The sequence below is a fragment of the Altererythrobacter sp. H2 genome (assembly GCF_035319885.1).
GTDB lineage: Bacteria > Pseudomonadota > Alphaproteobacteria > Sphingomonadales > Sphingomonadaceae > 34-65-8.
Genome location: NZ_CP141285.1, coordinates 1 through 113,102 on the forward strand (window position 1 = coordinate 1; position 113,102 = coordinate 113,102).

The 113,102-nt window shown below is 64.9% G+C and carries 106 protein-coding genes, 1 tRNA gene and 1 pseudogene (1 of these 108 running past the window's edge); 55 read left to right on the top strand and 53 right to left on the bottom strand.

Annotated features, from left to right (window positions below; translation table 11 throughout):
• From dnaA to U4960_RS00015, 3 genes are read left to right on the top strand one after another with little or no spacing between them, the layout of a single operon-like run.
• A complete protein-coding gene (gene dnaA, locus U4960_RS00005) occupies positions 1-1,470 on the top strand; it encodes a chromosomal replication initiator protein DnaA (protein ID WP_324261603.1) in 1,470 nt (489 codons plus the stop codon).
• A gap of 50 nt (positions 1,471-1,520) precedes the next feature.
• Positions 1,521-1,937 (top strand): DUF983 domain-containing protein, encoded by a 417-nt coding sequence (locus U4960_RS00010; protein WP_324261604.1) that lies wholly within the window; start codon positions 1,521-1,523, stop codon positions 1,935-1,937.
• On the top strand, positions 1,934-2,701 hold the full coding sequence (locus tag U4960_RS00015) for a HesA/MoeB/ThiF family protein (protein WP_324261605.1): 768 nt from the start codon (positions 1,934-1,936) through the stop codon (positions 2,699-2,701). The genes U4960_RS00010 and U4960_RS00015 overlap by 4 nt, the downstream gene beginning before the upstream one ends.
• A 3-nt stretch (positions 2,702-2,704) precedes the next feature.
• Here U4960_RS00015 and U4960_RS00020 read toward each other — a convergent pair whose 3' ends face one another.
• A complete protein-coding gene (locus U4960_RS00020; protein ID WP_324261606.1) occupies positions 2,705-3,418 on the bottom strand; it encodes an NAD-dependent deacylase in 714 nt (237 codons plus the stop codon).
• Positions 3,419-3,453: 35 nt separating this feature from the next.
• On the opposite strand from U4960_RS00020, the gene dapB reads away from it, so the two are divergent.
• Positions 3,454-4,182, top strand: coding sequence for a 4-hydroxy-tetrahydrodipicolinate reductase (dapB, locus tag U4960_RS00025; protein ID WP_324261607.1), 729 nt, complete (start codon positions 3,454-3,456; stop codon positions 4,180-4,182).
• Between the two features lie 10 nt (positions 4,183-4,192).
• The gene (gene nth / locus U4960_RS00030) at positions 4,193-4,843 is read left to right on the top strand and encodes an endonuclease III (protein WP_324261608.1); all 651 of its coding nucleotides are present in this window, start codon (positions 4,193-4,195) and stop codon (positions 4,841-4,843) included.
• A gap of 173 nt (positions 4,844-5,016) precedes the next feature.
• Here the strand turns inward: nth and U4960_RS00035 are convergent, their stop codons facing one another.
• A complete protein-coding gene (locus U4960_RS00035; RefSeq protein WP_324261609.1) occupies positions 5,017-6,252 on the bottom strand; it encodes a dicarboxylate/amino acid:cation symporter in 1,236 nt (411 codons plus the stop codon).
• Positions 6,253-6,256: 4 nt separating this feature from the next.
• Positions 6,257-7,381, bottom strand: coding sequence for a succinyl-diaminopimelate desuccinylase (gene dapE, locus U4960_RS00040; protein WP_324261610.1), 1,125 nt, complete (start codon positions 7,379-7,381; stop codon positions 6,257-6,259).
• A gap of 32 nt (positions 7,382-7,413) precedes the next feature.
• On the opposite strand from dapE, the gene U4960_RS00045 reads away from it, so the two are divergent.
• Complete coding sequence (locus U4960_RS00045; protein ID WP_324261611.1) at positions 7,414-7,881, top strand: cupin domain-containing protein; 468 nt, start codon at positions 7,414-7,416, stop codon at positions 7,879-7,881.
• Here the strand turns inward: U4960_RS00045 and U4960_RS00050 are convergent.
• Both U4960_RS00050 and U4960_RS00055 read right to left on the bottom strand, forming a co-directional pair.
• Entirely contained in the window at positions 7,878-8,756 is an 879-nt protein-coding gene (locus U4960_RS00050; protein ID WP_324261612.1) for a S1/P1 nuclease, read from the bottom strand. The two genes, U4960_RS00045 and U4960_RS00050, sit on opposite strands and share 4 nt — an antisense overlap.
• Positions 8,753-9,418, bottom strand: coding sequence for a glutathione S-transferase family protein (locus tag U4960_RS00055; protein ID WP_324261613.1), 666 nt, complete (start codon positions 9,416-9,418; stop codon positions 8,753-8,755). Before U4960_RS00055 ends, U4960_RS00050 begins: the two co-directional genes overlap by 4 nt.
• A 316-nt stretch (positions 9,419-9,734) precedes the next feature.
• On the opposite strand from U4960_RS00055, the gene U4960_RS00060 reads away from it, so the two are divergent.
• Entirely contained in the window at positions 9,735-10,154 is a 420-nt protein-coding gene (locus tag U4960_RS00060) for a VOC family protein (protein WP_324261614.1), read from the top strand.
• A 28-nt stretch (positions 10,155-10,182) separates the two neighbouring features.
• Here the strand turns inward: U4960_RS00060 and U4960_RS00065 are convergent, their stop codons facing one another.
• From U4960_RS00065 to U4960_RS00075, 3 genes are read right to left on the bottom strand one after another with little or no spacing between them, the layout of a single operon-like run.
• On the bottom strand, positions 10,183-10,812 hold the full coding sequence (locus U4960_RS00065) for a hypothetical protein (RefSeq protein WP_324261615.1): 630 nt from the start codon (positions 10,810-10,812) through the stop codon (positions 10,183-10,185).
• Positions 10,809-11,180 carry a DUF4870 family protein gene (locus U4960_RS00070; RefSeq protein WP_324261616.1) on the bottom strand — a complete coding sequence of 124 codons (372 nt, stop codon included), beginning with the start codon at positions 11,178-11,180 and terminating at the stop codon, positions 10,809-10,811. Before U4960_RS00070 ends, U4960_RS00065 begins: the two co-directional genes overlap by 4 nt.
• A 57-nt stretch (positions 11,181-11,237) precedes the next feature.
• Complete coding sequence (locus tag U4960_RS00075) at positions 11,238-11,801, bottom strand: thermonuclease family protein (RefSeq protein WP_324261617.1); 564 nt, start codon at positions 11,799-11,801, stop codon at positions 11,238-11,240.
• Between the two features lie 102 nt (positions 11,802-11,903).
• Between U4960_RS00075 and argB the strand changes: the two genes are divergently transcribed.
• The 5 genes from argB to U4960_RS00100 all read left to right on the top strand — a co-directional run bounded on the left by argB (position 11,904) and on the right by U4960_RS00100 (position 15,495).
• Positions 11,904-12,809, top strand: a complete 906-nt coding sequence (gene argB, locus U4960_RS00080) for an acetylglutamate kinase (RefSeq protein ID WP_324261618.1) — start codon at positions 11,904-11,906, stop codon at positions 12,807-12,809.
• An 83-nt stretch (positions 12,810-12,892) separates the two neighbouring features.
• Complete coding sequence (locus U4960_RS00085) at positions 12,893-13,183, top strand: YggT family protein (RefSeq protein ID WP_324261619.1); 291 nt, start codon at positions 12,893-12,895, stop codon at positions 13,181-13,183.
• A gap of 2 nt (positions 13,184-13,185) precedes the next feature.
• Positions 13,186-14,073 (top strand): bifunctional methylenetetrahydrofolate dehydrogenase/methenyltetrahydrofolate cyclohydrolase FolD, encoded by an 888-nt coding sequence (folD, locus tag U4960_RS00090; protein WP_324261620.1) that lies wholly within the window; start codon positions 13,186-13,188, stop codon positions 14,071-14,073.
• A gap of 44 nt (positions 14,074-14,117) precedes the next feature.
• Positions 14,118-14,861, top strand: a complete 744-nt coding sequence (locus U4960_RS00095; RefSeq protein ID WP_324261621.1) for a hypothetical protein — start codon at positions 14,118-14,120, stop codon at positions 14,859-14,861.
• 10 nt (positions 14,862-14,871) lie between these two features.
• The gene (locus U4960_RS00100) at positions 14,872-15,495 is read left to right on the top strand and encodes a MarC family protein (protein WP_324261622.1); all 624 of its coding nucleotides are present in this window, start codon (positions 14,872-14,874) and stop codon (positions 15,493-15,495) included.
• A gap of 445 nt (positions 15,496-15,940) precedes the next feature.
• Here the strand turns inward: U4960_RS00100 and U4960_RS00105 are convergent, their stop codons facing one another.
• Together U4960_RS00105 and U4960_RS00110 are read right to left on the bottom strand one after the other, a co-directional pair.
• Positions 15,941-18,469, bottom strand: a complete 2,529-nt coding sequence (locus tag U4960_RS00105; protein ID WP_324261623.1) for a hypothetical protein — start codon at positions 18,467-18,469, stop codon at positions 15,941-15,943.
• A gap of 97 nt (positions 18,470-18,566) precedes the next feature.
• Positions 18,567-19,154, bottom strand: coding sequence for a hypothetical protein (locus U4960_RS00110; RefSeq protein WP_324261624.1), 588 nt, complete (start codon positions 19,152-19,154; stop codon positions 18,567-18,569).
• 236 nt (positions 19,155-19,390) lie between these two features.
• Between U4960_RS00110 and U4960_RS00115 the strand changes: the two genes are divergently transcribed.
• Positions 19,391-19,765, top strand: a complete 375-nt coding sequence (locus U4960_RS00115; protein WP_324261625.1) for a response regulator — start codon at positions 19,391-19,393, stop codon at positions 19,763-19,765.
• Between the two features lie 458 nt (positions 19,766-20,223).
• On the opposite strand, the gene U4960_RS00120 is transcribed toward U4960_RS00115, so the two are convergent.
• Together U4960_RS00120 and U4960_RS00125 are read right to left on the bottom strand one after the other, a co-directional pair.
• The gene (locus U4960_RS00120) at positions 20,224-20,835 is read right to left on the bottom strand and encodes an LON peptidase substrate-binding domain-containing protein (RefSeq protein ID WP_324261626.1); all 612 of its coding nucleotides are present in this window, start codon (positions 20,833-20,835) and stop codon (positions 20,224-20,226) included.
• A 5-nt stretch (positions 20,836-20,840) separates the two neighbouring features.
• Complete coding sequence (locus tag U4960_RS00125) at positions 20,841-21,749, bottom strand: tetratricopeptide repeat protein (RefSeq protein ID WP_324263137.1); 909 nt, start codon at positions 21,747-21,749, stop codon at positions 20,841-20,843.
• A gap of 196 nt (positions 21,750-21,945) precedes the next feature.
• Here U4960_RS00125 and U4960_RS00130 point away from each other — a divergent pair.
• The 4 genes from U4960_RS00130 (at position 21,946) to U4960_RS00145 (ending at position 28,689) form a co-directional block, all read left to right on the top strand.
• Positions 21,946-22,020: transfer RNA gene (locus tag U4960_RS00130), tRNA-Gly, on the top strand.
• Between the two features lie 528 nt (positions 22,021-22,548).
• Positions 22,549-23,517, top strand: coding sequence for an AAA family ATPase (locus U4960_RS00135; RefSeq protein WP_230281910.1), 969 nt, complete (start codon positions 22,549-22,551; stop codon positions 23,515-23,517).
• Between the two features lie 3 nt (positions 23,518-23,520).
• The gene (locus U4960_RS00140; RefSeq protein WP_324261627.1) at positions 23,521-26,022 is read left to right on the top strand and encodes a S8 family peptidase; all 2,502 of its coding nucleotides are present in this window, start codon (positions 23,521-23,523) and stop codon (positions 26,020-26,022) included.
• 558 nt (positions 26,023-26,580) lie between these two features.
• Positions 26,581-28,689, top strand: a complete 2,109-nt coding sequence (locus U4960_RS00145; protein WP_066859801.1) for a ParB/RepB/Spo0J family partition protein — start codon at positions 26,581-26,583, stop codon at positions 28,687-28,689.
• A gap of 116 nt (positions 28,690-28,805) precedes the next feature.
• On the opposite strand, the gene U4960_RS00150 is transcribed toward U4960_RS00145, so the two are convergent.
• Both U4960_RS00150 and U4960_RS00155 read right to left on the bottom strand, forming a co-directional pair.
• Positions 28,806-29,435, bottom strand: a complete 630-nt coding sequence (locus tag U4960_RS00150) for a DUF2026 family protein (RefSeq protein ID WP_324261628.1) — start codon at positions 29,433-29,435, stop codon at positions 28,806-28,808.
• Between the two features lie 43 nt (positions 29,436-29,478).
• Complete coding sequence (locus U4960_RS00155; RefSeq protein WP_324261629.1) at positions 29,479-29,811, bottom strand: hypothetical protein; 333 nt, start codon at positions 29,809-29,811, stop codon at positions 29,479-29,481.
• Between the two features lie 636 nt (positions 29,812-30,447).
• Here U4960_RS00155 and U4960_RS00160 point away from each other — a divergent pair.
• Positions 30,448-30,747 (top strand): DUF736 domain-containing protein, encoded by a 300-nt coding sequence (locus U4960_RS00160; RefSeq protein ID WP_230280024.1) that lies wholly within the window; start codon positions 30,448-30,450, stop codon positions 30,745-30,747.
• Between the two features lie 53 nt (positions 30,748-30,800).
• On the opposite strand, the gene U4960_RS00165 is transcribed toward U4960_RS00160, so the two are convergent.
• The gene (locus U4960_RS00165; protein ID WP_324261630.1) at positions 30,801-31,454 is read right to left on the bottom strand and encodes an abortive infection system antitoxin AbiGi family protein; all 654 of its coding nucleotides are present in this window, start codon (positions 31,452-31,454) and stop codon (positions 30,801-30,803) included.
• Between the two features lie 307 nt (positions 31,455-31,761).
• On the opposite strand from U4960_RS00165, the gene U4960_RS00170 reads away from it, so the two are divergent.
• The 11 genes from U4960_RS00170 (at position 31,762) to U4960_RS00220 (ending at position 40,306) form a co-directional block, all read left to right on the top strand.
• Positions 31,762-32,607: a DUF932 domain-containing protein gene (locus U4960_RS00170; RefSeq protein WP_230280022.1), complete on the top strand. Its 846-nt coding sequence runs from the start codon at positions 31,762-31,764 to the stop codon at positions 32,605-32,607.
• A gap of 243 nt (positions 32,608-32,850) precedes the next feature.
• On the top strand, positions 32,851-33,102 hold the full coding sequence (locus tag U4960_RS00175; protein WP_230280021.1) for an XRE family transcriptional regulator: 252 nt from the start codon (positions 32,851-32,853) through the stop codon (positions 33,100-33,102).
• A 139-nt stretch (positions 33,103-33,241) separates the two neighbouring features.
• Positions 33,242-33,505 (top strand): DUF2285 domain-containing protein, encoded by a 264-nt coding sequence (locus U4960_RS00180; protein ID WP_230280020.1) that lies wholly within the window; start codon positions 33,242-33,244, stop codon positions 33,503-33,505.
• Between the two features lie 160 nt (positions 33,506-33,665).
• Positions 33,666-34,442, top strand: coding sequence for a DUF2285 domain-containing protein (locus U4960_RS00185; RefSeq protein WP_230280019.1), 777 nt, complete (start codon positions 33,666-33,668; stop codon positions 34,440-34,442).
• 120 nt (positions 34,443-34,562) lie between these two features.
• A complete protein-coding gene (locus U4960_RS00190) occupies positions 34,563-34,829 on the top strand; it encodes a helix-turn-helix transcriptional regulator (RefSeq protein ID WP_300116721.1) in 267 nt (88 codons plus the stop codon).
• A 6-nt stretch (positions 34,830-34,835) separates the two neighbouring features.
• Entirely contained in the window at positions 34,836-35,729 is an 894-nt protein-coding gene (locus U4960_RS00195; RefSeq protein WP_230280017.1) for a replication initiator protein A, read from the top strand.
• Between the two features lie 271 nt (positions 35,730-36,000).
• Positions 36,001-36,522, top strand: coding sequence for a DUF2840 domain-containing protein (locus U4960_RS00200; RefSeq protein ID WP_230280016.1), 522 nt, complete (start codon positions 36,001-36,003; stop codon positions 36,520-36,522).
• Positions 36,519-37,097: a S26 family signal peptidase gene (locus U4960_RS00205; protein ID WP_324261631.1), complete on the top strand. Its 579-nt coding sequence runs from the start codon at positions 36,519-36,521 to the stop codon at positions 37,095-37,097. Before U4960_RS00200 ends, U4960_RS00205 begins: the two co-directional genes overlap by 4 nt.
• Positions 37,078-37,410: a DUF736 domain-containing protein gene (locus U4960_RS00210; RefSeq protein ID WP_230280014.1), complete on the top strand. Its 333-nt coding sequence runs from the start codon at positions 37,078-37,080 to the stop codon at positions 37,408-37,410. Before U4960_RS00205 ends, U4960_RS00210 begins: the two co-directional genes overlap by 20 nt.
• 189 nt (positions 37,411-37,599) lie before the next feature.
• Entirely contained in the window at positions 37,600-38,316 is a 717-nt protein-coding gene (locus U4960_RS00215) for a lytic transglycosylase domain-containing protein (protein WP_230280013.1), read from the top strand.
• Positions 38,317-38,575: 259 nt separating this feature from the next.
• A complete protein-coding gene (locus U4960_RS00220) occupies positions 38,576-40,306 on the top strand; it encodes a relaxase/mobilization nuclease domain-containing protein (RefSeq protein ID WP_324261632.1) in 1,731 nt (576 codons plus the stop codon).
• Positions 40,307-40,370: 64 nt separating this feature from the next.
• On the opposite strand, the gene U4960_RS00225 is transcribed toward U4960_RS00220, so the two are convergent.
• The gene (locus U4960_RS00225) at positions 40,371-41,027 is read right to left on the bottom strand and encodes a hypothetical protein (protein WP_230280010.1); all 657 of its coding nucleotides are present in this window, start codon (positions 41,025-41,027) and stop codon (positions 40,371-40,373) included.
• Positions 41,028-41,172: 145 nt separating this feature from the next.
• Here U4960_RS00225 and U4960_RS00230 point away from each other — a divergent pair, with 145 nt between their 5' ends.
• The 14 genes from U4960_RS00230 to U4960_RS00295 all read left to right on the top strand — a co-directional run bounded on the left by U4960_RS00230 (position 41,173) and on the right by U4960_RS00295 (position 56,175).
• Complete coding sequence (locus U4960_RS00230) at positions 41,173-43,863, top strand: TrlF family AAA-like ATPase (protein ID WP_324261633.1); 2,691 nt, start codon at positions 41,173-41,175, stop codon at positions 43,861-43,863.
• 140 nt (positions 43,864-44,003) lie between these two features.
• On the top strand, positions 44,004-46,034 hold the full coding sequence (locus U4960_RS00235; protein ID WP_324261634.1) for a conjugal transfer protein TraG: 2,031 nt from the start codon (positions 44,004-44,006) through the stop codon (positions 46,032-46,034).
• Complete coding sequence (locus tag U4960_RS00240) at positions 46,031-46,450, top strand: CopG family ribbon-helix-helix protein (protein ID WP_230280007.1); 420 nt, start codon at positions 46,031-46,033, stop codon at positions 46,448-46,450. Before U4960_RS00235 ends, U4960_RS00240 begins: the two co-directional genes overlap by 4 nt.
• 140 nt (positions 46,451-46,590) lie before the next feature.
• On the top strand, positions 46,591-47,577 hold the full coding sequence (gene trbB, locus U4960_RS00245) for a P-type conjugative transfer ATPase TrbB (RefSeq protein WP_324261635.1): 987 nt from the start codon (positions 46,591-46,593) through the stop codon (positions 47,575-47,577).
• Entirely contained in the window at positions 47,574-47,909 is a 336-nt protein-coding gene (locus tag U4960_RS00250; RefSeq protein WP_416379080.1) for a TrbC/VirB2 family protein, read from the top strand. Before trbB ends, U4960_RS00250 begins: the two co-directional genes overlap by 4 nt.
• On the top strand, positions 47,906-48,187 hold the full coding sequence (locus U4960_RS00255) for a VirB3 family type IV secretion system protein (RefSeq protein ID WP_324261636.1): 282 nt from the start codon (positions 47,906-47,908) through the stop codon (positions 48,185-48,187). Before U4960_RS00250 ends, U4960_RS00255 begins: the two co-directional genes overlap by 4 nt.
• A complete protein-coding gene (gene trbE, locus U4960_RS00260) occupies positions 48,184-50,661 on the top strand; it encodes a conjugal transfer protein TrbE (RefSeq protein ID WP_324261637.1) in 2,478 nt (825 codons plus the stop codon). The genes U4960_RS00255 and trbE overlap by 4 nt, the downstream gene beginning before the upstream one ends.
• Positions 50,658-51,374 carry a P-type conjugative transfer protein TrbJ gene (gene trbJ / locus U4960_RS00265; protein WP_037487127.1) on the top strand — a complete coding sequence of 239 codons (717 nt, stop codon included), beginning with the start codon at positions 50,658-50,660 and terminating at the stop codon, positions 51,372-51,374. Before trbE ends, trbJ begins: the two co-directional genes overlap by 4 nt.
• An 8-nt stretch (positions 51,375-51,382) precedes the next feature.
• Positions 51,383-51,643 carry a putative entry exclusion protein TrbK-alt gene (gene trbK-alt / locus U4960_RS00270; RefSeq protein ID WP_037487126.1) on the top strand — a complete coding sequence of 87 codons (261 nt, stop codon included), beginning with the start codon at positions 51,383-51,385 and terminating at the stop codon, positions 51,641-51,643.
• Positions 51,640-53,025 (top strand): P-type conjugative transfer protein TrbL, encoded by a 1,386-nt coding sequence (trbL, locus tag U4960_RS00275; protein WP_324261638.1) that lies wholly within the window; start codon positions 51,640-51,642, stop codon positions 53,023-53,025. The genes trbK-alt and trbL overlap by 4 nt, the downstream gene beginning before the upstream one ends.
• A 6-nt stretch (positions 53,026-53,031) precedes the next feature.
• Entirely contained in the window at positions 53,032-53,715 is a 684-nt protein-coding gene (gene trbF / locus U4960_RS00280; RefSeq protein ID WP_037487123.1) for a conjugal transfer protein TrbF, read from the top strand.
• Entirely contained in the window at positions 53,712-54,728 is a 1,017-nt protein-coding gene (gene trbG / locus U4960_RS00285) for a P-type conjugative transfer protein TrbG (RefSeq protein ID WP_324261639.1), read from the top strand. Before trbF ends, trbG begins: the two co-directional genes overlap by 4 nt.
• Complete coding sequence (locus U4960_RS00290) at positions 54,725-55,957, top strand: TrbI/VirB10 family protein (RefSeq protein WP_037487120.1); 1,233 nt, start codon at positions 54,725-54,727, stop codon at positions 55,955-55,957. The genes trbG and U4960_RS00290 overlap by 4 nt, the downstream gene beginning before the upstream one ends.
• Complete coding sequence (locus tag U4960_RS00295; protein WP_037487118.1) at positions 55,954-56,175, top strand: DUF2274 domain-containing protein; 222 nt, start codon at positions 55,954-55,956, stop codon at positions 56,173-56,175. Before U4960_RS00290 ends, U4960_RS00295 begins: the two co-directional genes overlap by 4 nt.
• 17 nt (positions 56,176-56,192) lie before the next feature.
• Here the strand turns inward: U4960_RS00295 and U4960_RS00300 are convergent, their stop codons facing one another.
• The 7 genes from U4960_RS00300 to U4960_RS00330 form a co-directional block, all read right to left on the bottom strand.
• On the bottom strand, positions 56,193-56,501 hold the full coding sequence (locus tag U4960_RS00300; RefSeq protein WP_324261640.1) for a hypothetical protein: 309 nt from the start codon (positions 56,499-56,501) through the stop codon (positions 56,193-56,195).
• Positions 56,498-57,445, bottom strand: a complete 948-nt coding sequence (locus U4960_RS00305) for a LysR family transcriptional regulator (protein WP_037487112.1) — start codon at positions 57,443-57,445, stop codon at positions 56,498-56,500. The genes U4960_RS00300 and U4960_RS00305 overlap by 4 nt, the downstream gene beginning before the upstream one ends.
• Positions 57,446-57,498: 53 nt before the next feature.
• Positions 57,499-58,347 (bottom strand): universal stress protein, encoded by an 849-nt coding sequence (locus tag U4960_RS00310; protein WP_037487111.1) that lies wholly within the window; start codon positions 58,345-58,347, stop codon positions 57,499-57,501.
• A 118-nt stretch (positions 58,348-58,465) separates the two neighbouring features.
• A complete protein-coding gene (locus tag U4960_RS00315) occupies positions 58,466-59,926 on the bottom strand; it encodes an efflux transporter outer membrane subunit (protein WP_037487108.1) in 1,461 nt (486 codons plus the stop codon).
• A complete protein-coding gene (locus tag U4960_RS00320) occupies positions 59,919-62,999 on the bottom strand; it encodes an efflux RND transporter permease subunit (RefSeq protein ID WP_037487106.1) in 3,081 nt (1,026 codons plus the stop codon). Before U4960_RS00320 ends, U4960_RS00315 begins: the two co-directional genes overlap by 8 nt.
• A gap of 1 nt (position 63,000) precedes the next feature.
• Complete coding sequence (locus U4960_RS00325; protein ID WP_051585709.1) at positions 63,001-64,134, bottom strand: efflux RND transporter periplasmic adaptor subunit; 1,134 nt, start codon at positions 64,132-64,134, stop codon at positions 63,001-63,003.
• The gene (locus U4960_RS00330) at positions 64,131-64,334 is read right to left on the bottom strand and encodes a DUF2798 domain-containing protein (RefSeq protein ID WP_324261641.1); all 204 of its coding nucleotides are present in this window, start codon (positions 64,332-64,334) and stop codon (positions 64,131-64,133) included. The genes U4960_RS00325 and U4960_RS00330 overlap by 4 nt, the downstream gene beginning before the upstream one ends.
• Positions 64,335-64,686: 352 nt before the next feature.
• Between U4960_RS00330 and U4960_RS16025 the strand changes: the two genes are divergently transcribed.
• Positions 64,687-64,896 (top strand): PQQ-dependent sugar dehydrogenase, encoded by a 210-nt coding sequence (locus U4960_RS16025; protein ID WP_370638089.1) that lies wholly within the window; start codon positions 64,687-64,689, stop codon positions 64,894-64,896.
• A gap of 150 nt (positions 64,897-65,046) precedes the next feature.
• Here the strand turns inward: U4960_RS16025 and U4960_RS00340 are convergent, their stop codons facing one another.
• Together U4960_RS00340 and U4960_RS00345 are read right to left on the bottom strand one after the other, a co-directional pair.
• Positions 65,047-65,229, bottom strand: a complete 183-nt coding sequence (locus U4960_RS00340) for a hypothetical protein (RefSeq protein WP_037487100.1) — start codon at positions 65,227-65,229, stop codon at positions 65,047-65,049.
• Positions 65,219-66,484, bottom strand: coding sequence for a tyrosine-type recombinase/integrase (locus tag U4960_RS00345; RefSeq protein WP_037487098.1), 1,266 nt, complete (start codon positions 66,482-66,484; stop codon positions 65,219-65,221). Before U4960_RS00345 ends, U4960_RS00340 begins: the two co-directional genes overlap by 11 nt.
• 636 nt (positions 66,485-67,120) lie before the next feature.
• On the opposite strand from U4960_RS00345, the gene U4960_RS00350 reads away from it, so the two are divergent.
• Both U4960_RS00350 and U4960_RS00355 read left to right on the top strand, forming a co-directional pair.
• Positions 67,121-67,285, top strand: a complete 165-nt coding sequence (locus tag U4960_RS00350) for a hypothetical protein (RefSeq protein WP_167398546.1) — start codon at positions 67,121-67,123, stop codon at positions 67,283-67,285.
• A 105-nt stretch (positions 67,286-67,390) separates the two neighbouring features.
• The gene (locus tag U4960_RS00355; RefSeq protein ID WP_324261642.1) at positions 67,391-67,903 is read left to right on the top strand and encodes a hypothetical protein; all 513 of its coding nucleotides are present in this window, start codon (positions 67,391-67,393) and stop codon (positions 67,901-67,903) included.
• Here the strand turns inward: U4960_RS00355 and tnpC are convergent.
• The 3 genes from tnpC to tnpA form a co-directional block, all read right to left on the bottom strand.
• On the bottom strand, positions 67,891-69,429 hold the full coding sequence (gene tnpC, locus U4960_RS00360; protein WP_431193972.1) for an IS66 family transposase: 1,539 nt from the start codon (positions 69,427-69,429) through the stop codon (positions 67,891-67,893). The genes U4960_RS00355 and tnpC overlap by 13 nt on opposite strands.
• A 62-nt stretch (positions 69,430-69,491) precedes the next feature.
• Positions 69,492-69,839 carry an IS66 family insertion sequence element accessory protein TnpB gene (gene tnpB, locus U4960_RS00365; protein WP_324260343.1) on the bottom strand — a complete coding sequence of 116 codons (348 nt, stop codon included), beginning with the start codon at positions 69,837-69,839 and terminating at the stop codon, positions 69,492-69,494.
• Positions 69,836-70,264: an IS66-like element accessory protein TnpA gene (gene tnpA / locus U4960_RS00370; RefSeq protein WP_324260344.1), complete on the bottom strand. Its 429-nt coding sequence runs from the start codon at positions 70,262-70,264 to the stop codon at positions 69,836-69,838. Before tnpA ends, tnpB begins: the two co-directional genes overlap by 4 nt.
• A gap of 24 nt (positions 70,265-70,288) precedes the next feature.
• Between tnpA and U4960_RS00375 the strand changes: the two genes are divergently transcribed.
• Positions 70,289-70,783, top strand: a complete 495-nt coding sequence (locus tag U4960_RS00375; protein WP_416379081.1) for an OST-HTH/LOTUS domain-containing protein — start codon at positions 70,289-70,291, stop codon at positions 70,781-70,783.
• 92 nt (positions 70,784-70,875) lie between these two features.
• Here the strand turns inward: U4960_RS00375 and U4960_RS00380 are convergent, their stop codons facing one another.
• The gene (locus U4960_RS00380) at positions 70,876-72,003 is read right to left on the bottom strand and encodes a helicase-related protein (RefSeq protein WP_324261643.1); all 1,128 of its coding nucleotides are present in this window, start codon (positions 72,001-72,003) and stop codon (positions 70,876-70,878) included.
• On the opposite strand from U4960_RS00380, the gene U4960_RS00385 reads away from it, so the two are divergent.
• A complete protein-coding gene (locus U4960_RS00385; protein WP_324261644.1) occupies positions 71,983-72,282 on the top strand; it encodes a DeoR family transcriptional regulator in 300 nt (99 codons plus the stop codon). The two genes, U4960_RS00380 and U4960_RS00385, sit on opposite strands and share 21 nt — an antisense overlap.
• Positions 72,283-72,555: 273 nt before the next feature.
• Here the strand turns inward: U4960_RS00385 and U4960_RS00390 are convergent, their stop codons facing one another.
• The 8 genes from U4960_RS00390 to U4960_RS00420 all read right to left on the bottom strand — a co-directional run bounded on the left by U4960_RS00390 (position 72,556) and on the right by U4960_RS00420 (position 82,807).
• Positions 72,556-72,930, bottom strand: a complete 375-nt coding sequence (locus U4960_RS00390; protein WP_416379082.1) for an Abi family protein — start codon at positions 72,928-72,930, stop codon at positions 72,556-72,558.
• Complete coding sequence (locus U4960_RS16030; RefSeq protein ID WP_416379083.1) at positions 72,815-73,315, bottom strand: Abi family protein; 501 nt, start codon at positions 73,313-73,315, stop codon at positions 72,815-72,817. Before U4960_RS16030 ends, U4960_RS00390 begins: the two co-directional genes overlap by 116 nt.
• A 112-nt stretch (positions 73,316-73,427) precedes the next feature.
• Positions 73,428-74,693 carry a tyrosine-type recombinase/integrase gene (locus U4960_RS00395; RefSeq protein WP_324261646.1) on the bottom strand — a complete coding sequence of 422 codons (1,266 nt, stop codon included), beginning with the start codon at positions 74,691-74,693 and terminating at the stop codon, positions 73,428-73,430.
• Positions 74,694-75,142: 449 nt separating this feature from the next.
• A complete protein-coding gene (locus U4960_RS00400) occupies positions 75,143-76,087 on the bottom strand; it encodes a LysR family transcriptional regulator (RefSeq protein WP_324261647.1) in 945 nt (314 codons plus the stop codon).
• A gap of 3 nt (positions 76,088-76,090) precedes the next feature.
• Positions 76,091-77,932: a CocE/NonD family hydrolase gene (locus U4960_RS00405; RefSeq protein ID WP_324263139.1), complete on the bottom strand. Its 1,842-nt coding sequence runs from the start codon at positions 77,930-77,932 to the stop codon at positions 76,091-76,093.
• A gap of 2 nt (positions 77,933-77,934) precedes the next feature.
• Positions 77,935-79,506: an AbgT family transporter gene (locus U4960_RS00410; RefSeq protein ID WP_324261648.1), complete on the bottom strand. Its 1,572-nt coding sequence runs from the start codon at positions 79,504-79,506 to the stop codon at positions 77,935-77,937.
• A 20-nt stretch (positions 79,507-79,526) separates the two neighbouring features.
• Positions 79,527-82,334, bottom strand: coding sequence for a TonB-dependent receptor (locus tag U4960_RS00415; protein WP_324261649.1), 2,808 nt, complete (start codon positions 82,332-82,334; stop codon positions 79,527-79,529).
• A gap of 296 nt (positions 82,335-82,630) precedes the next feature.
• On the bottom strand, positions 82,631-82,807 hold the full coding sequence (locus tag U4960_RS00420) for a hypothetical protein (RefSeq protein WP_324263176.1): 177 nt from the start codon (positions 82,805-82,807) through the stop codon (positions 82,631-82,633).
• Here U4960_RS00420 and U4960_RS00425 point away from each other — a divergent pair.
• A pseudogene (locus U4960_RS00425) lies at positions 82,754-82,933 on the top strand (GDSL family lipase); the annotation flags it as partial. The gene U4960_RS00420 and the pseudogene U4960_RS00425 sit on opposite strands and share 54 nt — an antisense overlap.
• Before the next feature lie 23 nt (positions 82,934-82,956).
• Here U4960_RS00425 and U4960_RS00430 read toward each other — a convergent pair.
• The 3 genes from U4960_RS00430 to U4960_RS00440 all read right to left on the bottom strand — a co-directional run bounded on the left by U4960_RS00430 (position 82,957) and on the right by U4960_RS00440 (position 87,532).
• Complete coding sequence (locus U4960_RS00430; protein WP_324261650.1) at positions 82,957-83,934, bottom strand: NAD(P)H-dependent flavin oxidoreductase; 978 nt, start codon at positions 83,932-83,934, stop codon at positions 82,957-82,959.
• A gap of 138 nt (positions 83,935-84,072) precedes the next feature.
• Positions 84,073-85,647: a glutamine-hydrolyzing GMP synthase gene (guaA, locus tag U4960_RS00435; RefSeq protein ID WP_324261651.1), complete on the bottom strand. Its 1,575-nt coding sequence runs from the start codon at positions 85,645-85,647 to the stop codon at positions 84,073-84,075.
• Between the two features lie 346 nt (positions 85,648-85,993).
• The gene (locus tag U4960_RS00440) at positions 85,994-87,532 is read right to left on the bottom strand and encodes a class I adenylate-forming enzyme family protein (RefSeq protein WP_324261652.1); all 1,539 of its coding nucleotides are present in this window, start codon (positions 87,530-87,532) and stop codon (positions 85,994-85,996) included.
• A 190-nt stretch (positions 87,533-87,722) separates the two neighbouring features.
• On the opposite strand from U4960_RS00440, the gene gyrB reads away from it, so the two are divergent.
• The 4 genes from gyrB to U4960_RS00460 all read left to right on the top strand — a co-directional run bounded on the left by gyrB (position 87,723) and on the right by U4960_RS00460 (position 93,802).
• On the top strand, positions 87,723-90,236 hold the full coding sequence (gene gyrB / locus U4960_RS00445) for a DNA topoisomerase (ATP-hydrolyzing) subunit B (RefSeq protein ID WP_324261653.1): 2,514 nt from the start codon (positions 87,723-87,725) through the stop codon (positions 90,234-90,236).
• A 95-nt stretch (positions 90,237-90,331) separates the two neighbouring features.
• Complete coding sequence (locus tag U4960_RS00450; protein ID WP_324261654.1) at positions 90,332-91,417, top strand: AI-2E family transporter; 1,086 nt, start codon at positions 90,332-90,334, stop codon at positions 91,415-91,417.
• A gap of 62 nt (positions 91,418-91,479) precedes the next feature.
• Entirely contained in the window at positions 91,480-92,004 is a 525-nt protein-coding gene (locus U4960_RS00455; RefSeq protein WP_324261655.1) for a nuclear transport factor 2 family protein, read from the top strand.
• Between the two features lie 58 nt (positions 92,005-92,062).
• Positions 92,063-93,802 (top strand): bifunctional metallophosphatase/5'-nucleotidase, encoded by a 1,740-nt coding sequence (locus U4960_RS00460; RefSeq protein ID WP_324261656.1) that lies wholly within the window; start codon positions 92,063-92,065, stop codon positions 93,800-93,802.
• Here the strand turns inward: U4960_RS00460 and U4960_RS00465 are convergent, their stop codons facing one another.
• From U4960_RS00465 to U4960_RS00500, 8 genes are all read right to left on the bottom strand, one after another.
• Positions 93,803-94,447: a hypothetical protein gene (locus U4960_RS00465; protein ID WP_324261657.1), complete on the bottom strand. Its 645-nt coding sequence runs from the start codon at positions 94,445-94,447 to the stop codon at positions 93,803-93,805.
• A gap of 76 nt (positions 94,448-94,523) precedes the next feature.
• Positions 94,524-95,336, bottom strand: coding sequence for a DUF1295 domain-containing protein (locus U4960_RS00470; RefSeq protein WP_324261658.1), 813 nt, complete (start codon positions 95,334-95,336; stop codon positions 94,524-94,526).
• Positions 95,333-95,944, bottom strand: coding sequence for a lysophospholipid acyltransferase family protein (locus U4960_RS00475; RefSeq protein ID WP_324261659.1), 612 nt, complete (start codon positions 95,942-95,944; stop codon positions 95,333-95,335). The genes U4960_RS00470 and U4960_RS00475 overlap by 4 nt, the downstream gene beginning before the upstream one ends.
• 70 nt (positions 95,945-96,014) lie before the next feature.
• Positions 96,015-96,146 (bottom strand): hypothetical protein, encoded by a 132-nt coding sequence (locus U4960_RS00480; protein ID WP_324261660.1) that lies wholly within the window; start codon positions 96,144-96,146, stop codon positions 96,015-96,017.
• Complete coding sequence (locus U4960_RS00485) at positions 96,143-97,750, bottom strand: carboxyl transferase domain-containing protein (RefSeq protein WP_324261661.1); 1,608 nt, start codon at positions 97,748-97,750, stop codon at positions 96,143-96,145. The genes U4960_RS00480 and U4960_RS00485 overlap by 4 nt, the downstream gene beginning before the upstream one ends.
• Positions 97,747-98,175 carry a hypothetical protein gene (locus U4960_RS00490; RefSeq protein ID WP_324261662.1) on the bottom strand — a complete coding sequence of 143 codons (429 nt, stop codon included), beginning with the start codon at positions 98,173-98,175 and terminating at the stop codon, positions 97,747-97,749. Before U4960_RS00490 ends, U4960_RS00485 begins: the two co-directional genes overlap by 4 nt.
• A 64-nt stretch (positions 98,176-98,239) precedes the next feature.
• The gene (locus U4960_RS00495; RefSeq protein ID WP_324261663.1) at positions 98,240-98,542 is read right to left on the bottom strand and encodes an alkylphosphonate utilization protein; all 303 of its coding nucleotides are present in this window, start codon (positions 98,540-98,542) and stop codon (positions 98,240-98,242) included.
• On the bottom strand, positions 98,542-99,711 hold the full coding sequence (locus U4960_RS00500) for an isovaleryl-CoA dehydrogenase (RefSeq protein ID WP_324261664.1): 1,170 nt from the start codon (positions 99,709-99,711) through the stop codon (positions 98,542-98,544). Before U4960_RS00500 ends, U4960_RS00495 begins: the two co-directional genes overlap by 1 nt.
• A gap of 119 nt (positions 99,712-99,830) precedes the next feature.
• On the opposite strand from U4960_RS00500, the gene U4960_RS00505 reads away from it, so the two are divergent.
• Positions 99,831-101,318, top strand: a complete 1,488-nt coding sequence (locus tag U4960_RS00505) for a PAS domain-containing protein (RefSeq protein WP_324261665.1) — start codon at positions 99,831-99,833, stop codon at positions 101,316-101,318.
• Positions 101,319-101,408: 90 nt separating this feature from the next.
• Here the strand turns inward: U4960_RS00505 and U4960_RS00510 are convergent, their stop codons facing one another.
• From U4960_RS00510 to U4960_RS00520, 3 genes are all read right to left on the bottom strand, one after another.
• Positions 101,409-103,964: a TonB-dependent receptor plug domain-containing protein gene (locus U4960_RS00510; RefSeq protein WP_324261666.1), complete on the bottom strand. Its 2,556-nt coding sequence runs from the start codon at positions 103,962-103,964 to the stop codon at positions 101,409-101,411.
• 161 nt (positions 103,965-104,125) lie between these two features.
• The gene (locus tag U4960_RS00515) at positions 104,126-106,489 is read right to left on the bottom strand and encodes an FtsK/SpoIIIE family DNA translocase (protein WP_324261667.1); all 2,364 of its coding nucleotides are present in this window, start codon (positions 106,487-106,489) and stop codon (positions 104,126-104,128) included.
• A gap of 81 nt (positions 106,490-106,570) precedes the next feature.
• Positions 106,571-107,140: a thiamine phosphate synthase gene (locus U4960_RS00520; RefSeq protein ID WP_324261668.1), complete on the bottom strand. Its 570-nt coding sequence runs from the start codon at positions 107,138-107,140 to the stop codon at positions 106,571-106,573.
• Between U4960_RS00520 and U4960_RS00525 the strand changes: the two genes are divergently transcribed.
• Positions 107,139-107,801 (top strand): YggS family pyridoxal phosphate-dependent enzyme, encoded by a 663-nt coding sequence (locus tag U4960_RS00525; protein WP_324261669.1) that lies wholly within the window; start codon positions 107,139-107,141, stop codon positions 107,799-107,801. The two genes, U4960_RS00520 and U4960_RS00525, sit on opposite strands and share 2 nt — an antisense overlap.
• Positions 107,802-107,864: 63 nt before the next feature.
• Here U4960_RS00525 and U4960_RS00530 read toward each other — a convergent pair whose 3' ends face one another.
• Entirely contained in the window at positions 107,865-110,564 is a 2,700-nt protein-coding gene (locus tag U4960_RS00530) for a TonB-dependent receptor (RefSeq protein WP_324263140.1), read from the bottom strand.
• Positions 110,565-110,676: 112 nt separating this feature from the next.
• On the bottom strand, positions 110,677-113,102 hold the 3' portion of the coding sequence (locus tag U4960_RS00535; RefSeq protein ID WP_324261670.1) for a [protein-PII] uridylyltransferase. The gene runs 334 nt beyond the window's last position; the window shows 2,426 of its 2,760 coding nt (coding positions 335-2,760); the start codon falls outside the window, past its right edge; it ends in the stop codon at positions 110,677-110,679.

Here is a 113,102-nt window from a genome sequence, read left to right on the forward strand (position 1 = left end):
ATGGCTGAAGAACATGGCGTGGGCCACACGGCGAAACGCAGGACGGAGAGTGAGGGCATGGAAGATCTCGAAGCAGTGAACCTGGCAGCCGACTGGGCAGACATCAGCCAGGGCCTGCGAAAGGATCTGGGCCACCAGCTCCACAGCCAGTGGATCAAGCCGATCGTGCTGGGCGGGTTCGACAAGGCCGGCGGTCTGCTCGATCTCTATCTGCCGACCGAATTTTCCGCCAACTGGGTCAAGGACCGGTTCGCGGACCGCCTCTCGCTGGCGTGGAAGATTGCCCGTAGCGAAGTGCGCCAGGTGCGGATTTCGGTCCATCCGGGCCGTCGCAAGCTGCCCGAGATCAGCCTGGGCGGCGAGATGCGCCGGGCCGCCAACGATGGCGGCGACGGTTCCATGATCACCATCTCGGCCAGCCCGTTCGGCGAAAGCGGCCTGTCCGCCCCGGTCGGGCTGGACCCCTCGCTCACCTTCGCTGCCTTCGTCACGGGCGAAACCAACGTGCTGGCCTGCAACGCCGCACAGCGCATGGCCGCGACCGAGCAGCCCCAGTTCTCGCCGCTCTACATCAAGGCCGCTACCGGACAGGGCAAGACTCACCTGCTCCACGCAATCGGCCATGCCTACCTCGGCCAGCACCCGCGGGCACGCATCTTCTACTGCAGCGCCGAGCGTTTCATGATCGAGTTTGTCCAAGCGCTGAAGGCCGGGCAGATGATGGAGTTCAAGGGCCGCCTGCGCAGCTTCGACCTGCTGCTGGTCGATGATATCCAGTTCATCATCGGCAAGGCTGCCGCGCAGGAGGAACTGCTCTACACGATCGATGCCCTGCTGGCCGAAGGCAAGCGGTTGGTGTTCGCCGCCGACCGTGCACCGCAGGCACTGGACGGGGTCGAGCCGCGCCTGCTCAGCCGCCTGTCGATGGGGCTGGTGGCCGATATCGCCGCCGCCGACATCGAGCTGCGCCGCAAGATCCTCGAATCGAAATTGACCCGGTTCGCCCCGCTGGAAGTGCCGGAAGACGTGATCGGCTTCCTCGCCCGCACCATCACCCGCAACGTGCGCGAGCTGGTCGGCGGGCTCAACAAGCTGATCGCCTATGCCCAGCTGACCGGGCAGCAGGTCTCGCTCCAGCTGGCCGAGGAACAGCTGACCGATATCCTCTCGGCCAACCGCCGCCGCATCACCATCGACGAGATCCAGCGCACGGTGTGCCATTTCTATCGGATCGACCGGTCGGAAATGTCCTCCAAGCGGCGCGCCCGGGCCGTGGTCCGCCCGCGTCAGGTGGCGATGTACCTCTCCAAGGTGCTGACCCCGCGCAGCTATCCGGAAATCGGGCGCAAGTTCGGCGGGCGCGACCACTCGACCGTGATCCACGCCGTGCGCCTGATCGAGGACCTGCGCCAGCGCGATGCCGACATGGACGGCGATGTGCGCAGCCTGCTGCGCCAGCTGGAAAGCTGAGTCGCAGCACGGATTGCGTGAGGATTGCGGCAGGCCTAGAGCTGCGGCCGATGGACCAGTCCCCGCGCCAGCCCGCCCTGTTTCCGCTGACCCTGGCGCCCGCCGCACTGCGCGGCATGCGCGGTGCCTGCCCGCGGTGCGGTGAGGCGCGGCTGTTTGCCCGCTGGCTCCGCCCCACCGGGCGCTGCAGCCAGTGCGGGCAGGACTGGACGCTGCACGTGGCGGACGACTTCCCGCCCTACATCTCGATTTTTCTGACTGGCCACCTGATGGCGCCGCTGCTGATCTGGCTGGTGCTGGAGCAGCACCTCTCCGCCTGGGCCGCCGCAGCGATCATCATCCCGTTCTCCGTGATCGTCATGCTGGGCGTGCTGCAACCGGCCAAGGGCGCGGTGATCGCGCTGCAATGGTGGCTCGGCATGGGCGCTTTCGTGCGCGAGCGGGCACAGGACAAGCCCGCCGCATGAGCCTCGGCCCGGACCGCCTCGAACGCTTCGCCCGCCAGATCATCGTGCCCGAGATTGGCGGCGCGGGGCAGGTCGCGCTGGCTGAGGCGCGGGTGACGCTGGTGGGCCTGGGCGGGATCGGCTCGCCAGTGCTGCAATATCTTGCGGGCGCGGGTGTGGGCCATCTGCGGCTGATCGAGCCGGGGCCGGTGGAGCTGACCAACCTGCAACGCCAGACGATCTACACCACCCGCGACCTGGGCCATGCCAAGGCGGTCGCCGCGCGCCAGTGGCTGGCCAATTTCGACGCTGGCCTGAAGGTGGAGCTGATCGACCGCCCGCTTGACCGGAGCAACGCCGCCGAACTGCTCGGCGGGTGCGATCTGGTGATCGACGGGACAGACAATTTCGCCACCCGCCTCGCGGTGTCGGACACCTGCGTCGCGCTGGGAGTACCGCTGCTTTCAGCGGCCGTCGGGCGCTTCCAGGGGCAGGTCGCCGCCTTTTCCGGGCATCTGGCAGGCCAGCCGTGCTACCGCTGCTTCGTCGGCGATGCCTTCGATGCCGATGATTGCGACACCTGCGCCGATGACGGGATGCTCGGTGCCATGGCAGGCTGGACCGGCACGTTCGCGGCGATGCAGGCGGTTCGGGTGCTGCTCGCGGGCAAGGCCGCGCTGGGCGACCCGCAATGGGGCAAGCTGCACCTGATGGACGGCCTCAAGCCGGGCATGCGGACGCTGGCCATCGCGAAAGACCCGGCCTGCAAGGGGTGTGGGGCGTAGGCGTCAGCCCAAAATCTCCTCCACCCACGCCGGCACCAGTTCCCCGGCGCGGCCCTGGCGCGATTCGTGGAACCAGTGCGAGCCGTCGCTTCGGTCGAGGTTCAGCTCCAGCGTCCGCGCACCCAGCTCGCGGGCATCGCGCACGAAGCCTGCCGCCGGATAGACCGCGCCAGAGGTGCCGATGGAAACGAACAGGTCCGCCTCGCGGATCGCGCGGTAGATGCGGTCCATCTGGTAGGGCATTTCACCGAACCACACCACGTCGGGGCGCAGCATCGGTGCGCGGCATACCGGGCATGGCGGATAGTCCGCCATCGGCGCGTCCCACGAGCTGCGCGTCTCGCACGACCGGCACAGCGCGCTCTTCAGCTCGCCGTGCATGTGCAGCACCCGGCAGGCACCGGCGCGCTCGTGGAGGTCATCGACGTTCTGGGTGACGATCATGAGTTCGCCCCGCCCGTTCTCTCTGGTCCATGCCGCATCCAGCCGCGCCAGCGCATCATGCGCCGCGTTGGGAACCACATTTCCCAGGGCCTCACGCCGCATGTCGTAGAAGCGCAGCACCAGATCGGGATCGCGAGCGAAACCTTCGGGCGTCGCGACGTCCTCGACCCGGTGCTGCTCCCACAGTCCACCCGCATCGCGGAAGGTATCGATGCCGCTCTCGGCAGAAATCCCCGCGCCGGTGAGGATGACGATGTTGCGTATCTCTGTCATGGCCTGCATCAAGCACGCCACGACGAGGAAATCCAATGGCACGTATCGGGATTATCGGCAGCGCAGGGCGCATGGGGCAGGCACTGGCGCGCGCCATTGCCGATGCCGGGCACCAGCTCTCGGGCGGGATCGACAAGGGCGGCGATGTCGCAGCGCTGGCGCAGGCGAGCGATGCCCTGGTCGACTTTTCCGCTCCGGCCGCCCTCACCGCCAACCTGGCCGCCGCGCGCGCTGCCGGCATTCCGGTGCTGGTCGGCACGACCGGGCTGGAAGATGCGCACCATGGCCTGATCGATGAGGCCGCCGCGCGCATCCCCGTCCTCCAGACCGGCAACACCTCGTTGGGCGTGCAGATGCTCGCCCACCTTGTCCACCGCGCGGCGGAGAAGCTGGGCGCGGACTGGGATATCGAGATCGTCGAGATGCACCACCGGATGAAGGTCGATGCGCCCAGCGGTACCGCCAAGCTGCTCGGAGAGGCGGCAGCTTCGGGTCGCGGGACCGACCTGGGCGCCAGTACGGAGAGCGGCCGCGACGGCATGACCGGGGCGCGCAAGCCCGGCGCGATCGGCTTCGCATCCTTGCGCGGCGGGACCGTCGCGGGAGAGCACAGCGTGATCTTTGCCGGCGAGCAGGAGCGGATCGTCCTCTCCCACAGCGCCGAGGACCGGATGATCTTCGCCCGCGGCGCGGTGCGCGGCGCGGCCTGGCTGATCGGGCAGGAACCGGGCCGCTACACCATGAATGACGTGCTGGGGCTGTAACGCAGGCGCGATGACGAAGGACCAGATCTTCGAATTCTTCCGCCGCCTGGCGGAAGACAACCCGGCGCCCGAGACCGAGCTGGAATATGGCAATGCCTACCAGCTGGTGGTGGCGGTCGCGCTTTCCGCACAGGCGACCGACGTGGGCGTCAACAAGGCGACGCGGGCGCTGTTCGCCAAGGTCAAGACGCCGCAGCAGATGCTGGAGCTCGGCGAAGAAGGCTTGAAGGAGCACATCAAGACGATCGGCCTGTTCAATTCCAAGGCCAAGAACGTGATCGCACTGAGCCAGATCCTGGTCGACCGGTTCGGCGGCGAGGTCCCCTCAACCCGCGAAGAGCTGGTGACCTTGCCCGGCGTGGGCCGCAAGACCGCCAATGTCGTGCTCAACTGCTGGTTCGGGCAGGAGACCTTCGCGGTCGACACCCACATCTTCCGGGTCGGCAACCGCACCGGCATGGCCAGCGGCAAGACTCCGGACCATGTCGAAGCCAAACTGGAAAAGCGCGTCCCCGCTCCGTTCCGCCTGGGCGCACACCACTGGCTGATCCTGCACGGCCGCTACGTGTGCAAGGCGCGCACGCCGGAGTGCTGGCGGTGCCCGGTGGTGGATTTGTGCAGTTATCGGAAGAAGGTGCTGGAGGCGCCGAAGGGGCGGTGAGGGAATGCACTTCCCAACGACCCGTCATTGGGAGCGACCGGAGGTCGCGCGGCAATCCAGAACCAACCGCGAAACGCCCTGGATTGCCGCGGCCTGCGGCCTCGCAATGACGGCTGTAGGAGGGCGTTACCCTTCAAACTCCGCTCCCCGAGGAGAGTGGGTTTTATCCAGCCTCAAACATCATCCGCCGAAACCATCTCCGCCTTGTCGATCTCGCCGGTCAGCACGGCCACGGTGGTTGCCACTGCGGCATCGCCGGTGACGTTGGTGGTGGTGCGCATCATGTCCATGATCCGGTCCACGCCCGCCACGAAGGCGATCGTTTCCAGCGGCACGCCGACTGCGCCGAACACCAGCGCCATCATGATCAGGCCCGCGCCCGGGATGCCCGCCGCGCCGACCGCACCCAGCGTGCCGAGCAGCGCGATCATGAAGTAGTCGCCCCATGACAGGTCGACCCCGAACAGCTGCGCGCCGAACAGCGTGGCAAGGCCGAGGTACATCGCCGTGCCGTTCATGTTGATCGTCGCGCCCAGGCTGATGACGAAGCTCGCCACCGACTTGCTGACCCCCAGGTTGCGCTCCGCACAGCGCAGGGTGACCGGCAGGGTCGCGTTGGAGCTGGCGGTGGAATAGCTGACCGCAATCGCGTCGGTCATCCCGCGGAAGAAGTCGATCACCGGCAGGCGGGCGATGAACTTGATCATCCCGCCGTAGATCAGCAGGATGATCAGCAGGCAGCCGAGATAGTTGAGGAACACCAGCTGGCCAAGCGCGGCCAGCGCGTCGAGGCCGAGCGTGCCCGCCACCCAGGCCATCAGCGCGAACACCCCGAACGGGGTCAGCTCCATCACGATCGCGGTGACTTTCTGCATCACCACCGAGCCGCTCTCGAAGATCTTCAGCACCGGCTCGCCATCCCTGGCCGCCATCAGGATGCCGATCCCGAGCAGAAGCGAGAAGATGATCAGCGGCAGGACGTTGACGTCCGCCATGACCTGCACCGGGCTCTGCGGCACCATGCCCAGCACCATTTCGCGCCAGGTCGTCTCGCTGGGCTCAGGGATTGTGCCCATCTGCAGCGCCGAGGTATCGACCCCCACGCCGGGCCGGAACACCGAGCCGAGCAGCAGGCCGAGCCAGACCGCGATCTGCCCGGTCACCACGAACAGCAGCATGGCGCGCCAGCCGACGCTGCCGAGCTTGCGCAGGTCGCCGATGCTGGCGACCCCGGCGACCAGGCTGAAGAAGATCAGCGGCACCACCAGCATCTTGATGAAGGCGACGAAAATGTCGCCCACGATCTTGATGCTCTCCGCCCCCGGCCCCCACAGCCATCCGACCGCAATGCCCAGCACCAGCGCGGCAATCACCCGCTTCCACAATGCGATCCGGAACCAGGTGCTCATTCGGTCATCCTCCCAGGGCGGACAGTGCAATCCGCGCATAAATGCGGCTTAATGTATCGAGATCGGCCACCGCCACCGCTTCGTCACGCTTGTGCATGGTGGCGTTGCACAGGCCAAATTCGATCACCGGGCACAGGTCTTTCAGGAACCGCGCGTCGCTGGTGCCGCCGGTGGTCGAGACTTCGGGCACGAGCCCCGTTTCCGCTTCCACCGCCGCTGCGACCATGGCCGAGAACGCGCCCGGCGGGGTCAGGAACGGCTCGCCCGAGACGATCGGCAGGGCGGTGCCGCCGTGCTTTTCCGCGATTGCGGCGACCATGTCCGACAGCGAGGCACCCGAATGCAGGTCGTTGAAGCGGATCGACAGGCGCGCGCGGGCGCGAGCGGGGATCACGTTGGTAGCCGGATTGCCGACCTCGATCTCGGTAATCTCGAGGTTGGATGGCTGGAACCAGTCGGTGCCTTCGTCCAGCACCCGCGCGTCCAGCTCCGCCAGCATGGCCACCAGCTTGCTGACCGGGTTGTCAGCCAGATGCGGATAGGCGACGTGGCCCTGCACGCCCTCCACCGTCAGCCAGACATTGACCGAGCCGCGCCGGCCGATCTTCATCATGTCGCCCAGCCGGTTGACCGAAGTCGGCTCGCCCACCAGGCACAGGTCGGGAATTTCGCCCACGGCGCGCATATGGTCGATCAGCGCGCGGGTGCCGTGGATCGCCGGGCCTTCCTCGTCACCGGTAATGATGAAGCTGACCGTGCCCGCCCCGGCCGGGATCTCTGCCACGGCGGCAACCATGGCCGCAATTGCGCCCTTCATGTCGACCGCCCCGCGCCCGTGGAGCAGGTCGCCCCTTACTTCCGGCGCGAATGGCGCGCTGGTCCAGCCGTCCCCCGGCGGGACCACGTCGAGGTGCCCGGCAAAGGCGAAATGCTTCGAACCTTGCGGCCCCTTGCGCAGGGCGAACAGGTTCTCGACCGGGCCATCGGGTGCCTCGCCCGCCGTGAAGCGGTAGACCGCGAAGCCGAGCGGGGCGAGCATGGCCTCCAGCACCTCGAACACCAGGCCAGTGGCGGGTGTCACGCTGGGGGCGGCAATCAGGCGGTTGGCGAGCGTGGCGACGTCGGTCATATTGAGGCCGTGCCTAGCAGGAGTGGCCGCCAATGCCCAAGCTCGATCTTGATGCCATCCCCCAGACCAACGCGACCGGCTATCCTGCGCCCTTCAGCGAACCGGTGGCGGGGCGGATGTACCGCCGATTGGCCCCGGCGGCCGGCTTGGCGCACCTGCGCGCCAGCCATGTCGTGCTCCAGCCCGGTGCCTGGTCGAGCCAGCGCCACTGGCACCGCCTGATCGACGAGCTGCTGGTGATGGTATCTGGCGAAGCGGTGCTGGTCGACAATGAGGGCGAAAGCGTGATCCGGGCAGGCGATGTGATCGCCTGGCCGGCCGGGGTTGCCAATGGCCATCACCTGCAGAACCGGTCTGGCGCGCCGTGCGTGTTCGTGGTCGCCAGCGCCGGGTCGTACGAGGACGACAGCGGCGAATATCCCGACATCGACATGGTGTTCGATCCAGCCGGCTATGTCCGCAAGGACGGGACGCGGTACGACACCGCGCGGGTGCCCTAGCGCCGCTCCTGCACCGGCAGCGGCCCCGGCGCGAAGGCCTCGTCGAGCAGGCGCGCAATGCGCAGTCCCGCCTGCAGCACCCGCTCGTTGGCGACCGGGATCCCGGCCTCGATGTCCTCCTGGCTCAGCGCGGTTTCGCCCGGCAGTTCGCCCGCGCACGGGTCACGGTCGAAGGCCGTGGCATAGACGAAATCGCGCGCGATCTGCCATGATTCCCGGCCCCAGTCGTGCGGCCCGCCGGTGGCGATACGGGCGCGCTCTTCCGCCCGATAGCGCCGCACCAGCGGGGGCCGGGCGGAGGTGATCGACCGTTCTGCCAGCGGCCCGTCCCAGATGCCGTGCAGGTTGCGGCCCTCGACAATGCCATAAGCGGTTACCCGGTCATTCCCGCCGCGATCCTCGCGGTCGCCCGAATGGAGCGGCATGTGCACGTCGCCGACGAAGTGGACCAGGAACGACAGCGCCTCCAGCCGGATATGGCCGGGCAGGCTTTCGTCCGCCAGCAGGCGCTGGCTGCGCTCGATCTGCGCAGTGACGCAGTTGCCGCCGGAACAGTTGGCGCGCGGGTTGTAGGCCTCGCAGATCGGGGTGGTGCGGTAATGCCAGGCGGCGGTGTAGCCCCAGCGCCAGCCATCGCGGCGGACGCAGTCCGGCCAGGTCGAGGCATCACGCAAATCGCGCATCCGGCATTCGGGCGTGCCCAGCCGCGCCTCGTAGGCGAACAGGCGGTTCATCGCCGCGCGGGTTTCCGGGCGAACATTGGCTTCGGCAATCTCCGCCGTGGTGCGGTGGCCATAGCCGCCCCAGGCCAGCGTCGGTGCGGGCAGGCACAGGGCAAGCGCGACCAGCGCGGCAGCAATCCGGCGGGCGATCATCGCTGGCGCGCCACTTCGTATTGCTCGATGGTCCATTCTTCCTCTTCCGCCGCCGTGATCCAGGCCTGCATCCATTCCTGTTCCCACATGGTTTCGATGTAGGTCTCCGCAAAGCCGGGCAGACCCACGCCATAGGTGATGAACCGGCTGACGACCGGGGCGAAGAACACGTCGGCCGCACCGAAGGTGCCGAACAGGAACGGCCCGCCCTGCCCGAACCGGGCCCGCGCCTCGGCCCAGATCTGGAGTACGCGGACCACATCCGCCTTGCACTCCTCGGAGATGCGATGGCCCTCGATCCGGGCGCGCACGTTCATCGGACATTCGCTGCGCATGGCGCGGAAGCCGCTGTGCATTTCGGCCACCACGGCCCGGGCCAGCCCGCGCGCGGCATCGTCCTTGGGCCAGAACCGGTCACGCCCGACCTTGTCGGCGAGATATTCGAGGATGGCGAGGCTATCCCACACCACCACTTCCCCGTCCCACAGGATCGGCACTTTGCCGCTCGGCATGATCTCGTCCGACTGGCGCTTGGCCACCTGCCAGTCATCGCTGCCGATGTTGACCGTCAGTTCCTCGAACAGGATGCCGGACTGTTTCGCCGCCAGCCAGGCCCGCATCGACCAGCTGGAATAGTTCTTGTTGCCGATGATCAGCTTCATGGGAGGCTCCACCTTGCCTGGACCGTGTGTGCTGGGGCGCGGGGTAGCCGTTCATCACTGCGCTGTCGAGGCTGAACGGCGTGCTTGACACCTGCTTGACGAAGTTGACACCGTGTCAAGCACTCTGGCCAGGCGTGTTTCCTCTTTTATTCATGCGTTTATGTGCAGGCCAGGCGCCGCCATCCCCTGGCGGTGCCCCCCGCCCGCCCCCATTTGCCCAGCCTGCCGGCACCGCTTCAGCCCGGTCTTTCTTGCACCGCGGGCCGGTGTAGGAAAATCTTTCCCGCAAGGCCGGGTCCGCGCTAGAGGGCGAGGCATGACCTTGCGCCCGTTCCATCTCGCCTTCCCGGTTGACGACCTTGCTGCGGCCCGCGCCTTCTATGGCGGCGTGCTGGGCTGCCCGGAGGGGCGCAGCAGCGACGAATGGATCGATTTCGACTTCTTCGGCCACCAGATCGTCACCCACCTCGCCCCGGGGCAGGCGGGTGACCGGGCCAGCAACCACGTTGACGGGCACGGCGTGCCGGTGCCCCATTTCGGGCTGGTGCTGGACATGGCCGAATGGGATGCCATGGCGGAGCGCCTGCGCGCAGCGGGCACCGTGTTCGCGATCGAGCCGACCGTGCGTTTCAGGGGCGAGCCGGGCGAGCAGGCAACGATGTTCTTCCGCGATCCGTCCGGCAACGCGCTGGAAGTGAAGGCCATGGCCAACCCGGATAACCTGTTCGCGCGTTAGGCTGTTCGCGCTGTCAGCAGTGCGATCGTCAGTCATGCCCCCAGGGGGCTGGCGGCGCGGGGATCGGCCGGGTCAGGTCGAACGATACCCGGAACATCCGCGCATTGGGTGGCTGGCGGCTGAGCTGGTAGGTGTAGGCGGCACCCGGCGTGCCCGCAGCATCGACTGACACCTGCCACACATTGGTGACCGAGCCGGTCAGCCCTTCGCGCCGGAACATGGCAATGCTCTCGTCGTCGACCGGAAACTGCTGCGCGCCAGCCGTGCCGGGGGTCATGGTATCGCCGCCGTACATGGTCACGGCGTCCTCGCTGCCGTCCTCATGGCGATGGTCATGCTTGAGGCGCAGCCCCCGGTCCGTGCGGGTAATCAGCCAGGTGCGGCTGCGATCCCAGGTGCCGTCAGCCCGCTGGATGTGGAACGGCACGGCGATGCGGCTGTCCGAGCATTCGCGCACGTGCATCGCCATGGCCGCACCGCGCATCTCCGCATCGGGTGCCTCGTCGCTCACCAGCCGCCCGGCATAGGCCTTGCCGCAATGGCTGGAGAGCGCGGCCCAGAATGCATCCTGCGGCGAGGCTGGCGCAGGGGCCGGATTGTAGGCTGTGGCGCAGGCCCCAAGCAAAGGGGCAAGCGCGAAGACGGCCAGGCGGCTCATATGCCGAGTGTCTCGGGATCGGGCATCGGTTCGTGCTTCTGGGCCTTCAGCAGCGAGACCACGCTGCGGACGATCACCCACACCGACACCGCGATGATGATCGGAATGCCGATCAGCACGATCGACAGGACAATGCCGATGATCATCCCGATCAGGCCGAACCAGAAGGTGCGGATCAGATAGGTGAAGTGGCTCTGCTCCCACCCCGCCGGGCTGTCACCGCGCCAGATATGGGCGAGCACCACGCCGACAATCCCGGTGACCCCGGAAATGAACGAGGCAAGATAGAGCAGGCTGATGATGGTCGGCCGGTTGAAATCGAACCCTGCAGGCTGCGCCGGCGGTTGCGGAGTGCTGTTCTCGGTCATGCGTCAGATCCCCCTGATGGCCGCGCCAGTCTATCGCTGACAGCGCAAAGGGCAAGCTTACCCGCACCACCCGGCTTCGCCAGCGCCCCAGCCGGTGGTGCGGGCGAGGCCAGCCTCGACCATCGCTTCGGCCAGCCATTCCTGCCCCATCGCATCGCTGCGGCGGGCCCCGCGCAGTTCCCGGCCATAGAGATCGCGCGGGGGATCGGCCCCGCCGTCAAGCTCGAACGCCCCCCGGTTCAGCCAGTCCCGCAGGGCCAGCTGCGCCCGGCGGGCGAGCAGGCGCTCCGCCTCGCACGCGCCGCCGATTTCGGGCGCGTCGTAGCCGGTCAGGCGGACCCGGCGCTGGCCCAGCATCACCGTGTCGCCATCGATCACGCAGTTGGCGGCGCGCCCTTCCCCGCGCCCTTCCCCGCACAGGACAAACCGGCCCGCGTCGTGCGCCTGCCAGTCTCCGCCCGATCCCTGCCAGCGCGCCAGCAGCAGCCCGCCTGCCAGCAGTGCGGCCAGCAAGAGCCACCAGCGCGCGGCTCTCCACCGGGCGGCCCGGCGGCGGCGCGCCTGCCAGCGGGCATCGAAGCGGGGCGGAGAGTTTGCCGAAGACTTCGGGGGCGGGGCCATGTCCCACCATGGCGCGGGGCGGCAGCGGGGCAAAGGTGCTTTCCTCGCTCATCCCCAGCCGCTAGGGGCGCGGCACGAGACCGGCGAAGGAATCTGAGCGACATGCCCGAACCTGGCGAAAAGGCCCCCGATCCGGGCACCAAAGCAGCCGTGCTGATCGAGGCGCTGCCCTATTTCCAGCGCTATGCGGGGCGCACCTTCGTGGTGAAATACGGCGGCCATGCGATGGGCGATCCGGCCGCAGCGCGCGATTTTGCCGAAGACATCGTGCTGCTGAAAGCGGTCGGCATCAATCCCGTGGTGGTCCACGGTGGCGGGCCGCAGATCGGCGCCATGCTCAAGAAACTGGGTGTCGAGAGCACTTTCATCGATGGCCTCAGGGTCACCGACAAGGCCACCGCCGAAGTGGCCGAAATGGTCCTCTCGGGCGCGATCAACAAGGAACTGGTCGGCTGGATTGCTGCTGCCGGGGGCAAGGCGATCGGCATTTCCGGCAAGGACGGGGGGCTGGTCACCGCGACCAAGGTCCAGCGCACCACCAAGGACCCGGGCAGCAATATCGAACAGGCGATCGACCTCGGCTTTGTGGGCGAACCGTCGCGGGTGGATACCTCGGTGATCGACACCATCGTTGCCGCCGGCATGATCCCGGTGATCGCCCCGATCGGCGCGGGCGAGGATGGCCATACCTACAACATCAATGCCGACACCATGGCGGGCGCAATCGCCGCCGCACTGGGCGCGGCGCGGCTGTTCCTGCTGACCGATGTTCCGGGCGTGCTCGACAAGGACAAGAACCTGCTGTCCGACCTGACCCCGGCCGATATTGCGCAGCTTCAGGACAACGGCACGATCAGCGGCGGGATGATCCCCAAGCTGGAAACCTGCATCCACGCGGTCGAGGCCGGGTGCGAAGCGGCGGTGGTGCTCGACGGGCGGGTGCCGCACGCCATGTTGCTGGAATTCTTCACCGCGCGCGGGGCGGGAACGCTGATCCGCGCCGGATAAGGATTGGCAAGAGGCGTCTTACTCGGGTAAGACGCCTGCAAAGACCTGTTAATTTCCCCCGCGCAACAACAACGGACAGACCGATGCAAGGCCTGATAACCCTCTACCAGATCATCTCGCTGATCACCAACGTGGTGGTCATGCTGGTGATCGTGCAGTTCGTGATCGGGCTGCTCTTTGCTTTCAACGTGGTCAATTCGAGCAACGATTTCCTTCATCAGATCTACCGTTCGATCAATTCGCTGATGGAGCCGGTGCTGGCCCCGATCCGGCGGATTCTGCCCGCCACCGGGGCGCTCGATTTCTCGCCGCTGGTGCTGATCATCGGCTTGCAGATCATGCTGATCGTCCTCGGCAGCGTGATCACCGGCTGACCATGGCGGAACGGATTGACGGCAAGGCCTTCGCCGCCACCCTGCGGGCGAAGGTCGGCGAACACGCCGCACAGTTCGCAGCGCAAGCGGGCCGCCCGGCTGGCCTCGCGGTGGTGCTGGTGGGCGAGGACCCGGCGAGCCAGGTCTATGTCCGCTCCAAACACAAGGCCACGGTGGAAGCGGGCATGGCGAGCTTCGAGCACCGCCTTCCCGCCGACACCGACGAAGCCACCCTGCTGGCGCTGGTGGCGCAGCTCAATGCCGATCCGGCGGTTGATGGCATCCTCGTCCAGCTGCCGCTGCCCGCAGGAATCGACGAGCAGGCGGTGATCGCCGCGATCAGCCCGGACAAGGATGTGGACGGGTTCCACGTCATCAACGCCGGGCGGCTGTCAGTCGGCCAGCCGGGGTTCGTCCCCTGCACGCCGCTGGGCTGCCTGATGCTGCTCAAGGACCGGCTGGGCGACCTGTCCGGCCTCGAGGCGGTGGTGATCGGCCGCTCCAACATCGTCGGCAAGCCGATGGCGCAGCTGCTGACCGATGCCAACGCCACGGTCACGATCGCGCACAGCCGCACGCGGGACCTGCCCGCCGTGGTCCGCCGGGCCGACATCGTGGTCGCCGCGGTCGGACGGCCGGAAATGATCACCGGGGACTGGATCAAGCCCGGTGCCTGCGTGATCGATGTCGGCATCAACCGCGTTTCGGCGCCGGATTCCGACAAATCGCGGCTGGTGGGCGATGTCGAATTCGACAGCGCCGAGAAAGTCGCCGGATCGATCACCCCGGTTCCCGGCGGGGTCGGGCCGATGACGATTGCGGTGCTGCTGCGGAACGCGCTGGTCGCTGCCTATCGCAACCAGGGGCTGGATGTTCCGGCAGGCCTCTGAGGGTTCCTTCGACAAGGGGCCTGCAAGCCGCTAGGCTGCCCGCCATGCTCAAACCGGTCGCCGCGCTCACCCTTCTCGCCCTGCTTTCCGCCTGCGCCTCAGGCCCTCCGCGCACGCCGACCAAGGTGATCGAGCGCGCCTTGGCCAATGCCGGGACTACCGGCCTCGCTCAGCCCGGCCAGATCGTCGCTGCCGAGAGCGGCTTTGCCCGCACCGCGCGCGAGCAGGGGCAGTGGACCGCGTTCCGCGAATATGCCGCCCCCGGTGCCGTACTGCACGGGGCTGACGGCCCGGCCGATGCGGCGACCCTGCTGCGTGGCCGCGCCAACCCTGCCCAGCCGATGCGCTGGGCCCCGCGCGACGTGTGGATGAGCTGCGATAGCAAGGTGGCGGTTAGCCAGGGCCGCTTCCGTAACGAGGCCGGGCTGGTCGGCAACTACGTGACCGTGTGGCAGCGGCAGGACAAGGGTGACTATCGCTGGAGCTACCACGCCAGCGCGCCCGACGTGCCCCAGCCGCCACCCCGCCCGCAGCAGGCGCGGGGCGAGGACGAAATCGTCGTGCTGGCGATGGAAATGATCAAGGGCCATGTCGCCGACTGCACCGGCCGCCCGGCTGATCCCGGCCCGGCGACCAACCCTGCGCCGCTGGTCAAGGGCACCTCTGCCGATGGCTCGCTCCACTGGCTCGCCCAGCAGCGCGAAGACGGCGCCCGGCGGTTCATCGTGCTGCTGAACAAGGCGGGCGAGTGGGACGAAGTGCTCGATATCGGCTTCAATCCCGGCTAGGGGCGCGGCCATGTTCGAGGTGTTCCTCTCTGCCTTCATCACCCTGTTCGTGGTGATCGATCCGCCCGGCTGCGCGCCGATCTATGCCGGGCTGACCAAGGGCGCGACCGCGCGGCAGGCGCGGGTCATGGCGATCCGGGCGACGCTGATCGCCGGGGTCATCCTGGTCGGCTTCGCGCTGTTCGGCGAGCAACTGCTCGGCGCGCTCCATATCGAGCTCGACAGTTTCCGCATCGCCGGCGGGCTGATGCTGTTCCTGATCGCGCTCGACATGGTGTTCGAGAAGCGCACCCAGCGGCGCGAGGAACGGGCGGAGAAGATCGCCGCGACCCCTGAGGTCGAGGACGTCTCGGTCTTCCCCATGGCGATGCCGATGCTGGCCGGGCCGGGCGCGATTGCCGCGGTCATGCTGCTGCAGAACGAAGCGAGCGGACCGGAAGGCTCGCTGGTGGTGCTCGGTGCCCTGGGCGCGGTGCTGGCGATCACCATGGCCGCCCTGATCGCCGCCGGCCCGCTGATGCGCCTGTTCGGCGACCGGGTCGAGGCGGTCATCACCCGCCTGCTCGGTGTGCTGCTGGCCGCACTGGCGGCGCAATACGTGATCGACGGGCTGAAAGGCAGCTTCGGGATTTGAGCGGACGGGAGCTGTCGGTCAGCTAACGACGCCAAAGCAGCCATTTGAAACAGCCTCCTCTTTCCCGATACCTGCCATCGACTCGCCTCTGTCCTCTTGGACCGTTTGCTGCCTGCCTTCCGCGGCGTGACACACCCATCAAACCGACCTGCGGGAAACAAACTATTGCGGACATCGACCGGCACTCTGTTTAGGAGCCGCGCAAGTCGTTCGAAGTGCCTGGTCCGATGATTTCTTGCCTATGAGAAGCGCTATCAGTTTCACTGCTCCAGTCGGCGCCGTGAGCCGTGCTAAGGGACCGTGGAATCAAGCTTGCTGACGGACCCCGAAAGCGTGAGGCTCGGTCGAATTCTAGCACGAATCAATCGTTCCGTATTTCAAACTCCGGCACCGGCATGGCCTCGTGATGCGTGCTGCCTCTAAAGAAGGTTACAAACCGCTCATTTCAATGTGAGGCACTTTTTCGTCCTTGGTCCAGTCGATTTCTAGTTATTGCTGACCAGAGTCCCCGCATTTGACTGGATTTCAGATCGTTCTGAAGCCACCCGCCCTTTTGCCGGGTCGTCAACTTCTTTAATTCGACAACAGCGCGGCTGGAGCTGATCCGCTCGGCGGATAACTCTTTGTATATGAGATCTGCTTTTTTGCGCCGCCGCACCGCGTCGCCGGAATCAAGAAACGCCTCGATCCACGCGACCAAGGCGCTCCAGCTACCGGATTTTTCCTGCCCCTCTCCACTCTTCTTTTGTTGTGCGAGCTGTTCCAGCAATTGCGCTTCGATCAGGTCGAGAAGGGTCTGCGAGATCTCGCCGCCGGTGATCTCGCGCGCGCGAAGTTCCTTCACGACGTGGCGCACTAGTTCCGCGGAAAGAATTCCGAACTCGCGGAAAGAGGATAGCGTCTCAAGCCCGCGCTGAACCTTGGCTTGATCGTCTCCAAGAGCGTCGGCGCACGCGCGGTGGACGGTCTCCCATGCATGCCAGCGATAGACGAAATCGAGCCCGGTGCCCTTGATGTTCTGCATGCCCATGACGCGGTTCCGGAAGCCGGGAGGGGTTATTCCGGCCAGAGTCCGCACGATCTCCTCGCCCGTAGCATAGTAATCCTGGACTACGACAATCTTGGCTTGGAACCAGCGATGCGCCTGCTCGCGCAATTGCAGGTCGATTTCATCCGGTGCGGCGCTCGATTGCAGGCTGGCTTCAAGGATGCGGTATTCCTGTAATTGCTGGCGCGCAGCTTCGAAATGGTCGGCGATCCCTGTTGCCTCGGCCAAACCACTCGTGCGAAGGAGCTGCGCCACTTCTGCCTCCTGAGCCGAAGAGAGTCGCTCTGTACCTGACTTCCCGCGCGTGCCCCATCCGCCGACGACGATGGCGAGAGATTCGCGCGCACGGCGCATTCTCCTGGCTTTGAAGACGTGTCTGAAGAAAAACCACGCTGATGCCAATGCGATGAACAGAGCAAGTTGAAGTAGAGTGTTGGCATAAAGCGAGCTGAAATAGGTCGCGGCCTGATCCCAGAACAGCGGAACGGCAAGGAAGACCGGGCCAAATGAAAAGAACTGGACGACCTGTGGATCGACTTCACGATCAGGGTTCTGCTTCAGAACCAGGTTCACGCCGATCTTCCTTAGACCATTGGAATAGGCATCGGGAGTGCTGCCACTGCCTTCGTCCCAGTTCCGCAAGGAAGCAAATCGTGCGAAGTTCCAAGTTAGCTTAATCCGCGCCAAGAGCCGCTCAAGGAAGGTTTTCGGCGGGTGTATTTCCGTTATCCCTTCAGCCGAATGCACTTTCACAAGCTTTCCAGTATCGATCGTCGAAAGGATCAGATCGGGAAGCGGCAGCCAGGGTCTCCAATTGCCCTCGCTCGGCTGGAACAGCGGCTCACCGGGAACCTTGGTCGGCGCAAGCTCCGCCATGATGTTGCTCGGCGCGACGGTACGCCCGCGCCAGATTCGGCCGGTCCAGTGCGAAAAACCCTGCCGCTTATCTGAACCCGGATGGCGCCATTCATGGAGCAGGCGCCAGCTACGAAACCCGATCAATTCCCCATGGCGAAGCCTTCCCCCAGACAGAAGTTCGAGCGAGTAGCCCTCTTGGGCGAGCACGCTGAGAACCCGGCCCACTAAGATTTCGTCTTGCGCAGCAGCTTCGGCGAGGCCGGGAACGACAACCACCCGGCCTTCCGCTACCGGCGCGGTAGCCGCGCGGACCCGGGCGGCGAGTGCGCGCGCCTCCGGATCTGCCGCACACCAGATTTGTTCGATGGTCTCGGCCGCCCACCGCCGGAGCTTCGGATCGGTCCCACCCGAATGGATGACGGTCAAATCCTCTCGCAGTTCGGCAGCGAGCATCTGTGCGATGCCTACATCCGACCACGACCATTCGACTGCAACACGGAGTGCCGCTCGCAAGACGAACGGTTCCGCTTCCTGCGCCAGCCGTGATTGCAGTATTCGGGCAGCCCGATCCGTTCCGATCGATTGCGCGAGGAGTGGCAGGCGAACCACCAGCATGGCGCGCACCTTGGGTTCGTTATCCCCCGCTAACTCCTCGCTATTCGTCTTCGCCGCGCCGGGTCGGCGCCACAATTCCCCTGCCACGCACTGGCGAACCGCAGCACTGGGATCGGACGTCGCTTGTCGCAATCTGTCCTCGCATGTCCGGTCAAAAGCCGCCGAACTGGCGACCAGACGAACGATCTCACGGCGGACGAAGAAATCGTCGCCGGGTAGAGGGCTCGTGAGACGCCGCTCGACGATCTCCTCGGCCGATTGCGGCGCAGCCAGAGCGAGAATTCGCAGCGCCTCGCATTGCGCGTCAACGGTCTCGTCCGGCTGTAAGCCAGTACGCTGAGCCTCCCACAGCGCGACCTCACCCGCCTTTGTCTCTTCCTCTGCCTCAGACGCATTCTCGAGCGCGATCCGCAAGCAAGTGAAGCCGGATTCGCGAATGCGGGGGTCACCCATCGCGCCACGCCGCGCGCATCAGGGTCTGGGCCGGTTTCTCCCAACATTCGATCTTCGATATCTTGCTCGGCGCGAGCAAGGTCCGGCGAGATCGTCCTCACAGGCCTGCCTCAAGGCAATTTCCAAACCGGCCCCTCAATTCCTCGTTCTCCATCAGTTGCACGCGGAAATGATAAGCAAGCTCCACATGAACAAAACCGTGAAACCCAGTGGCGCGCAATTGCCTGCCCTGAGCATTCTTGCGCGCGCCCAATTCGCGTACATCGTTCGGGAAAACGGCAACCTGCCAGTCTGGCAGATCGTCACGAACGCAGCGGGCGATCGCGCGCACGGCTGGGGTGGCAGTTTCCGATCCGCTGCTGAGGATCAGGTCGGCGTTCCGCCCGGCTGTGCTTACCCTCCGGTCCGGGTCAAATCCATGAATCTGCACGACGCGTCCCTTCGGGTAAGCCGCGGCGAAGGCCAAGGAGAACGCGGTGAACGGGTTGCGTCGCAGGCGCGCCAAGTCGGTAGTTCCTTCGCAATTCGATTCACCAGCGCGCCGGTGGACACTGTTCCACGCTGCGGCTGCCGCGCCGAGCTCGTTGAAGAGCCGCAAGGTCAGTGCGCCGGTCAGCCGGTCCGCACGGCGGTGAGGCGCGCTGATGAGTAGCGGCGGACCCGCCAACTCCTTCGAGCGGATCATGTATATTCCGCCGCCCCTGCACGCGCCTGATCCGGACATCGCGGAGCACCGCTTACGTCTTGCGGCTGCACGGCCCACCCGCCCGAAGTGGTTCGCCGGAGAGAGTAGCCGCTCTCTTCGAGCAGCAGGCGGGCCTCGGCCCCAGTCCTTCCGCCTTCGATGAGTTCTAGCGCTCGCTGGATGTTCCCGGCGGCCCGCAGGGGCACCCGACGCTCATCTTTCCGCACGGCTTCTAAATGGGCCGAGCCGATTGCGGTCGCGATCAGCCCGGTCGGTCTTACAGGCGCCTCGCTCTCGAAGATTTCGGCGGCTTTGAACTGGCGCACTTCCCGGCGGGTGAAGAGGCTCTGAAGGGACTCGAATCGTCGCGGCCGGATATCATCATCCTCGACTACCGCATGCCGGGCATGAACGGAGCCGAGGTGCTGCGCCGGATCAGGGCGAATCCGTCCTTGAACGACATTCCCGTTGTTTTCATGACCGCGAGCGTCATGCCTCAGCACGTGGAAAGTCTTCTTAGGCTGGGCGCTGCCGAAGTCATAGCGAAGCCCTTCGATCCGCTGACGCTGGCGGAGCGGATCGAGGGCATTTACGAGGCCAGCCGAAAGTAAGGGTGAAGACCTCCCCCGCAATTGCGACAATCACCTGACCCGTTGCGGATTACGACGCGAGTAGGCCTACTGACGGAAGCGATACTCGCGCGGAGCAAGGGGCCCTGGGGCCTTTACTAAAGCCTTCGGCATTGTCGGACCATTGAGACAGAGGCGCGTCTCTCGAAATTTCATCGTGCTTTAGGCGAATTTGGGGGACACGCGTTCGCGTACTCACGGCGCCTCCTGAGCGTCCTTACCGCCTCCAGTCACCGGATTGAGGCAATCAAAATTCCGCTTCCGAGAGCTGCGAAAGAAGACTTGGGAGGGCCGGAACGATGGCGGTTTGCTACTGACATGGCTTCTCGTTCCAGCGTCCGCTTTCTCGCTTTAGTTTCCTAAAAGCGGAAAGGAAGCTTCCCACCCCACTTCCGGTCATTACCTTGCGTGAGGCAGTCACCTGAAACCGGCCTTGCTCCCTACTGCAGCGTAATAATTTCCTCATCGCCATCGCGGTGGCCGAAGAACTGCATCAGCTGGACCAGCAGCTCGCACCGGGCGGCGAGGCTGTCGGCCTCGAGCAGGGCCTGCTTGGCCGCCGCATCGAACGGGGCGATCTGGCTGACGCCGTTGATCAGGGTCTGGTCGTCCAGCCGCTCGACCGACTGCCAGTCGACCTTGTATCCCTGCGCCTCGGCAAAGCGGCGCGCCTCGTGCTCGAACCCGGCGCGCTCGATCGCGGACAGCGATTCCTCCGGATCATCGGGCAGGATTTCCGCCTCGACCTTCCGGAACGGCAGGGTCGTTTCCAGCTCGCGCAGGACCCGGAACCGGCTTTCGCCTTCGAGAACGACATTGAAGCGCCCGTCGCCCAGCATCTCGACATCGCCGATCCGCCCGACACAGCCGACCGTGTACAGCGGCGCGCCCTCTTCCGCGCGCTGCGGCTGGATCATCCCGATCCGCCGGTCACGCGCCAGGGCATCGCTGATCATGGCGCGGTAGCGCGGCTCGAAGATATGGAGCGGCAGGTGCAGGCCGGGGAACAGGATCGCGCCGGTCAGCGGAAAGATGGGAAATCGCTGGGCCATCCGCTCTAGCCGAACAGCACGCGCGACAGCTTGCGCCGGGTGGCGACAACCCATTCGTCTTCCAGCCCCACGGCCTCGAAGATTTGCAGCAGCTTGGTGCGCGCGGCGCCTTCGTTCCACTCGCGGTCCTGCGTCACCATCCGCAGCAGCGTATCTGCCGCCTCGTCCCGCGCGCCCGCAGCATAGGCCGCCTCGGCAAAGGCGAGCTGCTTGTCCATGTCGGCCGGGCTTTCCGCCGCCATGGCGCGCAGGGACTGGAGCTCGCTGTCGTCGACCCGGGTTGCCGCCAGTTCGAGCGCGGTGCGGACCGGCTGGAGCGCGGCATCGGCCTGGATCTCGGGGGGCAGCGCGTCGTAGGCCTGCTGCGCCTCGTCCCCCTGCCCCGCCGCCAGCAGGGCCCGGATCAGCCCGGCATGGGCAGGCACGTTGTCCGGCGCCATCTCAACCACCTGGCCGAAGATCGCCGCCGCGCGGGCACCATCGCCCCCGGCCAGCACTTCCTCGCCCATGGCGATGAACTGCGACACGTCCTGCGCCGGTTCGGCGCCGTCCGCACCGGGCTGGACCGGCAGCTGGGCCAGGATCTGGTCAAGCGTCTGGCGCAGCTGCGATTCGCTGCGGGCATTGGTCAGGTCAGCCACCGGCTGGCCCTGGAACATGGCATAGACGGTGGGGATCGAGCGTACCTGGAACTGGGACGCGATGAACTGGTCCTCATCGACATTGATCTTGGCCAGGACCACGCCCTTGTCGGCATATTCGCCGCAGACCTTTTCCAGCACCGGCGTCAGCGCCTTGCACGGCCCGCACCATTCGGCCCAGAAATCGAGCACCACCAGCTGGGTCATCGAAGGTTCGACCACACTGGTGCGGAACCGGTCGACCGCTTTCTGTTCGTCGAGGCTGAGGCCCATGCTTGCCAAGGTGTGCTCCTGAATGTGTCTGCGCGTGCGTGATTCGGATTGCGCCGGGATGTGCGCCCCAATGTGGGCCTTTGCACGCGATTGTGAAGGGCTTGCGAGCCTGCACATTTTCCCCTTGCCCGGGCACACCGCCACTGCTAATCGCGCGCCTCCCAACCGGAGACACATGTCCCGGTAACGCCAGTGAGCGGGCGTAGCTCAGGGGTAGAGCACAACCTTGCCAAGGTTGGGGTCGAGGGTTCGAATCCCTTCGCCCGCTCCAGTTTTCCATAGCAAGATCATGCAGTTAGGCGGCTTTCACAGCCGCCTTTTTTGCTTACGCGCTCCGTCAGGAACAAAAAGTAAGCAATACGTAAGCAGGAAATGCCCAGGAAATGCGTGGTTCTGGCGTGCTCCCGGCGGAAATAGGCCTATCCTCCATATTTCACGCCCCTCAAGGTTGCTCATTCGGCGTTCTTCCGCGTGCTCTCATCCTGACGCGAAAAGTTGCTTACGCGCCTTTCCGCTCCTGCTTACGCGGAGCTGTTTTTGCTTACGCGAACGATGAAAGGCCCGACGTCAATCTTAGCCGCTCGCTTGTTGCCAGCCGGGGAATGAGGCGCGGCGAGCGTCTCTGGTCCGGCGGCTTTGGAGCCGACCGCCACGAAGGTTTTGCGAATATCGCGCGCCCGCCCCAGCTTGTTCTTCAATTCTTGGAGCGTTTGCGTTATTGAATCAGGAACGATGGGGGAAATGTGTGTGAGAAAGAAATCGAGTAGATTCAGTGTCTAATGCCAAACAGATATTGGCCATGCTGCGCAGTCGAGCGGAAGGCGACGACGAGCAGTTCTATTCGATCGCTTTGCAGGTTGCCGCTGCTGAGGCCCGGCAGGGTCGCAGAGACACCGCAAACGACTTGCGCACGGCTGTCGATACGGCGCGCGCCGCGCGCGGTGTCAGCCCATCAATTCCTATCGTTTTCGCCCGCCCGCGCGGTGATCTTGAAGGTCTCCTCGATCTTCGCGAACCTACGGTGACGCTCGCCGACGTGATCCTCCCGGCCGCAGTCTCGGAACGGCTCGGCAATGCTCTTCTCCAGCAACGTCGACGGGACTGGCTGCGCGAGCATGGCAAGGCCCCTAACCGGCGGCTCCTGTTCGTCGGTCCGCCCGGATCGGGCAAGACCATGACCGCCGAAGCCTTGGCTGGCGAGCTGAAGCTGCCGCTCTTCATCATAAGGCTGGAGACGCTCATTACCCGCTTCATGGGTGAGACCGCCGCCAAGCTCAGGCTTGTGTTCGACGAGACCCTGCGCCGCCGCGCCGTCTATCTGTTCGATGAGTTCGATGCCGTAGGCGGGCATCGCACGGCCTCGAACGACGTTGCCGAGATGCGCCGCGTCCTCAACAGCTTCCTTCAGTTCATGGAGGAAAAGAGCGCCACCGATAGTCCGCTCGTGGCGGCAACCAACCATCCCGAATTGCTCGATAGGGCCTTGCTGCGCCGCTTCGACGACGTGATCGAGTTCGAGCTGCCCTCGGCCGAACAGGTGCGGGCCGTGGTCAAGGCCAACCTCAAGCCGCTGAAATATCCCCGCCTGGCTTGGTCCACCATCGAGAAGGCGGCGCGCGGCCTCAGCCAGGCCGAGATTGCGCGCGCAGCCGACGAAGCCGTCAAGGCCGCGATCCTCGACCAGCGCGACCAGATCGCCACGCCCGACATCATCGCTCGCCTCGCCGAGCGCCAAGCGATGCGCACCGCGTTCTCTGCGAAACACTGACCTGTGGCGCAACACGACCGACCGCATCTCGACATTTCGGGACTGGCTCACAGCGTTGCGTTCAAATCTCCGGGCAGCAATGCCCGGCAGCGCCCGCTCATCCGCATCCGCGAGGACCACGGCCAGCGCTTGATCGCCGAACTCGCTTCGGCCTTTCAACAGGCCGAACAGGCCCGACAGAGGCCGGACGGCGTTGCGCTCCTTCCTCCGCCGGACGGCACTTTCCTTGAAGTGGAGCTGTCGCCGCAAGCCGGCCCGACCACGCTCGAACGCACGCGGGAGAAAACCCGGCAAGGCGCTGTGACCTTCACCGAACAAGGCGCGCGTCGCATCGCCTTGTTCGTGCCCGACGACATGCGCGACACGCTCGAAGCGGTGTTCCAGGATTACACTTTCGGGCCGCTCAACGAGCGCACCGGCTCGCCCAAAGGGAAAACCCGCGTCGAGACGATCGAGCATATCCGCGAAGCGCGCATCCGCACCTTCTGGCGGGACGATCCCGCCGCATTGCCTGAAGACCCTCAAGCGGAAATGTGGTGGTCGCTGTGGTGCTTCCGCGACAGGGTTGACCGCGTTCTCGAAGCCGCCGCCCAGCTTGGGCTCCATGTCGGCGAGGGCGACACCTTCCTGCGCTTTCCCGAAACCATCGTCGTTCCAGTCTATGGTCGCCGTGCCGCGATCGAGTTGTTGCTGTTCGCCACTGGCGGCATTGCCGAGCTGCGGCGCGCCAGCGACAATCCTCATGTTTTCACCCATGACCTGCGCGACGAGGCGCGCGCGTTCATCGAAGACCTTGCCGAACGGACGATCTGGCCCGGCCGCGAGGCGCCGGCCATCTGCCTCCTCGATACCGGCGTCAATCGTGCCCATCCGCTCATCGAGCCCGCCCTGGCGGTCGAAGACCTCTTGAGCGTCGATCCCGCCTGGGGCGGTGACGATCATGCGCCAGGCTCCGGCCACGGCACCGGCATGGCGGGATTGGCGCTGCACGGCGACCTCGTGGCGCCCTTGGCCGATCAGGAACAGCGACGCCTTACCCACCGACTGGAGTCGGTCAAAATCCTGCCGCCCGCAGGTTTTCCCCCAAACGACCCGCACGCTTACGGTCCCATCACCCAAGGCGCCATCGCACGCGCCGAAATCCAGAACCCTGACCGAGCGCGTATGTTCTGCATGGCCGTTACCAATGGTGGACGTAGCGGTGCCGACGCGACTGCATGGAGCGCCGCCATCGACCAGGCCGCGGCCGGCGCCGAATCCGAGGATCAGGAGAACCCGGCGCCCAAGAGGCTCATCGTCCTCGCCGCCGGCAATGTCCCCGACCACGCCGATCCGGCTGAGATCGCGGACACCGATGCCTTTCCGGCCGAAGATCCCTGTCAGGCTTGGAATGCGCTTGCGATCGGCGGCTACACCGAAAAGAGCCAGATCGCGGAAGCCGGCTACGAGGGCTGGACGCCGATGGCGACCGTCGGCGCCGGAAGCCCCTACAGCCGCACCTCCTACCTCTGGCGCTCGGGCCAATCGCCGTTCAAGCCCGACCTCGTGTTCGAGGCAGGCAACCGGGCGATCAGCCCCGCGAAAACTGAAGCGATTGCCGGCCTCGACTCTCTTTCGCTTCTGACCACCGCGCGCGATGTCGGTCAGCGCCCGCTCGACAGCTTCTGGGCGACCAGCGCGGCGACCGCGCAGGCGGCCCGCTTAGCCGCGCAGATCGCGGCAGACCATCCCGACTATTGGCCGGAAACCATCCGGGCGCTGATGGTCCATAGTGCGCGCTGGACCCCGCCCATGACCGAGGCCATCGCTGCCTGCGCGGCCAAGCGCGACAAGGCGGATTGTCTCCGCCGCTATGGTTACGGCCTTCCCGGCCTTGCCCGCGCTCGCGCATCCGCGATCAACGATCTCGCGCTTGTCGCCCAAAGGGAGATTCAGCCCTTCCGCAAGGAGGCGTCAGGCATCCGCTTCAACGAGGCCCATGTCTATCCGCTGCCCTGGCCACGCCAGATTCTCGAAGACCTCGACAATCTGCGTGTGCGGCTGAAGGTGACGCTCTCCTATTTCATCGAGCCCAATCCCAGTTTCGCCACGGCAATCGACCCGGCGCGCTACCAATCCTTCGGCCTTCGCTTTGACTTGAAACGGTCGCGGGAGACCACCGCGAACTTCCTGCGCAGGAACAACGCAGAAGGGCGCGAGGAGAATGACCCGCGGCCGGTGAATGAGAATAATGATGGCTGGCTGTTCGGTGAGCGCGCCATCTCGGCCGGATCGCTGCATGTCGACATCTGGGAAGGCCCGGCCGTCGAGCTTGCCGCCCGGAACATGCTTTATATCCACCCGATCACCGGCTGGTGGCGGGAGCGAACCGGGCTCAAGCGCTTCAACGACAGAGCACGTTACGCCTTGATCGTCAGCCTTGAGACGCCGGAAGCGGAAGTCGATCTCTATACTCCGATCGAAACGGCCATCCCGACACTGATCGGCGTCGAAATCGAAGGATAACGCGAAAAGCGGAGCCGTCCCGTGCCGACGAATGCACGGATTCAGCAGAGCTTGCCGACATACCGCCGGTGCCTTTTGTTTTCCGGGCAGGTTGAATGGCTTGCGGGGGAAGGCCTTCCCCTGCTGCCGAGCCCCAGCGGGTCTCGCCAGACCCCTTCGAGCGGGGACACCCCGCAACGCCCCTGAGCAGAACGCGGGGATCTGGTGAGCGCACTCTGGCGGCTAAGGCCGCCCAGGGTTCGCGCGTATTTCTCGGCCCGCGTGGCACTCTTGCTCTGGTCGGGGGCGCGGCAACGGCTGGCCCCCAGTGTCCGCGCGCACGCCGCCGCGCCGGCTGTCCGCCGCAAGGGTGCGTCTCTTTGTGGCGCCGCAAGCGGCCCGGTGCTTGGGGCGCTGCCCCTGGCGCACTTCGGAACGTCTTCCGCCCAGCTTCCTGCGCTTCGCTCCGTGCAGCCGGTTCCCCGCGAAGCCGTCCCTCCGTTTGCACCCCCGGTCTCGCCGACGGGCAGGGTTTCAGCGCGGCGCTTCCCGCTGCGCGGAAACCCAAGGAGTAGGAAGATGACCAAGATTGTTCAGATCGAAACCAGTGCCGCCGAGCCGGTGTCGGGCATCGAGATTTTCGTGCCCCTCAACAAGCTCAAGAAGTCGCCGAAGAATGCGCGAAAGGTGCCGCACGGCGAGGCAGCGATCGAGGCGCTGGCGGCGTCCATCCAGCACAAGGGGATGATCCAGAACCTTGTCGTGGAACCGGAGACGAAGGACGGCGTGCCGACCGGCTGCTATTTCGTCACCGCTGGCGAGGGCCGGAGGCTGGCGCAGTTGCTGCGCGCCAAGCGCAAGCAGATCAAACGGACGCAGCCCATCCGCTGCTATCTCGACACCGAGAACGACGCGGCGGAGATCAGCCTTGACGAGAATGTCACCCGGACGCCGATGCACCCCGCCGACCAGTTCGAGCGGTTCCATGAACTGTCCCGCGACAAGGGATGGGGTGCGGAGGAAATCGGTGCGCGGTTCGGCGTGTCCCCTGATGTGGTGAAGCGGCGGCTGCGTCTCGGTGCGATCAGCCCGAAGCTGATGGATGTGTATCGGCAAGACGGCCTTACGCTCGACCAACTGGCCGCGTTCACCATCACCGACGACCATGCCCGGCAGGAGCAGGTCTTCGAGAACCTGTCATGGAACAAGGAGCCGTGGATCATCCGGCGCGATCTTACCGCAAGCAATATCCCGGCGACTGACCGGCGGGCGGTGTTTATCGGGGCGGACGCCTATGTCGAGGCGGGCGGCACGATCATCCGTGACCTGTTCACCGAGGATGACGGTGGTTTCTTCGAGGATGCAGGCTTGCTCGATACGCTTGTGGTGGAGCGGTTGCGCGAGATCGCCGGGGAGGTTCTGGCCGAGGGCTGGAAATGGGGCGAGGTCAGCATCGACTTCCCCCACGGTCATGGGATGCGGCGTTATTATCCGCAGCATATCGCCCTGTCCGATAAGGACGAGGTGCGGCTGTCGGAGGCAGCGGAAGCCCATGATGCGCTGATCGAAGGCTATGACTCTTATGAGGACATGCCCGAGGCCGTGGCGGCGAAGGCGCAGGCGTTGAGCGACGAGATCGATGCGCTCTGCGCCAAGCGTTCTGCCTATGATCCTGCGGTGATCGAGCGTGGCGGCGTTTTCGTTTCGCTCGGCTCCACCGGCGAGGTGAAGATCGAGCGCGGTTATGTCCGTGCCGAGGACGAGCCGCAGCCGGAAGCGGACCCGGAGGACGACAGCGACGGCATCCGTGTGGAGGACGGCGGAGCCAACGAACACGACGAGGATGCGGACGAAGAAGTGGAATTGGGGGAGGCCGACGCGGGCAAGCCCATTTCCGACAGCCTCATTCGTGACCTCACGGCGCATCGGACGCTCGGCCTTCGTCTGGCCCTTGGCGAGCAGCCCGACATGGCGATGGTCGCGTTGACCCACGCGCTGGTGCTGGACCTGTTCTATCATGGGTTCGGCAAGTCCTGTCTCACCGTCACCGCCAAGAGCGAAGACCTCACCACCCACGCCGAGGGCATCGCGAACACCGAGGCGGGCGAGGCGCTGGCGGCGCGGCATGACCAGTGGGGCGAGCAGCTTCCGGGTGAGACGGCGGACCTGTGGTCGTTTCTCGCCGGGCTGGACGCCGAAAGCCGCACCGCATTGCTGGCGCATTGCGTGTCGCTCACCGTCAATGCGGTGAAGGTGCCGTGGGAACGTCCCGTCACCCGCATCGAGGCGGCGGACGGGCTGGCGCAGGCCATCGGGCTCGACATGACGGCGACGTGGACCGCGAACACGCGTAGCTATTTCGGGCGCGTCACCAAGGCTCATATCGCGCAGGCGGTGAGCGAGGCCATCTCCCCGGAGGCAGCGGAGCGCATCCAGCCGTTGAAGAAGGAAGCAATGGCCGACGAGGCGGAGCGGCTTGTCGCCGGAACGGGATGGTTGCCAACTGTGTTGCAAACCGTCGAGCCGGAAGCCGAAGCGCCGGAGGCCGTGGAGGTGAAGGAGGAGGATTTCGAGACGGACGCGCAGCCGTCCGAAGCGGAGGCCCCCAATACCGAAGCGCAGGACGGCGGGGATATGGTGGAGCCGTTGGAAGGCGAGCAGTCGCACTATGCGGTAGCCGCTGAATAGGTGACGGGCCGGGGCTGCTATGGCGGTCCCGGCCTTACCTTTGACGAGAGGCCGAAAAATGCGGCCGCGCCCTGACCGGGCGCGGCCGTTCTTGTTTCATAGGCGGGGTTGAATGCCTACCAAGCTCCGCGCGCTATTGTGGGGGGTAATGTGAGATGCCGCACGATTCCGTCGTTGCTGCCCATGCTGATCGTCGGCCGCTGCTTCCCGCGCCGGCTCCCGAACCACGCCTCGGCTATGCCCAACAGGTCGGTATTGATCGGGCGGCTCAGGAAATGGTCGATCAATTCCTCGCTCAGATCGGGATCAGGAAAGACCATATAGTCGCCCGTAGCCTGTAAATCGTCCAGGCTCTGCTTGTCGTCCTCAAGGCGTTTCTGGAACATCTTGCGCGGGAGCACGACATCGGGTTGGGCAATGGCGAACGACTCAGCGTAGATCGGCGCCATAAAGTCGATGACATGATCTTTCGTCTGCACCCACATATGGAAGCCATCGTTGCCCCAACTGAACTTACCGCCCTCATCCTTGCCATAGAAGATGCACTTGGGAGCATCATCGACACAGAGCGCGAATCCGCCCGCAACCGCCGTGGCGGCAATTCCGTAGTGCTTATTCAACAGATACGACCCGACGATCGAGAAGAACGTGCAACCACGTTCAACATTCCCCTCATCTTTGATGACGCCATGAATAATCTGATGGACCCGGTTATATTCGGGCATTGGCAGAACAAATTTGCTCATGGACACTCCGCAGTCACATCGGCCGAGCCTTGATTGCCTTGGATCAACCGAACAAGCCAGGCAGCAACGGCAGGGGCTCGCCGCGTGCCGCGCGGGCCGCATTACCTGCGGAGGCTACCGTCACCCATTCCACGCGCCAGTCGAGCCGTAGCACATCGGCAGCACCGTCGCGCTGAATCTGCGCGATGCCTGCGCCTTCCTCACTGACAACGAAACGGCAAGCGTTGTCGTCGACATAAGCGGCTTCGATCAGCGTGCCGTCCGAAACGCTGATCCAACAACGGCCAGCAGCCCCTGGTGGCACCGCTAACTCCGCCTCGATGTCCCCCGTCACTTTCAATCTGGCACGGTCTTCGCCGCGGATCATCACGCTCATACGCCGTTCCTCACACTGTCGATTCGGAGAGTGGCAATGTGGAACAAATAAGGAACAATATGCAAGGGTATTGCGGCAAGACGCGGCGTGGATTGCCATCGGTCAGGGCGTAGCGGCCGACGCTCGCCCTATAGGTGCAAGGCGGGTAGGCCGACGAGCGGCTTCAATCCGAGCCTGTTTCCCAGCGCGTCATCCTCGCTGGTTTCCCGGCAGCGCAGTGCCACCGTCCACAGATGTCGCTATCGGGCGGAAACTGGGGCCAGCGTGGTTTCTCTTCACCTTGTTCCATGCTCTCTCTGCATCAGCCAATCAGGGCATGATTACCGGGATCGCCGCACGTGGAAGCGCCCGATTGCCTCACCACATTGTTAGTCCCGAGATCCTCCACGACACGACCGCCACACGGCCTCTCGAAAGGCTTGTCTGGCCGAGGTTCGCCCGCCTTCCCGCAACAGCAGCGGGCGGCTTTTTTCCGCCGCCGGGCGAGCCCGGCTTTGCATCGCGAAGCAAAAAAGCCGCCCGCTGCCGCCAGCCACTGCGTTCTGTCCTTCGGATGCAGGTCGGTCATCCCCCGTCCGGGCGACAGCCATCGAGGCCGCAATGGGTGCGGTCCCGAGGCAAGAAAGGACTGACGACATGATCCGCGGCATCTTCACCACCACTGAGAATGGCTACACCGGCGAAATACGCTCCTTCGGAGTCCGTGAGCAGGTTGAATTGCGCCGGGTTGAAGGCAAGGACAACGACAAGGCGCCTGACTTTCGCATCCATCCAGTCGACGACGATCGCATCGACTTCGGCGCTGCATGGGCGAAGACAAGCAAGGAGAACAGGGCTTACGTCTCGTTCAAGCTGACCCTCCTTGGTGGCACGCCGGTCTATCTCAGGCTGTTCAAGGACGAAACGAGCGGCACTTACGAGCTGGTTTCCGACTGATCCTATAGCGCCCCGACCATCCAACGGAGCGGGGCGCTACACTCTCGGCCATCTCACGGGAACAGGACGCTATTGACCTGCTCTAAGCTCCAATAGGGATCAATGAATGGACATTTATAGCTGGGTCCGAGCTGCTCCTGTTCTGCATCCTCGAAAAAAGCCTTGGCAGCATCGTGCAGGCCTTCAGGAATAATGAGAAATGCTGGATCGGATTCCTCGAAACTGAGGTCGCCAACGATCCGCCATTCGCGTTCCCATTCGAAGAAATAAGAGGCGCTGCCGTATAATCCCGGCTGATCGACAAAGGGCGCGATCTTCCAGACAGGACTTTCGGGGTCGCCGACCGATTCTTGTATCATCGCTCGCAGCGCCAGTGCGTGCGGCGTATCTTGATACGCATACATGATCGGTCCGCCGGCTCGTGCGACGATGAAATCTTTTCGAAATCCGATGCCATAAGACCCTCGCTTGTCTGCGAGGCGTTTGAGTTGATGAAGCGGCACCTCGCTAAAACACACGCATTTCGGGGATTCGGCGTAATTCTTTCCGCTTCCGAAGCGATTGCGTGCCTCAACCCTCCTCTCAGAAAGAATAGATATTGAATTGTCATATTCACTCTGATGGGCGGACTTTTTTGTGAAATGAACTACGAACGGAGACATATCGTGCCAATCTGGATGTGTTGACCCGACTAATTTCTGCGTCACTCTTCGTGCCCCCCTTGGCCTGGCAATCTACGCGACCCTTGTATCTTGATCCGGCCGACATCGAGAGAATGCAAGTCGCCTAGTAACTCGATCGAATGCGCCGCTCGCGCGGCGCCGTGCTTGGGGCTCTGCCCCCGGCGCACTCCAAGCGGCTTCCGCCCAGCTTCCTCCACGCAGCAGCCGCGTTCCGTGCAGCCGGTTCCCCGCGAAGCCGCGTTCCGTTTGCACCCCCGGTCTCGCCGACGGGCAGGGTTTCAGCGCGGCGCTTCCGCTGCGCGGAAACCCAAGCCCAATGAAAGGAAGACCCATGACCATCCACCACCTTGCTACCCGGTTCGGCCGCAACAGTCATCAGATCGGCGGTTATGAGCCGCTCGACAATGAGGCGCTGTATCGCCACGTCCCGTCCATCTTCGCCCGCGAGGCGCACGACAGCCGTTCCGAGCGGTATGTCTATGTCCCCACCATCGACATCGTTGAGGGGTTGCGCCGGGAAGGATGGTTCCCGTTCTTCGCCGTGCAGTCCGTCCCCCGCGACGGCAGCCGCCACGGCCACGCCAAGCACATGCTGCGCCTGCGCCGGGATGAGGGTATCGGCAAGCCCGAGGCGGCCGAGGTCATCATCGTGAACAGCCACGATGGCACCAGCGCATATCAGATGTTCGCCGGTATGCTGCGTTTCGTCTGCACCAACAGCATGATTGCAGGCGAGCGGTTCGAGGAGGTCCGCGTGCCGCACAAGGGCAATATCGAGCACGACATTATCGAGGGCGTTTACACCGTGGCCGAGGACTTCCCCCGGCTGATCGACGCCAGCGCGGCAATGAAGGAGGTTCGGTTGTCCGAGGTTGAGCAGCGCTTGCTTGGCGAGGTCAGCCTTGTCGCCCGCTATGGCGACGATGAAAGCCCGCTCACCCCCGAGCAGATCATCGCGCCGCGCCGCTACGAGGATCGGGGCGATAGCCTGTGGACCACGTTCAACGTGATACAGGAGAACGTCATTCGGGGCGGATTGCATGGCCACAAGCACAATGCCGAGGGCCGTATCCGCCGCAGCCGTTCGCGCCCGATCAACGGCATCGACCAGAATGTGACGCTCAATCGCGCGCTCTGGACACTGGCCGAGGGGATGCAGCGCCTCAAGACGGGTTAACCGTTTCAAGCCGCAGGGCTGGACCGTCCGGCCCTGCGGTTTCGCTTTTACCGTCCGCATGACGCTGCCGACCCGCTCCCCGGATCGGCGGCGGCCGCGCTTCCCAATGGTCCGCGCGGCCGCTGAAAGAGGCGCGCTCGCCGGGCGTTCGCCCGGCTCGCGGTGTCTGATGCCACTATGCCAAGACGACTATAATAGTCGTTTTGATGGCGTATAGCGCCGGGCTCGTGAACGTGACCGCGCATGATTACTTCCCGCCAGGTGCGGGCCGCACGCGCGCTTCTCAATTGGACCCAGGAGATGCTTGCCGACGAGGCCCTTGTTGCGTTGACCGCGCTGAAACGCCTCGAATCCGAGAATAACCTGCCCGTGCGCGAAGATACGCGCCATCAGGTGGTCAAGGCGCTGGAGGAGGCGGGCATCGTCTTCCTTGATTCGGAACGCGGCGAAGGCGTTATGTTGGTGCGCGGTGCGGTGGAGAAATCGCGGAAGTAATGGGCGCCGATGCTCGCCCGGCTATACTCTCCGCGTCATCCGGCCATAGCGTGGATGGCGTGATTACTTCGGTCCATTGTGGTGTATAAGCCATCAATCTGCGGGCGCACGGAGCAATAGCTGAAGGCGGAACGAGGCGATGGCGATAGCCGCTTTCGAGGACCGTGCACCCGACGCACCGCACGTCACCGACTATGACGAACGCCATGTCCGCACCTACTGGCGGCTGCTTGATGCGGCGGACGAAAACGCCGACTGGCGCGAGGCCGTGCGGATCATTTTCGGGATTGAACCCGAGGCTGAACCCGAACGCGCCCGCCTTGTGCATGATTCCCATCTCGCGCGCGCCCGATGGATGACTGAGACCGGCTATCGCCATTACATGCGGCCGCCCCAACTGTAGGTGCGGGCCGGGGTCACACAGTCGAAAATGCGGAAACCTCGTCAAATCGCTGACTTTAATCCGCTATGCGCCTCTCCGCCCGGCAGGGCTTCTCGACGCTCGCACGGCTGAGAACATTCCCTGACGCGCTCCATAGAGAGCCACGCTTGGGAGGATTGCCGTGCCGCCTGAGAGGGACTGGCGCGCGCCCCCGGACGAAGCCGGGGACGAGGCGCTGCAATATTCCGACATCGCCATCGGCTATCTCAGCCGCAATGCCCGCTATCGCGCTGACTATACCCGCGCGCTCGGCCACGTGAAACGCGGCGCGACCACCGCCGACGAGGCGACCGCCGCCCTGGTGAACCGCTGGGGCATCAGCTACCACGCCGCGCCTGGCGCAGCCTTCGACCGCAAGCTGGCGGTCGCGCGCCCCGACCTGTCACCGGCCAGCATCATCATAGCGCCAGTGCTCGCCGGCCTCGGCGCCAGCCCCCTCGACATGGAGGCGCTGGGCGACATTCGCGCGCAGATTAGGATGGGCGACTTCCTGCATGTCATCCTCGCCGATCCTGATGGCGACGAACATCTGTGCGTGTGCGGTTCGTGCCGCCGCCCAATGGCGGTGATGCTGCCGATCGAGCTCGATCCCCTCGCGCGCCTCGCGTCCGCCGAGCGCCTGTGCCGCCGCCTCAGCGGCATGGCGGCCGGCCCACCGGCGCTGCGTCCCCCGCCCTTCCGGCGCGAACATCTCCTCACCCTGCTGCAAGTGCTCGACGGCCGCCGCGCCGGCGCCAGCCAGCGCGAGTTGGCCGCCTCTCTGATCCATCCCAAGGTTCGCCGTTACACTCCCACCAAATGGACGGACAGCGCTGAGCGCAAGTGCATCAGGCGCTGGCTCAAGGAAGCCATCGAACTGCGCGATGGTGGCTACATCCGGTTGCTGCGCGGCGGCTGAGGGGGACATTCCCAACCCAGTCTCCGGCGTCCCCTTCTCCGCATAGGGGGCATTTCGCCACCATTCCCTTCTGTCCGCCGAACCCCTTTTTCGGGGCCGGCCATCACCAGGAGGATCATCATGGCCGAGCCTGTCGCCGCCACAACGCCACGCTATCTCAAGACGCCCGACGCGGCGATCCATCTCGGCCTCTCGGCCCGCACGCTGGAAAAGCATCGCTGCTACGGCACCGGCCCGGTGTTCCGCAGGCTCGGCGGCCGGATCGTCTATGCAATCGACGACCTCGACGCCTGGGCCGCGCTCGGCACCCGCCGTTCGACCTCCGATCCGGGCAGCGGCGTCGTCCATCCCGCCAAGCGCTTGCCCACCGATTGCGTGCGCCGCTGAGCACCGATGCCCACCGCACGCTCCCTTTCAGGCCGGTCGAGCGCCGAGCGCACGCAGCTTGAGCTGTTCCGCTCGGTCCCCGGCGACCTTGCGGCCCGCGACGCGCAGGACTTGATGGCCTGGCCGTTCTTCTCGCTCGGCAAGGCCCGCCGCACCGCGCCCATCGACTTCCGCATGGGCGCGACATGGATTTCGGTCGAGGCCGTCCCCGAGCATGGCATGGCGAATATTTGGGACGCCGACGTGCTGATCTGGGCGGCGAGCCAGCTCATCGAGGCGCGTGACGCCGGACGGCCGACCTCGCGCCTGATGGTGACGACGCCGCACGAGATACTGGCGTTCACCCGGCGCGGCACCGGCAAGGCGAGCTACGAGCGGCTGAAGGCCGCGCTCGACCGCCTGCAATCCACCACCGTCGCCACTTCGATCCGGCAGCGGCACCAGCGCCGCCGCCACCGGTTCTCATGGATCAACGAATGGCGGGAACTGGCGGACGGCAACGGCCGTTCGCTCGGCATCGAGCTGATCCTGCCCGATTGGTTCTATGCCGGCGTGCTCGACCGCGCGCTCGTGCTGACCATTGACCGCGCCTATTTCGACCTGACCGGCGGCCTCGAACGCTGGCTCTACCGCATCGTGCGCAAGCATGGCGGCCGCCAGCAGGGCGGCTGGAGCTTTGACGTTCCGCATCTCTATCTCAAATCCGGCGTGCTCTCGCCGCTGCGCCGGTTCGCGTTCGAGCTGCGCGCCATCGTCGCGCGCCAACCGCTCCCCGGTTACGTCCTCACGCTCGAACATGCGCTCGGCCGCGACCGGCTGAACTTCACCCCCATCCCCGTCGATCCGTTCGACGCCGCCATGCGCCGCGTCGGCCTCAAGCCTGTGGAGAACTGGCCATGAGGTTCGGACTATCGGGAACGGACGGATTCGGACGATCGGGAACGCGAGACTCGGACTTTCGGGAACGCGCGATGCTCGCAAACCCGCAGAAATCCTCGCGGAATCGGTCCCCTTCTAACGGTGCTAATAGAAAAGAATCCTTCGGATTCTTGCTAACGGCGCACGCGGCTGTGAACAGCACGGCCATGTTAGCAGGCTCGGCGCACGGTCGGCGGACAAGCCGCCGGCCTCGGCTCGCGCCCATAGCGATCCCCATCCCCGGAGACCTCCCATGATCGACGACCGGCCCCCCGCCGTGCGCGGCGGCGGCGCGTTCAGCGCGCTCGCCCGCGACGGTCTCACCCATGTCGAACTGACCTGGATCGAGAAGAAGCTGGAACATTGGATACGCTTCGGCCGGATCGCCCATGACCGCATCCTGACGCGCCGAACCCGCGTCGTCGGCTTCCGTCCGGGCGCCGTCTTCGCGTTCGTGCGCTGGGCGGCCAACGACTTCGGCACGATCGTCTCGCGCATCGACGTGGTGCGCGCGGTCGCGGCCAACGAGCCCTATGCGACGCTGCCGTTCGTGCGGCCAGGCGGCGACATCCTGCTCAAGATCGAGGGCTGGCCCAAGGTCCAGCAGGTGCTCGCCGCAATCGACGCGGTTGAGGCGGCCGGCGTCGATCCCTGCGACGCGGCGGCCGACCATTGGCGGCACGTCCACAATCGCATCGCAGCCGGCCATCAGCCGCGCCTCTACACGATCGCACGCCATTGCGCCTGGCTCAAGCGCCGGGAGATCGAAGGATGAAGCGCCTCCGCACTGTCATGGCGACGGCCATCGCCGCGTCCGCCTTCGCCGCGGCCTTCGTCGCCGTCGCCGTCGCCGATCCGCTCCCGCGCGTCATCTGGAACGCCAGCGCCAGCGCGCCGATCGGGCTCTACCGCATCCATCCCGACCGCGACCCGCCCACCGGCGCGCTGGTCGCCATGGCGCCGCCCGAGCAACTTTCCCGCTGGCTGGCGGCGCGCGGCTATCTGCCCGAGGGCGTGCCGCTCCTGAAGCATGTCGCGGCGAAGGCCGGGCAGCGCGTGTGCAGGAACGGCGATGCCGTGAGCGTCGATGCCCGGCGCGTCGCCATCGCCCGCGCGCGTGACGGCCAGGGCCGTCCGCTGCCGGTCTGGCAGGGATGCCGCACCCTGCGGCCGGACGAGCTGCTGCTGCTCAATCCCGCTCATCCCGACAGTCTGGACGGCCGCTATTTCGGCCCGCTGCCGGCCTCCGCCGTCATCGGACGCGCCACGCCGCTCTGGCTGCGCGCGCCGTCCCCAACACCTTCCACCCCCGAAGCCAAGGAGATCGGCCATGCAAGTGAATATCTTTGAATCCACCACCAACGGCTATGCCGGCCGCGCCCGCTATTTCGGCATCAACGAACAAATCGTGCTGGTCACGCTCGATCCGAGCGACGCCGAAAACGCGCCCGATTACCGCGTCCACCTCGACGACGAGGACGGCCCCGAAGTCGGGGGCGCGTGGAAACGGGTCGGCGAGCGCGCCGGTGACTACATTGCGCTGGAGATCGACAGCCCGCTTTTCCCGGCGGCGTTCCGGCCGGTGCTGTTCCGCGCCGATGATGATGGGCGGACGTTCCGGCTGTCGTGGAAACGCCCCCGGCCGCGCGACGATCGGAGCTGATCGGTGCCGTCCCCGATCATCCCTCTGCTCGCGGAAAGGCCGTCTCATCCCTCCGTCCCGCTCGGTCGCAGGCCGGCCGGCGCGCGCAGCGAAGGTCAAGGGCGGCCCCCGGCCGGCGCATCGCGCGCACCCTTTACCGGAGCGAGCACGCTGGCAGGCTGGCGGCGGAGCGGGGGCGGGTCGGCCGCCATGCTCGCGGTCCTGCTGCTGCTTGCGCCGGGCGCTGCGCCCGTTGCCGCGCTGGCGCAGGACACGCCGCCGGAGCGATTGACCGCACGCCATTCCTATGCGGACCATGTAGCGGACGCGGCCCGGCGCTTCGGCATCCCCGAACGCTGGATATGGGCCGTAATGCGCGTCGAGAGCAACGGCGATGTCCGCGCCGTCTCGGAGGCCGGGGCGATGGGCCTCATGCAGATCATGCCCGGCACCTGGGCGGGCCTGCGCACGCGCCATCGCCTCGGCTCCGATCCGTTCGATCCGCGCGACAACATCTTGGCGGGCGCGGCCTATCTGCGCGAGATGCACGACCGCTACGGCAACGTGACGGCGATGCTGGCGGCCTACAATGCCGGGCCGGGCCGCTACGACGAACATCTGTCGCGCGGCCGTCCGCTGCCCACCGAGACGCGCGCCTATCTCGCAAAGCTGGCGTCGATCAGGGGCGGTTCGGACGACAGCCAGCTTGCCGCCGCACCGCCGTCCGATCCCTTCGCATGGCGTCGCGCGGCGCTGTTCGCGGTGCGGCCGGGGGCGCTTTCGACCGCGCAACCGTCCGCCGATCGCACGGCGTCCGACGCGCAGCCGGAGCGGCCGACCGACGACCGCTCCGGGCTTTTCATGGCCGATGCTGCTCCACCTTCCAACGGCCTGTTCGTCCCGCTTTCCGGCCGCTCCCCGCCATGAGCGGCTCCCGCGCGCTCTGGCGGGTTTCGGCGCACGCTTTCGCAGCGCCGGAAGGGAGCAGGGCTGACTTTCTGAAGGGGGAAGCTGGAGGGCAAGATAAAGGGCGGCAATGTGCGGAGCCCCTGCGCCTCGGTTGTGGCCTTGATTCTCAAGGCTTTTGGTCATTGCTGCGCAATGTGCGCGGAAACCGCGCAATGTGCGGCGAGAGCCGAAAACCAGCAGACAGCAGGGTTTGCCGCACATTGCGGCGTTCCGCGTCATGAGCCGTGACGATGATTTCCGTGTCCGGCCAGGGCGTATCCGCTCGCGGGGAAGCCAGCGCGCGCTCCCGATCATTGCCCAGGCGCTTGCCGCCGCCCAGCGTGCGGGCGGTCATGTTTCGCGCCGTGGCCGCATCGTCGCGCCGGGGCGCTCGACCTTCGGGCGGGGCCGCGTGGCGAGCGTGCGCGCCACCCACCGGCTCGGCCACCGATCGCGCCAGGTCGTCGTCAAGGCGCGCGTGGTCCGGCATGGCGGCCGCGCCTCGCTCGCCGCCCATCTCAACTATCTGCAACGCGATGGCGTCACCCGCGACGGCGAGCGGGGCGTGCTGTTCGGCGCCGAGGCGGACGGCCTCGACCGCAACGAGTTTGCGGCGCGCTGTGAGGACGACCGCCATCATTTTCGCTTCATCGTCTCGCCCGAGGACGCCGAGCAGATGCGCGACCTCAAGGGCTTCACCCGCGAACTGATGACGCGAATGGAAAAGGATCTCGGCACCCGCCTGGACTGGCGCGCGGTCGAGCACTGGAACACCGACAACCCCCATGTCCACATCATCGTGCGGGGCGTCGCCGAGGACGGGCAGAACCTCGTTATTTCGCGCGACTATATCCGCGAAGGGATGCGGGCGACTGCGCGCGAGATAGTCACCCAGGAACTCGGCCTGCGCACCGACCTTGAAATCCGGCAGTCGCTGGAGCGGCAGGTCGAGGCCGAACGCTGGACCGAGATCGACCGCGACCTTTCCCGCGCCATGCAGCGCGACGGGCTGATCGACATGGCGCCTGAGCCCGGCGTGCGGCCGGATGGCGACCATGTGCTGAGGATGGGGCGGCTGCGCAAGCTGGAGCGCCTCGGCCTCGCCAGCGAGATCGCGCCCGGCAAGTGGACGCTGGCTGGCGGCGCCCAGGCGGCGCTGCGGGAGCTGGGCGAGCGCGGCGACATCATCAAGCGGATGCACAAGGCGATGAGCGACCGCGGCATCGACCGGGGCGCCGGCAGCTATGTCCTCGACGCCGATCCGGCCCAGCCCGTTATCGGCAGGCTGGTCGATCGCGGCTTGCATGACGAGCTGACCGGCAAAGCCTATGCGATCGTGGACGGCATCGACGGGCGCACCCACCACATCCGCTTTTCCGACATCGAGGCGACCGGCGATTGCAAGCCGGGCGCGATCGTCGAGCTGCGCCATTTCGAGGACCGCAAGGGCCGGCAGCGGGTGGCGCTCGCCGTCCGGTCGGACGCGGACTTGTCCGCGCAGGTCCACGCGCCGGGCGCCACCTGGCTCGACCGCCGCAACCTGTCGAGCGACGGCCGCGACCTCGGCGGCGGCTTCGGGACCGAGGTGCGCGCCGCGATGGAGGCCCGCGCCGAGCATCTGGCCGATGAAGGGCTGGCGCGGCGGCAGGGCCAGCGCATCATCTTCGCACGCAACCTGCTCGACACGCTGCGGCGGCGCGAACTCGACGTGGCCACCAAGGACTTGTCGGCCGAAATTGGCCTGCCGCACGCGCCGTCCAAGGCCGGGGAATATGTCGCGGGCACGGCGCGACAGCGCGTCACGCTCGCCTCGGGCCGCTTCGCCATGATCGACAACGGGTTGAGCTTCCAGCTCGTGCCCTGGTCCCCGTCGCTCGACCGCCAGATCGGCAAACATATCTCGGGCGTCATGCGGACCAATGGCGGCGTCGATTGGTCATTTGGGAGAGGACGAGGGCTGGGGCTTTAGTTGAAGGGATTGAGTAGCTAGCGGGCTGGCTAGCTCGGCAACTGGATTTTGCGAAAGCCGTCGATCAAATAGCGCGCTCACCGACGATCGCATTGTAGGGTTCGACCCTAGCGGTCCCTGCCTCCCTGTCGAGAAACAGAAAATGACATTGAATGTCGTCGGTGTTCCGCTCGACATGGACGTGAAATCGGGATTGTTGGTCAGCGAGAACGATCAGGTGGTCCATTAGCAGATTCCAGAATCTTTCTTTGAGGCGTGCTACTGCCAGCAGGTCAATGTCTTGGGCGTCCGTCAGGTATCGCTTCGCCGATCCACGATGCAAATGCGCCCCGGACAAGTTCCAGATTTCTTCGATATCCGCGCGCGTGATCGTATTGCCGTGCCCGTCGCCGTCGAAATGCCACCGGCCTTCGCCGACACGTTGCATGATAGAGGGCGTCGGAAAGAATGCGGGATACAGTGCTTCCAGCGCCCTGAAGATAGCGCCCGGCTCATACCTGTCACGAAACGCTTTGTGCGTTTCGAAGTCGCCCTGCGCGGCCAGGCACGCGATCGCCAGACACTCGGCGGCGAGACGGAGCTGCAACTGGCAAAACTCGTGTATAAGCAACGGTGCCATGTTGCCGGTCAACAGGTCGTCCACGCATCGAAGCCGCGCACGAATTTCGTCCACGGCTTTGAAGTAAAGAGCTGCCTTCTCCGGATTAGTTTGAGGATACATGCGACAAGAATGCCTGTGAGTCCGGGAGGGCGCAAGCACCGTCGCCTTACGGGGGCGCCGGGTGTCGACCGCACCAACATGAAATAAAACACCGCGTTCTCATGTCGCTGGATTGTGATAGCCTCACCGAAGGGGGAGGCTCTCGATGGTCGATAGTGATGATTTTGCGGATGTAATCGCGCTGACGAACGGTGCGCGTTTTGTGCGCGGCGACCTTCACATTCACAGTTATGGTGGATCACACGACGTAACAGACATAACTGCCACTCCAACAAACATCGTGCAGACAGCGATTGCTCACGGCCTGTCGGTAATCGCAATCGCTGATCACAACGCCATCAACAATGTCGCACCAGCCATTACGGCTGCGGCGCTTGATAACCTGCTCGTCGTTCCTGCGGTCGAACTCAGCACGATGCAGGGTCATCTGCTTTGCTATCTGCCGTCCCTGCAATCACTTAGTGCATTTTATTCGCAATTGACTGTCCGCGACTTGGGCCTGCCCACGTCGCGCGTCGACAACCCGATGGTGGACTGCCTCACGAAGATGCACGTCTTGGGCGGTTTCGGCGTGCTCGCGCATGTGGACGGACCGAAGGGATTGGAAGTCGAAGTGCCAGGGGCTCCGCCATACAAGGCCGACATCATCAACCACCCTGCCTTGCTCGGCATCGAACTGAAGAATGCGGGGTCGTCCATATCCTACAGCGTCAATGACCCCGACAACGTGCGCAAAGGCTTGGGCAAAACGAGAAGCGAGCTTCACGATGGCACGTTGCCAACGCTCGCGCGTGTCCTGAACTCCGATTCTCACACCTTGCAGGCGCTTGGCCGCAATGCCGCAGGCGACAACAAGGTGACGCGATACAAAATGCAATCGCTCACCTTCGAATCCCTGCGTCACGCGATGACCGAAGGGGATTCGCGGGTGCGGCTTGAAGACGAGTTGCCCAAGAGCGTGCCGACCGTCACCGGCATCCGGTTCAAGGGCGGATTTTTGAAGGATCAAGCGATTCATTTCAGCTCTAACCTGACGTGTATCATCGGCGGCCGTGGCACAGGGAAGTCGACGATGTTCGAAGGCGTCCGGGCGTTTTCAAAGACGCCCAGTGGCGCTTCGGTCGTCAACTCGGACGTTTGGCCGGAACGTATTGATATACAATTTGTCGATGGAGCCGGAGCTGCTCACCGACTTTGCTGGAGCAAGGGTGACGATTGCGGAACCAATATCAACGATCCGTTTGATGGCCCGGATACCATCCCGGTGGAGTGCTACGGCCAGGGCGAAACGCAGAAAATTAGCGAGCAGGCTCAGGCAGACCCGGGCGCTTTACTGCGTTACCTTGACCGCTTCACCAACGTGCTCAGCGAGACGGTAGAAGAAGAGCGCATCCGCGCAGAGATCGCCGAGTTGGAAATCGCTATCGACGAAGCACGCGGGAAGGTTGCCCTCATTCCCCAATATGAGCGTGAATTGAGCATCACTAAGCAGCAGATCAAGAAGTTTACGGATGGAAACGCAAAGGGTCTGATCGAAACCTATCAGCAGATAGAATCCGAGCGTCAATCTAGGCGTAGCGTAATGGAACATGCGCGCGCCATCGCCAAAAATTTGAACTACGAAGCGGTAAAGACGTCGCTCGGTCTGCTCAAGGCAGCGGCCGACGAGAGCAAGCTGGTTCTCGGGAAGGACGAATTCGCCGCGATCAAAACGAAGGCCGATGACTTCGAGAGCAACCTGTCAGTGTCGGAAGGCGATCTCAAAGCGGGATCGCAGGCACTCAGCCAAGTTGTCACCACCAAGGTCGAGGAGTGGTCGAAGAAAGAGACGACCCTGCTCGCGACTGTGGATTCCCAAAAGAGCGCCTTGGAAGCCCAAGGCATCACCGTGAACACCACCTACATTGCGCAGCTCACACGAGATGAAGCTACACACCAAACATCGGTGACAAACCTGAAAACGTGGGAACCCCGTCTGTCGGAGAAGATCAAAGAGCGCGATGAGGTTGCCGTAAAGCGCTGGTCAGCGCGTGCTGCAACTTATCAAAAACGACGGGCATTTGCGGCATCGGCCACGGTGAAACTTCGCAGCGCGCTGTCAGATCTGAATGTCTCTCTGAAGTTCGAGGAGAACGCCCATTCGCCGCAGGCACGAGACCTGCTGATCGAGATCATGGGGTGGCGGACCAATCAGGTGCCCCGCGCTTCGGTGATCGAACGCCACCTCACCGTCCCGAAACTCCTCGCCGCCATCAGGGCGAAAGACCCTTTGGCAATTGCATCGCTCGTTAGTGACGAGGGCGCGTCGTATTTCAACACACAGGAGGCGAACACTCTCATCGAGCGTTTCAGCGAACCCAAAACGCTTGCGCGCTTGGAAACGATGCAGGTGTTTGACCGGCCCTATCTCACTGTCACGCGCGAGGTCACAGATGGGAGCGGTCAGAAGCACTATCGCACGCGTGAGTTCGCCCAACTCTCTCTCGGGCAACAGCAATCCGTCCTGTTAGCCTTAATGCTATCTTCGGAAAATCCGAACCCGCTTTTGATCGACCAGCCGGAAGACAATCTCGATGGACAGTTCATTTACTCACAGCTCGTCCCTGTCATCCGATTGGCGAAGGAGCGACGCCAGATCATCATCGTAACGCACAATCCGAACATTGCCGTTCTAGGCGACGCCGAGCAGATCGTCGTGCTCGGCGCGAACAGTGAGCAAGCGGTCATTACGTCACGCGGCTCGATAGACCATGAGCAGACGCGGGATATCACCTGCAGCATCCTCGAAGGAGCAAAGGCAGCCTTCACGCGGCGAGGCAAGATATACGGGATTTGATCAGCCTTTGCCCTTCGGTAGCAGATGCTAGACAGCCAGTCATGGGCGTAACTACGCTATTCCCTGTATTTCTACGCTAGACTTTCCCCTATAATAACAGCGGCTTGATTTGATGTCCGGCACGCATCGACTTCGATGCCATGTCGGCAACCAAAATCCTCTGGGGTCAGGTATTCACGGTCTTCCTGATCGTGCTCAGCACCATATGGGCCGCGACGCAATGGACGGCCGCGGCGCTCGCCTATCAGCCCGAGCTTGGGGCGCCGTGGTTCATGCTCGGCGACTGGCCGGTCTATCCGCCGCCGGCCTTCTTCTGGTGGTGGTTTTCTTTCGACGCCTATGCGCCGGAGATATTCCAGACCGGCGCGTTCATCGCCGTGTCGGGCGGGTTCGCCGCGATCGTCGTCGCCATCGGCATGTCGGTCTGGCGCGCGCGCGAGCTGAAGAACGCTGAGACTTATGGCTCGGCGCGCTGGGCAGGGCGCAACGAAGTGCGCGCCGCCGGGCTGCTGGGCGACAGCGGCGTCATGCTCGGTCGGCTCGGGCGCGACTATCTGCGCCACGATGGTCCCCAGCATGTGCTGTGCTTCGCGCCGACGCGATCGGGCAAGGGCGTGGGGCTGGTGGTGCCGACGCTGCTCACTTGGCCCGGCTCGGCCATTGTCCATGACATCAAGGGCGAGAACTGGCAGCTCACCGCCGGCTTCCGCGCCCAGCACGCGCGGGTGCTGCTGTTCGATCCGACCAATGGCGCGTCGGCCGCCTACAACCCCCTTCTTGAAATCCGCAAGGGCGCCTGGGAAGTGCGCGACGTGCAGAACGTCGCCGACGTGCTGGTGGACCCGGAAGGTTCGCTGGAGAAGCGCAACCATTGGGAAAAGACCTCACATGCCTTGCTGGTCGGCACGATCCTCCATGTGCTCTACGCCGAGGCCGACAAGACGCTGGCCGGCGTCGCCGCCTTCCTGTCCGATCCCCGCCGCCCGATCGAAAGCACGCTATGGGCGATGATGACGACGCCGCACCTGGGCGAGGCGGGCGTCCATCCCGTCGTCGCCTCGGCCGCGCGCGAGCTGCTCAACAAATCGGCCAACGAACGATCGGGCGTGCTCTCGACCGCCATGTCGTTCCTCGGTCTCTATCGCGATCCCGTCGTCGCGCAGGTCACGCGCACCTGCGAGTGGCGCATCAAGGATCTGGTCGAGGGCGAGCTGCCGGTGACGCTCTACCTCGTCGTGCCGCCCAGCGACATCTCGCGCACCAAGCCGCTCATCCGCCTCATCCTCAACCAGATCGGGCGCCGGCTGACCGAGGACTTGAAGGCGCGGCGGTCGCGCCACCGGCTGCTGTTGATGCTCGACGAGTTTCCCGCGCTCGGCCGGCTCGACTTCTTCGAGAGCGCGCTGGCGTTCATGGCCGGATACGGCATCCAGAGCTTCCTCATCGCCCAAAGCCTCAATCAGATCGAGAAAGCTTATGGGCCGAACAACGCGATCCTCGACAATTGCCATGTGCGCGTGTCGTTCGCCACCAACGACGAGCGCACCGCCAAGCGCATATCGGACGCGCTCGGCACCGCGACCGAGATGCGGGCGATGAAGAATTACGCCGGGCATCGCCTCTCACCCTGGCTCGGCCATCTGATGGTGTCGCGCTCCGAGACCGCCCGCCAGCTTCTCACCCCCGGAGAGATCATGCAGCTCCCGCCCGACGATGAGATCGTCATGGTCGCCGGCATCCCGCCGATCCGGGCGAAGAAGGTCCGCTACTTCAAGGACCGGCGGTTCACGCAGCGGGTGATGTCGCCGCCCGATAGCAATGTCGGAGGCGGCCCGCCGCGCCCCGACGACTGGAGCGGCCTGGCGCCGATCGAGGCGCCGCCGATGCCCGAACCGATCGAGCATGGAGCGCCGAAGAAGCCCAAGAAGAAAAAGGCCGCCAGGAAGGCGGATGCCGAGGACGATGCCGACAATGCGGACCTGCGCCGCGAGCCGGCGCTGGAGCACCATATCGACATTGCGCCGACGCCCCGGCCAGCGCCCGCCAACGAGTTCGAGCTGGACGAGCCCGATCCCGATAGCGACGCGACGCGGCAGGCGGCGGTGCGCCGCCAGATGCAGCGCGTGGCCCGCCAGGCGTCGCTCGATCCCGACGACGGCATCGAGCTATGACCACGAAATCCCCCCTGTCGGTCTATCTCGATCCCGACCTCAAGGACGCGCTTGAAGCCTATGCCGATCGGCGCGGGCAATCGCGTTCGCTGATCGCCGAGGCCGCTATCGCATCCTTCCTGTCGCCCGATGCCGACGAGCAGCGCGAGGCCGCCATCGCCAAGCGGCTCGACAAGCTGGACCGGCGCTTGACCCGGCTGGAGCGCGACACGGGGATCGGCGTCGAGATGGTCGCGATGTTTGTCCGCTTCTGGCTGTCGAACACCCCGCCGCCACCCGAGAGCGAGCGCGCCGCGATGCGTCGGCAGGGCGGCGACCGCTACGATGCCTTCATGGATGCGCTCGGCCGCCGACTCGCGAAGGGGCCGAAGGTCAGACAGGAAATCAGTGAGGACTTGCCGCCTCAAGAAGAATGAGCGGCCTACGCTGCTCCCTGTCGTTCTTCGCCAGCCTACGACGCCCGCGTTTACTTGTTGAAGCCCGGTCTTTTCTGTCTCTCTTGATGTGCCCCTGACGCCGGGCGGCGGTTCGCCCGGCCCTCACCAGGGGCTTTTTCTTGACCGTCCACCCGATCCGTTCCGAGGCGAAGACACGTGGCGCGCGGATGCTGCGCACGGCGTTGGGGCCGTCGATCGCGGCCTGGCTCGACGATGCCGCCGTTATCGAAGTGATGCTGAACCCGGACGGCCGGCTGTGGGTGGACCGGCTCGGCGAAGGCATCAGCGACACCGGCATCACGCTGGCCGCCGCGGACGGCGAGCGCATCGTCCGCCTGGTCGCGCACCATGTCGGCGTCGAAGTCCATGCCCGGTCCCCGCGCGTCTCGGCCGAGCTGCCCGAAGGCGGCGAGCGGTTCGAGGGGCTGCTGCCGCCCGTCGTCGCGGCCCCGGCCTTCGCCATCCGCAAGCCCGCCGTCGCGGTCTTCACGCTCGACGACTATGCGGCCGCCAGGATCATGTCGGCGGCGGAGGCGGAAACGCTCCGCCAGGGCGTCGCCGCGCGCGCCAACATCCTCGTCGCGGGCGGGACCGGCAGCGGCAAGACCACGCTGGTCAATGCGCTCTTGGCCGAAGTCGCCAAGACCGCCGACCGCATCGTCCTGATCGAAGACACGCGCGAGTTGCAATGCGCCGCGCCGAACCTCGTCGCCATGCGGACCAAGGATGGCGTCGTCACGCTGTCCGATCTCGTGCGGTCCTCGCTGCGTCTGCGCCCCGACCGCATCCCCATCGGTGAGGTGCGCGGGAGCGAGGCGCTGGACCTCCTGAAAGCCTGGGGAACGGGGCACCCCGGCGGCGTGGGCACGATCCACGCCGGGACCGCGCTCGGGGCGCTGCGCCGCATGGAGCAGCTCATTCAGGAGGCCGTCGTCACGGTCCCGCGCGCGCTGCTGGCCGAGACCATCGACCTGATCGCCGTGCTGGTCCGCGACGGGCACGGCCGCCGCCTCGCCGAGCTGGCCCGCGTCGAGGGGCTCGACGCCGCGACCGGCGACTACCGGCTCACCCCGCTTGCCAACCCCCAGCCCGGAGACCTGCCATGATCCATGCCTTGTCGCATGGCGCACGCCGCGCCATGCTCGCCGCCACCGCCAGCGTGATCGCGCTCACCATCTCTGTTCCGGCCCATGCAGGCGGCTCGTCGATGCCGTGGGAAGCGCCACTCCAGTCGATCCTCGAAAGCATCGAGGGGCCGGTGGCGAAAATCATCGCGGTGATAATCATCATTATCACCGGCCTCACGCTGGCGTTCGGCGACACGTCGGGCGGGGCGCGGCGCATGGTGCAGATCGTGTTCGGCCTGTCGATCGCGTTCGCGGCCAGCTCCTTCTTCCTGTCGTTCTTCTCGTTTGGCGGCGGGCTCGTCGTCGCATGACGGGCGCGGCCGATCCCGTCGAGCCGATCGCCGGCTTCTATGCCCCGGTGCATCGGGCGCTGACCGAGCCGATACTGCTCGGCGGCGCCCCGCGCTCGCTCGCGATCGTCAACGGCACGCTCGCCGGCGCGATCGGCCTGGGCCTGCGGCTCTGGATCGCCGGCCTCGTGATTTGGGCGCTCGGTCATGCGCTGTCGGTATGGGCCGCTCGGCGCGATCCGCAATTCGTGGACGTGGCCCGGCGCCACCTTCGCTACCCGGCGTGGATGCGGCCATGATGAGCTTGCGCGAATATCGCAGCAAGGCCGCGCACCTGGCCGACTTCCTGCCCTGGGCGGCGCTGGTCGGCGAAGGCGTCGTTCTCAACAAGGACGGCAGCTTTCAGCGCACGGCCCGTTTTCGGGGGCCGGACCTTGATTCCGCCACGCCGGCCGAACTGGTCGCCACCACCGCGCGGCTCAACAACGCGCTGCGCCGGCTCGGCTCGGGCTGGGCGATCTTCGTCGAGGCGCAGCGCACGCCCGCGCTCGACTATCCCGAGTCCGGCTTTCCCGATCCCGTCTCGGCGCTGGTCGATATGGAGCGGCGCGAGCAATTCCGCGAGGAAGGCGCGCATTTCGAGAGCGGCTACTATCTGACGCTGCTGTGGATGCCGCCCGCCGAGGAAGCCGCGCGGGCCGAAACCTGGCTCTATGAGGGCCGGTCCACCAATGGCGTCGATCCGTGGGAATTGCTCAGGGGCTTCACCGATCGCAGCGACCGCGTTCTCAATCTGGTCGAAGGCTTCGTGCCCGAGGTCCGCTGGCTCGACGACGGCGAGACGCTGACCTACCTGCACAGCACGATCTCGACCCGGCGCCAGCGCGTGCGCGTCCCCGAGACGCCGATGCATCTGGACGCGCTGCTCGCCGACGAGCCGCTCACTGGCGGACTCGAACCGCGCCTGGGCGACCATCATCTCCGCACGCTGACGATCACGGGATTCCCCAGCGTCACATTCCCCGGCCTGCTGGACGAACTGAACCGGCTCGCCTTCGAGTATCGCTGGGCGGCGCGCGCGATCATGCTCGACAAGACCGACGCGACCAAGCTGCTCTCCCGCATCCGCCGCCAATGGTTCGCCAAGCGCAAGAGCGTCGCCGCGATCCTCAAGGAAGTGATGACGAACGAGGCGTCCACGTTGCTCGACAGCGACGCCTCCAACAAGGCCGCTGACGCCGACGCCGCATTGCAGGAACTGGGCGCCGACTATGCCGGCATGGCCTATGTCACGGCGACGGTGACGGTGTGGGACCGCGACCCCGCCATAGCGGCCGAGAAGCTGCGGCTGGTCGAGAAGGTCATTCAGGGCCGCGACTTCACCGTGATCCCCGAGGGCATGAACGCCATTGAAGCATGGCTCGGCTCACTTCCCGGCCACACCTACGCCAATGTCCGGCAACCGCCGATCTCCACCATCAATCTCGCCCACCTGATCCCCCTGTCAGCGGTATGGGCGGGGCCGGAACGGGACGAGCATTTCGGTGCTCCCCCCTTGCTCTACGGCAAGACCGAAGGCTCGACCCCGTTCCGGTTTTCCCTTCACCCGGACGGCAGCGATGTCGGCCACACGCTGATCGTCGGCCCGACCGGGGCCGGCAAGTCCGTCCTGCTCGCGCTGATGGCGATGCAGTTCCGCCGCTACGAGAACGGCCAGGTCTTCGCCTTCGACTTCGGCGGTTCGATCCGCGCTGCCGCGCTGGCGATGGGCGGGGACTGGCAGGATCTCGGCGGCGGGCTGTCCGATGATGCCGATACCGGCGTCCAGCTACAGCCGCTCGCCCGCATCGACGATCCCGCCGAACGCGCCTGGGCGGCCGAATGGCTGGCGGCGATCTTCGCGTCGGAAGGCGTCGCGGTCGATCCCCAGGCCAAGGAGCATATCTGGTCGGCGCTTAATTCGCTGGCCAGCGCACCGCCGGCCGAACGCACGCTGACAGGGCTCGCGGTCCTGTTGCAGAGCCAGCAGCTCAAGCAGGCGCTCGCGCCCTATTGCATCGGCGGGCCGTGGGGCCGGCTGCTCGACGCCGAGGCCGAGCGGCTGGGCGAGGCCGACGTGCAGGCGTTCGAGACCGAGGGGCTTGTGGGCGCCGGCTCGGCCGCCGCGGTGCTCTCCTATCTGTTCCACCGGATCGAGGGACGGCTGGACGGTTCGCCGACGCTCATCATCATCGACGAGGGCTGGCTTGTCCTCGACAGCCCGGACTTCGCCGCGCAGCTCCGCGAGTGGCTGAAGACCTTGCGCAAGCGCAACGCCAGCGTCGTCTTCGCGACGCAGAGCCTCGCCGACATCGAAACGTCGAGCATCGCGCCGGCCATCATCGAGTCCTGCCCGACGCGCATCTTCCTGCCGAACGAACGCGCGGCCGAGCCGCAGATCGCGGCCATCTACGAGCGATTCGGGCTCAACGCCCGGCAGATCGAAATCCTCAGCCGGGCGACCCCGAAACGGGATTATTACTGTCAAAGCAGGCGCGGCAATCGCCTGTTCGAGCTGGGGCTGGGCGAGGTCGCGCTGGCCTTCACCGCCGCCTCGGCCAAGTCCGACCAGCTCCGCATCACCGAGATCATAGAAGCCCACGGGCAAGCCGGTTTCGCCGCCGAATGGCTGCGGCACCGCGGCTGCGCCTGGGCCGTCGAGCTGCTGCCGGAACCGGCCTCCGACCGCCAGCACCAGCTTCCCCTCACGCCAGACATGGAGATCGAATTATGAGACTGCCCCCCATTCGCCGCGCCATCGTGGCCGGCGTCCTCGCCAGCGCGGCCGTCGTGCCGATCGCCCTGCCGATGCCGGCCTACGCGCAATTCGGCGGGATCGTCTATGACCCCACCAATTACGCCCAAAATGTGCTGACGGCCGCCCGGTCGCTGCAACAGATCAACAACCAGATTCAGCAAATTCAGAACCAGGCGACGAGCCTCATCAACGAGGCGCGCAACCTCACCTCGCTGCCGTTCTCGTCGCTCCAGCAGCTCCAGCAGCAGGTTCAGCGCACGCAGCAGCTTCTCTCCGAGGCGCAGCGCATCGCCTATGACGTGCAGGACATCCAGCAGGCGTTTGGCGCCCGCTACAAGGGCGCGGCCCTGACCGGCGATCACGCGCAGATGGTCGCCAACGCCAATGCCCGCTGGGAGGATAGTGTCGGCGCCTTTCAGGATGCCTTGCAGGTGCAGGCCGGCGTCGTCGGCAACATCGAGGGCGCGCGCACGACGATGGACAGCCTGGTCTCGGCCAGCCAGTCCGCGACCGGCGCGCTTCAGGCGGCACAGGCCGGCAACCAGCTCCTCGCCCTCCAATCGCAGCAGCTCGCCGACCTCACCGCCGCCGTCGCGGCGCAGGGCCGGGCGCAGGCGCTCGAATCCGCCCGGCAGGCCGCCGAGGAGGCCGAAGGGCGCGAGCGGTTCCGCCGCTTCATGGGCAACTGAGACGGCCCATGTCGCGGACGGGGAAGATCGCAGGGATTGCCGCGCTCGCGGGCATGATGCTGGCAATCGGCATCCTCGGCCTGCGGGAGCGGCCGGCCCCGCCGCGCGAGATCATTCCGATCGCCGGCAGCGAAGGCGACGAGCATCTGGCGAGCGAGCTGGAACGCTGCGCCACGCTTACCATGCCCGACAGCGGTTGCGAAGCGGCCTGGGCCGCGAACCGCCGCCGCTTCTTCCGGCAGGGTGACGCTCAGGACAAGACGCCATGAACGACACCGGCGTCATCAATACCTTCCTCGACACTTTCACCGGCTACATCGACAGCGGGTTCGGGCTGCTCGGCGGCGAGGTCGCGTTCCTCTCGACCACCCTGATCGCCATCGACGTGACGCTTGCCGGCCTGTTCTGGGCCTGGGGCGCGGACGAGGACGTGCTGCAACGCCTCGTCAAGAAGACGCTCTATATCGGCACCTTCGCCTTCATCATCGGCAATTTCCCGCTGCTCGCGACCATCGTGTTCGAGAGCTTCGCCGGCCTCGGTCTCCAGGCCAGCGGCGGGACGCTGACCATCGACGACTTCATGAAGCCCGGCACGATCGCGGCCACCGGACTCCAGGCGGCCAAGCCGCTGATGGATGCGGCGGGGCAATTCTCCAGCCTTTGGGCGTTCTTCGCCAACGCCGCGCTGATCCTCGTGCTGCTGATCGCCTGGCTGATCGTCGTCCTCGCCTTCTTCATTATCGCCGTGCAAGTCTTCATCACGCTGATCGAGTTCAAGCTGGTGACGCTCGCCGGCTTCGTCCTGCTTCCCTTCGCCTTCTTCAACAAGACCGCCTTCATGGCCGAGAAGGTGCTGGGTCATGTCGTCTCCAGCGGCATCAAGGTTCTGGTGCTCGCCGTCATCACCGGCATCGGCACGACGCTGTTCAGCCAGTTCACCGCCGCCGGGCTGGGCGTGGAACCCGACATCAACCAGGTCATGGCCATCGCGCTTGCCGCGCTGTCGCTGCTGGGTCTTTCGATCTTTGGTCCCGGCATCGCCAGCGGCATCGTCTCGGGTGGTCCCCAGCTCGGCGCGGGTGCGGCGGCGGGGACCGCCCTGGCGGCAGGCGGTGCGCTGATCGGCGGCGCTGCGGCGGCGCGGCTTGGCATCGGCGCGGCCGGTTCCGCTGTCGGTGCGGCCGGCAGGATGACCGGCGCTGCTGCCCGTGGCGGCGCGCAGATGGCAGGCGGCGCGACCAGCGCCTACAGCCTCGGTTCGTTCGGCAAGAGCGGCGGGGGCGCTGTCGCGGGCGGCATGGCCGCTGTCGGCCAGGCGGCGGCGGGAAGCGCGGCGAACGCTGTCCTTTCGCCCCTGCGCAAAGCGGCCGCCAAGGGCGGCGAGGCGATTAAGTCCAACTTCCGTTCGGGCGCCCGCGCTGGATTTACCGCCACCGGCGGCACGATCACCGGCGGGGCTGCGCCCGCTGCCCCGGCCGCCGCACCCGCTGGCGCTTCCGCGTCGGCCGGCGCGTCCGCCCAACCCACATGGGCCGCCGCGATGAAACGCCGCCAGTCCATGACCCACGGCGCAACCGTCGTCGCCCATACGGTGAAGGCGGGCGACAGCCACGGCGGCGGCGGCGGTCCCGACATCAAAGAGAAGGACTGACCCTCCATGTTCCGACGCCCCACCATCCGCTACGGCCAGACCCCCGAACCCACGACACCCTATCAGCGTGCCGCCCAGGCGTGGGACGACCGCATCGGCGCCGCGCGCGTGCAGGCGAAGAACTGGCGCCTCGCCTTCTTCGGCGCGCTGGCGCTGTCCGGCGGTCTTGCCGCCGGCCTCGTCTGGCAATCGGCTCGCGGCCATATCGTGCCCTGGGTGGTGCAGGTCGATCGGCTCGGCGAGGCGCAGGCGGTCGCGCCGGCCGAAAGCGGCTACCGCGCGACCGATCCGCAGATCGCGTTCCATCTCGCCCGCTTCATCGAGCAGGTCAGGGCGATCCCAGCCGATCCCGTCATCGTCCGCCAGAACTGGCTCAGAGCCTATGATTTCACGACCGATCGGGGCGCGATGGCGCTCAACGACTATGCCCGCGCCAACGACCCCTTCGCCAATGTCGGCCGCGTGCAGGTCGCGGTGGAGGTGTCGAGCGTCATTCGCGCCTCGCCGGACAGCTTCCGCGTCGCCTGGACCGAGCGGCGCTATCAGGACGGGAGCCTCACCGCCATCGAACGCTGGTCGGCCATTCTCACCATCGTCGTGCAACCGCCGCGCACACCCGACGCGCTGCGCAAGAATCCGCTCGGCGTCTTCGTCAACGCCCTCAACTGGTCAAAGGAGCTGTCGCAATGACGCCCACGCCTTTCCGCCGCTCCGCTTCGGCGGCCTTGCTCGTCTCCGCCGCCGCGCTTGCCGGCTGCGCCACTACTTCGGCGAAGCCGCCCGCAATCGCTTACGACGATCCGCCGCGCGAGATCGCAGCGACGCCGGCCGCACAGCCGCCGCGTGCCGTCGAGGTGGTGACGATCCCCGAGCCGCTGCCGCTCCCCGGCCAATTGAAGCCGGTGACGGCCAGCGCGCCGACTTCCGAGCCTGCCGATCCGCGCCGCCGCGTCGGGGCGGCCAATGCCGCTGCCCGCGTGCAGCCCACCCGCGACGGCTATGTGAACGCCATCCAGCAATATCCCTGGACGCAGGGCGCGCTCTATCAGGTCTATACCGCGCCCGGCCAGGTGACGGACATCGCCTTGCAGGAAGGCGAGCAGCTCGTGGGGCCGGGGCCGGTCGCGGCGGGCGATACGGTCAGGTGGATCATCGGCGATACGGTGAGCGGCAGCGGCGCGACGGCGCGCGTGCATATTCTCGTGAAGCCCACGCGGCCCGACATCGCCACCAACCTCATCATCAACACCGATCGGCGCACCTATCATGTGGAGCTGCGCGCGACGGCTTCGACCTACATGGCCTCGGTATCGTGGACCTATCCGCATGACGCGCTGATCGCCTTGCAGGGACGCAATGCGGCGGCTGCATCGGCCGCGCCAGTGGCGACCGGCGTGGACGTGTCCGCGCTCAATTTCCGCTACCGGATCGACGGCGATAGTGTGCCGTGGAAGCCTGTGCGCGCCTTCGACGATTCCGCCCAGGTGTTCATCGAGTTTCCGGCCGGGATCTCGCAGGGCGAGATGCCGCCGCTGTTCGTGACCGGCGCGGCCGGCGATGCCGAGCTGGTCAATTACCGCGTGCAGGGCCGCTACATGGTGGTGGACCGGCTGTTCGCCGCCGCCGAGCTGCGCCTGGGCGACCGGCGCAGCGAGCAGCGCGTCCGCATCGTGCGGGACGATGGGCGCAGGGGGCGGCCGTGAGCGATCCCGCCGACAATTCCCTGCCCGAAGCGCCCGCACCGCAGACGCCGCGCCCCGATCCTCAAGCCTTCCAGCTTCGCGGCGAGCCACCCCGTGTCATGCGGCTCTCGCGCAAAGCGCTGGCCGTCATGGGCGTCGCCGCCGGCCTCGGCATCGGCGGCTCGCTGATCTACGCGCTCAAGCCGCCCGGCGAGAAGGAGGCTAAGGAACTTTACAGCACCGATGGCCGCGCCACGTCCGAGACGATCAATTCGGGGCCGAAGGACTACGGCCAAGTCCCGAAACTTGGGGCGCCGCTTCCCGGCGACCTCGGCGGGCCGATCGTCTCCGCCCAGCAGCGCGGGGAGAACGTCCCGGTCCCGCCGGTCGGCGCCCAGCCCGATCCGCGCGCCCAGGCCGAGGAAGCCGCCCGCCAGCGCGCCGAGCAGGAACGTGAATCCGCCCGCATGAGCGGCGTGTTCCTCGGCGGTAGCAGCGCCGGGGCCGCTGCAATGCCGTCTCTGCCGAATCTCGCGATGGCAGCGCCGGACGCTGCCGCTCCGCAGCCCCCAGGACAACCAGATGGCTCGGCCGCGCAGGGCGACCAGGCCGCCAAGCGGGCCTTCATGGCGCAGGCGTCCAATGCGCGCACGGTGAGCGTCGAGCGGCTCATGGCGCCGGCCTCGCCCAACATCGTGCAGGCCGGCAGCATCGTGCCCGCCGCACTCATCACCGGCATCCGCTCCGACCTTCCCGGCCAGATCACCGCCCAGGTGACGGCCAACGTCTATGACAGCCCCACGGGCCGCATCCTGCTCATTCCGCAGGGCGCGCGGCTGATCGGCGAATATGACAGCGAGATCGCTGCCGGACAGACGCGCGTGCTGCTGGCCTGGGATCGGCTGATCCTGCCGGACGGCCGCTCGATCGTTCTCGAGCGCCAGCCCGGCGCCGATGCGGCCGGATACGCCGGCTTGCAGGACCGCGTGAACCAGCATTGGGGCAATCTGCTCAAAGCCGCCGCCGTCTCGACCTTGCTCGGCGTCGGGGCCGAGCTTGGCGCGGACAGCGAGGACGACCTGACCCGCGCGCTGCGCCGCGGCTCACAAGACACCATCAACCAGACCGGCCAGCAGATCGTGCGTCGGCAGCTCAATGTGCAGCCGACGCTCACCATTCGGCCGGGCCATCCTTTGCGCGTGGTTATCACGCGCGACCTTGTATTGGAGCCGATCGGAGGCGCGCGATGAGCAAATTGAAGCTGGGGCCGTTGGCCGACGATCGGCCGGTCAAGCTCTCGGTGGAGCTGCCCGCCGCCGTGCATCGCGACTTGCAAGCCTATGCCGCCGCCCTCGCGGCCGAGACCGGGGGAGCGCCGGTCCCGCCCGACAAGCTGGTCGCGCCAATGCTCACCCGCTTCATGGAAACCGACCGGGCCTTTCGCCGGCACCGCACGCAGGGGAATTGAAGGCTGGTTCGCTCGCCTCAATTCCCCATGAACTTCTTGAAACGCTCCCGGCCTTCCGCTTCGATCACGGCTTGCTCCGCGTTGGCGCACTCAGCGCTCCGCACTGTCCCTTCCGCGCATTGAGCCACGACCTGCCGCGCTTCATCGAGATGCGCCGCGAAATATTGCGTCCCGCGCGGCTCGGCCGGCGCCGGGGCGGCGGCAGGCGAGCCGGCGACGATCGCTGTCCGATCGACGGGGACGATGATCGGGCGCAGCACGAAACCTGCTCCGAACCCGATGATGAGCGTGACCAGCACGATAATGAGTGTCTTTCCTTGCGTCATGACGGCTCCTTTCCCGTTTGCTGAGACGATGGTTGCGGCACAGGCACAGACGGCATCGAATAGCGGGCGGTGACGAACTTAAGAAACCGGCGCAGCACCGCATTCTCATTGTCTTCGCGCCAATAGCCGGAAAAGCCGATCCGCGCGTGGCCGTTGGTCTCGTGAACCTCGCGGAAGACCACGCCGGGGACATGGATGCCGAGAGTAGATTCCTCGACAATCGAAATATGCATACCGAGCGCGATAATACTTAGGACAGTATCGCGCCCGATGTCCTCCATGTCGATCTCAGGCGAGTAGCCTGGCATCCCGAGCTTACTAAAGATCATGTTACAGCTTTCTGGACCGGGATCTCGCTGCGTCAGCAGAAAGCGTTCACCGATGAGGTCGGCCCAGTGAATCTTTTCACAGGCTGCAAGGCGATGGTCTTCCGGCATAGCCACCATCATCCGCTCGCTCCAGAATGATCGGTTAAGCAGCCCTGGACAAGGCGACTCGCCAACCATAATCGCGATATCGAGCACCCGGTTTTCGATCCCGGCCAGCAGCATTTTGCGGTCGCGCTCGAACCCGCACAGCTTCACCTCGGGATGACGTTCGCCAAACTCGCTCAGGGAGGCGCGCAGGTTCCCGGCCGCAAAGGAGGTATAGAAGCCCACCCCCAGCCTGCCGGCCTCTCCATTGCGCGTCGAACGCACCCAGGCGTTCAGTTCTTCCCACTCGTCCACGATCCGTTGCGCGGTGCGAAGATACGTCTCGCCGTCTCGCGTAAGTGTGGCGCCGCGCGTCCTTCGGTCGAATAGCGCTAAACCGAGCCGCTTCTCTACATTTAGAATATGCCGGCTGAGCGTTGCTTGTTTGATATTTAGTGCGCGTGCAGCCCGGCTGAAACTTCCAGCTTCGGCGGCCGCTACTAAGTAACGAAGATGTCGCAGTTCAATCAAATCGCGTCGCCTGACAATAGATTCTTACTGGCTGCATTTGCCCAACCTAGAGATCAAAGTGCGATCAACAGCGGAACGGTCGTGTCGGTCAGCAGCGGGCGCGTCACCCCGCCCAGCAGCATCTCGAACAGGAGCGGGTGGCTGTAGGCGCCGATGACGAGGAGGTCCGCGTCCTGGTCGGCCGTGAAGGACAGGATCGCCTCGGCGACGGACTGATCTCCCGCCTCTATCCGCTCGACCTCGACGGCCTCGACATCGTGGCGGGCAAGATAGTGGGCCATGTCGGTGCCGGGATAGGGGCCGTGCTTCTCGGGATGGCGGTCGGCATCGACCAGCAGCACTTTCACCCATTCGGATCGCGCGAGGAACGGCATGGCGTCGACGATGCCCCGGCGGGCCTGCCGACTGCCGTTCCAGGCGATCACGGTCCTGCTTCCGATACGCGCTCCCTCCCATTGCGCGGGCACGATCAGCACCGGCGTTCCGGCATTCAGCAACAGTTGATCGGGACGCAGGCTCGACACGCGCTCGGGCATGGGATGCGCGAGGATCAGAAGGTCGCAATGGAGTGCGTGCGCTGTCAGATCGAGATCGTCTCCCTGTCGCCAGATCAAACGGAACTCGACACTCAGATCGTAGCGATGGGAGAGTTCCGCCAGAAACGTCTCTGCCTTGAGCACCTTGCTGTCGTGCTCGGAACGCATGTGGGTGAGGACGTCACCGATCGCCTCCTTGCCGACGGCATAGCTGCCACTCAGCGAGACCTCCGGGTTGGCCGCACTGTAGATGGCAATCAGATGCGCGCCATGGCGCTTGGCGAGCCGCGCGGCATGGTCCGCCACATTGTTATCACGCTGCGTTTCATCGACGACGACAGCAATGACCTTGAAACTGCTGAACATGACATCCCTTCCTGGACAATGGTCTAAGCGCGTCCCGATCGTTGCGACCGTATCCCCGGCCCGAAACGAGGACCCGGACGCGGGAGTCCTCGATCGGATGCCGAGGGGCTTGCTCCATTCAGTTCCGGCTCGCGCCGCTGGCGTCGGCCGTCACAGGCACGTCGCGCCACCCGCCGCCCAATGCCTTGAACAGGTCGACCCGCACCGAAGCGAGCTGGCGAACGGAAGTGGCGTAAGCGGTCCGCGCGTTGAGCAGGTCGGCCTGCGCCACCAGCACGTCGAGATAGCCGACCGAGCCGGCGCGATAACGCAGATCGGCGAAGCGATAGGCACGCTCCGACCGCTCCTGCGCCTCGCGCAGGGCGTCGAGCCGCTCCTGTTCGGTCGCGACGCTGGTCAGCGCCTGCTCGACCTCCTTGAGCGCGGTCAGCACGCGGCCGTCGAACGCTGCGAGCGAGGCGTCGCCCTGGGCCTCGGCCTGGCGCAGCCGCGCGCGCGCTACCGACATATTGGGGAAGCTCCATGACAGGAGCGGCCCGAGCGAGAAGGAGAAGCTGTCGCCCCCGCGCACGAAATCGTTGCGGAAGAAATTGCCGGAGCCGCCCAGGCTGATCCTGGGATAGAGATCGGCCGTCGCCACGCCGATCCGCGCTGTGTCGGCCGCGAGCGTCCGCTCGGCTTCGCGAAGGTCGGGCCGGCGGCGCAGCAGCGCCGCGCCATCGCCGACTGGGATGGCGGCAAGCGGCTCGGGCGCCACCGCGCAGGCGCGCGCGGCTTCCGGCACCTGGTCAGGCGTGGTGCCGAGCAGCGCCGCCAGCTCGAACAGGACGATCTGCCGCTGGCCTTCAAGCGCGGGGATCGCGGCGCGCGCGGTTGCGGCGGCCGCACCGGCGCGCTCGACATCGAGCTTGCCGACCGATCCGGCCCGCTCCTGCGCGGTGACGAGCCGCAGGCTCTGGTTGCTGGTCTCGAACGACTCCCGCGCCACCGACAGCGCATAGGCCGAGGCGCAAGCGTCGAGATAGGCCCGTGTCGTCTCCGCGACCACCGTCACGCGCACGGCGTCGCGCGCGGCCTCGACGGCCTGCGTGTCGGCGCGCGCCGCTTCGATCGCGCGGCCCACCCGCCCGAACAGGTCGACTTCCCAGGACAGGGCAACGCCTGCATTCTGGGACCATTGCGCATCGCCGCCGACGGGCGTTCCGCCTTGCCCGCCACCCTGGCCGGCAGCGCCCTGGACGCCGTCGCCATAGCTGACGCCGCCGGAGATGTCGGTGGACGGAAGCCGTCCGGCGCGTGCTTCCGACAGGACCGCGCGGGCTCTTGCGAGATTGGCGGAGGCGACGCGAAGATCGGTGTTGGCGGCCAGCGCCTTGGCCACCAACTCGTCGAGCGCCGGATCGCGGTAGAGCCGCCACCAGTCATCCGGTAGTTCGGCGGCGCGATCAAATCCGGCCGCCTCCGTAACGAACGGCCCTGCCGCCGCCGGGGGGCTGAGCGGACTTTTATAGGCAGGGCCGGCCGCGCACGCCGAAGCGAGCAGCGGCAAGAGCAGGAGCGAGAGTCTCGATTTACGCATGGGCCAGACCTCCTTCGGCCGGGAGTTCGTCGCTCTGTGCATCCGCCTTGGGGCGGTGGTCGCCCGCGATCAGCGTGTAGATGGTCGGCAGCACGAACAGGGTGAACAGGGTGCCGATCAAGAGGCCCATGACCACGACGATGCCGATGGCGAACCGGCTGTTGGCGCCCGCGCCGCCCGCGAACAGCAGCGGCACCAGGCCCGCCGCCATCGCGGCGGTGGTCATCAGCACGGGCCGCATACGCACGGCGGCGGCGTGCCGCATAGCCTCCATCCGGTTTGCTCCCTCCTGCCGCTGCATCTGGTTGGCGAAGGAGACCATCAGGATGCCGTGCTTTGAGATCAGCCCGATCAGCGTGATGAGGCCGATCTGGGTGTAGATGTTGAGCGTGGTGAAGCCGAGATAGAGCGGCACCAGCGCCCCGCACACGGCGAGCGGCACCGTCACCAGGATCACCAGCGGATCGCGGAAGCTCTCGAACTGCGCCGCGAGCACCAGGAAGATCACGATGAGCGCGAAGCCGAACGAGATGGTGAGTTGGTTGCCTTCCTGCACATATTGGCGGCTGTTCGACAGCCAGTCGACCGTGGTGCCGGCCGGCAGCGGCTGGCTCTTGAGGAAGTCGACCGCCTGGCCCATCGTCACGCCCGGCAACAGCACCGCCGAGAGCGTCGCCGAGTTCATCTGGTTGAACTGGGGCAACCTGTTGGGTTGGGGACGGATCTCCACGCTGGCGACCGTGGACAGCGGCACGAGGCTGCCCGAGGATGCCTTGACGTAGAATTGGCCGAGATTGTCGGGCGTCAGCCGCTGCTCCTGCGGCACCTGGGCGATCACATCATAGGAACGATCGTGCCAGTTGAAGCGGTTGACATAGTTCTCGCCGACCAGGGTCGCCAGCGTGTCTGCGATCTCCGCCATGGAGATGCCGAGCTGACCTGCCTTTTCATGGTCGATGCTGATATGCGCTTCGGGACTGTCGAAGGCGAGGTCGCTGTCGACGAAGGCGAACAGGCCGCTGCCCCAGGCCGCGCCCTTGATCGCTTCGAGCGTCTGGAAGATCTCGGGATAATCATCCGCCGACCGGATCACCATCTGCACGGGCAGCCCGCCACTGCCGGCGGGCAGCGGACTGTCCTGGAAGGTTGTGGCATAGACGCCGGTGACCGCGCCGCTGCGTCCGGTCAGCTCGCCCTGGATGTCGTCGGCGCTGCGTGTCCGATCCCCCCATTCCTTGAGCACGACACCGCCGAAGCCGCCATTGGCATTGTTCTCTCCGCCGGTGCCGAACCAGCTGCTTGCGAACTCCGGCAGCGAGCGGAAGATGCCATCGACCTCGGCGTTGAAGCGTGAGGTATAATCGACATTGGCATATTGCGGCGCCTTCGTCTGGACGAAGACATAGCCCATGTCCTCCGGCGGCGCGAGTTCGCGCTGGGAGCCGCTGAACAGCACCACGATCGCACCGAGCATGGCGACGCCGACGATCAGCACGGCGCCGCGTGCGGCCAAGGTCTTGTCAAGCAGTCGGGCATAACCCTGCGTTAGCCTGTGCATGTTGCGCTCGATCGCCTGGGACAGCCTGCCTTCGCCCAGCTTGGCATGGAGCAGTTTGCCGCTCATCATCGGCGACAGCGTGAGCGCCACGACGCCCGAGACGATGACCGATCCGGCCAGCGTGAACGCGAACTCGCGGAACAGCGCGCCGGTGAGCCCACCCATAAGCCCGATCGGCGCATAGACCGCCGCCAGCGTGATCGTCATCGCGATCACCGGCCCGACGATCTCGCGCGCGCCGACAAGCGCCGCGTCGAAGGGCTTCAAGCCTTCCTCGATATGCCGGTGGATATTTTCCACCACCACGATGGCATCGTCGACGACGAGACCGATCGCCAGAACCATGGCGAGCAGGGTCAGCAGGTTGAACGAAAAGCCGAACGCCAGCATCAGCGCCGCCGTGCCGAGCAGCGACAGCGGAATGGTGACGATCGGGATGATGACCGCGCGGAAGCTACCCAGGAACAGGAAGATGACGACGATCACGATAATCACCGCCTCGATCAGCGTGCGCTGGACCTCCTCGATCGACGCGTTCACGAAATGCGCCACGTCGAACGTGTTGGTGACTTCGAGACCGGGCGGCGCAACTCGCTGGATGTCGGGAAGCAGTGTCCTCACCGCCTCGACGATCTCCAGCGGATTGCCGTCCGGCGTCGGGGAAATGGAGATCGCGACAGCCGGCTTGCCGGACGTGATGAAGGAGGCGTCGTAGTTCTGGCCGCCGAGCTCGACGGTCGCGATGTCGCCGAGCCGTACGATTCCGTCCGATCCGGTCTTGATGACCATCGTGCGGAACGCCTCGACATCACGCAGATCGGTTCCGGCGGTGATGTTGATGGCGGTGTTGGCGCCCTTGAGCTGGCCCGGCGACGCCTGCACATTGTTGGACCGCAGTGCGGTGGCGACATCGCTGGCCGAAAGGCCACGCGCCGTGAGCTTGACCGGGTCCACCCAGATACGCATCGCGAGCGGAGCACCGCCGCTGATCTGCGCGGACGCGACGCCCGGAACGGATGTGATGAGCGGCTGAGCGACGCGCGTCGCAAAATCGACCATCTGCGGCGCCGGCACGGTCTCGCTGGTAAAGGTGATATACTGGATGGCCGAGGCGCCATCGGTGATCTTGTTGATTACCGGATCGGTGACGCCGGCCGGCAGGCGGAACTTGACCTGCTGCACCTTGGCGAGGATCTCGGTCATCGAACGGTCGGCATCGGCATTGAGTACCAGCTTGGCGCTGATCCGGCTTGTGCCCTGGGTCGAGGTCGATGTCAGATACTCGATGCCGCTGGCGGTCGCGATCGCCTGTGCGATCGGCGTGGTGACGAACCCCTGCATGACGTCCTGCGTCGCGCCGGGCAGCGCCGTGTCGATGGTGATCGTCGCGCTTTCCATGCGCGGATACTGGCGCACCTGCAGGCTCAACATCGCACTGACGCCCACGAGCAGGATCAGCAGGCTGACGACGATCGCGAGGATCGGGCGGCGGATGAAGATGTCGGTGAAGGCCATCTCAGCGCTCCTCCGTCTTCACGAGGCGCGAGACCTTGACCTCGGCGCCCGGCTGCACGCGCAGTTGCCCTTCGGTGACGACGACGTCACCGGGCTTCAGGCCACCGGCGATGACGACGCTGTTGCCGATACGGCGGCCGGTGTGCACTGGCACGATCTCGGCCTTGCCGGCCTTACGTGCATCCTTGCCGCGAATGACGATCACGCTGTCGCCCTGCGCGGAGGTCTGGATCGCGGTCGCGGGCACGACCAGCGCGCCGGTCTGCGGCGGCAACTCGAGCGCGGCCGTCACATACATGCCGGGCCGTAGCGCCCGGTCCGGGTTGGGCAGGACCGCCTGCACCGTGACGTTGCGGGTGTCCTGGCCGATCTGGGGCTCGATCGCGTTGACGCGCGCGGTGAAGGTCCGGTCGGGGAAGGCGTCGCTGGTGACGGTGACGCTCGATCCGCGCCGCAGCTGTCCCAGCTCCTGCTGCGGCAGGGCGAACTCGACATAGAGGCTGGAGAGGTCGGTCAGCGTGGCGATCGCATCGCCGGGATTGAGGAACTGGCCGAGGTTGACGCGGCGAATGCCGATCTCGCCGGAGAAGGGTGCGCGCACCTGCTTCTGGATGAGCCGGGCGTCGAGCTGGCGCACGGCGGCGACCGCCTGGTCCCGCTCCGCGCGGCGCTGTTCGAGCAGTTCGCGCGGCTCCGCGCCGGTCGGCGCAAGCTCCTCGGAACGGGACACCTGCACGCGGGCGAACGCGGCCCTGGCCTGGGCCGCCTGCCGATCGGCCGTCTCGGGACCATCGAAAAGCTGGACCAGCAAGGCGCCGCTGCGGACCTGCGAACCGGCCTCGAACCGGATGGCGGTCACGCGCCCCGCGATCTCCGGCGAGAGCGTCACCTCCCGAACCGCGCGCAAGCCCCCGACCGCTTGCAGAGCGGCCGGCACGTCTTGCGGCGTCACGACGGTCGCGGCGACGGACGTCGCCTGCTGCTGCCAGCCTTGTTGCTGCCCGGTGCGCATCGTGCGCCACAGGAACAGCCCGCCCAGGACGACGGCCAGGATCACGAGGGTGACAATGAGGGTCCGGGTCTGGCTTCCCCCGAAACGGCTGCGCTCCGGCAGTTCCTGATCGGCGGCGCTCATGCCATCCCCCTTTCAAGACGGCTGACCGCCCGATCAAAGAGGGAGCCGAGCGGCCAGCCCAGCAGGAAAGTGATCACCCAGATTCGGGCAAGTTCGTCCGTGAAACCCGCGACGAGGACCGAAATCAGGCCGGAAACGGAAAGGGCTGCCACCGCTTTTGTAAGCGGCTCCAGCAGCGGAGTTTTTGTGATTGAGACCATTTGCGCGAATACCCCCAATCGGGGCAGGCGCACGGGGAGACCGACAAACGGAAGCCTCTGCGCCAACCCCGACGAATTGCCAGGTTGACGCCGAGGACAAGGCAGAACTCTCTTGGAAGAGAGCGCAGGAATCACCACCCTGCTACTCTGTTTTCGGCGATAACCTTATAGGATTGTTGAAAGTGATTTGCAACCGATTTTGGGATTGTTCCCATTTTTTTTGGGACAGCGCGCCGCCTTATGTGGGGAGGTCGAGGATCGCAGGCCAGTCAGCACCCCCGGCTCTGGAAAAGATCTCGATGTAACCAAGTGCGCGGACGCCCAGGTCGCGCCGCAGGCACCATCTGCGCCAGTGCCAGTAAACGCCTGCTGGAAGTTGCGCGACGGCGTTCCCACTGGCGAGGAAGAGACATTGTTCGCCGAACTTGGTGCGCGCATTCGCGATGTCCGCGCCGGGTCCGACGGCGCACTCTACCTTCTGACTGACGAGCAGGAAGGTCGCCTGCTTCGCGTCACGCGTAACTCTGGCTCGCATAGGCTCAACTTGCCTCAAGCCCGTTGATCAACTTGCCGCCCGAACGGGCCGCTGGCCGCGATACGCGGACTTGTTTGCTGCGCTCGGTGCCACTCACAATTTACCCAGCGCGCAACCCGGCGCGATCCTTGCGGGCATCAATGTGCATAAAGCCTTTGGCTCAACCTACTTGGGCGGTCAGGAGGCAAGCTGCATCGCTTCCAGTCTTGCAACTCCCTCTTCAAGCAGCCGCTCGATTTCGTCCGAGGTCCGCCGCACGGCGAGCTTCAGCGCCTCGTCGATATGGATAGGTGCCCAACTTTCGGAAGGCGAACAGCCCGCGCCTGCAACATATAGGCAATGAAGCTTGTCAGGCAGCATCTCTGAGACGCAATGCTGCGCGCTCGGCGCCAAGCTCCAAAACTTTCGAGATTTCCGCGGAGGTGCGGCTCACAGCCAGTCGCAACGCCTCATCCACATGCACATAGCCTTGCGTTACTGTCTGCGAGGCATGGCCAAGCATCGCGGCAATCGTCAGCTCCGAAAAGCCGAGATCGCCCGCGACGCTGCCGAAGGTATGCCTCAGGGTATGGGGCGTAATTTCCTCGATCTTCGCGATGGCGCTCAAGCGGGCGAGACAAGTCGGCGCGGTCGTGATGGGACCGGTCGTTTCCGCTGAAGGGAATACGTGCGGATTCCCTTCCATCACCGGCTGCTCTTGGATCAGCTTAACTACCGCCGGTCCGATAGCCCGCGCCTGTTCATCGCCCTTGGTATCGGGGAAGGCCACATAGCCGCCCTCGGCACGCAGCCAGGAGCGCCACATCGCTTGCCCTTCCTGACGGCGGAAGCCCGTCAGCAGCAGCAGCTTGACGATGGCGATCCCAACCGGGTTCTCGCCATTACGTTCGGCCACCACCATCGCCGCGCCAAGATCTTCGATTTCGGCGATACTAAGCCGGCGCTTCTTCTTCTTGCTCGCGAGTTTGCGAGCGCCCTTCGTAGGATGCTCTGCTAACAGCCCCTTATGCTTTGCATGAGATAGAACGCTTTGCAGAGTGCCCACTACACGCGGCGCAACGCCTGCTCCGCCAGTGGCGACACCGCCGCGTCCGCCTGCACGCGGCTTCGCTGTCTTTCCCGCGATAACATCCGCCTGCATCGCCTCGACATCCGCGATCTTCAAGCGGCGGGCGACACGGTGCCCGAGTAGGGGCTTGATGTGCGTGTTGATGCGGCTCTCATCCATGTCGAGCGTTGATACCTTGATCGGCCGATTGCGCCTTCCCAGTATGCGCCCGGCTCGCGCTTCTTCTAGATACCAGTCGCACAGCTCGGTCACTGTGGGGTCTTGGCGAGACTGCGCCACTTCCTCGGCGGGATCAACACCGGCCGCGACTTCGCCGAGCTTGATCTTGGCCTGATCGCGAGCCTGCTCGACAGTCAGTATGCCATAGCGGCCGAGCTTCATTCGCCGCGTTCGATCCTCGACGTTGCGGTATTGGACGACGAAAGTTTTCGTGCCGGATGCGCCGACGCGAACACCAAAACCCCGCGTTTCACTATCCCAATGGAAGGTCTGTCCCTTCGCTGGGATGGGCAGGGCGTCAATCGCCCTCTTGGTCAGCTTGGTCATCGTTCATCCTGCTTTGCTTACGCGGATTGAGCATACTCCAAAAGTAAGCAATACGTAAGCAGAAAAAAGGCGTTTTGACGGCTACCGAAGGCCCCGCTAGCGTAGTGATAATCTATTCAAGATATTGATTATTATATGATTATAGTTCTATCTCCAAGCGTGGCGTAGGGGCATTTTGATTTTGCCAAGGTTGGGGTCGAGGGTTCGAATCCCTTCGCCCGCTCCAGTTTTCCCACGGAAAACCAATTGTTTGAACCTCGCGAAGCTCGCGAGGCGCTGGTGACAACGGGCGAGTTTCCAACGATTGTCACCACATTGTCATCGGGCCAAATCCAGCTGGGGACAACTCAGGCGTGCTCACTTCTTATCCAGATGTACAATTGCACGTCCGGCAGTTGGATTAGGCCATGCATGCTGGAGTGCCAGTGCAGTGATTTGCCCGCTCCTGCGCAGAACCAACCACTCGTTTAGCCGCTGATCCCTGGGCTCGAAGCCTGTCCTCCTTCAATCAACCCGTGAAGGGTCCGCTACGCATGCGCGTGCGGCCGCAGCTTCGCCGCGGTGATTGCGTCCAGTCTCCGGCCTGTGGGGCGACTGTCGAGCGGGTTGGTCCCGCTCCTCGACAGGAGCCGCATCATGCCACTTGCAACTGCACAATCGCTTGGCTGGAACCTCTCCCGGACGCTGATGACGGTGATCGTCCTCATCAAGACCGGCCAAGGATATTTCGTAATCCCCGCCGATGAATTCGATGGCGACCCCGAACAGGTCGTTCGTGAATATGACCCTTTCGCCCGTTGACCTTAGGCAGAATCGGACTTTTCGAACCAACTTCCGTCGTGCTAAACTCGCAGTGCAGATTGCGCTGAGGTGGTGGTGGCGAGCGCGTCCAGACAAGGGACGCATATGACCATTTTCCTCATCCTTGGGGCCGCTGCAGGCTTTTACATGCTATGGCTGCTTTTCCGGCTCGCCAGCCTCGCCCTGCCAGTATGCGTCGCGATCGGCACTGGCTTTGCCATACTCCGCCACGAATTCGGCTATCCGGCAGCAATCCTCGCTGCCTTTGGCGCTGGCATCGCCACGCTGCTCATCGGCCAACTTCTGGTCGCTTTTACCCGATCTCCGTTGCTCAAGCTGGTGATCGCGCTGCTTTTTGCTGTGCCTGCTGCTTTCGCCGGATATCAGGCCGCGCACAGCCTTGGTTCGTTGGCAACAAACAGCAGCTCTGTGTTGGCAATTCTCGGTTCGATTGCAGCGTTCGCCACATCCGCTTCAGCCTGGCGAAGTGTGATGGGTGGCAGCGATCATAAAAGCGCAAACTCAGCAGACGACCGGTCGATGAGCAGCAATCCTCATCCGCGAGCAAGGCATCGACGTCGTAAGCGTGGTCTGAAGACCGCAGCTCAGGCTGCCTGAGCGATGGGTTCATCGATCGGTCGTTGCCAATTCCACGGCATCAGTTCGTCCCAGCGCGCGGCGGGCCAATCGGCGGCGATCTTGCCGATGATGTCGGCAATGTAGGCCTGCGGTTCGAGGCCGTTCATCTTTGCCGTCTCGATGACGGAGTAGATCGCGGCGGCGCGGGCGCCCCCCGCCTCCGAGCCGGCGAACAGCCAGTTCTTCCTGCCGATCGCGATGGGGCGGATCGCGCGTTCGGCGATGTTGTTGTCGATCTCGAGGCGACCGTCATCGAGGAAGCGAGTGAACGCGTTCCATCGCTTGGTGCCATAGCGGATGGCCTTGGTCGTTGGCGACTTGGGCGCGAGCTTCCTGAGCGCGTCGTCGAGCGCGGCGCGAAGCGCCGTCACCAGCGGTCGCGACCGCTCCTGGCGGATGCTTCGTCGGATATCGGGCGGCTGGCCGCGTATCTCGGCCTCGATCGCGTAGAGCTGTCCGACCCGGTCGAGCAGATCGGTGGTAAGCGCGGTGGGCTGTTGCTTGTGGCGCTCGAACAGCTCGCGTCGGAAGTGCGCCCAGCAGGCGACCTCCGACACGCGATTACCGGCGTAGATGCCGCTGAATCCGGAATAGGCGTCGGCCTGGAGGAAGCCGGCGAACCCGGCGAGTTCGCGCTTGGGATGGACGCCGGCGCGGTTGGCGGTGAACCGATACCAGACGAGCGGCGGCGCGGTGGCGCCGCTTGCGCGATCGTCGACGACATAGGCCCAGAGTCTTCCGGTCGCCGTCTTGCCCTTCCCGGGCTCGAGCACCTTCACCGGCGTGTCGTCGGCGTGGATCTTGGTCGCCTTGAGGCCTTCCTCGCGGATGCGCTTGACGATCGGGTCGAGCAGATGCGCAGCCTGGCCGGTCCATCCGGCGAGCGTCGATCGATCGATATCGACGCCCTGCGCGGCCATCATCTCCGCCTGGCGGTAAAGCGGCAGGTGGTGATCGAACTTGGAGACGACGATATGGGCGAGCGTGCCAAACGTCGCCTTGCCGCGCGCGATCGGCTTGGGCGGCGTCGGCGCCTGGACGATCTTCTCACAGGCGCGGCAGCTATACTTGGGCCGGACATGGCGCACGACACGCCAGCTGACCGGCACGACGTCGAGCTGTTCGTCGGCGTCGGCGCCGAGGCGGCGCAGCTCGCCGCCGCACGAGGGACAAGCGCAGGCACCGGTGGCGGGCTCGTGGACGACCTCGTCGCGCGGCAGGTGCGGCGGCAGCGAACGGACCGGCGTTGGCCGTTCGGGCTTGATGACGATATCGGGTGCGCGCGCGTCCGCGACGGCCGCTTCGGCCTCATGCTCTTCGAGCGCCAGCTCCATCTGGGCGATCTCGCGCGCGAGCTTCTCGGACGACGTTCCGAAGGCCATCCGGCGCAAGCGGTCGAGCTGGGCGCGGAGCATCGCGATCACGTGATCGCGAGCGTCGATCTGCGCTTCAAGGCTGGCGATCAGCGCGTCCCGATCGGGGGTGGAAGCGGCCTCATCCGACACGCAAAACTTGTACCGGACCGGCAACGAAAATGCCAGCAAAAACCCCTGAATCCTGCCGATTATCAGCCCGCCAACGCCGGCCGCCAGGTCCGCTCGGGGCGACGCCAGTCGACGCCTTCCAGGAGCATCGAAAGCTGGGCGGCGCTGAGGTGTGCGACGCCCGTCTGGGTCATCGGCCACACGAACTTGCCGCGGTCGATCCGCTTCGAAAACAGACACAGGCCCTGGCCGTCATACCAGAGCAGCTTGACGAGATCGCCGCGCTTGCCCCGAAAGGCGAAGACGGCGCCAGAGTGCGGACTCTGCTTCAGCACCTCCTGCGCCATCACCGCGAGCCCGCACATCCCCTTCCTCATATCGGTCGCGCCGCAGGCGAGCCACACTCTCGTCGTGGGTGGCAGCGCGATCACCGCCCAAGCACCGCGAGCACGCGACTGAGCGCCTCGGCATCGACCGACGCATCGACACTCAACCTGACACCGCCCGGTAGCTCGATCCCGATCCGACCGGGAACCTCCAGGACCGACGGTAACAGGGAGGGCGTCTGCGCTGGCGGCGGGATCGCGACCGCATCCGCGATGCGCACCTCGGCGAAGGAAGGGCCGGGCTCTGCTGCAGGATGTGGCAACGTCTTCAGTGGCGGATCGAGCAGCAGGCCAGACATCGCCTTGCGGCGCCAAGTGTAGAGGAGCCCGCTCGTCACCTCGTGGCGCTCCATCGCCGAGCGCACCGATCCACCCGGACCGAAGGCATCGCGCAGCATCGTCAGCTTCTGCTCGACGGTCCAGAACCGCCGCCCCGACACACGGGCGATCACCTCGATACGACCAGTCATACGACTGCTCGTATGACTACTCACATGCTCAACGACCTCATCCACCGCGCCGCTCCACCCGAAAGCGACAAGCATCGCAGCAATGCCGTCATCGGCAAGGCGGCCTACGGACCACGCTTACTCGACGTCTATGGCTTTGGCGAGCAGAAAACCCCCGAGAGCTTCCGCCAGGCCTGCCGACGTTTCATCTACACGGAAAATCTTCTGCCTGAGGCGCCGACCTCGGAAGAGCCCGAACGCGCCGACCTGCGTCCCGCGGCAGCCAAACAAGCCCCAAGCACGGCCGCCCCGCTTATTCGCAAGGCCATCGCGCAGCTGGACGATGACGGTGGCTGGGTTCCCTTGGGCCGAGTGGGTCAGCGTCTCGCTGAGCTTGCCTCGGATTTCGATCCGCGCACCTATGGTCAAGCCAAGCTCAGCGATCTCGTCGACAAGGCGGGCGCTTTCGAGGTCCGGAGAACGGAGTCAGGTCATGTCCAAATCCGGGTTAAAATCGTCAACGCCAAGGGCAAAAAATAGATACCACGGCGAAATACCGTCTCCCATTTCAATTGCGTGGTTTGGGACATCTATCGGGGCTGCCAACTCTACAGGCGAGAAACCCTCGCATTTTATCTGTCCGAAATTTCCACGTACCCAATTAGCTCGGCAGAATAGCTGCCATCGCCAGTGGCTAAGCCCTTGTGTTTGAGTTCACGTTGCAGGGTCGGCTCGACCACATTCGTGAAGAGCCCGAGCCTTTCTTCAGCAGTCAAGAAGGATCTAGCGACCGGTGCGTTCAGATACAGGGCCGACTGCCTTTCGACAGCAGGCATCCGTGTGCCGTCCGGCTGAACTGCAATTGTCTGGATCGTGGTCCGCCGCTCACCATTCGCGACAGCGGACTCAACAATCCAGAACGACAGAAGGGTCTGGCTGATGTCATCGCTGGATACGGACAGGCCCAGATGTTCTGGCTCCAGCCCCCTCCAGCGGCCCAGCTCTTCCTGAACCAACGGGTGGTCCAAGCCGAGCAATTCGATGCCTTCCTGGCTGGTGGCGACATCGCGATCGAGCGTGAAACGCGCCTTGCGTGACCCATCAGCGGCAATCAGATCGTAGGTTTGATCATCCACCTTTGCGAGCCGTTGGTGTCGGTCGGGAAGAGAGGATGACATGAACTGGACGACCCGCCCCATCCCCGTCGAGACGTCTGAAAATGGCTGATACTCGTCGAGGCTGAATCCATCGAGGTCTTGGAACAGATCAAACACGACCTCCCGTGCCTCTCTGGCATTAGATAGCGCAGCCTCGAGTTCTACGGTGGTTCGTTGCAGGGTGGGGTCAGACAGCGCCTCCTGATAGACGCGGTCGTAGTTCAAGCGTTCGGATAGCTGGCCCAAAATCTGGGCCCGGAGATCCTCAGCGACATTGCCCTGATCGTCAACCTTGCCCAACGTCCGGGCGATCTCGGTGAGCTTGTCATCCAAGAGAAGGAATATCCGCCCCTCAATCGTGTCGGAAAGAACGAGATTATAGACCTGCGCAGTATGTGTCTGGCCGTAGCGATGGATGCGCCCGATCCGCTGCTCCATATCCATCGGATTCCAGGGTAGATCGAAATTAAACAGGATACGGGCAAACTGAAGATTGATCCCTTCACGCCCGGCTGCGGTGCAGACCAGAACACGGGGGCCATCTTTCATCCGGAAGCGGCGCTCAGCCGCGGTCTTGGCGCCATGGTCGCCGCCGCGCAGCACGACAACGCCTTGGCCAGGATATCCAACGCCACTCTGGATCCTGTGCAGACATTGACTGATACAGGACTTCAATCGCCTCTAACCGAGGAGCTGAACGAAAGGCAGCACTGGTTCCTCGCCCGAGTCGGTGCTGGCGAACGTTGCCGTGCGGAAGACATTTGCGCCTATTGGAAGGTGAGCCCCAAGACTGCCCGGCGCGACATCGCTGCGCTTCGTTCTGCCGGGCTCGTGATGTACACCGGAGCGCGTCGCAATGGACGCTATCGCTTCATCAATTGAGTGCTGGGAGGCCGGAGCATCTTTCGGTGACGGCTCTTGCGCCTTTGCGGGCAGCGACCCATTTTCCGGGAGCATGCAGCCGAGATTACGAGGCATCCGGGACTTTATTCCCGCCATATCGGCGCGAGGTTTCCTCACGCACGGGTCGCCTGAATTGATCGCCGCGGATGTCTCTCATTGACAAATCGGCCCGCATAGGTATATCTAGACGCAATATGACCGGCACCCCTGCACAGAAATGTGTACGTGCCGGTTTTCTTTTGTCCGAGCCGACTACGTCCAAAGCGGCCATCCTTCCCAACCTTGAACCAACCCGAAATCGGTGGCCGTAACGGCCTTGTTGGCAGGTACGGGAAACTCCGCCATCAAAGCCTTAAACCGCTCACCCCAGCTGGAGTTCGGACTGATCCGCGCCAGCAGAAAGCGCATGATGCAGAAGTACATGAAAGGACGCGCGTTAGCGAGCGACTGCCAGTTCTGATCGAACTGTGGCGCCGGCGACAGCTCCAAGACATTCACATTCCACATGCGGCTATGGTGCGCTGCGACGTTGCGAAGATAGCTCAGACTTCGCAGCCACTGCTCCAGTTCGCGCCCCGTTCCCAGACCGTAGCTGGCCGCAATGGCATCCTGATCCTTTATGTTCATACCGGCAAAGAGCCGCGAAAGGGCACCAAAATCCCAGATCTCGATCGCCACCCAGAGCCACGTCGACGCGGATAGCTCGCTCGATCCGCTCGAGTGCATCAAGGGCAAGGAGGCGCAGCTTGCGATCGAATGCGTAGAGCGCCACAGCGTCCTCAAAAGTCGAGCCGGGCAAAAAATGGTCTTCTCGGAAAACCAGTCCAACGGGCTGTGCCTTCGGTGCGCGGAACGGATACCAATAGCCGCTGAGGCAGTAGTACCCGATTTTCTCAAGGTAACCGATCGCGCGGGTGTCATCGCCGACCGTCAGGCCGCGATCCTTTAGAATCTGCAGCTGATCAGCGAAACTTTTCCAGTCAGTACCCGCCACGCAATGCCCCCGGTGCATCAATCATGAGCGGTAAGTGCCACACTCAACGGCATTTTTATAGTAACTGTCGGCAACGACAGGCGCAGCCATTGGAGAGCTGCGCCGATAAGGACCACGCCAGACTGAGGGATCATAGCCTCGACATCTGGGTCAATCGCTTCGCGCCAACGTCGAGCAATCGGGCAATTTCGTCCGACGTCCGCTGTACCGCCAGCTTTAGCGCTTCATCGATATGAATGTAGTCCTGGGTTACGTTCTGTGAGGCATGGCCCAGCATGGCGCGGATGGTCAGTTCCGAAAAACCCAGTTCGCCGGCAATGCTTCCGAACGTATGACGCAGGGTATGCGGCGTGACGCCTGAAATACCCGCAAGCCTGCACACGCGGTCTAGGCAGGAGCTTACGGCGGTGTACGGTCCGGTTCCGGTCTCAGATGGGAAAACATAGGGATTGCCCGAAATTTCCGACTGACCTTGGATCACCTTTAGTGCGGCAGGGCCAATGGCACGCACTTGTGCACCGCCCTTGGTGTCCGGGAAGCTGACGAAACCACCCGGAACGTTGACCCAGGCCCTTTGCATCGCCTGCGCTTCTTCACGGCGATAGCCCGTTAACAGCAGCGTTTTCAACACACCCAGCGCGACAGGATTTTCGCGATTTTGTTCCGCATAGGCGATGGCTTTGCCGAGCGTCTCGATCTCAGTAACGCTCAGTCGGCGGGTCCGTTTTTTGCTGGCAAGTTTCTTCGCGCCTTGGGTGGGGTGGGTGGCTAGCAACCCTTTATGCTTGGCGTGACCGATGATCGCCTGAAGCGTGCCAAGGCATCTGGAGGCAACACCGGCCCCACCAGTAGCCCTTCCGCCTCGGCCGCCGCTGCGTGCCTTAGCGGTTTTCCCGTTCTTCACATCTGACTGCATTTGCTCGACATCGGCGACGCTCAGCTGCGCCACCACGCGCTTTCCGAGGAGTGGGATTATGTGCGTCTTGATACGGCTCTCGTCCATATCGAGGGAAGATGCCTTGATCGGTCGGTTCAGTCGTCCCAAGATGTTGCCGGCCCGTGCTTCGGCCAGGTACCATTCGCACATCTCTGCGACCGTCATACCCTTTCGTGCACGACGCGTTTCATCAGCGGGATCTTCGCCTTTGATCACCGAGGCCAGGAACAGCCTGGCCTGATCGCGCGCCTGATCCACGGTAAGGATACCGTATCGGCCAATGTTGATCCGGCGCTGAATTCCTTCTGGGTTGCGATACTGAAGGATGAACGTCTTCGTGCCCGAAGGAAGGACACGTACGCCATAGCCGCGTACCTCGGTATCCCAGAGAACCGCTTGGCCCTTGGAAGGCGGAAGCAGTCCGTCGACGCTGCGCTTGCTTAGCTTAACCGGAGTCATCGCCCTTCCTCATTTGGTGACAAAACTCGCTGACGCATCATTTTTCACCAAATTGTCAGCAGATGCAAGCCCATTTCAGGCATCTTGATCGCACAGAGGAAAACTTGAAGTTGGGCTAAATCACTGTTTTATAGTAGGCCAGCTAAGTCGGGCGCACTTAAGAAAAGCCAGTCGGTCTTCTTGCCAAGGTTGGGGTCGAGGGTTCGAATCCCTTCGCCCGCTCCAGTTTTCTCCCGGAAAAGCAACTATCCTTGCCTCGCAGGTCATGCGAGGCAGTGGAGACAAGCGCCGATTGCGCTCTTCTTTGGCGCCATATTTTCAGCAGATTATATGCCCGGTGCGCAACACCCGGGTGTGATCGCGCGAGGCCCAGAACGTGGTCCGGGCCGCCTTGAAGCATTCAAACCTGCTACGAAGCCGCAGTTCGCTGCATCGCCTGAAACAGCATCCTACCCTGCGTCTGGCCGCGTTCGCGAAAAATAAGCCGAAGCCACTTCACGAAAGGCGATTACCAGCCGTGAAGGCGGCGACAGGTTTGACACAGCAAAAGCGTACTCGTGATTTATTTGCGGAGCGAATGGCCGCGCCACAAGTGGTGGGTGCAGATAAGGGATGGCCAGCTGCTCGTTGAGGATCGCCAGGCCCAGCCCGCGGGCAGCAAGGGCACAGGCCGAGCCGTGGGTGTGCGTTTCAATCGTCACACAGGGCCGCAATCCGGATTTCGCAAAAGCCGCGTCCACCTGGCTGCGCCATCTGCGCCCTGCACCAAGCAGTATCATCGGCATTTGGCCTATGTCTTTGGGCGAGATCTGAGGCAGTTTTGCAAGCGGATGATCATGCCGCATGATGCAAACCGATCCGTTGCGCATCATCACTTCGGTCGACAGATCTGTCTGATCGACCGGCATTTTGACGAAGCCACAATCCGCATAACGCATCGCAATCATCGAGCGAGACGTCTCCGCACTGCGAGAATCGATGCTCACTTCGACACCAGGATGCTTTTCGAGGAACAGGGCAACGATGTCTGCCAGCACCGCTTCGGAGAAACTGGGCGGAGCCACAATCTTGATTGTGCCCGCGGAAAACCCGGCAATGTCGCGGGCGAGGTTGTTGAGCCGTTCGGCACTCGACAGCATCAACTCGACCTCGGCCAGTAAGCGCTTCCCGTCATCAGTCGCAACGAGACGGCCCTTCTCCCGGTAAAAAAGTTCGAACCCGAACGCTGTCTCAACCTGTGCAATCAGGCGGCTGATGGCCGGCTGTCCCATTTTCAGCTGCTTGGCCGCAGCAGTCGCCGAACCGGTGTGCATGACTTCGGCAAAGGCCCGCAAAGCCCGGATGCTGATGTCCGGGCCGCCTTCCGGCGCATTGAAGCCAACGCGAACCTTCATTGCCTATCCATCGGCACGCACTGGTATGAACGCACAGGAAGGATACGCCGGGCTGCTGTGAATCGTGATCGCGGCGGTTCGCGGGGGGGCTGCGGGATCCGTCCAGTCATTGTTCTGGTTGATATCGAAGTGGGGGAAATTGCTGCCCGCCACATCGATCCGCAGCCGGTGTCCTGATTTGAACAGGTTGCAGGTGGGGAATGTTTCGACTGCGACGTCATACACTTCTCCGGATACCATCGGCTCTGGCGATTCAAAGGAGTTGCGAAAGCGTAGGCGAAGAATGCCATGCGCAAGATTCATGGCGTAACCTTCGGGATAGTCTTCACTTGGCGGGTACTCGTCGATCAGCTTGACTGCAATGTCGGCATCAGGTGTGTTGCACTCGACAAAAAGACGCAGCCGCACATTGCCAAGCACCTCCATGTCCTGCTTCAGCGGCTCCGTTCTGAATACGGCAACATCGTCGCGATTGGCGAGAGCCCGGCCAGGGTGGGTGGCGCCATAGGTCTGCTCCGTCTCGCGCTGGTCAAAGGCGCCGGCAAACATGATCGGCTCGCCGGAGGTAATGGCCCCCCCGATGGTGGGGACGGGCTGCGAAGGATCCGACTGCAGTGTTGTGCCAGCACCTGCGGATCGCGGCGCCCTTGGGCTCAGTGAGCTGTCACCGTGGAGGAAATACCGGGTTTCCCGGGTCCCGGGCAGGGGCCAGCAGTCCCCCCGCAGCCAGGAGCCGCCATGATCGAGACGACCGTCTTCGTTGCGGCGGCCCGAACCACCACCCATGCGGAACACGGTAACGTTTGCCGGCAAGGGATCGGCAACGGGCAGACCGCGCAAATGCCGGTCGAACCAGTTGCGGCGCAAGTCCGGATAGTCCTTCGCAAGGTTGCCATCGAGCGTCGCTTCCGGGCCAAAGTCGACGTCACCCGCATAGGTCACTGAGCGTTGTCCATGGGTCCACGGGCCGAGCACGAGCCGAACGGGCGAAGATTTCAGCCGGGACAGGGCGACGAAATTGTCGATCGCAGTCTGGGAATAGGGGTCATACCAGCTCGACATGTGGACCTGCGGAACGTCCGAGAATCCCGCATAAAAGCCTGCAGCATAGATGCCGCGCTGCTTCCAGAACGCCTGAAAGGTATCGTTGTCCCATTGCTCGAGGATATAGTCTTCGTATTCCGGGGCTGCAGCCAGCGGGGAGAGCCCGGGGCGCCATCGAACCGGCATCCATGCGCGCAGGTCCTGCGCAGAGAGTATCTGCCGGCTGCGTTCGTCCTTCCTGCCTTCGCATGCGATCAGCGCGTGCTTGTGCGCCCAGGTCAGCTGTTTGAGTTCGTACGCCCCGCCTTGCCTGATCCCCCCGTGATAGGCGCTCGAAAAGCCCCCGGAATCGAGAAACATCGCTCCAAGCCCGGGCGGGTCGCCGCAGGCGAGTGCGGCCTGGACATGAGCCCCGTACGACAGGCCCAAGGTCCCGACTTTACCGTCGCACCAGGGCTGGACAAGAATCCAGGCCAATGTGTCTTCACCATCTTCGCCTTCGGACAGATACTTGGTGAACTCGCCTTCTGAGCCATAGCGGCCGCGGCAATCCTGCAGGACAAAGGCGTAACCAGCATCGACAAACTGTCTGGCAATTTCGGGTTTGGACTTTGCCTCCGGGTGCGCGGCAGTCCGGTCAGCGCGGTTGCTCCGTGTCTTGCCATACGGCGTCCGTTCCAGCAGAACCGGGAATGGCCCTTCGCCTTCCGGCAGATAGACGTCCGTTGCCAGATGCACGCCGTCTCGCATGGCCACCATTTCCGAAAGCGGGGCGGATGAGTCTGATTTTGCCCGGGTCATGGTCAATTGACCGCTGAGGCAAAGGTGGCAGGAGCACCGGGACCGGTGGGAAGCCCGAAACCCGACCAGACCGCAATCAGTGTAAAACCCACCAGACCGATGGCGATGGTAAACGGCAACATCATTGCGATCAGCGATCCGACACCAAAGTCCGCCTTCCAGCGCTGTGCGAGGGCGAGGACAAGCACGAAGTTGGACGCAACAGGCGTCACAATGTTGAAGATCGAGTCGCCCATGCGATAGGCGACCGTGGTCATTTCCGGCGATACTCCGAGCAGCATCAGCATCGGCACGACGATCGGGGCCATGGCGCTCCACTTTGCTGACGCAGAGCCGATCGCAAGATCGAAAACCGATGAGAGGACAAGCAGGGTCACGAGCAGCAAAGCGATCGGCAGGCTGATCTGTCCGAGAAGTTCGGCACCCTTGATCGCGAGGATGGGGCCCAGGTTGGACCAGCTGAAAAGAGCGATGAAATGCGCGGCGAAGAAGGCCATCACGAGATAGGGCGTGGTTGCCTCAAGCCCTTTGCCCATCATGTGCACGACATCGCGGTGCGAACTGATTGATCCCGCGCTCCGGCCGTATGCCCAGCCGGAACACAAAAACAGCAAAGCAAATCCGGCGACGAAGCTCGCGTAGAAAGGCTCCATGCGACCGGGACCGGTCGCGCTTGCATCGACCAGTGGCTGATAACCGGGGATCAGGGTCAGCGCGGCAAACAGGATCAAAACCGCCAGCGCCGCAATTCCGGCATGGCGCAAGGCTGTGGCGGAACCGCCGCTGTCCTGTTCCTTGGGCGCAAGGGGGGTATCGGGTTGGTCCGCCTCTGACCACTTGCCCAGTCGCGGCTCCACGATCCGGTCACACACGAACCAGGCCACGGGTACAAGAAGCAGGCCCAGGGTCGCCGTGAACCACCAGTTTCCGAGCGGGTTCAGTCCATAGTCAGGTACGATCATCTGCGCAGCGGTCTGCGTGATGCCGAGGATCAGCACATCAAACTGCCCGGGCACCAGATTACCGGCAAAGGCCCCCGAAATGCCAGCATAGGCGATGGCAACGCCCGCCAGGGGGTGGCGCCCTGCGCTGGCAAAGGCGAGTGCCGCCAAGGGAATGATCACCACGTAGGCGGCATCAGATGCATGATGCGACAGCAGGCCGATCAGGAAGATGCAAGGCGTCAGATATCGGCCATGAACCTTGCGCATCGATCGTTCCATCAAGGCTGCAAACAGCCCGGAACGTTCGGCGACCGCAGCGCCGAGCATGACCACCAGCACCAGCCCCAGGGGCTTGAAGCCGGTGAATGTGGTCGGCATGTCAACCAGCAGCCGTCGTACGTTCGCCTCAGAAAGCAGGTTCTGGCTGCGAATGGTCTCGCCATTGGCAGGGTTCACCGCAGACAGTCCGGCTGCCGAAGCCCAGGCGGACAGCAGGATCAGAATGACGATGAGGATCAGGAATATCCCGACAGGATCGGGCAGCCGGTTTCCGAATCTTTCAATCCGGTCCAGCCAGCCCGATCCCTCCATCGTGCGACCCGATGGCAATGCTTCAACCTGCTTGTTCATCGAGCCTGTTCACCAATCGATCAGAACCTGGTTCCGACCTTGACATAGAAATACCGGCCTCGAATATCGTAAGTGTAGATATCGAAGTTGATGGGGTTGTTTGCTGCGGAAGCCGGTGGCTGGCGATCGAAGATGTTGTCGACACCCAGGGCAAAGCTGTAATTTCCATCATCGACATCCAGCGACAGCTGGGCATCGTGATAGAACACGTCCCCGATCCGCCCACCGTTTACAGCATTGCCCGGCCTGTCATCGCTCGACCCGATGTAGCGGGCCTTCCAGCCCAGGCTCCAGCTGTCCGCGCGATAACGGAGGCTCGCCTGCCCCTTCCAGCGGGGGAAGGTCGAGCGAGGCTGATCCGATTTGCCGGCGCGCTCATCCTCCGTGATCGTGCCGTTGGGCTGGGGGATGAAGCTCTTGAAGCTGTCCAGATAGGAGACATCGATCGACGCTTCGACCGTGCCTGCCCCAAGCCCGGTACGATAGCGGGCCGTCGCGTCGACCCCGGAGACCTCAAGACGGCTGAGGTTCACCACTGCCTGCCGCAGCTCGGTGATTTCACCAGCCGGGGCGCGCGTGACGAGATCGCAGAATGTCCCTGTATTGGCACAAGAGGTCAGGATCTGGGTCGCCGTCTGCGCAGCTATGGCATCCTTCACGTTGATCTTGAACCAGTCGACAGTGAAGGTGAAGTCACCGGGCGTCACGGCGAGCCCGGCCGACCAGGTGGTCGCTGTTTCCGGCTGCAGATCCTCGTTCCCCGCGACCAGACCTGCGATCAGGCCTGAGTTGAACTGGCTCTGGTTGTAGGTTGTCGGAACGCCCGCACAGCCGACCAGACCGGCTCCGCCACCATTGCAGGGGTCTGCCCCCTGGAAGTTGGTCTGGCGGGCACCCTGAAACAGCTCGAGGATCGATGGCGCTCGAAATCCTTCCGAGAAGGTGCCGCGCACCAAAATGTCCTCGATGGGTCGCCACGCCACACCAACCTTTGTGGTCAGCTTGCCGCCGACGGTGGAATAGCGCGAATAGCGGGCGGCCGCATCGATATCGAGGCTGTAGAATGCCGGCTTGTCGGCCAAGACCGGAACGCTGATTTCGGCATAACCTTCATGAAGATCATAGGAACCAGTCGTCGGATCGCGTGATTGCGCAGTGGTCGGATTCTGCCGCGCGCCGCTGACGAGCGGCAGGATCAGCGAGGGAGTGGCCGCAAAGGCATCCGGCCGGTCAAAAGCAGATTCCCTGCGGTATTCATACCCCATGGCAAACCCGACCGGGCCAGCCGGCAGATCGAACAGGTTGCGCGAGAGATTGACCGTGAAGTCGTATTGGCTGGCTCCATTCTCATCATGGGCATTGTAGCGCATGTAGTCTGCCATCTGGGGCGTGATCGTGCCGAAGATGTTGAGCGGAACGCAGCCGGCTGTCGCAGCGCACAGGGCCGGTGAGTGCAGACCGCGATAGACATTTTCCAGGTTGATCTGGTTGATCGCGTCAAAGTCGGCGGTATTCCTGGACCAGGAGAAGAAGGCATCCCACCTCCATTCTCCGCCCAGGTCGAAATTGCCTTCCAGACCTGCGGCCAGACGCCAGGTCTTGACGGTCTGCACGTTGTCGCGGTTTCCGACCTCGATGGGCACACGCTGGATGCGGAAAGTATTGCCCGAGAAGGCCAGGGCATTGGCCAGCGGTACGCCATTTGCGGTGCCGAAGGGATTGAAAGCCTGGTCTGCAGAAATGCTGAAACCCCTTGAACCGCGTACGTCCAGCGGGAATGGAGCGAACAACTGACTCGACTTGCGATAGTTGTAGAGCCCCTCGATGCTGAAGGTCACATTGTCCGAAATCTCGTACTCTGCGCGGCCAAAGAAGCCGTAGCGCTTGCTCGGCCCGGTGGCATAGATCCCCTGCGCGAGAGTGTTGTAATCATCGCCGGGCAGGCGGGCGACGTGGAAATCGTTATCAGCCAGGGCACCGCTGCCGATCGTGGTAACGCCGAAATTGCGGGCCAGGGCATTGGCTGCGCTGTTGCCGTAACCGGCGGGTGTCCCGAAATAGGCGTTGTTCGCCAAACCCGGAAGGACATAAAGGCCTTGCGGCGACGTCGGGGCCGAGGTCAGAGGGGTCAGTGCACGTTCGGTAATGGCGCGATCGGAAGTCAGGATCGGCTTCGTATCGTTGTAGCTGGCCGACAGCAGAAACGACCCGCGGCCGAACACTTGTCCGAAATTGAGATAGCCGGAATAGTTCTCGTTGTCGCCGCGCGAGGACACGCCAATGCGGGCCGTCGCTTCAAATCCGTCCAGGCGGCGCTTGGTGTGGATGTTGACCACCCCGGCAATCGCATCCGCGCCATAAATGGCCGAGGCGCCATCCTTGAGCACCTCTATCCTGTCGATGATACCCAGCGGAATGGTGTTGAGATCGACAAAGTCGCGGAAGCCGCGCCCGCCCACCGCGTTGACCCAGCGCTTGCCATCGACCAGCACCAGAGTGCGGTTGCCGCTGCCTTCTGCGGAACCGAGATAACGCAAATTGATCGAGCTCACCCCGAACGAGGTTCCTTGCGTGCCGTTGGAGTTAAGGCTGACTCCGGCGCTCGGCATCGCCTGCAAAAGGTCTCCGGCCGATGTCGGGGCGGCAGCGGCGATATCTTCACCTGTCAGGGTGGTGAGCGGCCCCACGGACGAGGCGTCCCGGCGGCCGATACGGCTTCCGGTGACGGTGATGACATCCGCTTCGCCAGCCACCTTTTCGCTTGTGATATCTGACTGCGGAAGCTGTTCCTGCGCCCAGGCAGGCTGTGCGAGCGCTGCCGCCGACATCGCCAAAGCTGCGCTGGTCCTTAGCAATTCACTTCTCATCCCTTACTGCCTCCCTGTTCTGAGCCGCGCGAGGCAGCCGGTGTTCGAGTCGGCAGCAAACTGATTTGCTTGGGCAGGCTATGCAATATTATGATATATTGCTATAGATCCATTTTATATTAGAATAGTCTTGGAGGCGATGTCGTGGTCAGGCTCCCGGCTCCCCAAGTCGGCAAAGTCCAAGGCAAGACCGCCAACGCGGCGGGCCACGATCCTTCCATCACGATCACGATCCGGAGCCAGGCGGGGCGAACTCGTCATTGCACCGGGCGGAATTGCGACGACTGCGCGAACGGCGCAAGGCTGGCCTGACAAGCGACCGGAATTCTTTCACTCCCGGCCGGCTGTGCCGGGGTATCGGCGGACAGACGACCCCGCAGATGGTACTGCGGATGATGGCTGATGTCGTCGCGCTGAAGCCTGATCTCGTCCATCTCATGGGCGGGACCAACGATATCGCCGGCAACACCGAGCCGGTGACTGTTCGGCAGACGATCGACAACCTCACCGCAATGATTGTCCTTGCCAAAGCCCGCAGGACTGGCGTCGTCCGTCCCGATTCAGCCGGTTTGCCGACCCCGCGTCAGTTTGCGAGCACCCCTGCCAGGCGGCTCCGGATGATGTCTTCCGCTTCGGCCATGATCCGGTCGATCAGTTCCTGGCAGGTCGGGATATCGTGGATCAGGCCGGCCACCATGCCGCAGCTCCAGGCGCCCGCATCCATGTCGCCCTGAGTCATGATCTTCGGGTAGACGCCTGCCACTTCCTCGATGATGTCCTCGAACTTGAGCGCATCGCCGAGCCGCTTTTCCTTTTCCAGCAGCCGCTCGACCGCTTCGTTGGTCATCACCCGCTCGGTGTTGCGCAGGGGGCGCATGACCAGCCGCGTGTCGAGCTCGCTGGCGGCGACGATCGCTTTCTTGACGTTCTCGTGCACCGGCGCTTCCTTGGTCGCGATGAAGCGGGTGCCCATGTTCATGCCCGCTGCGCCCATCGCCAGGCTGGCAACCAGGCTGCGCCCGTCGGCCATGCCGCCGCTGGAGACGAACGGAATCTCCAGTTCGTCCGCCGCGCGCGGCAGCAGGATGAAGTTGGGAATGTCATCCTCGCCCGGATGGCCGCCGCATTCGAACCCGTCGACAGACACGGCATCGCAGCCGATTTCCTGCGCCTTGAGGCTGTGGCGCACACTGGTGCACTTGTGGATCACCTTGATCCCGGCGTCCTTCAGCGCGGGCATGACCTGCACCGGGTTGCGCCCGGCGGTCTCGACCGCTTTCACACCCCCGTCGATGATGGCTTTGACCAGGCCCGGATAGTCCGGCGGGGTCAGGCTGGGGAGGAAGGTGAGGTTCACGCCGAACGGCTTGTCGGTCATGTCCTTGCAGCGGGCGATCTCGTTGGCCAGTTTCTCCGGCGTGCCCAGCGTGAGCCCGGTGATGATCCCCAGCCCGCCGGCATTGCTGACCGCTGCCGCCATCTCCGCAAACCCGACGAAGTGCATGCCCCCCTGGATGATGGGGTGCTGGATGCCGAACATTTCGGTGATGGCGGTTTTCATGGCTGGATTCTCCCCTCAGGCGTGACTGTTTGACCGCACGGTTGCGTATCACGCGCCGCCGCGCAAGCGCGGTTTTGAGGGGAGGAAGAGGAGCCCGCGATGCCGTAGCGGCAAGCTGTCAGTCAACAGATGGCAGGATCATTCCCACTCGATCGTGCCCGGCGGTTTCGAGGTGAAATCGTATACCACCCGGTTGATCCCCTGCACTTCGTTGACGATCCGGGTGGCAACGCTGGCCAGGAAGTGCGGATCGAACGGGTAGATATCGGCAGTCATCCCGTCGGTGCTGGTCACCGCGCGCAGAGCGCAGACGAAATCGTAGGTGCGCCCGTCACCCATCACGCCCACCGTCTTGACCGGCAACAGCACCGCGAACGCCTGCCAGATTGCGTCATAGAGGCCCGCATTGCGGATTTCCTCAAGGTAGATCGCGTCTGCCTTGCGCAGGATGTCGCACCGTTCCTTGCTCACTTCGCCGGGGATGCGAATGGCGAGGCCGGGGCCGGGAAAGGGGTGGCGGCCGACGAACATGTCGGGCAGGCCCAGTTCGCGGCCCAGTTCGCGCACCTCGTCCTTGAACAGCTCGCGCAAGGGCTCGACCAGCTTCATGTTCATCCGCTCGGGCAGGCCACCGACATTGTGGTGGCTCTTGATCGTGACCGATGGCCCGCCGGTGAAGCTGACGCTTTCGATCACGTCGGGATAGAGCGTGCCCTGCGCGAGGAAGTCCGCCCCGCCCAGCTTGTTTGCTTCTTCCTCGAACACGGCGATGAACTCGCCGCCGATGAATTTGCGCTTCTTCTCCGGGTCGGTCTGGCCCGCAAGGCCGGCCATGAAGCGTTCCTCGGCATCGACCACCACCAACGGGATGTTGTAATGGTCGCGGAACATCCGCTCGACCTGTTCGCGCTCGTTCATCCGCAGCAGGCCGTGGTCGACGAACACGCAGGTCAGCTGGTCGCCGATCGCCTCGTGGATGAGGATCGCCGCGACCGACGAATCGACCCCGCCGCTCAGGCCGCAGATCACGCGGCCCGTGCCCACCTGTTCGCGGATTTCGCGGATCTTGGTTTCGCGGTAGGCTGCCATGGTCCAGTCGCCGGCGAGGCCGCATACCTTGTGGACGAAGTTCGCCAGCAGCTTGCCGCCATCGGGGGTGTGGACCACCTCGGGGTGGAACTGGGTGCCATAGAACTTGCGGGCCTCGTCCGCGATTACCGCAAACGGTGCGCCGTCGCTGGTGGCGACGATCTCGAACCCCGGGGCGAACTGCGTGACCTTGTCGCCGTGGCTCATCCACACCTGGTGGCGTTCGCCCTCGGCCCACAGGCCGTCGAACAGCGCACAATCCCTGGTCACGGTCAGGAAAGCGCGGCCGAATTCGCCGCCATCCCCGGTTTCGTGGCCCGGACGAACCTCGCCCCCCAGCTGCTGGCTCATGACCTGCTGGCCGTAGCAGATGCCGAGGATCGGCACGCCCGCATCGAACAGCACCTGCGGCGCGCGCGGGCTGCCCTCGTCGCACACGCTGGCGGGCGAACCGGACAGGATGATCCCCTTGGGCTTCATCCGGTGGAAAGCGGCCTCGGCCAGGGTGAAGGGCGCGATCTCGGAATAGACCCCGGCTTCGCGCACACGGCGGGCGATCAGCTGAGTCACCTGGCTGCCGAAATCGACGATGAGGACGGAGTCGGGGAAGTCTTGCGGGTCCATCGTGCGCCTTTGCCTCCACCCCGCCGCACTGTCCAGCGCGCTTGCACAAGGGGTTCCTGCCAGCCCACCGGCGTCCCGGAAAACAGTTGCGTGTTTTGCAACATCTCTGCGTCTTTTCGCATTTGCGAAAAGCGACGCGAAATATTATTTCAGCCTCGTACCGGGGCGGCCTCCTCCTCTCCCCCCAAGCCCCCCGGTCCCTCAGGCTTCGGACAGGCGCCATGCGCGCCGCGAGCCCGGCCCTTGCAACGGTGCTCCTCCCGCACCGGACCTGCAATCGGCAGTGAGCGAGACGCGGTCACCACCATCCTCCCCCCAAGCGCGGTGGCCGCGTCTCCCTTGCAACCTACTCAACCCCGCCCAGCGCCACCGCTTGATCGCGCAGTTCGGTCTTGAGCAGCTTGCCAATGTGGCTGCGCGGCATTTCGTCGATGGCGTGAAGCGCGGCGAGGCGCTGGGTCTTGCCGAGCCGCGCGTTGACCGCCGCCAGGATGGCTCCGGTCGAGGCATCCGGGCCGGCCAGACGGACGAACCCGACCGGGGTTTCCCCCCAGCGATGGCTTGGCACGCCGACCACGGCCGCTTCGGCCACGCCCGCTTCTTTCTCCAGTTCCGCCTCGAGATCGCTCGGGAAAATGTTGAAGCCGCCGGAGATGATCATGTCCTTGGCCCGGCCGACCAGTTCGACGAACCCCTCGGCATCGACCCGTCCGATGTCGCCCATCCGCTGCCACACGTCACCCGTTTCCGGATCGGTCCAGTAGCCTTCGCGGGTCTTGTCCGGCTGGTTCTTGTAACCTGCCATCATGGTCTGGCTGCGCCCGATCAGGTTGCCCGGCGTGCCCGGAGGAACCGGCTGGTCACTGTCATCCAGCACCTTGAGTTCGCTGCCCGGCGCGGGGCGGCCGACGGTGTGGAGCTTGTCGGGAAATTCATGGGCCGGCAGCAGGCACACCACGCCGCCTTCGGTCATCGAATAGATCTCGATCAGCCCGCCCGGCATACGCGCCAGCACCTGCCGCTTGAGCTCGGCCGAAAAGGGCGCGGAGGTGCAGTATTTCAGCGCCATGGCGGAAAGGTCGAATTCGTCGAAGCGCGGCTCGTCCATCAGCCGCTGGTACTGCACCGGCACCAGCATGGTGATCGTGCTGCGGTCCGCCGCCGCATGCTCTAGCCATGGCACAGTGCCGAACTTGCCCATGATCCGCACCATCCCGCCTGCCAGCAGCGGGGGCAGGAAGGCGACCATGGTGGTGTTGGAATAGAGCGGGGTGGATGCCAGCGAGCGCACCGGCAGCCCGGCAGCAAAATAGCTCGACGCGGTCGAGGCAAACTGGCGCCAGCGCATCTGGTGGGAGTGGACAATCCCCTTGTGAATGCCGGTGGTGCCGCTCGAATAGATGATGTTGAAGTGATCTTGCGGGCCGGGCGTGAAGGCAGGGGCCAAGCTTCCTTCCGGCGCCATCCAACCGGCCAGGCCTTCCAGCGCGATATGCTCGAGCTCGGGCAGGAAATCCGGGCCCAGCTCAGCCCGCTTGGCCGCATCGATGAACAGGTGCCGGGCACCCGAATCGCGCGCCATCCCTTCAAGCTGGTCCCGGCTGGCGCTGGTGGTCAGCGGCGCCGCGACCCCGCCCGCGCGCACGGCGCCGAGGAACACCAGAGCATAGTCGATCGTGCTGGTGCCGAGGATCGCCACTGACTGCCCGCGTTCCAGCCCGCTCTCCAGCAAACGCGCCGCCACCCGTTCGATCCGGTCGGCAAGCGCGCGCCAGGTCAATTCGCCCTGCTCGTCGCGCAGGGCAATGGCCTCGGGCTGCACCTTGGCCCATTGCGCCAGCATCTCCGGAAAATTGCCGAACTCGGCCTGCAACTGTTCAAGCATCACGCGGTGTTCTCTCCCCTGGCGGTTTTCCCGTTTCGTGCATCTAGGCAGGCTCGCGCCGCAAAGCCAAGGCCAATCAGGGGCACCGCCGGGATCGTTTTCGGCCTCGCTGACCAAAGCCGGCGGGCGACGGTGGAAAACCGGCGGGGCCGGGAAGGGATCGCTTGGGAACCGGGCGCTTCGCGCCTATATGATGGGCATGTCTGACACACCCGATAAACAACCCAATCTCAATGAATATGGCGCGGATTCGATCAAGGTCCTCAAGGGGCTGGATGCGGTCCGCAAGCGCCCCGGCATGTATATCGGGGATACCGATGACGGGTCGGGCCTGCACCACATGGTGTTCGAGGTCAGCGATAACGCGATTGACGAGGCGCTGGCCGGCCACTGCGACCTGGTGCTGATCGAACTGAACCCCGATGGCTCGGTCAGCGTGGAAGACAATGGCCGCGGCATCCCGACCGATATGCACACCGAGGAAGGGGTCTCCGCCGCCGAAGTGATCATGACCCAGCTGCACGCGGGCGGGAAGTTCGAGAACACCAGCGAAGACAACGCCTACAAGGTATCGGGCGGCCTGCACGGCGTGGGCGTCTCGGTGGTCAATGCGCTCAGCGAATGGCTGGAGCTGGTCATCTGGCGCGAAGGCAAGGAGCACTGGATGCGCTTCGAGCATGGCGACGCGGTCGCTCCGCTCGTGGTCAAGGGGCCGGCGGGCCGGGAGCGCAACGGCACCCGCGTCACCTTCCAGCCGAGCACCGACACCTTCAAGAACGTGACCGAGTTCGATTTCGAGAAGCTTGAGCACCGCTACCGCGAGCTGGCCTTCCTCAATTCGGGCGTGCGCATCCTGCTGCGCGACAAGCGCCACGAGGAGGTGGCCGAACACGATCTCTATTACGAAGGCGGGATCGCCGCGTTCGTGAAGTATCTGGACCGCAACAAGCAGCCCCTGATCCCCGATCCGATCTCGGTGAGTGCGGAGAAGGACGGGATCGGCATCGACGTGGCGCTGGAATGGAACGATTCCTACTACGAGAACGTGCTGGCCTTCACCAACAACATCCCCCAGCGCGACGGCGGCACCCACCTGGCCGCATTCCGCGCGGCGCTGACCCGCACGCTTAACAACTACGCTGCCTCCAGCGGGCTGATGAAGAAGGAAAAGGTCAGCCTTTCCGGCGAGGACATGCGCGAAGGGCTGACCGCGATCGTCTCGGTCAAGCTGCCCGATCCCAAGTTCTCCAGCCAGACCAAGGACAAGCTGGTTTCCTCCGAAGTGCGCCAGCCGCTGGAAAGCCTGATGGGCGACAAGATGAGCGAATGGCTGGAGGAAAATCCCGCCCACGCCAAGACCATCATCCAGAAGGTGATCGATGCCGCTGCCGCACGCGAAGCGGCCCGGCGCGCCCGCGAGATGAGCCGCAAGGGGGCGATGAGCATCGCCAGCCTGCCCGGCAAGCTGGCCGACTGCCAGGATCGCAACCCCGCCAATTGCGAACTGTTTCTGGTCGAGGGCGATTCGGCCGGAGGCTCTGCCAAGCAGGGGCGTGACCGCAAGACCCAGGCGATCCTGCCGCTCAAGGGCAAGATCCTCAACGTCGAGCGCGCCCGGTTTGACCGGATCATCGGGTCGAAGGAAGTCGGCACGCTGATCCAGGCCATGGGCACCGGCCTGCGCGACGAATTCAACCTCGACAAGCTGCGTTATCACAAGATCGTCATCATGACCGACGCCGACGTCGACGGCGCGCATATCCGCACCCTGCTGCTGACTTTCTTCCACCGCCAGATGCCCGAGATCATCCGTGCCGGGCACCTGTTCATCGCCCAGCCGCCGCTGTTCAAGGTCGCCAAGGGACGCAGCGAAGTCTACCTCAAGGACCAGCCTGCGCTGGACCGCTATCTGGTCGACACCGGGCTGCAGGGCCGGGTGCTGGAGACGGTCGGCGGCGCGCGCTCGGGCGAAGACCTGCGCACCCTGGTCGACCACGCCTTGCGCATCCGCAACCTGATCGCCTTCGTGCCACGCAAGTACAATGCCGGTATCATCGAGCAGCTGGCCCTGTCCGGTGCGCTCGACCCCGAGATCGACCGGGCCGGCCGGGAAGCAGCCCTGCAGGTCGCCGCGGGCCGCCTCGGCATGGGCGATACCGAAGCGCGCTGGTCGGCCGAACTGCGCGAGGACGGCGCGATCCGCTTCGCCCGCCTGTGGCGCGGAGTGACCGACGGCCACGACATCGAAGCCGCGTTCCTGACCAGCGCCGAAGCGCGCAAGCTGCACCGGCTGGCCTGCGAGCAGGCGGAAACCTACGCCCGCCCCGCCCGGCTGTCGCGCCAGGCGGAGGCTGCGCCCGAACCGGTGCCGGAAGCAGGAGCGGAAACCGCTGACGGTGAAGAGGAAATCGCGCCCGTCGTTCTCGATGGTGCAATCACCCGTCCGACCGAGCTGCTCGACGCGATCCTTGCCGCCGGGCGCAAGGGGCTGTCGGTCCAGCGCTACAAGGGGCTGGGCGAAATGAACGCCGAGCAACTGTGGGAAACCACGCTCGATCCGGAAAACCGCGCGCTGCTGCAGGTCAAGGTCGAAGATGCCGACGTGACCGACGAGATCTTCACCCGCCTGATGGGCGACGTGGTGGAACCGCGCCGCGAATTCATCCAGGACAATGCCCTGAACGTGGCCAACCTCGACGTGTGACAAGGCCGGTCGCCCATCGTAACATCCCGCTTAACCTTGGCGTTTCCGCCGTCTAACACGACTATGTTCGGGTGCTTGCCCGATGGAGGCACGGGATGAAGGTCATGGGCGAGGGCGAAACGATCGAGCGGGCCGGATTCCTGATCCTGCTCGGCATGGTCACGGTCGCCCTGTTCTACATCGTGCTGCCCTTTGCCGGTTCGCTGCTGTGGGCGACGTTGGCCGCGATCATGTTCCAGCCGCTGTTCCAGCGCATCCTGCGGCGGCGGCCGGGCCGGCCGAACGAGGCCGCAATCGGCACGCTGCTGATCATCACCTTCGCCGTGATCCTGCCCGCTGTCGTGGTTGGCAGCGCCGTGGTGGAGGAAGCGGCGGGCATCCTGCTTGCCTTCCAGGAAGGCCGGATCGACCTGGCTGGCTGGTTCCGCCAGTTGCACGATATCCTGCCCGCCAATGTCCGGACCGCGATCGACGATGCCGGATGGGGCGATTTTGCCTCCGCCCGGGCCAGGGTCGAGGAATTCGTCAGCCAGAGCGCGGGAATGATCGCCCAGCAAGCGGTGGCCTTCGGCGGGGGGGCTTTCGGTGCGGTCCTTTCGTTCGGGGTGTGGCTCTACGTCACCTATTTCCTGCTGCGCGATGGCAGCCGGATCGGCCCGGCCGTGCTGGCAGGGCTGCCGGTGGAGCGCGGCATTGCGCAGCGCCTGGCGGAAAAGTTCATTGCGATCGTGCGGGCCACCATCAAGGGCTCGTTCGTGGTCGGTCTGGTCCAGGGCGCACTGGGCGCGATCACTTTCTGGATTGCCGGCCTACCGTCCGTCGCGCTGTTCGGCGTGCTGATGGCGATTTTCTCGTTCCTGCCCGCAATCGGCCCGGCGCTGGTGTGGGTTCCGGCTGCGATCTGGCTGCTGGCAACGGGCGCGATCTGGGAGGGCCTGGTGGTCATCTTTTCCGGCGTCGCGGTGATCGGCCTGGCTGACAACCTGCTGCGGCCGATGCTGGTGGGGCGTGACACCGGCATTCCGGACTGGATCATCCTCGTCACCACACTTGGCGGGATCGCGCTGCTGGGGCTTTCCGGCATCGTGCTGGGGCCGCTGGTGGCCGGCCTTTTCCTGGCGGGCTGGTCCATCGTGCACGAACAACGCGAAGCCGAGGCGGAGCTGGTCCACCCGGCGTGAAAGACTAACCTGTATCAAACTGACAGTCGCTCAGGTGCGGCGCTGTGCTTAGCCTGGCATCGATGACTGACCAGGCCGCCCTGCTCGCTTCCTTGTCCGACCGGCTCGCCATCGGCGATCTGCTGGCCCGCTATTGCCGCGGGATTGACCGCTGCGACGCCGAGGAGCTGCGCCGGGTTTTCACTGCCGACGCCCGGCTTGACTTCGGTGCCGGGCCGCAGCGGCGTGACGGGGCGATCGACCAGCTACTGGCCGGGCTCAGGGCCATGCGGCTGACCCACCACAGCATTGCCCAGTCGCTGGTGGAGATAGAGGGGGTCCGTGCCCGGGCCGAAACCTATGTCACCGCTTTCCACCTTGTCGGGATGCCTGGTCAGTGGACCGAAATGGTGGTCGGCGGGCGCTACCTCGACACCTTCGCACGGGTTGGCGAAGGCTGGCAGATTACCGAGCGGCTCTATGTGATGGACTGGAACCGCCAAGGCCCGGCCTCTATGCAGGAGAGCGGCGGGCTGTACGATACACTCCGGCGGCAGGGCGCACGCTGGCCGGATGATCCGTCCTGCGCCTGGCAGCACGAAGGGTGAGGCAGAAACCGACAGAAATTCTCGCCACCGTCATGCGGGCGGGCTAGTGCATGGCGCCATGAAGACTCTCCCGTTCCTGCTCGCCACGCTTGGCCTCTCGGCCTGTGCCACGCTCCCTGCTGAAAAGGCCCCACCGGCAACGGGCCCGGTCACGGTCAAGGTCATCGGACTGAACGACTTCCATGGGAACCTGGAGCCAATCCGGCGCCCCATCAGGGTCATCCAAAACGATGGAACCCGGCACGACATCCACGCCGCCGGAGCGGCCTGGCTTGCTTCGGCCGTCAACGCGGTGCGGGCGACCAGCGAGCACAGCCTCGCCATTGCCGCAGGCGACCTGATCGGCGGCAGCCCGCTGGTATCCTCGATCTTCCTCGACGAGCCCGCCATCGGCGCGATGAATCGGATCGGGCTGGATTTCAACGCAGTCGGCAACCACGAATTCGACCGGGGCTGGCAGGAATTGCGCCGGATGCAGCAGGGCGGGTGCGAGAAGCACACCATGCGGGAACCCTGCGCGGTCGAGAACCCGTTCCCCGGCGCGCAGTTCGGATTCCTCGCCGCCAATGTGATCACGCCGGACGGCAGCACCCTGTTCCCGGCCTATGGCGTGCGCCGGTTTGACACTGCCGTCGGGCCGCTTCCGGTAGGGGTGATCGGCCTGACGCTGAAGGATACGCCCACCCTGGTCACGCCGAGCGGGGTCGAGGGGCTGACCTTCATCGACGAGGCCGAAGCGATCAACCGGGCAGTGGCCGAACTCGACGCGCAAGGTGTGCGCGCCATCATCGTCTCGGTCCACCAGGGGCTCTACACCGAAGTCGGCTACAACGACCAGAGCTGCGGCGGGGTGCGCGGGCCGCTGCTCGACATTCTGGCCAAAGTCGATCCGCGGGTTGACCTGGTCATCTCCGGCCACACCCACAACGCCTATATCTGCGACTTTTCCGCGATTGACCCGTCGCGCACCTTCCTCGTCACCAGCGCCGGTTATGGCGGCTCGATGCTGACCGACATCACCCTCTCGCTTGACCCGGCGAGCGGCGACGTGATCGCGCGCTCGGCCAGCAATGTCGTGGTCCAAAGCACCGGCACCGACCGCGACGGCCAGACCGTTGCGGCAAACCCTGCCTTTCCGCAGTGGCAGGCGGACGCGGGCGTGGCCGCCTATGTTGCGCGTTATGTCGAAGCCGCGCGGAGCGAATCCGAGCGCCCGGTCGGGCGGATTGCCGGGGACGGGCGCAAGGGCGGCTCCACCGAAGAGACGCCGCTCGGCAACCTGATCGCCGATGCCCAACTGGCCGAGACCCGTTCGGCTGGCGCGCAGATCGCGATGATGAACAACTCCGGCATCCGCGCTGCGCTGGTCGCGCAGGCCGACGGAACGATCAGCTATGGCGACATCTATGCCGTCCAGCCGTTCGGCAACACGCTGGTGACCAAGAGCTTCACCGGCACCCAGCTGCTCGCCTTGCTGGAACAGCAGTTTGACGGCGGCGGCTTCGTCCAGACCTTCTCCTTTTCCGAAGGATTTGCCCTGGCCTATGACATGCGCCGCCCCGAAGGCAGCCGGGTGGTCAGCGCCACGCTGGATGGCCAGCCGATCGATCCGGCGCGCACCTATCGCGTCACGATGAACAGCTTCCTCGCCGCTGGCGGCGACAGCTTCACCTTGTTCACCGAAGGCACCGACACCGTCACCGCGCCGGTCGATCTCGACGCGATGGAGGCATGGCTGCGGGCGGTCGATGTCCGGACCCTGCCTCCGGTCGGGCGGGTCCGCGAAATTACCGGCTGATCAGCTTGCCACGCGCAGCCCGGTGACCCCGATAGCGCCGCGGTCGCCCCCGGCCAGCCCGGCAAACACCGTGTCAATGATGCAGGCGAGCTTGTCTTCGCTCAAGCGCTCGCTGAGCAGCATAAGCATCTGGGGCGAGGTGTAGCACACCACCATCTGGTTGATCAGGGTCAGCGCCCGGTCAATCGACAGGCCGGGGAGATAACCTTCTGCCTGGGCTTCGGCGATCAGCACGCTGAGATAATGGTCAGCCAGATCAATGTAGCCGCGCACCTGTTCGAACCGTTCGGTGCCCAGTTCCACACACAGGGCAAACAGCGCCGGGTCCTGCCGGAACCGCTCCACTTCGATGCGGAAACGGCGGGCGAAGAATTCGAAGAACTTGCGCTGGACCGGCAGACTGGAGGCGATCACCTCCTCCATGATCGCCACGTCCGCAGCGTACCACTGCTCGACCGCAGCATCGAACAGGTCGCTCTCTTCAGGGAACAGCTCGTCGATCCTGGCGCGTGAGGTGCGCGTATGAGCCACCAGATCGGCCTTGCCGATCATCGTGCCGCGCTCGGCCATCAGCACCAGGGCAAGGTCCGTCAGCTCGCGTCGCAGGGCCTTCCTGTCGCTGACCCTGTCGCTGGTCGTCATCATCGCCTCCCGATTGCTCTGCCAATGTAGGCGAAGCAGCCGGTGAGGTGAAGGGGAGCCGACGTGCGAAGCGGCGAAATTATCCGTTTCGGCCAGGTGTCCGCGGGGGCCAGGGCAGGAAAGCCGAAGTGCGGGCGATGTAATCGGCATACTTGTCACCACGCTTCTTCTTCATCCCCGCCTCCAGCAGCGCCGCGCCCGACCATTTCGTCAGCGTGAAGGTGAGGAACACCGGGCCGAGCACGGTGTAGAGCGCCCACTCCCAGCCGACCGCCGCCGTCACCAGCCAGATGCCCCACCAGGCGCAGGCATCGCCGAAATAGTTGGGATGGCGGGTATAGCGCCACAGGCCGGTATCGAGGATTGTCCCCTCGTTGGCGGGATCGGCCTTGAAGCGGGCCAGTTGCCAGTCGCCCACCCATTCGAAGAATATGCCGACACCCCACAGCGCCACGCCAGCCCAGGCCAGCGGCGGAATCGCGTCGACTTGCCCGGCGGCGAGAATGCCGACCTGCGCCGGGCTGGAAACGAGGAACAGCAGCACCGCCTGCATCAGCCAGACCTTTGTCAGCGCGGCCGAAGCGAAGCGGCCGGCCTCGCGGTCCTTCTTCATGATCCGGATGTAGCGCGGGTCCTCCCCGTGCCGCCACCAGCGGCGCAGCAGATAGATGCCGAGACGAAAGCCCCAGGCGGCGGTCATCGCCATGATCAGCGTGCCCAGCATTCCCGGTCCGCCCGGCACGTGCAGCCAGCTCGCCACCGCCAGCAGGCCCATTCCGGCCCCCCAGAAGGCATCGATGAACGAGACATCGTTGATCCTGACCGAGATCAGCCACAGGACCAGCACGATCGCGAGCAGGATCGCGGCGTTGAGGGCAAGCAGTTCGATCATTCTCCACCTTCCTTCAGCAGGCGCTGTGCCTGCGCTTCCAGCACTTTGTAACGGCCATAGTCGGGGAGCTTGGAGCGCATGAACGCCGCCAATTTCGCCAGATCCTCGGCATAGTTGCCGCTGGGCCAGACCGGCGGACCGAAGCCGAGGATCCGGCGCTCGTTGCAGACCCAGGCGGGTACGATCGGCACGCCTGCCGCCATGGCGATATGGTAGAAGCCGGACCGCCATTCCCCCTTGCTGGAGCGCGTGCCCTCGACCGCAATCACCAGGGCCAGTCGCTCGCGCCGGGCAAATTCCTCTGCCACCTGCTGCGTCACGTTGGCGCGCCGGGTTCGGTCCACCGAAATACCGCCCATGTCGTACATGAAGTTCTTCATCACGCCCTTGAACAGCGTGTGCTTGCCCATGAAATTGGGCTCGACCCCCTCGGCTGCAGTGGCGCCGGTGAAGAAGACGAAATCCCAGTTGGAGGTGTGCGGCGCTCCGGCGATCACATACTTGGGCAGGTCAGGCAGGTGGCCGTCAAGCCTCCATCCCTTCCAGTTGTAAATGCCGATGATGATCCGCCGCACCAGGCGCGACAGGAACGAACGCTTTCGCGACACGTGCGATGACAATGAACCCTCTCCCCCGGCTGCGATTCCTAGCAGTTACGCAAGGGAATGCGAGAAAGTTTCACCGGCTGGCGCACCAAACCACCGCCAGCGTGATCGCAAGCGCGAGGACCAGCTTTGCCGCCATGCCATAGACCAGCCAGCGGGGTATCCCGGCAGGGCGCTGCGGGGTATCGTCACTGTCCGCCGTCACATCCGGAACACGCCAAACGCGGGCCGCTCGGGGATCGGCGCCTCAAGACACGCCGCCAGCGCAAGCCCCAGCACATCGCGGGTCTGCACCGGGTCGACCACCCCGTCGTCCCACAGGCGGGCGGTGGCGTAGTAGGGGTTGCCTTCGTCCTCGTATTTCTGGCGGATCGGCGCCTTGAAGGCCTCGGTTGCGGCCTCGTCCCAGCTGTCCGCATCGCGGTGGACGGTAGCCAGCACGCTGGCCGCCTGTTCTCCGCCCATCACCGAGATTCGCGCATTGGGCCAGGTGAACAGGAAGCGGGGCGAATAGGCCCGCCCGCACATCCCGTAATTGCCCGCGCCAAAGCTGCCGCCGATCACCACGGTGACCTTGGGGACGGTCGCGGTGGCGACCGCTGTCACCAGCTTCGCGCCATGCTTGGCGATGCCTTCCGCCTCGTACTTTCCGCCGACCATGAAGCCGCTGATATTCTGGAGGAACAGCAGCGGGATGCGGCGCTGGCAGGCGAGTTCGATGAAATGCGCGCCCTTCTGTGCGCTTTCGGAAAACAGCACGCCGTTGTTGGCGAGGATCGCGACCGGCATCCCCCAGATATGCGCGAACCCGCACACCAGCGTGCTGCCGTAGTGCGCCTTGAACTCATGGAATTCGCTGCCGTCGACCAGCCGCGCAATCACTTCCTTGACGTCATAGGGCGCGCGCACGTCATCGGGGATAATGGCGTAGAGGTCATCCGCATCGAATTTGGGCGGGCGCGGGTCTTTCAGCGCGACGTCCGCCGCCGCCCCGGCGTTCGCGCCGAGGTGGCTGACGATATCGCGCACGATGGTGAGCGCGTGCTCGTCATTCTCGGCCAGATGATCGACCACGCCCGATTTCTTCGCGTGCAGATCGCCGCCGCCCAGATCCTCGGCGCTGATCTCCTCGCCCGTCGCGGCCTTCACCAGCGGCGGGCCGGCGAGGAAGATCGTGCCCTGGTTGCGCACGATCACGCTCTCGTCAGACATCGCGGGAACGTAAGCGCCCCCCGCAGTGCAGCTTCCCATCACGCAGGCGATCTGCGGGATGCCGAGCGCGGACATATTGGCCTGATTGAAGAAGATCCGCCCGAAGTGGTCGCGGTCCGGGAACACCTCGGCCTGATGCGGCAGGTTCGCGCCGCCGGAATCGACGAGGTAGATGCACGGCAGGCGGTTCTCAGCTGCGATCTCCTGCGCGCGCAGGTGCTTCTTGACCGTCATCGGGTAATAGGTGCCGCCCTTCACGGTCGCGTCATTGCACACGATCATGCACTGGCGGCCCGAAACGCGGCCTACCCCGCAGATGATCGATGCGCCGTTGACGTCACCCTCGTACATGCCGTTCGCGGCAAGCTGCCCGATCTCGAGGAAGGGCGAGCCCGGATCGAGCAGCCGCTCGACCCGCTCGCGGGGGAGAAGCTTGCCGCGCGAGACGTGGCGTTCGCGCGACTTTTCCGTTCCACCCAGCGAAGCCTCGGCCACAGCGGTGCGAAGCTGCTGCGCGAGCGCATTGTTATGCGCGAAGCGGGCCTTGGCCTCCGGGCTCTCGCGATCGAGTTTCGAAGTGAGAACAGGTGCGGTCATAAAAAGGTTTGTCCTTCACGCAATTCGATAGCGCCGATGCAATCGATCCGTCCCCCGGCATCGACGAATTCGGCGGGCTTCATCTCCCGCGATACGGCCATCTCCGCAGCATCGCACCAAGGGCAATGGAATTTCAACTCGGGCGGTCGGTAGCGCTTCCGGAAGGTCGCGAAGTCGAGTCCTGCGGCCGATGGTCCACGCTCGATCACTCTGGCCAGCCTTGCCGACCGCAAATCTCCGCCTGGTCCGGCATGCTCCAAAGCACCTTGCGGGATGCGGAACAAAGAGAGCCGCGACCCGGCGCGATCTCCTGCGCAAGACAGTCCGTCCGTGGCCATGTCGGTGTCGCCGCTATACCGGAAATGCGGGTGATGCGCGCCACAAACCGGACACACCAGCAGCAGTACGGTGCCCTCGATGATCATCTGCCCGCCTGGATCGCCTTGCGCCCGGTCGACATGGGCCAGTGCTCGGGCACGCCCCTCACACTCACCGTTTCCGCACAAACTCGGCCCGCAGCACGAGGCCCTTGATGCCGGGGTATTTGCAGTCGATTTCCTGCGCGTCGCCGGTCAGGCGGATCGATTTGATCAGCGTGCCCTGCTTCAAGGTCTGGCCTGCGCCTTTAACCTCCAGATCCTTGATCAGCGTCACCGCATCGCCATCGGCCAGCAGGTTGCCGACCGCGTCGCGCACTTCCACCCGCTCGGCGTCGGAATGCCTCGCCGCCAGTTCCGACGCGGGCAACCATTCGCCACTCGCCTCGTCATAGACGTAGTCTTCGTCGCTCATCACCCGGCCGCTCCGATCAGTTCGCGCCCGATCAGCATCCGGCGGATTTCGTTGGTGCCTGCACCGATATCGAGCAGCTTGGCATCCCGCAGGTAGCGTTCGACCGGCCAGTCCTTGGTATAGCCCGCCCCGCCCAATGCCTGGACTGCCTCGCCCGCAACGCGGAAAGCGTTTTCAGACGCCAGCAGGATCACCCCTGCCGCATCGAAGCGCGTCGTCTGCCCGGCGTCACAGGCCTTTGCCACCGCATAGGTGTAAGCGCGGGCCGATTGCAGGGCGACATACATATCGGCGACCTTGGCCTGCATCAGCTGGAAGCTGCCGATGGGTTTGCCGAACTGCTTGCGCTCCCGCAGGTAGGGGATCACCGTGTCGAGGCACGCCTGCATGATGCCCAATTGCAACCCGGCCAGCACCACGCGCTCGTAATCCAGCCCGCTCATCAGCACGCCGACCCCGCCGTTGACCGGGCCCATCACGTTTTCTTCCGGCACTTCGCAATCGCTGAACACCAGCTCGGCAGTGGGGCTGCCGCGCATCCCCATCTTGTCGATCTTCTGGCCGATGGAGAAGCCGGGCATGCCCTTTTCGATCAGGAAGGCGGTGATGCCGCGGCTGCCGGCGCTGCCATCGGTCTTGGCATAGACCACCAGGGTATCGGCATAAGGCGCGTTGGTGATCCAGAACTTGGTGCCGTTGAGGACGTAGCCGCCCTGAACGGCGTCGGCCTTCAGCTTCATCGAGACCACGTCCGATCCCGCGCCCGCTTCCGACATCGCGAGGCTGCCGACGTGTTCGCCGGAGATCAGCCGGGGCAGATACTTTGCCTTCTGTTCGTCGTTCCCCCAGCGGCGGATCTGGTTGATGCACAGGTTGGAATGCGCGCCGTAGCTGAGGCCGATGCTGGCGCTGGCGCGGCTCACTTCCTCCACTGCGATCACGTGCTCAAGATAGCCGAGGCCGAGGCCGCCCCATTCTTCCTCCACGGTCAGCCCGTGCAGGCCCAGTTCGCCCATCGCAGTCCACAGCTCATCGCGGGGGAACCAGTCCTCGGCATCGGCCCTGGCAGCCAGCGGAGCAATCCGTTCGTCAGCGAAGCGGCTGACGCTCTCGCGGATCATCTCCGCGCTTTCGCCAAGCTGGAAGTCGAAATGGGGGGTCGCGCGCATGGTTGCTCCTGAAACTTTTCTGCCGCATAGCCACAAGCGCGGGGATCGGCAATTGATGCGGCGCTTGGAATCGATTCGAGCCCGTTCATCCTGTCGGCCGGAATTGCAGCAGGGTCCATATGTCGCAGCGTGAGATTTCCACCCGGCCACCCGGCGGCGTTGTGCCTGCGGGCGGGGTTTTTGCGCCTTACGGGATCGAGGCGCTGGAGGACGATCCGGAGCTCGCCGCAATCTGCGAATTCGCCTGCAAGCTGATCGATGCGCCCATCGCTGTCGTCAGCCTGATCGACGAGGAACGGGAACGGGTGCTGGCGGGCACCGGCCGGGCCGAGCGCGAATTGCCCCATGCGGACAGTCTCTGCGCGCGCGCAGCCAAGTTTCAGGGCCTGATCGTATCGGAAGACGTGCAGGCCGACAGCCGGTTTGATCCCCTGCCCGCAGGTTCGGACATCCGGTTCTACGCCGGGATGCCGCTCATCTCGCCGGAGGGCCACACGCTCGGCGCCCTGTGCGTAATGGACCGCCAGCCCCGGCCGGGCGGCCTCGACGCCATGCAGCGGCAGGGCATGGAGGTTCTGGCGCAGGCGATCATGCGCCGCCTTGGCCACCGCCGTGAAGGCCTGGCCCGCGAAAAGGAAATGGCTGTCACCCTGCGCCGGATCGGGCGCATGGCTGATGGCATCCCGGCGATCACCTGGACCTGCTCACCCAAATTCGAATTCGACTATTTCAATGGCCGTTGGCGCGAATTTACCGGCGAGGACCCGCCGTGCGACAATGAAGGCTGGCGTGCGTTCCTCCACCCGGACGATGCGGATGAGGCGATGAACCACTGGGCCGAGATGAGCAAGGCTGGCGAGCCCTACGAGAGCGAGTACCGGATGCGCCACGTCTCGGGCGAATGGCGCTGGGTGCTGAGCCGCGCTGTGCCGATGCAGAAGCGCGACGGTTCGATCGAGCGCTGGTTCGGCACGGTGACCGATATCGACGAGCAGCGCGCGCTGTCCGAGCAGAGCGAGCTGCTCGCGCACGAGCTCTCGCACCGGATCAAGAACATCTTCGCGGTGATCGCCAGCCTGGTCGCCCTGCGCGGCCGACAGCATCCGGCAGGGCAGGCTTTCGCCGCCGAGCTGGCCGAGGCCATTGCGGCGCTTGGCAGGGCGTATGACTATATCCGCCCCTCGGGCGGGCGCCATGGCCACCGGCTGGTCGGCCTGCTGAAGGATCTGCTCGCGCCCTACCTGGCGGACGGAAAGGAGCGGATCACCTTTCACGGCGACGATTGCCGGCTGGGCGAAAGCGCGGCCACCCCGCTGGCACTGGTGTTTCACGAGCTGGCCACCAATTCGGCCAAGTACGGCGCCCTGTCGCGGCAGGAAGGCAGGGTTACCCTGACAATGCACACTGACGGCGAGGCCGGCACGATCCGGATCAACTGGCTGGAAAGCGGCGGGCCCGCACCGGAATCACAAGGCAGCGAGGGTTTCGGCTCGCGCCTGATCCGGATGGCGGTGGAGGGCCAGTTGCGCGGCCGGATCGAGCGCCACTGGCTCGATGACGGGGTGGCGGTCGAGGTTACCGTCCCGTTGGAGGCCTTGCAGCGCTAGCTGGCAATCCGGCTGGCGATCACCGCGTCTGCACGAGGCAGCAATCGGGGATGGCGGGCACGCGAAGCTCGCGCACCCGCCCCTCTCCGATCAGAAGTCGACGCTGACGCGCCCGTAGACAAACCGGCCGCTGAAGCCGAACGGCGACTGCGACGAGTAGGGCAGGAAGGCATTGTTCGCCCCGAACGGCGCAACGAACGGCAGGCGGTCAGGATACTGATCGAGCAGGTTGTTCGCACCAACAGCAAGCTGCAGGGTCTCGATCGGATTGAAGCGCACTTCCAGATCGACCACCGTTTCAGGCGACATCGTCAGGTCGTTGTTCGCGGCACCCTTGGGCACGGCGATGTCCGTCGTCGTGCCCGGCAGGAACACGCTGCCATAGCGGTTGGCACGGGCGGTCAGACCGACGGGGCCGTATTCCCAGTCTAGCCCGATGTTCAGCTTGTTGGAAGGCTGGCCATCAGTGAGGCGGAAGGATTCCGGGCGGGCAAACAGGCGCCCGGTGCCGAAAATCCCGAAGCTGCGGCGATCAGTGATTTCCGTGTCGTTGATGTTGTAACCGGCCGTCAGCGTGATCGCGCCGATGCCGAAATCGGGCATACGATAGCTGGCGACCACATCGACGCCCTGCGTGCGGGTGTCGATGCCATTGATGAAGAACCGGGCCGAAGTGCCTGCAACGTTGGCCGCTTGCAGCAGGGCAACCACGTCGGCACCCTGCAGGTTCTCGGTCAGAGTGATGCGGTCGTTGATCTTGATGTTGTAGTAATCGACCGTGACGCTGAGCCGCGGGATCATGTTGAAAACGAGGCCGCCACCGATGTTGACCGACTTTTCGGCCTCCAGCGGTTCCGCGCCCAGTGCCACGGCAATGGGCGAGCCGACCGGGAAGGTGCCGACTTCAATCAGGGTGCCGTTCACATTGTTGGTGCTGGTGGCCGAGAAGAACTGCTGGGCCATGCCGGGCGCGCGGAAGCCGGTCGAAATCGACCCGCGGAACGCGAGGCCGTCCACCGGCTCCAGCCGGGCCGCCAGCTTGCCGTTCAGCGTGCCGCCGAAGTCCGAGAAGTTCTCATATCGGCCCGCGACCTGCACGTTCAGCATTTCGCTGATGTCGGTGTCGAGCTCGAGATAGACGGCAAAGCTGTCGCGCGATGCGTCAACTGCGGTGCTCGGGCTGAAGCCCGGGAACACCTGGGCACCCGGCGCGGCACCGTTGGTGAAGGCAAACGGACCGGCGACATAGCTGCCCAGCTCGCCCGGAACGATCTTGTAGTTCTCGTTGCGCCATTCGCCGCCGAACGCCAGCGAGGTTTCGCCGATGCCCAGATCGATGGCGCGCTGCACGTCCAGGTTGACCGAAGTCTGGCCCGACCGCAGCCCGCCGGCGTAGAATTTGCGCGCGCTGGCCGCGCCGCCCAGCGAGGTGTTGACGGTGTTCGAGATGTCATAGTCGAGCGTGTTGGAACCATAGTTGATCGAAAGATCGAAGTTCCACTCGCCGGATTCGCCGCGAATCCCGCCTGCAACCGCCTTGTCGCGGATCTCGCTGTTGATCAGCGGCAGGAAGCCGTCGGGATAGATGGGAATGAAGGTCGTCGTGCTGGCCGACCAGTCACGGTTGCGGGGGTCATTGGACCGGCGATAGAAACCTGCGCCGTTGCCATCGCGCACGCCGTAGCTGCCGAAGGCGTAAAGCTCCAGGCTGTCACCCAGGTCTGCTCCGGCGTTGACGAAGAAGTTGAAATCCTTCGATTCGCCATCGCCGAACCGGTGGCTGTAGCGGTCAATCGTCGCCTCGCGCGGGTCGCCTGCAGCCACGTACTGGCGCCGCAGATCGGCACCCGAGCGGTTGGTGGGCGAGCGATCCTTGTACTCGGCAGTGAGGTTCAGATAGCCGGTTGCCCCGACCGGCAGGCCGATGTTGCTGGCAATCGTATAGGTATCGCCGTCGCGACGCTTGCGGTCCTCGCCGGTGAAGGTGATCGCCGGATTGTCGCTGGCGCCCGTGGTGGGCGAAACGCTGGCGACCTGGGCCACGCCGTCCATCTCGGTGATGTACTTGCCGAAGCTCGCCTGGGCGCGGCCGCCTTCACGCTTCTTGAGCTGGATGTTGATCACGCCGGCAATGGCGTCGGAACCGTACTGGGAGGCAGCACCGTCACGCAGCACTTCGATCCGGTCGATGGCCAGCGGCGGAATGGTGTTCATGTCGACACCCGCCGACCCGCGACCGACCGAACCGTTGAGGTTGAGCAGCGAGGACAGGTGGCGGCGCTTGCCGTTGACCAGCACCAGCACCTGGTCCGGCGCAAGGCCGCGCAGGGTGGCGGGGCGCAGCGAGTCGGTGCCATCGGTCAGCGAAGGCTGCGGGAAGTTGAACGAAGGGACCAGGTTGTTGAGCAGCCGGTTGGTCTCGGTCGAGCCCTGGTTGAGCAGCGCTTCGGACCCGATCACGTCAATCGGCACAGCGCTGTCAGCAATCGTGCGGTCGGTCCGCCGGGTGCCGGTCACGATGATCAGCGGATCATCGGCGTTATCGGCAGATGCGCCGGCATCCTGGGCCATGGCCGGAGCGGCCAGCGTTGCGGCGGCGATCGCGAAGGCGGCTGCGCCGGTGCAGAACGAATGGCGTTGCGACATATTCTAAACTCCCCTGAAACGTCCAACCCAAGCTTTGGGGGACGCAAAACGGCGGGGCAATCGCGCGGCAGGAGGCTGGCGCCGAATTTCCGGCGGTGTTGCAACAGTGTTACAATCTTGCCCTGTGAGCGATCACCTGGGGCCGATTGTTACGACGGCAACTAAAGCGGGTTGCCATCCTTGTCGCGGTAGATCTCGCGGCGGCCGACGTGGTTGGCGGGTCCGACGAGGCCTTCTTCCTCCATCCGCTCGATCCACTTGGCGGCGGTGTTGTAGCCCACGCCCATCTGGCGCTGGAGCCACGATCCGCTCGCCTTCTGGTTCTCGAACACGATCTGGCAGGCCTGGCGGAACTTGCGCTCCTCCGGATTGTCCGAGGCGGTCAGTTCGTCGTCATAGCCATAGGCGAAGCCTTCCTCCGGCTCCTCCGTCACCGCATCGACATAGTCGGGCTTGCCCTGCCCGCGCCAATGATCGGCCACCCGCTCGACCTCCTCGTCGCTGACAAACGGGCCGTGCACGCGCAACAGCGCGCCGGTGTTGGGCTTGTAGAGCATGTCGCCCTTGCCCAGCAGCTGCTCTGCCCCCTGCTCGCCCAGGATGGTGCGGCTGTCGATCCGGCTGGTCACCTTGAAACTGATCCGGGTCGGCAGGTTGGCCTTGATGACGCCGGTGATGACATCGACCGAGGGGCGCTGCGTGGCCATGATCAGGTGGATGCCCGCCGCGCGGCTCTTCTGGCTGAGCCGCTGGATCAGCACCTCGATTTCCTTGCCCACGGTGACCATCAGGTCGGCCAGTTCGTCGACGATCAGCACGATCAGCGGCAGCGGCTGGAAATCGAGCTGCTCTTCCTCGTAGAGTTCCTCGCCCGTTTCCGGGTCGAAACCGGTCTGCACCCGCCGCCCGAGCGGGGTGCCCTTGGCGGCTGCGGCGCGGACTTTCTCGTTGAAGGAGTTGATGTTGCGCGAGCTGATGCTCGACATCATCCGGTAGCGCCGCTCCATCTCCTCGACCGCCCACTTCAAGGCCCGGACCGATTTGGCCGGCTCGGTGACCACCGGGCTGAGGAGGTGGGGGATGTCGTCGTAGGTCTTCAGCTCCAGCACCTTGGGATCGACCAGGATCAGGCGGCACTCTTCGGGCGTGAAGCGGTAGAGCAGCGAAAGCAGGATGGTGTTGAGGCCGACCGACTTGCCCGACCCCGTGGTGCCCGCCACCAGCAGGTGAGGCATGGCGGCAAGGTCGGCCACGATCGGTTCGCCCGCGATATCCTTGCCCAGGATGATCGGCAGGTTGCCCTTCGATTCGGCAAAGGCCGCGCAAGACGCCAGTTCGCGGAAGCTGACCATCTGCCGGTCCGCATTGGGCAGTTCGATCCCCATCACGGTGCGCCCGGGAATGGGGCTGACGCGAGCGCTGATCGCGCTCATGTTGCGCGCGATGTCTTCCGCAAGCCCGACCACGCGGCTGGCCTTGATGCCGGGGGCGGGCTCCAGCTCGTACATCGTCACCACCGGGCCGGTGCGGACGGCAGTAATCTCGCCCTTGACGTTGAAATCGTCGAGCACGGTTTCGAGCAGGCGGGCATTGCGCTCCAGCGCCAGCTTGTCGAGCTTGACCGTCTTGTCGGGCGGGGCCTGTTCGAGCAGATCGATGCTGGGCAGCTGATAATTGGCAAACATGTCGCGCTGCCTCGCCGCTGCGGGCGAGGCTTTGCGTGGCGGGGCAGAGGGATCGGTGATTTCAGGCGCGCGGCGGGCGGGCTGCTCGATCACCGGTTCGGCGTCCCGGCCCTGGCGGCGGGCCTTGGTTGGGGGCGCTGCCTCGTCTTCCCCGGCATCGTCCAGCGCGGGGCGGGCCCGGCGCGGGATGGCCGGCCAGGGCAGATCGCGCATGAAGCCGGGCAAGGTCAGCAGCGAGCGCCAGTCGAGTGCGAAGACCCGGGTCGCCAGCGTGGCACCGCCCGCGAGGCACAGGAGCGCCAGCCCCAGCGTCGTCCAGCTTTGCGCCGCTTCCGGCAGGCGCCCGGCGACCGCGCCGATTGCGGCCGAGCCGAGCAGCCCGGTCACGCCGCCAAGGGAGGCGGGCAGCGCACCGCCCGGGCCGCTGAAAGCGAGCGAGAGCACGGTTGACAGGAGCGCCATGGCCAGCAGCAGGACGGCCACCGGCCGCCACCAGCGGGTGCGGTCATCCGCCTCCTCGTCCTCGACTTCGCGCCACAGCTTGCGCGCCCCGATATAGAGCAGCGGCAGCAGGAGCAGACCGGGCAGGCCGAACAGGAACAGCACCCGTTCCGAAGCCCAGGCTCCGCTTGCCCCCATCCAATTGGCGATGGCCGTGCCATCGGCGGCGGTCGATGGGCTGGGATCGGTCTGGGTATAGCTGGCAAGGGCAAGGGCGAGAAAGACCATTGCCGCAAGCAGCGCCCCCGCACCCGCCATCTGGCTGGCGCGGCGCAGCGAGCGGCGGAAGGCAGCCTTCCAGTCCGCCTGTGGTGCTTTTCCGATTGCCCGCGTGGCCATGCGCCGATCCCTGCTTCCCTCTGACGTGGCACCATGAATCCGGGCGGACTCCGCGTCAAGCACGCAGCTGCGAGACGACAGTCAGGCGAGCCCGTCAATCGCCCCCCAGCGCGGCCAGTTCAGCGCGCGCGCACCTTCGGCTGTCATGCCGCCCAGTGCGATGACAGGGACCAGTGCCTGCTGCGCCAGCACGGTGAAGCCATGGATACCCAGCACGCCCGCCCCCGGATGGGTGCGGGTGGGAAACACCGGCGAAAGGAACACCCCGTCAAGCTGCGCCTGATTGGCTGCCTGCAGCTCGTCACCATCATGCGCCGTGCCGAGGCGCAGTCCGCCCGCCTGCGACGCGATCCGGGCCACGCTGCCGTAAACACCGTCAGCGCCCCAGCCCGCCCCCCATTTCGCGCCGTTTGCGGCATCGCCCGCCAGAACAACTGTGTGCCCGTGCGCGCGGGCCAGCGCCGCCAGCTGGTCAAACCGGGCGCGGCGCTCCGGCCCGGCAAGATGGTAGTGCCGGAAGACGAAGCCGGAGCCATGCGGCAACCGTGCCAGTGCCCCCTCCAGAGCCGCATCGTTGCGGGCATCGCTGAAGAGCCACAGCAGGGGAAGGGTCTGGCGCGAAGACATCGGGGCACTATAGCGCATTGCCATGCAGATAGCTTCCTCCCCGCTCGACCAGGTCCACACCAGCATTGCCCGGGCCTGCAAGGCCTCGCGCCGTGACCCCGCTGACGTGACCCTGATTGCGGTCAGCAAGACGCAAGGGCCCGGAGCGATCCTTCCCCTGCTCGAACAGGGCCAGCGGGTGTTCGGCGAGAACCGGGTGCAGGAAGCGCAGGGCAAATGGCCCGCGTTGAAGGCGCAGTTTCCCGATATCAGCCTGCATCTGGTCGGCCAGCTTCAGTCGAACAAGGCCGATGACGCTGTCGTCCTGTTCGATTGCATCCATTCGGTGGACCGGCCGAGCCTGGTCACGGCGCTGGGCAAGGCGATGGACAAGGCCGGCAAGCGTGTGCCGTGTTTCGTCCAGGTCAATGTGGGCGAGGAAGACCAGAAGGGTGGCTGCGCGCTGGCCGATCTGCCGGCCCTGCTCGATCAGGCCCGTGCGGCAGGCATTCCGCTGGCCGGGCTGATGTGCGTGCCGCCGGCCGGGATCGAGCCGGCCCCGTTCTTCGCTCTGCTGGCGAAGCTGGCGGCAGACAACGGCCTCTCCGGGCTCAGCATGGGCATGAGCGGTGATTTCGAGACCGCCGTCATGCTCGGCGCCAGCCACGTGCGGGTTGGCACGGCGCTGTTTGGCGAGCGGTCCTAGTACGCGAAAAGAGGGGCGCCTCTTGCGAGACGCCCCCCATGTTCTCCCGTCAGGAAGCTCGGATCAGAAGCTGCCGCGCAGGGTGATCCCGTAGGTCCGGGGCTCGGCAAGGAAGGCCGAGTAGGTCTGCTGCGGTGCCACGAACGGCGTGTTGAACGCCACCTGGGTGTACTGCTTGTCAAACAGGTTCTGGACCCAGCCTTCGATCGCGAACCGGTCGGCGATGTTGGTCACCCCGATGCGGCCATTGACCACGACGAAGCCATCCTGCTCCTTGCCATAAAGCAGATCGGAGCCGGTGTTGTAGTCGCCGGTCATGCGGGCGTTGACGAACACCAGGCCGCGCATCCCCGAGGCACTGATTTCCGGGGTCCACGAGGCCGAGGCCGTTGCGGTGATTTCCGGTGCGTTCGACATGTTGTCGCCCGGCAGCAGGCGCAGCGCCGGATCCAGCGGCGCGCCGGTATCTCTGCCGATCAGGTCGTTCTCGAACTTGGTGTCGGCATACGTCAGGCCAAGCGTGAAACCGAGATCCGGAATCGGGTTGATCGTGGCTTCCATTTCGAAACCTTGCGCGATCACGCCGGGCTGGATCTGGTCGGGAGAGCAGGCCCCGGTGGCGGCGCTGGCGTCGCGATCAGCCCCGTTCAGGGCAGTGCCGCAGCTGTTGACGTTCTGGACCAGGAAGACCGAGCCGTTGAACGTGTTGAGCTGGAAGTTGCTGAATTCCTGACGGAAGGCTGCAACGCTGAGGCCGAACTCGCGAGTCGAGTACTTGGCGCCGATTTCAAAGGCCTTGACCGTCTCTTCCTCGAACTGGAGGTTCGAGACGTTGACGGTATTGCGGTTGAAGAACACCGGGTTGGCCAGGGCCGAACGGTCAAGGTTGAAACCGCCAGCCTTGTAGCCGCGCGAGTACGACGCGTAGGTCATCAGGTCCGGGGTCGGCTTCCAGCTCAGGATTGCCGTACCGGTGAACTCGTCCTCGTCACGCTTGTCGGACAGCGACAGGCCATCCAGTTCGGCGCTCGAATTGCCCTGGCAGGACAGCGCAATCAGGCCGCCGGCAAGACCCGCCAGCGGGCCGCTCAGCAACGGGCTGAGGCGGGCGCGGTTGGTCGGGCAGAAGGTGTTGTCGTTGCCGAAGGTTGCATCGAACTTCTTGGTTTCGTTGGTGTACCGCAGGCCCAGCGTCAGATCGAGCGTATCGGTGATGCGGAAGATGTTGTGAGTGAAGAGGGCGAAGTTCTCGCTCTTCTGGTTGTAGACGTCACCCGTGCCGCCACGGTCGCGGACCTGGGCCAGCGTATCGAGGCCGGCGAAGATCAGCGGCGTTGCCGCGCCGAACGCACCAGCGCCGCCATTGGCAGCCTGGAGGGCACCGCGGCCACCGGCGCTGAGACAGCCGGTGCTGCCCGGCGAAACCAGCGCCGGGTTGATTGCCAGCACGATGCGGCACGGCGCGAACGCACCATACTGCGTGCCGAAGCGCAGGTTGTCGCGCGTCTGCAGCTTCTCGTTGGCGTAGAAGCCGCCAACCAGCCAGTCGACCCGGTCGTCGAACAGGCTGCCCTGCAGACGGATTTCCTGGGTGAAGGTCTTGAACTCGCGCGCACCGGCGTTGGGGCCGGGGGTGCGATAGAGCAGGTCGACCGTGGTGTAGTCGGCGTCCGAGCCCTGGAAGTTGGAGTATTCCCGATAGCCCGTGATCGAGGTCAGTGTGACCGCGCCCAGTTCCCAGTTCAGCTCGCCCGAGATGCCGTAATCTTCGGTTTCGCCCTGATAGCTGCGACCGGCGGTGGGGTAGATGTTGCGGTTGAACGTGCTCTGGCTCAGCCCCAGCGGGTTCTGTCCGAGAGCGAGCAGGATCGGCACGATCGGGTTGCTGGTGCTGGTCAGGGCGCCGCCGGTGGTCGGCCGGGCGAACGAATCAAGCCCGGGGCTGACCCGCGCCAGCGGGGCAAAGTCCGGCTGCACGAAGGTGGCGGCGCAGCAGGCCTCGTCCTTCTTCGAATAGTCGCCGACCAGGCGGAAGCTGACAGAGTCACTCGGCTCGAACAGCATCTGGGCACGCACCAGGTAACGATCACGGTCGTTGATCCGGGTGCCGTTGGTCACGTCGTTGTAGAAGCCGTCACGCTTGAAATAGACGCCGTCGACCCGGGCCGCGATGGTGTCGCTCAGGGGGGCGTTGATCCCGCCTTCGATGCGCATGGCATCGAAGTTGCCATAGGTGAACGCGCCATAGCCGCTCAGCTCGAATTCGGGCGGGGCCGTGTAGACGCTGATCATGCCGGCCGAGGAGTTGCGGCCACCCAGCGTGCCCTGCGGGCCGCGCAGGATTTCGATCCGGTCGATCGGACCAAGCTCGCTCAGCGCATTGCCCGAGCGCGAACGGTAGACGCCATCGACGAACACCGCGACCGAGCTTTCGAGGCCGGGGTTGTCACCCACCGTGCCGATCCCGCGGATACGGGCCGAGCCGTTCGCTTCGTTACCGGTGGAGGAAACCAGCAGCGACGGGGCGACCTGGTTCAGTTCGCGGATGTCGGTGGTGCCGGACTTGGCCAGCATCTCGCCCGAGACCGCCGAAATGGCGACCGGAACATCGGCCAGCGACTGTTCGCGGCCCTGGGCGGTGACGACGATGATGTTGCTGTCATCGTCGGTCGTGCCCGCATCCTGTGCCAGCGCATAGTGCGGCAAGAATGCAGTGGCCACTCCGGCGAGGGCGAGCGCACGTAGGGTAAGGTTGGCCTTCATCATCTTCTCCTGCTTGGGCGATTGGTCGCTTTACGTCAGCGTTAACCGCAACCGCGCAGTTTGGGAATCGGCTACTCTGTCAACTGCACATTTTGGCTGACGAGTGTTGCGTCTATGCCTCTTGCAGCGCCGCCTGGCGTTCGTCGCTCGCGGCATCGAGCAGGGCCTCCTCGATCGCGTCCTTGCGCGCCCTGGCTTCCACTTTCGCCCCGATCAGGTCGGTCACGTAGAACGTGTCCACCGCCCGCTCGCCATAGGCGGTGACATGGGCCGAATGGACCATCAGCTGGCTTTCGAACAGGGCGCGGGCGAGCCGGTTGAGCAGCGCCGGCCGGTCCCGCGCGCTGACTTCGATCACGGTGAAGCGATTGGAGGCGCTGTTGTCGAAGGTGACCCGCGGACGGACTTCGAACGCGTGCGAACGGGTGATCGGCAGAGGACGCTGCGCCAGCTTGGGCACCAGTTCGACCCGGTTGGCCAGGGCATCGCCGATCGACTTTTCAATCCGGGCCAGCTGGCGAGGCTCCTCGAACGGGCGGCCATGCGGGTCCTGCACCAGGAAATTGTCGACCGCCCAGCCGCTCGAACTGGTGTGGATGCGCGCGTCGATGATGTTCGCGCCGGCGAGGTGGATGCCGCCGGCAATGCGGTAGAACAGGCCCGGATGGTCTGCCGCGATGACCGTCACCAGCGTCGCCCCACGCGCCGGGTAAACCTCGCAGTGGACAGACAGCTGCTCCTTTGCTTCCTGCGCCTCGGCAAACTGGACCAGGTTGAGTGCGACGATGTCCTCCGGCTCGGCAATCCAGTAGGCATCGCCCAGCGTGCCCTCGAACCGGTCGACCAGCGGTGCCTGTCCGGCCAGCGCGGCGCGGACCGCATCCTTCTTCGCCGCCACCCGGGCCTCGCGCCCGTGGCGCATGTGGCCCAGCCGCAGCCGTTCCTGCGCCGCATCGAACAGTTCGCCCAGCAACTGCCGCTTCCAGCTGTTCCAGGTGCCGGGGCCGACCGCGCGGATATCGACCGCAGTCAGGATCAGCAGGTGGCGCAGCCGCTCGATGCTCTGCACCTCGGCACAGAAATCCTCGATCGTCTTGGGATCGGTCAGGTCCCGCTTGAAGGCCGTCGCGCTCATCAGCAGATGCTTGGCGACCAGCCAGGCGACCAGCTCGGTCTCGTGCTCGTCCAGGCCGAAGCGCGGGCACAGTTCCTCCGCCACTTCGGCCCCCAGCACCGAATGGTCGCCGCCGCGCCCCTTGGCGATATCGTGCAGCAGCACCGAGACATAGGCCGCCCGGCGGGAGTTGATCTTGTGGACCAGCCGGCTTGATCGCGGATGGTCTTCGGTCAGTTCGCCGCGCTCGATCTTCGACAGCAGCCCGATTGCGCGGATGGTGTGTTCGTCCACCGTGTAGTGGTGGTACATGTCGAACTGCATCTGCGCGTTGACCTTGCCGAAATCGGGCACGAAGCGGCCGAACACGCCCGCTTCGTTCATCCACCGCAGCACGGCCTCGGGGTCATTGCGGCCTGACAGCAGGTCGACGAACAGGGCATTGGCCCGCGGATCATTGCGGACCTTGTCTCTGATCAGGCCGGAATCGCGGTTGGCCTGGCGCATCGCCTCCGGGTGGACTTCCAGCCCGTTGGCCTCGGCCAGCTGGAAGATCTCGATCAGCCGCACCGGATCCTGACGGAACCAGTCATCGCTGGGCGCGGCAATGCGGCCGCCGAACACCCGGTAGCCTTTCAGGCTGCGGGCGCGGGCGGTGAAGCCGGCAAAGAACCCGCGCCGAAGGCGGTTCTGGGCGAACTCCTCATCGATATGGGCCAGGAACACGCCGGTCAGGCTGCCGACCCGTTTTGCCTGGATGAAGTAGTACTGCATGAACCGCTCGACCGCGCTCTTGCCCGGACGGTCGGCGAACTTCATCCGCTGCGCCACGGCCCGCTGCTGGTCGAAGGTCAACCGGTCCTCCGCCCGGCCGGTCAGGGCATGGAGATGGCAGCGCACCGCCAGCATGAAGCCCTCGGCCCGGCGGAAGCTGCGATATTCCCCCGCGCTCAGCAGCCCGACCTCGACCAGTTCGGAAGCCGAACGGACCTTGTGGATATACTTGCCGATCCAGTAGAGCGTCTGCAGGTCGCGCAGCCCGCCCTTGCCATCCTTGACGTTGGGCTCGACGACATAGCGGCTGTCGCCCATGCGCTTGTGCCGGGCATTGCGCTCGGCCAGTTTCTCGCTGACGAACTGCCTCTCGCTGCCGGTCACCACTTCGGCCCAGAACCGGCGCCGGGCTTCATCGAACAGGTCGCGGTCACCCCACAGGTAACGGCCCTCGAGCAGGGCAGTCCGGATGGTGAGGTCGTCACGCGCCATGCGGACCATATCATCAGGCGTGCGGCTGGAATGGCCCACCTTGAGGCCCAGATCCCACAGGAAATAGAGCATTGCCTCGATCACCTGCTCGCACCAGGGCGCGCGGCGGGTGGGCGTGAGGAAGGCAATGTCGACGTCCGACTGGGGCGCCATTTCCG

Excerpts from the sequence above, each read along its gene's own strand:
- U4960_RS00355 (WP_324261642.1), top strand. The coding sequence starts at position 67,391 with ATGACCATTTTCCTCATCCTTGGGGCCGCTGCAGGCTTTTACATGCTA.
- U4960_RS00105 (WP_324261623.1), bottom strand. The coding sequence starts at position 18,469 with ATGGGTGACCCCCGCATTCGCGAATCCGGCTTCACTTGCTTGCGGATC.
- U4960_RS00235 (WP_324261634.1), top strand. The coding sequence starts at position 44,004 with ATGTCGGCAACCAAAATCCTCTGGGGTCAGGTATTCACGGTCTTCCTG.
- U4960_RS00135 (WP_230281910.1), top strand. The coding sequence starts at position 22,549 with ATGCTGCGCAGTCGAGCGGAAGGCGACGACGAGCAGTTCTATTCGATC.
- argB (WP_324261618.1), top strand. The coding sequence starts at position 11,904 with ATGCCCGAACCTGGCGAAAAGGCCCCCGATCCGGGCACCAAAGCAGCC.
- U4960_RS00515 (WP_324261667.1), bottom strand. The coding sequence starts at position 106,489 with ATGGCCACGCGGGCAATCGGAAAAGCACCACAGGCGGACTGGAAGGCT.
- U4960_RS00200 (WP_230280016.1), top strand. The coding sequence starts at position 36,001 with ATGATCGACGACCGGCCCCCCGCCGTGCGCGGCGGCGGCGCGTTCAGC.
- trbJ (WP_037487127.1), top strand. The coding sequence starts at position 50,658 with ATGAGACTGCCCCCCATTCGCCGCGCCATCGTGGCCGGCGTCCTCGCC.
- U4960_RS00160 (WP_230280024.1), top strand. The coding sequence starts at position 30,448 with ATGATCCGCGGCATCTTCACCACCACTGAGAATGGCTACACCGGCGAA.
- U4960_RS00225 (WP_230280010.1), bottom strand. The coding sequence starts at position 41,027 with ATGTATCCTCAAACTAATCCGGAGAAGGCAGCTCTTTACTTCAAAGCC.
- U4960_RS00065 (WP_324261615.1), bottom strand. The coding sequence starts at position 10,812 with ATGAGCCGCCTGGCCGTCTTCGCGCTTGCCCCTTTGCTTGGGGCCTGC.
- dapB (WP_324261607.1), top strand. The coding sequence starts at position 3,454 with ATGGCACGTATCGGGATTATCGGCAGCGCAGGGCGCATGGGGCAGGCA.
- nth (WP_324261608.1), top strand. The coding sequence starts at position 4,193 with ATGACGAAGGACCAGATCTTCGAATTCTTCCGCCGCCTGGCGGAAGAC.
- U4960_RS00400 (WP_324261647.1), bottom strand. The coding sequence starts at position 76,087 with ATGAAGGTTCGCGTTGGCTTCAATGCGCCGGAAGGCGGCCCGGACATC.
- U4960_RS00035 (WP_324261609.1), bottom strand. The coding sequence starts at position 6,252 with ATGAGCACCTGGTTCCGGATCGCATTGTGGAAGCGGGTGATTGCCGCG.
- U4960_RS00020 (WP_324261606.1), bottom strand. The coding sequence starts at position 3,418 with ATGACAGAGATACGCAACATCGTCATCCTCACCGGCGCGGGGATTTCT.
- U4960_RS00460 (WP_324261656.1), top strand. The coding sequence starts at position 92,063 with ATGAAGACTCTCCCGTTCCTGCTCGCCACGCTTGGCCTCTCGGCCTGT.
- U4960_RS00230 (WP_324261633.1), top strand. The coding sequence starts at position 41,173 with ATGGTCGATAGTGATGATTTTGCGGATGTAATCGCGCTGACGAACGGT.
- U4960_RS00170 (WP_230280022.1), top strand. The coding sequence starts at position 31,762 with ATGACCATCCACCACCTTGCTACCCGGTTCGGCCGCAACAGTCATCAG.
- U4960_RS00520 (WP_324261668.1), bottom strand. The coding sequence starts at position 107,140 with ATGGCAATGCGCTATAGTGCCCCGATGTCTTCGCGCCAGACCCTTCCC.
- U4960_RS00485 (WP_324261661.1), bottom strand. The coding sequence starts at position 97,750 with ATGACCGCACCTGTTCTCACTTCGAAACTCGATCGCGAGAGCCCGGAG.
- U4960_RS00095 (WP_324261621.1), top strand. The coding sequence starts at position 14,118 with ATGCTCAAACCGGTCGCCGCGCTCACCCTTCTCGCCCTGCTTTCCGCC.
- U4960_RS00070 (WP_324261616.1), bottom strand. The coding sequence starts at position 11,180 with ATGACCGAGAACAGCACTCCGCAACCGCCGGCGCAGCCTGCAGGGTTC.
- trbE (WP_324261637.1), top strand. The coding sequence starts at position 48,184 with ATGATGAGCTTGCGCGAATATCGCAGCAAGGCCGCGCACCTGGCCGAC.
- U4960_RS00300 (WP_324261640.1), bottom strand. The coding sequence starts at position 56,501 with ATGACGCAAGGAAAGACACTCATTATCGTGCTGGTCACGCTCATCATC.
- U4960_RS00295 (WP_037487118.1), top strand. The coding sequence starts at position 55,954 with ATGAGCAAATTGAAGCTGGGGCCGTTGGCCGACGATCGGCCGGTCAAG.
- U4960_RS00190 (WP_300116721.1), top strand. The coding sequence starts at position 34,563 with ATGGCCGAGCCTGTCGCCGCCACAACGCCACGCTATCTCAAGACGCCC.
- U4960_RS00510 (WP_324261666.1), bottom strand. The coding sequence starts at position 103,964 with ATGTCGCAACGCCATTCGTTCTGCACCGGCGCAGCCGCCTTCGCGATC.
- dapE (WP_324261610.1), bottom strand. The coding sequence starts at position 7,381 with ATGACCGACGTCGCCACGCTCGCCAACCGCCTGATTGCCGCCCCCAGC.
- U4960_RS00410 (WP_324261648.1), bottom strand. The coding sequence starts at position 79,506 with ATGAACAAGCAGGTTGAAGCATTGCCATCGGGTCGCACGATGGAGGGA.
- U4960_RS00045 (WP_324261611.1), top strand. The coding sequence starts at position 7,414 with ATGCCCAAGCTCGATCTTGATGCCATCCCCCAGACCAACGCGACCGGC.
- U4960_RS00210 (WP_230280014.1), top strand. The coding sequence starts at position 37,078 with ATGCAAGTGAATATCTTTGAATCCACCACCAACGGCTATGCCGGCCGC.
- U4960_RS00175 (WP_230280021.1), top strand. The coding sequence starts at position 32,851 with ATGATTACTTCCCGCCAGGTGCGGGCCGCACGCGCGCTTCTCAATTGG.
- U4960_RS00430 (WP_324261650.1), bottom strand. The coding sequence starts at position 83,934 with ATGAAAACCGCCATCACCGAAATGTTCGGCATCCAGCACCCCATCATC.
- U4960_RS00220 (WP_324261632.1), top strand. The coding sequence starts at position 38,576 with ATGAGCCGTGACGATGATTTCCGTGTCCGGCCAGGGCGTATCCGCTCG.
- trbG (WP_324261639.1), top strand. The coding sequence starts at position 53,712 with ATGACGCCCACGCCTTTCCGCCGCTCCGCTTCGGCGGCCTTGCTCGTC.
- U4960_RS00530 (WP_324263140.1), bottom strand. The coding sequence starts at position 110,564 with ATGAAGGCCAACCTTACCCTACGTGCGCTCGCCCTCGCCGGAGTGGCC.
- U4960_RS00010 (WP_324261604.1), top strand. The coding sequence starts at position 1,521 with ATGGACCAGTCCCCGCGCCAGCCCGCCCTGTTTCCGCTGACCCTGGCG.
- U4960_RS00250 (WP_416379080.1), top strand. The coding sequence starts at position 47,574 with ATGATCCATGCCTTGTCGCATGGCGCACGCCGCGCCATGCTCGCCGCC.
- trbL (WP_324261638.1), top strand. The coding sequence starts at position 51,640 with ATGAACGACACCGGCGTCATCAATACCTTCCTCGACACTTTCACCGGC.
- folD (WP_324261620.1), top strand. The coding sequence starts at position 13,186 with ATGGCGGAACGGATTGACGGCAAGGCCTTCGCCGCCACCCTGCGGGCG.
- U4960_RS00395 (WP_324261646.1), bottom strand. The coding sequence starts at position 74,693 with ATGACTCCGGTTAAGCTAAGCAAGCGCAGCGTCGACGGACTGCTTCCG.
- U4960_RS00145 (WP_066859801.1), top strand. The coding sequence starts at position 26,581 with ATGACCAAGATTGTTCAGATCGAAACCAGTGCCGCCGAGCCGGTGTCG.
- U4960_RS00110 (WP_324261624.1), bottom strand. The coding sequence starts at position 19,154 with ATGATCCGCTCGAAGGAGTTGGCGGGTCCGCCGCTACTCATCAGCGCG.
- U4960_RS00390 (WP_416379082.1), bottom strand. The coding sequence starts at position 72,930 with ATGAACATAAAGGATCAGGATGCCATTGCGGCCAGCTACGGTCTGGGA.
- U4960_RS00375 (WP_416379081.1), top strand. The coding sequence starts at position 70,289 with ATGCTCAACGACCTCATCCACCGCGCCGCTCCACCCGAAAGCGACAAG.
- U4960_RS00500 (WP_324261664.1), bottom strand. The coding sequence starts at position 99,711 with ATGCGCGCGACCCCCCATTTCGACTTCCAGCTTGGCGAAAGCGCGGAG.
- U4960_RS00455 (WP_324261655.1), top strand. The coding sequence starts at position 91,480 with ATGACTGACCAGGCCGCCCTGCTCGCTTCCTTGTCCGACCGGCTCGCC.
- U4960_RS00405 (WP_324263139.1), bottom strand. The coding sequence starts at position 77,932 with ATGACCCGGGCAAAATCAGACTCATCCGCCCCGCTTTCGGAAATGGTG.
- U4960_RS00050 (WP_324261612.1), bottom strand. The coding sequence starts at position 8,756 with ATGATCGCCCGCCGGATTGCTGCCGCGCTGGTCGCGCTTGCCCTGTGC.
- U4960_RS00340 (WP_037487100.1), bottom strand. The coding sequence starts at position 65,229 with ATGCTGCCTGACAAGCTTCATTGCCTATATGTTGCAGGCGCGGGCTGT.
- U4960_RS00255 (WP_324261636.1), top strand. The coding sequence starts at position 47,906 with ATGACGGGCGCGGCCGATCCCGTCGAGCCGATCGCCGGCTTCTATGCC.
- U4960_RS00385 (WP_324261644.1), top strand. The coding sequence starts at position 71,983 with ATGGTCGCCGCCGCGCAGCACGACAACGCCTTGGCCAGGATATCCAAC.
- U4960_RS00450 (WP_324261654.1), top strand. The coding sequence starts at position 90,332 with ATGAAGGTCATGGGCGAGGGCGAAACGATCGAGCGGGCCGGATTCCTG.
- guaA (WP_324261651.1), bottom strand. The coding sequence starts at position 85,647 with ATGGACCCGCAAGACTTCCCCGACTCCGTCCTCATCGTCGATTTCGGC.
- U4960_RS00325 (WP_051585709.1), bottom strand. The coding sequence starts at position 64,134 with ATGAGCGCCGCCGATCAGGAACTGCCGGAGCGCAGCCGTTTCGGGGGA.
- tnpA (WP_324260344.1), bottom strand. The coding sequence starts at position 70,264 with ATGACTGGTCGTATCGAGGTGATCGCCCGTGTGTCGGGGCGGCGGTTC.
- U4960_RS00115 (WP_324261625.1), top strand. The coding sequence starts at position 19,391 with ATGGGCCGAGCCGATTGCGGTCGCGATCAGCCCGGTCGGTCTTACAGG.
- U4960_RS00100 (WP_324261622.1), top strand. The coding sequence starts at position 14,872 with ATGTTCGAGGTGTTCCTCTCTGCCTTCATCACCCTGTTCGTGGTGATC.
- U4960_RS00320 (WP_037487106.1), bottom strand. The coding sequence starts at position 62,999 with ATGGCCTTCACCGACATCTTCATCCGCCGCCCGATCCTCGCGATCGTC.
- U4960_RS00205 (WP_324261631.1), top strand. The coding sequence starts at position 36,519 with ATGAAGCGCCTCCGCACTGTCATGGCGACGGCCATCGCCGCGTCCGCC.
- U4960_RS00150 (WP_324261628.1), bottom strand. The coding sequence starts at position 29,435 with ATGAGCAAATTTGTTCTGCCAATGCCCGAATATAACCGGGTCCATCAG.
- gyrB (WP_324261653.1), top strand. The coding sequence starts at position 87,723 with ATGATGGGCATGTCTGACACACCCGATAAACAACCCAATCTCAATGAA.
- U4960_RS00330 (WP_324261641.1), bottom strand. The coding sequence starts at position 64,334 with ATGGTCTCAATCACAAAAACTCCGCTGCTGGAGCCGCTTACAAAAGCG.
- U4960_RS00155 (WP_324261629.1), bottom strand. The coding sequence starts at position 29,811 with ATGAGCGTGATGATCCGCGGCGAAGACCGTGCCAGATTGAAAGTGACG.
- U4960_RS00470 (WP_324261658.1), bottom strand. The coding sequence starts at position 95,336 with ATGATCGAACTGCTTGCCCTCAACGCCGCGATCCTGCTCGCGATCGTG.
- U4960_RS00055 (WP_324261613.1), bottom strand. The coding sequence starts at position 9,418 with ATGAAGCTGATCATCGGCAACAAGAACTATTCCAGCTGGTCGATGCGG.
- U4960_RS00180 (WP_230280020.1), top strand. The coding sequence starts at position 33,242 with ATGGCGATAGCCGCTTTCGAGGACCGTGCACCCGACGCACCGCACGTC.
- U4960_RS00495 (WP_324261663.1), bottom strand. The coding sequence starts at position 98,542 with ATGAGCGACGAAGACTACGTCTATGACGAGGCGAGTGGCGAATGGTTG.
- U4960_RS00120 (WP_324261626.1), bottom strand. The coding sequence starts at position 20,835 with ATGGCCCAGCGATTTCCCATCTTTCCGCTGACCGGCGCGATCCTGTTC.
- U4960_RS00440 (WP_324261652.1), bottom strand. The coding sequence starts at position 87,532 with ATGCTTGAACAGTTGCAGGCCGAGTTCGGCAATTTTCCGGAGATGCTG.
- trbK-alt (WP_037487126.1), top strand. The coding sequence starts at position 51,383 with ATGTCGCGGACGGGGAAGATCGCAGGGATTGCCGCGCTCGCGGGCATG.
- U4960_RS00215 (WP_230280013.1), top strand. The coding sequence starts at position 37,600 with ATGCTCGCGGTCCTGCTGCTGCTTGCGCCGGGCGCTGCGCCCGTTGCC.
- U4960_RS16030 (WP_416379083.1), bottom strand. The coding sequence starts at position 73,315 with ATGCACCGGGGGCATTGCGTGGCGGGTACTGACTGGAAAAGTTTCGCT.
- U4960_RS00420 (WP_324263176.1), bottom strand. The coding sequence starts at position 82,807 with ATGGACGAGATCAGGCTTCAGCGCGACGACATCAGCCATCATCCGCAG.
- dnaA (WP_324261603.1), top strand. The coding sequence starts at position 1 with ATGGCTGAAGAACATGGCGTGGGCCACACGGCGAAACGCAGGACGGAG.
- trbF (WP_037487123.1), top strand. The coding sequence starts at position 53,032 with ATGTTCCGACGCCCCACCATCCGCTACGGCCAGACCCCCGAACCCACG.
- U4960_RS00125 (WP_324263137.1), bottom strand. The coding sequence starts at position 21,749 with ATGGGCCTCAGCCTCGACGAACAGAAAGCGGTCGACCGGTTCCGCACC.
- U4960_RS00240 (WP_230280007.1), top strand. The coding sequence starts at position 46,031 with ATGACCACGAAATCCCCCCTGTCGGTCTATCTCGATCCCGACCTCAAG.
- U4960_RS00465 (WP_324261657.1), bottom strand. The coding sequence starts at position 94,447 with ATGATGACGACCAGCGACAGGGTCAGCGACAGGAAGGCCCTGCGACGC.
- U4960_RS00525 (WP_324261669.1), top strand. The coding sequence starts at position 107,139 with ATGCAGATAGCTTCCTCCCCGCTCGACCAGGTCCACACCAGCATTGCC.
- U4960_RS00085 (WP_324261619.1), top strand. The coding sequence starts at position 12,893 with ATGCAAGGCCTGATAACCCTCTACCAGATCATCTCGCTGATCACCAAC.
- U4960_RS00015 (WP_324261605.1), top strand. The coding sequence starts at position 1,934 with ATGAGCCTCGGCCCGGACCGCCTCGAACGCTTCGCCCGCCAGATCATC.
- U4960_RS00505 (WP_324261665.1), top strand. The coding sequence starts at position 99,831 with ATGTCGCAGCGTGAGATTTCCACCCGGCCACCCGGCGGCGTTGTGCCT.
- U4960_RS00415 (WP_324261649.1), bottom strand. The coding sequence starts at position 82,334 with ATGTCGGCGGCAGCGCTCGCACAGCCTGCCTGGGCGCAGGAACAGCTT.
- U4960_RS00490 (WP_324261662.1), bottom strand. The coding sequence starts at position 98,175 with ATGATCATCGAGGGCACCGTACTGCTGCTGGTGTGTCCGGTTTGTGGC.
- U4960_RS00350 (WP_167398546.1), top strand. The coding sequence starts at position 67,121 with ATGCCACTTGCAACTGCACAATCGCTTGGCTGGAACCTCTCCCGGACG.
- U4960_RS00310 (WP_037487111.1), bottom strand. The coding sequence starts at position 58,347 with ATGTTCAGCAGTTTCAAGGTCATTGCTGTCGTCGTCGATGAAACGCAG.
- U4960_RS00060 (WP_324261614.1), top strand. The coding sequence starts at position 9,735 with ATGACCTTGCGCCCGTTCCATCTCGCCTTCCCGGTTGACGACCTTGCT.
- U4960_RS00315 (WP_037487108.1), bottom strand. The coding sequence starts at position 59,926 with ATGCGTAAATCGAGACTCTCGCTCCTGCTCTTGCCGCTGCTCGCTTCG.
- U4960_RS00075 (WP_324261617.1), bottom strand. The coding sequence starts at position 11,801 with ATGGCCCCGCCCCCGAAGTCTTCGGCAAACTCTCCGCCCCGCTTCGAT.
- U4960_RS00345 (WP_037487098.1), bottom strand. The coding sequence starts at position 66,484 with ATGACCAAGCTGACCAAGAGGGCGATTGACGCCCTGCCCATCCCAGCG.
- U4960_RS00195 (WP_230280017.1), top strand. The coding sequence starts at position 34,836 with ATGCCCACCGCACGCTCCCTTTCAGGCCGGTCGAGCGCCGAGCGCACG.